The organism is Rickettsia endosymbiont of Ixodes pacificus (genome assembly GCF_000965155.1).
Classification (GTDB): Bacteria; Pseudomonadota; Alphaproteobacteria; order Rickettsiales; family Rickettsiaceae; genus Rickettsia; species Rickettsia tamurae.
The window spans coordinates 57672-172717 of record NZ_LAOP01000001.1 but is presented as its reverse complement, the minus strand read 5'-3'; the positions used below and the strand labels follow the sequence as shown (position 1 = coordinate 172717).

The window sequence follows — 115046 nt, the reverse complement described above, 5'->3', positions numbered from 1 at the left end:
AGGTATAGCTATTATTGTGAGTATTACATCTTTTATATATAGTAACAATCTAGTAATTCCTCACGGTGTTTCTGTATCAATGGCAGAAATAGCTCGTGACTCAATCGGTGAAGGAATAATTATTGCTCAACAACTACCACCTTCATTTGCTCACGAGTTAATTAAGGAGGTTAATATTGCTTTTATAAATGCATTTAATATAGTAGGTATAGCTAGACCATAGTAAATAGGTACATACTATGCTAATATATATGTTATAAATGATAATAAATAAATTATGGCAAGCAGTTACAGTTACGATTTAAGAATGAAACTATTCAAAGCTCTAGATGATGGGCTCTCAATTGTTAAAGCATGTAAAATATTCAATATAGGTCGTAACACTATATATAGATGGAAAACTCTTAAATGGGAAACAGGAGATATAAAAGCAAAACCTTATGGTCCAGCAAAGGGTTATAATGCAAAAATAAATCTCAAAGAATTTGAAGAATTAATTATCAATAATCATGATAAAACAGCTAAAGAATTAAGTATTATACTAGGTAATAGATTACAAAGAACTAGAATAAATTACTATAGAAAACTACTAGGGTACACTTATAAAAAAAAGTCATCTTCATCCCAGAAGGGATATTGGTTTAAGGAATGAATTTATAGAAAAGATACAGCAAATTTCTAAAGAAACTCTAGTATTCATTGATGAGTCAGGAATAGAAGATAATGCTTGTAGAGAATATGGATGGAGTATAAAAGGTACTAGATGTTATGGAAACAAAGTGTATCAACATAAATCCAGGATCAGTATGATAGCGGGGCTTCGTAATAATCAAATTATAGCGCCAGTAATATTTGAAGGAAATTGTAATAAAGAAATATTTACAACCTATGTAGAGACTATATTAACTAAAGAATTACATCCTGGACAAACAGTAATTATGGATAATATCAACTTCCATAAGAATAATATAATAAGAGAATTAATCGAGTCGGTTGGGTGCAGAATTTTATTCTTACCTACATATAGCCCAGACTTAAATCCTATAGAACATTATTGGTTTAAGATTAAGAACGAAATAAGAAAAGTTACGGGGCAATTCAAGATATCAGTATGGCTGTAGAACACGTACTAAAGTTTATTTAACTGTACCTATTTACTATGGTCTAGCTATATTATTCTAGGAATAATCATGCTAATATTGGCGGGTGTGATTATGTATGTTCTTCCTCCCTTTAAAGCATCTACCTCTCTACATTAATAGCTTTATTACATGATGAAATTGGTATAGAAACCTTACCGTCTTTTGCTCCCGATTGATTAAACTTAAATTGCTCAAGTTTCAACCACCGAAGAGAAATAAACTCTTGGTGGTCGGGGAAGTAAGAAAACCATCAACGATAGCCATAATAGCCTTTAGGTTCTAAGTTTAAGCTTTAAACCTTGGACATAACTATTATAACCCCGACCGGAATAAAGCCGAGGATTGTATCATTTTTATGGTCGATACAAATACCACGTTGATTAAGAGGTTCTTACGCCCCGAAATAGCATTTTGCTATTTCGAGTATCATTTTATATATAACTTTCAAAAAGTCAATCGATAACTTATTTTTAAACTAATAATTTATTTATCTAGATGATCTTTTACCTTTAATGTACTAAATTTTTATATCATTTTTTTACTGGATTCTCGCGGAAGCGGGAATGACATACGAGTTTTGCTGAAGTATAGCTAGACCATAGTAAATAGGTACAGTTAAATAAACTTTAGTACGTGTTCTACAGCCATACTGATATCTTTGAATTGCCCCGTAACTTTTCTTATTTCGTTCTTAATCTTAAACCAATAATGTTCTATAGGATTTAAGTCTGGGCTATATGTAGGTAAGAATAAAATTCTGCACCCAACCGACTCGATTAATTCTCTTATTATATTATTCTTATGGAAGTTGATATTATCCATAATTACTGTTTGTCCAGGATGTAATTCTTTAGTTAATATAGTCTCTACATAGGTTGTAAATATTTCTTTATTACAATTTCCTTCAAATATTACTGGCGCTATAATTTGATTATTACGAAGCCCCGCTATCATACTGATCCTGGATTTATGTTGATACACTTTGTTTCCATAACATCTAGTACCTTTTATACTCCATCCATATTCTCTACAAGCATTATCTTCTATTCCTGACTCATCAATGAATACTAGAGTTTCTTTAGAAATTTGCTGTATCTTTTCTATAAATTCATTCCTTAAACCAATATCCCTTCTGGGATGAAGATGACTTTTTTTTATAAGTGTACCCTAGTAGTTTTCTATAGTAATTTATTCTAGTTCTTTGTAATCTATTACCTAGTATAATACTTAATTCTTTAGCTGTTTTATCATGATTATTGATAATTAATTCTTCAAATTCTTTGAGATTTATTTTTGCATTATAACCCTTTGCTGGACCATAAGGTTTTGCTTTTATATCTCCTGTTTCCCATTTAAGAGTTTTCCATCTATATATAGTGTTACGACCTATATTGAATATTTTACATGCTTTAACAATTGAGAGCCCATCATCTAGAGCTTTGAATAGTTTCATTCTTAAATCGTAACTGTAACTGCTTGCCATAATTTATTTATTATCATTTATAACATATATATTAGCATAGTATGTACCTATTTACTATGGTCTAGCTATATCTACTCGTCAAGTAGCAGAAACTAATAATGCAACAGGAATGGAAGAAAATAAGATTGCAAGTAAAATAGGAGGAAGTATAGCTAAAAACGCTAAAACGGCCTTGGAAAATAAAACCGGTAAAAAAGTAATCTCAACAGAGAATTATTTACCGCCTAAACTTGCAAAGTAACTAGGCTATGTGAAAGAAAATTAATTTTTAAGCGAAAATTAATAAGATTTTTGCAGTAATAGTTGTCCCTATTTCAAAAAAATCTTATAATTTGTAGCCAAAAAAAGCAAAAATAGATTAAATTGATTTTCCTTTACACAGCCTAGGCTTAATTTGAAATACTTTAAGTTTTTTAACCACCAATGAGCATAATTTTTGGTGGTTGGGGAGGTCGAAAACTGCCAAAAGTCAGCCACACTAGGTTTTAAGCTTACAGTAACCCTTAAGCTCTGGACATACCTAATATCTCCCCGACCGTGAAGTCGAGGATTACATCAGTTTTGTGAGAAATGCTCTCACTTTTGGCAGAGGTTTCGACACCCCGAAATAGCACTTTGCTACTCCAAGTATCATTTTATATATAACTTTCAAAAAGTCAATGATGGTTTGTTATGGTACTAACAACGTTCTATGCTTCTATACCGTAAGAGTCAGATGGTGATGATACATCGGCTAATAACGGCATTTTGCAATTTTGATAGTCAATATCTGTGTAACGAGGGTTAAATATCTCAAATATTTCTGTAATGCTTTCTTTATATTCTTCAGACTTGGGATTTGCTGTTCGTATAATTGTTATTAAGCTTGCAAAGTTGCTGATAGTCTTAAAACTATCATCACCGCCAAGACTCTTACATATTTCATGCAATATTCCGCTTGAAGAATCTAAGTTTATTGCTATAGCGGATGGGGAATTTAATTTTACAATTTCATTATTTAAATTAGTTAGTGGTAGTATTGAGAATTCATATTCCTTAATAGATTTTGCTAGTTTTATAATATCATCTAAATTATTAATTTTTATAATTTCATCTAATATAACTGCATTATTCTTAAAATTTTCATGTAGTAGTTCTACAAATGCTAATTCTTTATTCTTCATTACTAAATCTAAATTTTCATTTTTTATATTTCTTCCCTTATACCAATCCCATCCATATTTAGCTGCAAAACCTAGACTTATTACTCCAAATACCGTAGCGGTGATATAAGCACCGGTATATCCACCATAGTCGTTAGGTTTTTCTGTAGTGGAAGTGGTTGCCTCAGTGAAAGGTTTACTTAGTAGATCTAAAATATTTTTACCTACTTCTGTAGGGAATATATCGTCCAAAGTTACGTTGAAAGCATCTAGAATAACCTTAAGATTATCAGTAGTGAATTTGACTGGTATATTCAATAAATTAAAAATTTCTACCCCTGCTTCTTGAGCATTTTTCAAAGTTATTTCCGAATGATTTAAAATATTTCTCAAATTATTAACAAGCATTTTGGCATTATGCTCTTGTAAAACAGCTTCGCCTTCAGTGGTAGTGCATTCCTTTAATTCTACTAGGGTATTGTTTTGAAGTAAGTGCTTACCTTCTTCTAAAATAACGCTAGTACTGTTTCCATAAGTAACAATAGATTTTATAGGGATTTTAATGCCTGTACACTCCCTAATTACTGCTGATAAATCGTTAGGTACATCTGTTAAATGATTATAGATTCCTGCCCAATTACATTTTATATTCTCAACTAAATAACCGTTAGTGAAACTTCCTTTAACAGTATTATATACTGATGAAAGTATAGTATTGCCTAACTTATAAATAATATGCTTTGTATTTCCAGGTAAGCTACTCACCATTTTATTTGCAAATATAGGCATGAAACAGTTTAAGTTTATATTTAATATAGGTGCCATAATATTACTCCTTTAATTAATAAAACCATAAAACGTGGTTTCTAGAGTATGTTAATGTTTTTGTCAAGATAAAGTTAAAATAAATTAATATATGAAAAGATTTGAGAAAAATGATTGTTATGCTGTAATGTTTCGTTTTTTCGTCATTGCGAGGAGAGGCAAAGCCTCGACGTGGCAATCTCATGAAACAGTAGACTTCTTGCATAACCTATCTTATAAAGAGGAATTTGAAGGAAACACGGAACGCAGCACCGGCAGCGTACACTTAGTACGTGAGGATGCGAGTACCGGATTGACGTACAAATTACCTTTAGAAGGAGGTTATGCAAGAAGTCTACTGTTTCATGAGATTGCCACGTCGAGGCTTTGCCTCTCCTCGCAATGACGATTTGGTGTCCATGCAATAATACCTTGCGGGAATGACATAGAACGAGCTATACAACATTACTTACCTATACAGAAATTTTTAAAGATCTCGCATAGTATTTCTTCTACGTTGATGACACCCGTAATTGCACCGATGCAGCGTGCCGTCATTCTAATATCTTCAGTTGCTAGGACTAAATCATTATCTAAGCTAAAAGCCGTTAAATGTGAGAGAGCTTGTTTTAAATAATGACGATGACGCTGATTTGTTATATAAGGAGTTTCGGTAAATCCTGCCATATTTTCGGCAATATTTTCAATATTTTTTAATATACTTGAAAGAGCAATATTATTTTTTACTGAAACTCTTAAGCATTTATATTTATTTTCAATAGAAAAGATTTTACTAGCTTCGATTAAATCGATTTTATTAATTATTGTGATAGTATTTTCATCAATTAAATTAATAATATCTTCATTTATAGAGGAGTCTAATTTTTCGGCATCAAACATTATAATTTTAATATCCGCTGTTTTAGCCGAATTAATAGCTCGTTTTATACCTTCTTGCTCTATAATGTCACTACTTTCTTCTCTTATACCTGCTGTATCCTGTAAAATAATAGGATAGCCGCCAATGTCTAAATGCCTCTCAATTATATCTCTAGTAGTTCCTGCGATATTTGAGACAATCGCTATATCTCGCTGCATTAAAAAATTTAGTAAGCTAGACTTACCAACATTTGGTGGACCGATAATTGCAAGCTTAAGACCGCTATTTAGTAATTCTCCCCGTCTATTATCGTTAAGATAATTAGATATTTCATTTACAAGGTTTTTATGAGTGTTATTAACGTCATTAAGGACACTATCCGGTATATCTTCATCAGGGAAATCTATATAAGCTTCAAGCAGAGAGATAATTTTTAAAAGCTGACTACGCCAGTTATTATATAATTCTTCAAGCCCGCCGCTTGCTTGTCTAATTGCTTGCCTATGCTGCATAATGGTTTCGGCATTAATTAGATCAGCTATCCCCTCTGCTGCCGTTAAATCGAATTTGTTATTTAAAAAAGCTCTTTTGGTAAATTCTCCTGCTTCTGCCAAACGAATATCAGATATATTTAACAATGCATTAATAAGCATTATAGAAATAGCTTTACTACCGTGCGTATGAATCTCAACTACGTCTTCACCGGTAAAGCTACCTGGTGATTTAAAATAAACAACCATAGCATTATCAATTAGTTCCTTAGTTTCAGGGACTGTAATTTGTTGATAATACATTAATCTCGATTTAAAGTCCTTTCTACCGGTAAGTAGTTGTAAAACTTCTAAGCTTTTAGGACCGGAAATCCTAAAAACCGCTACGCCTGCTTTACCGAATGCAGAGCTTTGTGCAAATATCGTTTCCACTTATTTTCTATGCCTCTTGCTTAAGTTATTTTATATAATATAATAACAAAAGAAATAATCATATTATTATTACTTGAGAAAATCATGACCCCAAAAACAACCTCTTTAAATTTAAATTGTCAAATTCCGAATTATAAAACTAAAATTCTAGAACTTAGCAAGGAACGTGAGTCAAGTTCCATATATATAGATTTTGTTCAAAAGTTTTTAAATTATATTCCGATAGATTATGATTTTGAGAATAGAGAAAAATTATTCCAAAATTTTGCAGATGAAGCCTTTAAGTTTTTTAAGCAAAGGGTAGAAAGAGCAAGAAAAATAGCAATAACAAAGGCAGTTATCGAAAATGATCCGGCAATAAATGTCTTGATATTACTTGATAATAAGCCGCATATTGTTGATTTTATCATATGTCTGCTTAAAAACATGAATTTGCAAACTAAGTTTTTACTCCATCCGGTAATAAACTGTGTCCGAAATAGTAAAGGAGAATTAGAAAAAATATTAGAAAATTCTGTGTCGGATGAAAAATCAGAATCGATACTACATTTAACCATTTTAGGAAACTTTGATGATAAAACTGCTACATTTTTAACTGAGGCTATAAATGAAAGATTAGAAGAGTTAGAGCAAAGCTATAGCCATTTACCGCAATTACTCACAAAATTACAAGATTTATCTAAAAATATAATTGATAATGATAAATTAAATTTTGAAGAGGCTAAAGAATTCTTAAATTGGTTACAAAACGATAATTTGGTTTTATTAGGGACTCTTGATTTTGAGGTAAAATCTTTAAAATTAAGCAATGAAATAGGAGCAGCAAAAATATGGCAAGAAGTAAAAGAAGAGATTGATGATATTATAAAATGTTCTGCTAATCCTTTATATCAAAATCAATTAATAATACTCGGTAAAATAAATAGTGCGTCGCTTATCCATTCAGATAATTTAATCGACTATATCTTAGTGAAAAAATTTAACTCTTCGGGTGAATATATTTCGGGAAGTATAATTTTCGGCATATATAATTCAAATATGTATTACCATTCAATAAGTAATATTCCAATCCTACGACAAAAATTTAATTTTGTAATTGAGAAAGCCGGTTTTGCATTATCCGGTTATAATGCCGATAAGTTAAGAATTTTAATGGAGTCGTTACCGAAAGAAGCTTTAATACAAATTGATCAAGGCGATTTATATTGTATGTGTTTACATATGCTCTCAAGTATGATGAGTAAGAAGCTTAAATTATTTATTCAATATGATTGGTCGAGTTCTTTTCTTAATATCATAATTTTTCTGCCACGAGAACGTTTAACGGCTGAAATACATAATATGATAGATTGTTATTTAGCGGAAAAATTCGGCAGTAAAATTTTATCCAACTATATCACCGAAGTAGCCGGTAATTTTTCTTATCTTTTTGTAACGCTTGAAGCACAAGGGGAACATAAAATAAATTTTGAAGCAGAAATAATACAGCAAGATTTAGATCGTATCTCTACACGTTGGAGTGAAGATTTTTATTTTAAGCTTTCTAAAAAATTCTGCGAATATCAAGCAGGTATTAATTTAAAGCTTTTTGATAATGTTTTTCCGGCAGACTATAGGCAAAAATTTTCTCCAGAGATAGCTTTAGTAGATATTGAATATTTAACGGAAGCAAGCAAGTCACAAGAATGTATGTTTAATCTAGTTTCTGTAAATGAAACGGAATTTTACTTAAAAATATATAGTCCAAAAGTAAAACTTGCCCTTTCTAACATATTGCCGTCAATCGAAAATTTAGGTTTTAAAGCAATTGATGAACAAACTTTTGCAATTAAGGAGGCTTTGGGAATCAAAGAAAGCTGGATATATAATTTTATCTTAACTTCTATTGTACCTGTAAAGGATAATATTACCGAATTAAAAATAAATGTTGAAGAAGCTTTAGATAAAATGGCACTTGGGATGCTTGCTAATGATTCTTTAAGTAAATTAATAGTACTTGCCGGTTTTAATTGGAAGCAAGTTAAACTCGTCAAAGCTTTAACAAGATATTTACATCAAACAGGATTTAGTTATGGTAAAGGTTATGTACAGTTAACGTTACTTAAACATCCCGAATATACAAAAATGTTGGTAAATCTATTTGATATAAAATTCAATCCTAAATACTCCAATGATAGAAATCTTTCTAAACCAGCTTATAGAGAGGAATTTAAAGGAGACACGGAAGCACTTGCCGCCGCAGCGTACAAAGAAGTACGTGAGGATGCGAGTACCGGTTCGACGTCTAAATTACCTCTAGAAGCGAAGCTTGGGAAGATGTCTAATAATTGTGACGTAATTAAAGACAAACTAAATAACTACTTAGTAACCGTTGAGATGAGTAGTGAAGATAAAGTACTACGTAATATGCTTGGTATAGTTAATGCTATTACTAGAACAAATTACTATCAACCACATAAACATATTTTTTCATTTAAGTTTGATTCTTCAAAAGTACCGGATTTGCCTAAACCTGTTCCGTTTGCCGAAGCATTTGTTTATTCTAGAAATTTTGAAGCTGTTCATTTAAGAGGCGGTCCCGTATCGCGCGGGGGGCTTAGATGGTCGGATAGAGCAGAAGATTATAGGCTTGAAGTCCTTGGGCTTATGAAAGCACAAATGACGAAGAATTCCGTTATTGTCCCTGTCGGTTCTAAAGGCGGCTTTTATGTTCATTTTACTGAGGAAGGGCTTACTCGTGATGAATATATGGAAAAAGTGGTAGAATGCTATAAGAATTTCCTGAGAGGTTTATTAGACATAACCGATAATATCATTGACGGTAAAGTAGTACATCCGAAAGAGGTTATTATTTATGATAAAGAAGATCCTTATTTAGTGGTTGCTGCCGATAAAGGTACAGCTTCATTTTCGGATTATGCTAATAGTGTGGCAAGAGAATATAATTACTGGCTTGATGATGCTTTTGCTTCCGGTGGTTCTGCAGGTTACGATCATAAAAAAATGGCTATTACTTCCAAAGGAGCTTGGATTTCCGTAACTAATCACTTTAAAACTTTAGGGTTAGATGTCCAAAAAGACCCTATTACCGTCGTAGGTATAGGAGATATGTCGGGAGACGTGTTCGGTAACGGTATGCTAAGATCAGAGACTATTAAGTTAGTCGCCGCCTTTAATCATAAACATATATTTATTGATCCTACTCCTGATCCTTTATCAAGTTTTAATGAGCGTTTGCGTTTATTTAATTTAAAGGGTTCTAATTGGTCCGATTATGATTCTAAGCTGATTTCTAAAGGAGGCAAAGTATTTGAACGCAGTAGTAAATTAATAAAATTATCACCGGAAATTAAAAAATTACTTGATATAAATGATAATGAGATGTCACCGGAAGAATTAATTAAAGCTATTTTAAAAGCAGATGTTGATTTATTGTGGAATGGCGGAATAGGCACTTATATCAAAGCTAAAACGGAAAATAATTTAGAAATCGGTGATAAAGCAAATGATAACCTTAGATGTAACGGTGAAGAAATTAGAGCAAAGGTTATAGCAGAAGGCGGTAATGTCGGTGTATCACAGAGAGGTAGAGTTGAATATGCTAAAAAAGGCGGACGCATAAATGCCGACTTTATTGATAATTCAGCAGGTGTTGATTGCTCTGATCATGAAGTAAATATCAAGATTGCTTTAAGTAGTGCGGTAACCTCAGGAAAAATTACTTTAGAAGAACGTAATAAACTTCTAAACGATATGACAAAGCAAGTTGAAGAGTTAGTATTGCTTGATAATTATAAGCAAACCGAAGCAATAACAATTATGCAACTATCTCCTACTTTAACCGTTAATATACTTAGTCAATTTATAGATATTTTAGAAGAAGAAAAAGTATTAGAGCGGGAAAATGAATTTTTGCCTAGTGCAGAAGAATTGAATAGAAGAGCTATTAGCGGTGAAGTATTAACTCGTCCTGAGCTTTGCTTACTGCTATCATATAGTAAAAGGTCGGCTTATCACGAGTTACTTAATTCTACTTTTTCCCATGATAAATATTTTGATGCATATCTTATAGATTATTTTCCTGAAATGATGCAAAAAAAGTTTTATAATGAAATTTTATCTCATCCTCTTAAACATGAGATTATTAAAACCGTTACTATAAATAAAATAATTAATCAGCTTGGAGGACCGCTTATTAGTATTGTAAAGCGTGAGATTGGGGCTCCTCTTTGTGATATAATAAGGTCATATACCATTATTTGTGAAATTTTTGATCTTGATGATATATGGGAAACGATAAGTAAGCTACCTACTAATATTGATTACAATGTAAAAATCGACATGTTTACCGAAATAACGAAATTAATGCGTCGAGGTATTTCGTGGTTTATTAAAAATTTAAAACATCCTATTAATATTAGTGAAACTATAGAAGAGTTTAGAGTTCCTGCACAAAACTTAAGAAAAACGGTAGGTACTTTATTAGTCGGAGAAACTAAAATAAGATTTGAAGAAAAATTAAATTATTATACAACTAGCGGGGTAGAGGAATCATTTGCTGCTACTATCGCTACATTTGACAATTTAATTTCAGTATTTGACATTATATATGTAACAAAACAGACTTTAGGAAATAATAAAGAGATAGCAAAAGCTTATTTTGCTATAAGTGATATGTTTAGTCTTGATTGGTTACGTAAAGCTTGTGATAGGCAATTGAACGATTCATTTTGGCGTCGCTTAGGTATTCAATCGCTAAAAGATGATTTATATGACAAACAACGTAGATTATTAATAAAAATAATTAATAAATCTAAAACAACTATTGATTTAGATTTATGGATTGATAATAATAATAACTTAGTTAGAAATTTTCTTGATTTTATTAAAGAAATTAAATCTCAAGAAACTATAGACTTAAATATAATTATTTTAGCAAATAAGAAATTTGAAATATTCTTACAAAAACTTGAGTAAATTATGTCGTCAATGCTTAAGCAAATTAGGTTAGATTCGGGTAAAACTTTAAATCAGGTATCTAGTGATTTAAAAATTAGAAAAAAATATTTAGTAGCTTTAGAAGAGGGTGATTTTGATGTTTTACCGGAAGAAGTATACGTAAGAGGTTACTTAAGATTATACTTGGATTATCTTAATGTAAAAGATCGAAATGCAGAGCAGATAGAAGCTACTAAACAGAACGAAACCGAAAAATTATTAAGTAATAAAAGAGCTACGGCATTGATAAATTATAAACGTAAAAAACAATTAGTACTTATATCTATTATAATGTTATCGATTATTATTGTAAGTCATCCATTCATAATTAACGCTTAAACGAAAATGGATAATGAAATATTAGACTGCTTACAGAACGAAGCTAATAAAGAGGAATTTGAAGGAGACACGGAACGCAGAACCGCAGCGTACAAAGAAGTACGTGAGGATGCGAGTACCGTATCGACGTACAAATTACCTTTAGAAGCAAGTTATGTAAGCAGTCTAAAGAAATTAATGGAAGAAGTAGAGCATAAACTTGATGAGTTATTGAAGATTCATGAGTATGATCTAAATGAAATTAAAAAATTACAAAACGAAAATAAAGAATTAAAAGATAATTATATAAAAATGCTAGATCAAATTAACATTTATATTAATGAACTTGAAGAAATAAAAAAACAGCAAAAATAATTATGTCAATTGTTACGGTAACATTAAATAACAAGAGTTTTCAATTATATTGTAATAATGGAGATGAGGAAGAATTACTATCTTTAGCGAATAAATTGAATGATAAAATAGCGGAAATTAAACTTGGTAGTCCCACAGCCTCTTTTGAGCTATTATTAGTTATGGCATCACTTAATGCTCAAGCTGAAATAGCTAGTCTAACAGAAAAACTTAATAAAAACGGCCTTCAAAAAAATCATCCCGACGAAGAAAAATTCGCAGAAACCTTAACTACTATAGCAGGTTACCTAGAAAACCTTGCATGTAAAATGAGAAAGTGATATATTAGCTCTTGGCTGCTTGGTTCGTGAGCTTAATATTAACCTAGGACTACCAATAACTTTTAGGACATCGTCCCTGTCTAATACTAATTCAGTTTAGATATATGAAGTCCACCTTTATATAAAGGTCTTTGAAGGATTTTAAGTAACGGCCAAAGCGGTCATGTATACCTATGTCATTAAAAATAATAAAAAAATTCTGTAAATCAGAATTTTTTACTGGATTGCTTCGTCGAATTACTACGTAATTCTTATCGCAATGACGGGAAAACCTATCCATGCAACAACGCTGGACAAGCCACGGTATGACACCGAAAATGACATATACCTTTAAAATGAAACAAACAAAATCAAGCAATAAAGTTCTCGGTGCTTTTTTAGGCACTATCATTGAGTATTACGACTATAGTTTATATGGTTTTTCAGCGGCAATTATCGCCGATAAATTCTTTTCAGCCGGTACTGATCCATTAACAAAGCTTGTAAATGTTTTTGCCGTTTATGCAGTAGCATATTTATCAAAACCTATAGGTGCTTATATTTTTGGACGTATAGGGGATATATACGGTCGAAAAAAAGCCTTAAGTTTTACGATTATCGGTATTGTAATCCCTACCTTAATAATCGGTTTATTGCCCGATTATTCCTCGATAGGAGTTTGGAGTACAATAATTTTAGTTTTATGTCGCTTCATGCAAGGTATTTTTATTGGAGGGGAATATGACGGTGCAGCGATTTATGTTATTGAACATTTAGGAGCAAAATACCGATTTACTGCCTCGGCAATAACTAGATGTACAGGAGTAATGGGTTTATTATGCGGGATTGGTGCAACTAATTTCTTCAATTCTCATATTTTTCCGGAGTGGGGTTGGCGTATTCCATTTTTACTAAGTTTACCGCTTGCATTAATAACTCTTTATTATCGTCGGGAATTTGATGAAACACCGGAGTTTAAAAAAGCACACCATAGCCAAGATTCTATTGAAAAACTTAGCTCTATAATTAAAAAGCAATGGAAAAATATTGCACGGTTAATATTCTTAGCCGGAGGTTTTGGAGCAACATATCAAATTGCAATCATCTTTATGAAGCAATATTTACCGATTGTATTACCTTCAGTCGGTATTATTATGAGTTCTTTTTCAGTCTTAATAATAATATGCTTTGCTGTTTGTATGCCGATTGCCGGTTTTATTGCCGACCGTTTAGGAATTAATTCGGTATTAAAAATCGCATTTATATGTACTATTACAGCAAGTGTATTTTTTATAATAGCAGTAAAATATCAAATGACTAATTTAGGGCTTGCAGCTAGTTTAATGTTAGCTGCATCGGTTGCTCCTTTTAATGCTCTTGCTCATAGTATAGTTATTAAGTCTTTTGTAGTTAAAGAACGCTATCGTGTTATAAGTTTAGGACATAATATCGGTTCAATGTTAATGTCCGGTACTGCTAATTATATTTGTGCAAAGGTAATAAAATCATTTGATTTTAACCTATTTCCGATTTTATATCTTTGCATGTTTGCCGTACTTGCTTATTCTATGACCATATTATTTAACCGTAATAGGTAAAAAATAAATCTTGACGGAAATAATGAATGTAAGTGTCTTTATTTGTAATTTTTTTAACTTTAACTTTAAATTTAAATGTTATGCATAAAATTTTTCATAAATCTATAATTTTTATTATCTTAGCTACCTTTATTAGCGGTTGTGCTCGTGACCTATCTTCAAATGTATATACTAGCGATTCAACATTAAGTTTAACGTTAGAAGGAGAAGTAGTATCCGTACGTCCTGTAAAAATAAAAGAATCAGATCGTTTATCGGATAATGCAGGTGGTATGGCAGCAGGAGGTATAGCAGGAGGTGTACTTGGTAGTACAGTAGGTCAAGGAAACGGTACTACTGCTGCGATTGTCGGAGGTGCACTTGCAGGAGCAGCTGTTGGAACTATATTACAAGATAAACTCGGACAGAGTAAAGGGTATGAATATTTAATTAAAGTTGATACAAAATAAAAAGTGACTATTATGAAGGTAGTACTGCTATGCGTAATGTTATCTCTGCTGCATTTACAAGCGGTTTAATTACCGTAGTACAAGGTACAGACGTAAATATAAGAAACGGTCAAAAAGTATATGTTATTTTTTCCGAAAAGCGTACTCGTATAATACAGGCTAATTAATAGGTAATAATTATGCAATTAAAAAACCTAGTATTGTATGTTTTATTAGTTTTTATTACTTCAGGCTGTACAAAAGTAACTTCTGTGCGTCATGTTAGCGGATATAATAAAAATATGATCGCTCACAAGGAAATATTAGTTTTACCGATGCAAATGGAAGTATATACGTTAGATATTGGTAATTGCAAAGAACGTAAATATGATTATGAAGATCATTTGGAAGAATTGTTGAAGCAAGAAATTTCTTTAGCAATGCAGAAGAATGGTTTAAGAGTTAAGCTATTGCACAAAAAAGATATTAGAACACAAAAGCTTGATGATTTAGTATCTCGTTTCCGTAGCTCCTATAATAATGCTTATACTGCTTTATATACGCCTTTATTATGGCCTGAAGAAAAAGCTTTCTCAATTACTCAAAATATAGGTGAACCTGTTATAATTTTAGGAGAAAAAACAGGAGCTGATATATTTGTATTACTTAATTATGTGCAAATGATAAAGACTAACGGAGCTCGTACACATGACTTTTTAATGAGTGTTTTGGGTTGTTCAGTAAGTAATGCAGATAATATATTTATGTCTATAGGAATAGTAGAAGCAAAAAGCGGTAGAATATTATGGACTAATGCAACGCCCCAAGCACAACCATTTAGTAGCTCTATTTTCTCTTCTCGTGATAAATCAGAAATTGGCAATTTTCATTCAAGTAATAAATATGCTTTTATCTCCATTATAAACTGAATTTTGTGTCGTTCAGGGGTGGTTGGTGTGGCCTTATTATTTCTCTCTGTCATCCCGTGATTTATTCACGGGATCCAGTAAAACATATAGTATGGGTGACAAAACACATCTAATTCAAGTTAATATAGCTAGACCATAGTAAATAGGTACAGTTAAATAAACTTTAGTACGTGTTCTACAGCCATACTGATATCTTGAATTGCCCCGTAACTTTTCTTATTTCGTTCTTAATCTTAAACCAATAATGTTCTATAGGATTTAAGTCTGGGCTATATGTAGGTAAGAATAAAATTCTGCACCCAACCGACTCGATTAATTCTCTTATTATATTATTCTTATGGAAGTTGATATTATCCATAATTACTGTTTGTCCAGGATGTAATTCTTTAGTTAATATAGTCTCTACATAGGTTGTAAATATTTCTTTATTACAATTTCCTTCAAATATTACTGGCGCTATAATTTGATTATTACGAAGCCCCGCTATCATACTGATCCTGGATTTATGTTGATACACTTTGTTTCCATAACATCTAGTACCTTTTATACTCCATCCATATTCTCTACAAGCATTATCTTCTATTCCTGACTCATCAATGAATACTAGAGTTTCTTTAGAAATTTGCTGTATCTTTTCTATAAATTCATTCCTTAAACCAATATCCCTTCTGGGATGAAGATGACTTTTTTTTATAAGTGTACCCTAGTAGTTTTCTATAGTAATTTATTCTAGTTCTTTGTAATCTATTACCTAGTATAATACTTAATTCTTTAGCTGTTTTATCATGATTATTGATAATTAATTCTTCAAATTCTTTGAGATTTATTTTTGCATTATAACCCTTTGCTGGACCATAAGGTTTTGCTTTTATATCTCCTGTTTCCCATTTAAGAGTTTTCCATCTATATATAGTGTTACGACCTATATTGAATATTTTACATGCTTTAACAATTGAGAGCCCATCATCTAGAGCTTTGAATAGTTTCATTCTTAAATCGTAACTGTAACTGCTTGCCATAATTTATTTATTATCATTTATAACATATATATTAGCATAGTATGTACCTATTTACTATGGTCTAGTTATACACTATAAATCGTTTTTATCAAATAGAAAAAACTCACCTATTTCAGGAATAATAAATTTATTTTCATCAATATTATGTTTTTTTCCGATCTCTTTAAAAAGAGTATCGTTATAACCCGAATCACCTATAAAACAAATATCTCCTATCTTAGTTTTAATGATAAAAGTTCCCCATAATGCTTTATTTTTATCAAATATTCCTCTAGCCGACCAATGCTGTGCCGGTTCTAAATAAAATTCTACATCGCCTTTAAATTCATCTTCTCTGAAACTTTTTGAATTTAGCTGTATTTCTTGTTCTTTATATGACTCTCCCCATCCTAAGGTAACAATTTCTGCATCGCTAATATGTTTTTTGATTATTACGTCATTCATTAGCGGTGTAATAATCTTAGGCTTATCTCGTACCCATAAATCTTTAATTGTTCTGATGTCTAAATGGTCATAGTGATTATGGCTTATTAATATAACATCTATTTTAGGTAAATCGGTAAAATTAATACTGGGTTTTACCACTCTCTTTGGTCCTGCAAAAGTAAAAGGGCTAACCCGCTCCGACCATACCGGATCGGTTAAGATATTTAAACCTTCTATTTGAATTAAAAAGGTTACATGCCCTACATAACTTACTCGTATATAGTCAATTGATTAGGACTTGCCTTACATCGTTGCTCGTCGCTCTCCTATTAGTTATAGGCTTTGCTTCTCGCTCCTTGTATGCAAATCCAACTGAATTGACTATACTCTTTCTGCCTGAAAAATTGGCAGCGTCGTCTTTGTAAGTCCTCGGATGCTCACGTACTTCTGTATGTTCCGCTCCTCGTCTTACAGACCGATTACTCTTTTCCAAGTTGATCTTCGTATCCCAACTCTTCATTTCACAGGAATATATATTTTCGTTGCTAGTTATTTTTTGGGGTGGAATATCAGTAGAAGTAAGTGGCAGTGTTGTCGGCCATTTTGGTCGTTTTGAAGTTATTTTCCATTTTAGAATATCAAGTAAGGTTTTAGGGATCAATATTGAAAAACATATTTTTATTTAGATAGACCTTCCTTTCGGTTTATTAGAGCTTTTAACTTGTTCAGCAAAGGATTTTGTCTCTTTATTTGTTGGTTTATGAATAAATCCTCTAGTTTTTTCTCCTATCAACATGGCTTCTTGAAGTATGTCTTTTGGTAGTTTAGCTATAGATGCTGATATTTCCGGAGTTTGTTTTATTTCTACCGTTATCTTTTTTTCTTTATTTATATCTCTGCCTATTACTTCATCTAGTGGAACATTTTTATAATCTGCAAGAGCAACAATTGCTCCCATGTCAGGCATTTTTGTACGACCGTCTAGAAAATTTTTCCACGCTGTTTCATGGGTGCCTGTTTTTTCACTTAACTTATACGGGGTTATATTGTCTGTTTCTAATATATTCAGTACAAATTTTTTAAAATTATTTCTAATTTCTTCTGGACCATCTTTATTTGTTTCTGATATATCGTTAATCCGATTAAATCTTTCTTTTGATCTTATATCTTCGCTCATTATTTTTTCCTGTAAAATTTACTCCTAAAAATTGAGAGTTAAAATAATTTTTTTTAATGATAAGAATTTATGATTTTTAAGAGGCTATCTATGAAATTATTTTAATTGATAATTAAAGAGATTTTATAGCGAAAATTAATAAGATTTTTGAAGGAATAGGTACTCCTATTTCAAAAAAATCTTATAATTTATAGCAAAAAATAATTTCATAGATAGCCTATTAGACTTATTTATTAATATATAACTAATAAATAGTAAATAGAAGATAATTATAATGAAAATAATAAATTTAAGCTATTTAATTAAGTATTTAGGTTTTATATATGAAATTTAAATTAATCTATTTTAACTTTTTTTGTCACAAATTATAAAATTTTTCTGTAATAGGAGCCATGTCTTTTTAAAATCTTATAATTTTAATATAAAATAACCTAAGATATATAGTAAAAGAAGTTGAATTATGTTCAATTTATAGGAAATATTTTATTTTTTTAAAAACATATCTCATACCGTAAATGGGTTAGCATTAGCGGTATTCGCTATATTCTTAAAAAAATAAAATATTTCCTATAAATTGAACATAATTCAACTTCTTTTACTATAAATTAAATTTCAGATGCAGAATCTAAGATATTTTAAAAAGATTATATAAATTAAAAATTGTTTTTTCTGCATCTTGATCATTTATTAATAAGGTAATTTTAACTTCTGATAATTGTATCATGTTAACATTTATATTATCTTTCGTTAACTTTGATAATATCGTTTCAAGTAATTTACAATCATTTTTAATCCCATAACCAATAAGAGAGATTGTAGCAATTTCGGTATCAAAAGTAAAATCTTGTATCTGCTTATCATCCTTTAAATTAGTAAGTAAAGCTTGTAAATTATTTTTATCGGTTAAATTTGTAATAAAACTATATTCTTCATTATTTTTTATCTCTTGCATAAACTCAATATGATTATTATTTTGTGTAATCATATTTGCAACTTGCAAAAAACTTAAAGAAATGCTCTTTACAGATATTTTTAATAAATTTTTATTAGAAGTAATGCTGTTAATAATTCCATTCTCCATATTTTTATCCTTTGAAGTAATTAACGTACCTTCTGTATTCGGTGAAAATGTTGAAAGAACACGCATATCTATTTTATACCGCATTACTAACTCTACGGCTCTAGGGTGTAGTACTTTTGCTCCACTTGATGCTAGTTCTAACATTTCTAAAAAATCTATTTCTTTTATCTTCTTGGCATTTGGGATAATTCTTGGATCAGCAGTAAATATTCCCTCTACATCGGTATAAATATCACATCTATCGGCTTTCATAGCTGCAGCGATTAAGGCGGCAGTAGTATCGGATCCTCCTCTGCCCAAAGTGGTTAACCTATTGGATTTGTTAGTTCCTTGAAAACCGGCTATTATAGGGACGGTATTTAACTGTAAATATTTTTCTAGTAAATCTGTAGTAATTGATTCTACTAAAGCTTTACTATGATTATTATCGGTGAGAATCGGTAATTGCCAAGCTAGAAATGATCGTGCCTTTATGTCTTCTTCTTGAAGAGCTAATGCAAGTAATGAAGCAGTGACTATTTCGCCGCTAGAAAGTGCTACATCATATTCTGCAAATTGAAAAATGTTGTTAAGGCTTGATACTTCATTACACAATGTGACAAGTTGATTAGTAACACCTGCCATAGCCGAAACTACTACAATTACTTGGTTATTTTTAGCTATTTCGGCTTTTATGATAGGAACGATTTTTTTTATTCTATCAATATTTGCAACGGAAGTGCCACCGAACTTTTGAATTATTAAGGCCATAAGTAAAGGAAGCCTGAATATTATGTTATATAATTAATTTCCGCCTGTCGTCTCGCTTGGCATTGTTGCGTGGATTGAAAAACACACTCAGTGTCATACCGTGGCTTGACCACGGTATTCAATTTAAAATACTAATATTATTAGTATTTTAAATTGTTTTTATGGACCCCGTGGTCAAGCCACGGAGTGACACAGTGGATTTTACCAATCCACGCAACAATGCCATAAAAAGCATTTTTCGTTCCACGTAACACTAGTAGATCAAACCGCAATACTTAAGCACTTGCAATTTCTTTAACATTCACGATTTTATGATTTCGCTTAGTTAAAAATTCTACTTTACCTTCTATCAAAGCAAATATTGTATGATCTTTGCCAAGCCCTACATTCGTTCCAGGATGAATTTTTGTACCGCGTTGTCTAACTATAATATTACCGGGTATTACATATTGTCCATCGGCTTTTTTAACTCCCAGCCTTCGACCGGCCGAGTCTCTTCCGTTCCTAGAACTACCACCGGCTTTTTTGGTTGCCATTTTATAATTCCTTTTAAGTTATTATTATTGTTTGGTAATATCTAATATTTTTAATTCCGTCAATTCTTGACGATGACCGGCTTTACGACGATAATTTTTTCTACGCTTTTTCTTAAAGACTATAATTTTATTATCTTTAAGTTGGTTAGTAATTTCAGCCGTAACGACAGCCCCTTTAACTATTGGAGTACCAATAAAAGAAGGCTTTGAGTATTCGCCAATCATTAAAATTTGATCAAACTGAATTTTAGAGCCAAGTTCTCCATCAATTTTTTCGACTTTAATAATACTATTTCTGTCTACTTTATATTGTTTTCCACCTGCTTTTATAACTGCGAACATGAAAACTATCTCTTTAAAAAATTTATAAATATTTGTCGTATCATATTATTATATTAGAAATTAGTCAATGATCTTTTTTAATAGCAAATCTATTGTCGAATATCTATTAACACAAATATAATTGCGTATTGAGTTACCGCAGCAAATATTGCGGCTAACAAATCATCAAGCATAATGCCGATACTGCCCTTAATATTTTTGTCAAACCAATTAATAGGCCAGGGCTTTACTATATCAAAAAATCGGAATAGACAAAAAGGTAATATGAAAAGTAATATAATATTTATTGTTAGCGGACTAAAATATTTAATTAAATGCGATTCATTAGCAAATAAAGCGGAAAAAAATACTAAAACGATAGTTAGCATTTGCCCTACTACTTCATCAATTACCACTTCTTTAGGGTCTTCTGAATTTGTATAATTTAAATATATTTTAGTAAAATAAGTGCCGAGTATTAAGAGTATCAAACATATGCTAAAGCTTATAATAAATATACTGATAAGTTGAGCTTCACCGAGAGTAAGACTTGAGAAAGGAATGATTATTTTGTTATTAACAATAAAATATATTAAGAAGTAACTTAAAGGAAAAGCAGCAATCGACCCAAAAGTGCCTGGGCAGTATTTTATTTTTCCGATATAAAAAAAAGTAGCAAAAAATTCTGAAAATTGTTTTTTAGTAAACATTTCTTTAATTATTTTATCCTAGATTAGAGCTATAATATCTTATATAATAAAATTTTAACTTATACAGCAAAAATATCATGGGAATGAGCTTTAGCCATTTATTAATAGTTTTATTAATTATTTTTGTATTATTCGGTGCCGGCAAATTACCGCAAGTCATGTCCGATCTTGCCAAAGGTCTTAGAGCTTTTAAAGACGGCATGAAAGGCGACGGTAGTGATAATGATAAAAACAAATAATTAACTCGATGTCATCGCCTGCGTGGATACCAAATCCGTCATTGCGAGGAAATTGCATAGCAATTGACGAAGCAATCTCAGGAGTGTGTTATTATTTTATGAGATTGCCACGCAGCCTACGGCTGCTCGCAATGACGACTCAGGTATCTACGCAGGCAACGCCCTAATTCCCTGAAACAGTAGAATATACACCATTCTCTTTCCTAATAATATCATATCGTCTCTGAGCTACTCCATCGATGAAATGAATATTACCGGATAAACCTATATAAGGTTGTCTACTGTTTATTCTATTTAGAAACCTTTCGGATGCAAATTCATTGCCTATATAGTTTGCAGTCATACGTCCTAAATCATAAGAAAGGAGATGCATGAAACCCATATGGTTAATACCTAAGTCTTTTGCCCTATCTGGAACGTTGCTATTGAGTAAATTTAAAGAGCCGGTAAAGCTAATATCGATATTTTCAGGGTAATCGATATCAATACGATTATCACCGATTAAAATAGCTTTTTTATCTAAATTATATTTACGAATACTATCAGCGAGTAGGTTTAAATTTTTTGGATCGTCTGATAGATAAATAACCGGTTTTGTCGTGTCGCTACGTTCATTTATAATATCGGTATTGTCTGAAATATTTCTTGCGGCTTTTGCTATAGATTCAGGATTATCCTCATAAAATTCAGTGCGTGATAATGATGCATTTTTCTGAATCAATATATTTTGCATTACTTGACTAATAGTTTGCGAATGCTTCCCTTTAGGTAATAATGCCATAAAATCTTTATGGTCGTTACTTGTGTAATAATTGATGATGCGTATCAGTTGTTTTAAAGGTGCATGACCGAATACAAATAATTTATCTTCTGCAAGAGCCGGATTATTTGACATAGTTATTATAATAATATCATTTGCCTTTGCTTTTTCGGCTATTAGAGAGGTAAAGTTAGAATATAGAGGACCTAAAATAATCTTAGTTTTACGTGCTACTATTTTATCCATAGCGGCTAAAACGTTTTTTTCGTCTGAACCGTCGTAAGAAGTAACATGTATGTAAGATTTGATTCCGTCGTTAAGTCCCATTTTAATTAAATCTTTATATTGTTTCCCGACAATACTATCAGGACCCTGATTTGGCATTAAAATTGCAATCTCAATTTCTTTTTGTTCTTTTTTAGGAAAAATTATAGGTTCTTCTTTAGGAGTTTGACAGGATGTTAAATATATCAAACAAAAAAATGATAGAACGATTCGTAGTTTATGTTTTATACTAGCCATAATATTACTTAAAATTTAAAAATTATGATTAGACATCTTTCTAGACCAGCTTATAGAGAGGAATTTAAAGGAGACACGGAACGCAGCACCGCAGCGTATATAGACATACGTGAGGATGCGAGTACCGGATCGACGTTTAAATTACCTCTAAAAGTGAAGTTTGGAAAGATGTCTTTAAAACCGGGATTATATATTGTTTCAACACCAATCGGTAATTTTGAAGATATAACGCTTCGTGCTATATCGACTCTAAAAAACTCAGATATTATTTTATGTGAAGATACTAGAATATCACAAAAATTGCTAGCAAAACATGACATTCATACAAAATTACAAATTTATAATGATCATAGTGACGAGAAAGATAGAGAAAATATTATAAGTTTAATAAAATCGGGTAATATAGTAAGTTTAATTTCTGATGCAGGGACTCCTTTAATTTCCGATCCTGGCTATAAGTTAGTTAGAGATATACGCAATCTTAATTGTCATATAGATGTAGTACCAGGGGTATCTGCACCGGTTACTGCTCTAACTTTATCAGCTCTTCCTACTGATCGATTTTTATTTCACGGGTTTTTACCTAAAACTATAGAAAGTAAAAAAAAGATTTTTTCTGAACTAGTAAATCTTAAGGCTACTTTGATTTTTTTTGAAATAGCCCCTCGCTTGATAAATACCTTATCGGTAGCTAAAGAAATACTGGGGAATCGAGAAATATGTGTAGTTCGTGAGTTAACTAAGCTATATCAAGAAACAAAAACAGGAAATATAGATGAAATAATAGAGTTCTATCAAAATAATATTTTAAAAGGTGAAATAGTATTATTGATTTCAGGAAATATACAAGAACAAAACCAACAAAAAAATTTAGAAAAATTTATAGAACTTTGCTTAAGTAAAAACTTAAGTAGCAAAACCACTACCGAACTTGCTTATGACAAATTCAAAGATGTTTATAGTAAAAAAGAAATATATAGATTGGTGAATGAGAGTAAGTAGAGTAATTTGCTTACGTTATTGTGTGAATCAATTCCACCACTGTCACCTCGTGGCTTAACCACGGTATCCAGAAAGACAATATTAAAATACTAATAATTATTAGTATTTTAAACTAGACCCCGTGGTCAAGCCACGGGGTGACAATTAACAACACGCAGCAAGCGTACTAATGACAGCCGCAACCTTTTTTAGGCTTATTTTTTTCTACCGAATCTTCAAGTTTTTTACCGGCTGCCTGCATATCTTGACCTGCACCTTGCATTGTATTACAAGCACTTGTTAAGAAAGCTACAGCTACTAATATAGAAGTTATAAGTATAAGTGCTGAACGCATAAATTTTACCTTTATCAAATTGAGCTTAGATATTATGAAGTAAGCAAGAAATTGTCAACTTGAAAATGCATTAATATAATACTCACAATACTCTTTAATAGGGCAGATATCGCAATCGGGTTTTCGGGCTTTACAAATATATCTGCCGTGCAGAATTAACCAGTGATGGGCATGCGTTAGCCATTTCTCATCGATAATCTGCAGTAGCTCTTTTTCTACTATTTCAGGACTATTACCTTTAGCAAGCCCAATCCTTTTGGCTACTCTAAACACATGCGTATCAACTGCCATTGTCGGCATACCGAATAAGCAGTTTAGTACAACATTAGCAGTTTTTCTGCCAACGCCCGGTAGTTTAACTAATTCCTTAAAATCATTTGGTACTGAAGCTTGATAATTGCTTATCAATATTTTACATAATGCGATAATATTTTTTGCTTTGCTGTTAAATAGTCCGATAGATTTTATATATTTTTTAAGCCCTTCTTCACCGAGTTCTAGAATTTTTTCCGGTGTATCGTAAGTTTCAAATAAAGATTTAGTCGCTAAATTTACCGATATATCGGTGGCTTGAGCAGATAATATTACCGCTACTAATAAGGTAAAATCATTCTTATATATTAATTCGGTTTTCGGATTTGGATTATTCTTGCTAAAAATCTCAAAAATTTTATTAACTATTTGTGCTTGCATATATTGCTATAGAAAGTGTATTCTAGGTTCTGTAAGCATTTCTAAAAAGATTTAATTTTAGTTATTTTTTGCTGCAAATTATAAGATTTTTTGGAAATAGGTATACTATTCCTACAAAAATCTTATTAATTTTCGCTAAAAAATATCTTAAAATAGTAAATTAATTAGAAATGCTTACAGAACCTAGAAGATAAATTATTGAGTCTTAAAATGCTAGAAAATAAAAATTTTGAATTTATAAAAAATGAAATAAAAAACAATAAAGTAGTATTGTTCATGAAAGGTACTAAAGAGTCGCCTGCATGCGGATTTTCAGAAACCGTAGTAGCTATTTTGAATAAATTAGGTGTAGAATTTCGTGATATTAATGTACTTTTTGATGCTGAATTACGTGAAGATTTAAAAAAATTTAGCGACTGGCCGACATTCCCCCAATTATACATTAACGGAGAATTAGTCGGTGGGTGTGATATTGCTAGAGAGTTATATCAAAGCGGCGAACTTGAGAAGATGTTGAAAGGTTGAGATGTCATCCCGTGGCTTGTCCACGGGATGACAAGCTTTATAAAAAACCATGAACAAATATTTAGAATATCCAGAAGTAGAAAGTAAAGAGCAGCCGGCAAAGAAGCTAGTAGTATTACTGCACGGTGTCGGTTCGGATGGACACGATCTTATAGGACTTGTGCCTTATATTAAAAACGATTTACCTGACTGTCATTTTATTTCCCCGCACGGCATCGAGGCTTATGATATGATGCCTTACGGTAGACAATGGTTTAGTTTACAAGATCGTAGCCCGCATATTATAGCAAAGCTAATTGCAAATAATGTTTCTAAACTTGAGGATATAATAAAACAAAAACAAGAAGAGCTAAATCTAACTAACAAAGATACTATCATTATCGGTTTTTCTCAAGGTACTATGATTGGTCTATATTTAACTCTGATTCAGCGAGAACCGTTTTTTTGTACTATAGGTTTTTCGGGAGCATTAATTCCGCCTATGGAAGTTAATAATAAGCTTACTCCTATATGCTTGATTCATGGGGAATTAGATGAAGTGGTCGGTGTTAGTGAGATGTATAATGCTTCAAACTATTTATCTAAGCTTCATATAGAGCATAGCGGACATAAATTAACGTCTCTTGCTCATTCAATAGATGGACGGGGGCTTGAGATTGCGATTAATTTTATAAACACATGTCATACCGTGGCTTGACCACGGTATGACAATGAGAGCGTTGAGGCATGCAACAAAACCAAACCATATGAGGATGAATGAATATTTTTAATAATAATTTACACGAAACGGATAAAGAGATTGATGAAATAATAAGGCATGAAAAGCTACGTCAAAGTAGCGTAATCGAGCTTATTGCATCAGAAAATTTTGTAAGTCCTGCTGTGCTTGAAGCTCAGGGGTCTATTCTGACTAATAAATATGCGGAAGGGTATTCAGGTAAGCGTTTCTATAACGGTTGTGAGGAAGTAGATAAAGCTGAAAATTTAGCTATAGAGCGAGTAAAAAAACTCTTTAACTGTAAATATGCAAATGTGCAACCTCATTCAGGCTCACAAGCAAATCAGGCTGTATATCTTGCTTTATTACAGCCGGGCGATACAATTCTTGGTATGTCCTTAGATAGCGGCGGACATCTAACACACGGTGCAGCCCCTAATATGTCCAGTAAATGGTTTAACGCCGTTTCTTATAGCGTAAATAAAGAGACTTATTTAATCGATTATGATGAGATTGAACGTTTAGTGGATTTACATAAACCAAAATTACTTATAGCTGGTTTCTCTGCCTATCCTCGTAATATTGATTTTGCAAGATTTAGAGAAATAGCGGATAAAGTTGGAGCATATTTTATGGCAGATATTGCTCATATTGCAGGACTTGTTGCCACAGGCGAGCATCAAAGCCCTATTCCTTACGCTCATATTGTTACCTCTACCACTCACAAAACACTTAGAGGACCGCGAGGTGGTTTAATTTTATCTAACGATGAAGAAATAGGCAAAAAGATAAATTCTGCATTATTTCCAGGACTACAAGGTGGTCCGTTAATGCATATAATCGCTGCAAAAGCCGTAGCTTTTTTAGAAAATTTGCAGCCTGAATATAAAAATTATATTCAGCAGGTAATAAGTAACGCTAAAGCTTTAGCAAGTAGCTTGCAAGAAAGGGGATATGATATATTAACAGGTGGTACCGATAATCATATTGTTTTAGTGGATTTACGTAAAGACGGAATCACGGGTAAGCTTGCCGCAAATTCTTTGGATAGAGCAGGGATTACGTGTAATAAGAATGCTATTCCGTTTGATGAAGCTTCGCCTTTTATCACTTCAGGTATTCGCCTTGGTACTCCCGCATGTACTACTAGAGGCTTTAAAGAAAAGGATTTTGTATTAGTCGGTCATATGGTAGCAGATATTTTAGACGGCTTAAAAAATAATGAAGATAATAGCGAGCTTGAGCAGAAAGTATTAAATGAAGTGACAAAATTAATTAAATTATTTCCGTTTTATGGCTAATTTAAATAAACGACCTGATTGGATAAAAGTAAAAGCTCCTAATTCTACAGAGTACTATAATACAAAAGATTTAATAAAAAATCTGAGATTAAATACTGTGTGCGAGGAAGCTACTTGTCCTAATATCGGTGAATGCTGGTCAAAAAGACATGCAACCGTGATGATTTTAGGTTCGGTTTGTACTAGAGCTTGTAGGTTTTGTAATGTCAAAACGGGTAGACCGGATTTACTTGACCCGCACGAATCGCAAAGGTTAGCGGAGGCGGTACAAAAGTTAAATCTTAAGCATGTAGTAATTACTTCCGTCGATCGTGATGATCTTGAGGACGGCGGAGCTTCACATTTTGCGGAGTGTATTAGCGAAATCCGAAAATCATCGCCAAATACTACTATCGAGATTCTAACACCCGATTTTTTAAGAAAAGAAGGAGCAGCTAAAATAATAGCAAACGCAAAACCTGACGTCTTTAACCATAATGTCGAAACAGTCCCGTCTTTATATAAAACGATTAGACCGGGGGCTAGATATTATAATTCTTTAAGCTTACTTCATAATATCAAAAAATTATCTCCTGAAATTTTTACAAAATCCGGTATGATGGTAGGGCTTGGGGAAGAAATAAATGAAGTAGTACAGGTTATGGATGATTTAAGGGAAGCAAAGGTTGATTTCCTAACTATCGGGCAGTATCTGCAGCCTACCAAAAATCATGCTGAGGTCGCAAAATATGTTACTCCGGAAGAGTTTAAATATCTAGAGCGAGTAGCAAAAACAAAAGGATTCTTGATGGTTTCGGCAAGCCCGCTAACTCGTTCTTCATACCATGCCGATGAGGATTTTCAAAAATTAAAAGAGAATTATCAGCAGCGTCATTGCGAGGAGGCTTTGTTGCGTGGATCAATTTCACCTCTGTCATCCCGTGGCTTGACACAGCGGATTTTATCGGTCCACGCAATAATGCCTTTAGTCGCTCGCAATGACGAAAAAACAAGTCATGAAACAAAGCTTAAAAAATAAAAAATGATAAACGTAGAAATTGTAAGAAACTACAATAAATGGTGTGAGCATAAGCAGATAAATAAGAGTTTAATCAAAAAAATAACTCAAAATGTTTTATTGCGATTTGATAATTTTAGTAAAATAAAACAATTTGAATTATCAATTTTACTAACAAATACTGCAGAAATATTGACCTTAAACAAACAATTTCGTAATATAGAAAAAGCTACTAACGTTCTTTCTTTTCCAAGCAACGAATTAAATTGGCAGGATTTATATTCTAAACTTGAATTTTTAGGTGACTCTGATTATATGCATTTAGGTGATATAGCATTTTGTTATGAGGTAATATATAATGAATCGTGTGAGCAACAAAAAACTTTTGAGAATCATTTTATTCATCTTTTAATACATAGTATTTTACACTTAATTGGGTTTGATCATCAAAATGACACAGAAGCAAATATTATGGAAAATCTAGAAATTGAAATATTATCATATTTCGGTATTTCTTCCCCTTATTAACTAAATAAAAAAATTTATGTTAAAATCTTCAAAAAAAGAAGATTCTAGTAAAAAAAATCAAAATAATAAGTTAATTTTTACTGTACGAAAATTATTCTCTCCGATAAAAAATTTTTTTAGAAAAACAAAAACGCCTGATAATTTTTTTGGTGTCATAAAACGCCTTAAAATTAATAGCCAAAAAATGACTTTAGACGAGCGTAATATTTTAGCTAATTTATTGAAGCTAGAAGATAAAACTATTGAAGATATAATGGTACCGCGTTCCGATATTGCGGCAATAAAATTAACTACGAATCTAGAAGAATTAAGTGAGTCTATTAAGTTAGAAGTCCCACATACACGAACTCTTATATATGACGGTACTTTGGACAATGTAGTAGGGTTCATTCATATCAAGGATTTATTTAAAGCATTGGCTACAAAGCAAAACGGTCGTTTAAAAAAGCTTATACGTAAGCATATAATTGCAGCCCCTTCTATGAAATTATTAGATTTGCTAGCAAAAATGCGTCGTGAGAGAACACATATTGCAATAGTTGTTGATGAGTATGGCGGTACTGACGGTTTAGTTACTATTGAAGATCTTATAGAAGAAATAGTAGGACGAATTGATGACGAGCATGATCAGCAATTAGATAGCGATAATTTCAAGGTTATTAATAACTCAACAATTATTTCAAATGCACGTGTTGAAGTAGAAGTGCTTGAAGAAATAATAGGAGAAAAGCTAAAAAGTGATGATGATGAGTTTGATACGATAGGTGGATTAGTATTGACTAGAGTCGGTAGTGTCCCGGCTATCGGTACTAGAATAGATATTTCAGAAAATATTGAAATTGAAGTTACGGACGCAACTCCTCGTTCTTTAAAACAAGTCAAAATTAGACTAAAAAACGGTTTGAATGGTAAATGAATACGAATTTAGAGTCTGTTTGTCCTCTAAATTCGTTAAAAATGTTTAGTCTTGATGGAGGTGTATGCCATCTCCTACTAATTCAAGTCCTTCTTGGGTATTTGTTTCCATACAATAATTATAACAGGCTTCTCCTACTTTAATTGCAGCCAATGTTCCCATTATGCCGGCAGCACATGCCATAGCAATTTTTAAAGGTGGATCAATTACTACTACATAAATTCCAACAGCACATGCTCCTACTACCGCAAGCTTACCATACCAAGGGTTTGTATCATCACTTCTAAATAAATCGACTATTTTGTTAAGAATAAAAATAAACCTAATTGTCAATAATAATTACCATAAAACATGGTAAAATATAATTTTATGACATTATTTTCATTTGACTTAGCAGAGAAATTTGAGTTAAATATCGAAGCTCGATACATAAAAAATTATCATTATGAATGAATTACATATTAAACTACAAAATTACAGTAGCACATATCCTGAAGAAATTGTTACAAAAACAAAAATGCTTGAATTTTTAAATGAGTATGAAAACCCTTTTAGCCGAGATTTACAAATAGGACATTTCACAGCTTCGGCTTTTTTACTTAATAATGATAAAACTAAATTTTTATTGATGCACCATAAAAAGCTTGATAAGTGGCTTCAACCAGGCGGTCATTGTGATGGAGATAGTAATATATTAAATGTAGCAGTTAAAGAAGCTATGGAAGAATCTGGAATTAATGAGATCAAAACGATAAATAAGGAGATTTTTGATATAGACACCCATTATATTCCGCAAACTCATAAGGAGCCTGCTCATTATCACTATGATGTACGATTTTTACTAAAAACAGTAAATAATGATAATTTTATAAAAAATAACGAATCGAATGAACTTAAATGGTTTAACTTTTCTGATTATTCAAAATTAGATATTGAGCTAGAATGTTCCGTTACTAGAATGATAGAAAAGTTTATAAAAATTAACCATCCTGCTTGTTAAATATAAATTATTTCCCTATAATGGCGTTTTTTAAATAAAATGTAAATCAAATGCCATTATCTAGAATTTTTTCATTCCGTAGTAAGAACAAGGAAGATAATACTCCAAAAAACCTAGAAATTACGCATCCAAACCCAATTAATGAGAACAGACATACGAACTCTCTAGCAGGCGAAGTTGTTACTATTAAACTTAAGGATCAGCCTCATAATTTTATAAAGAGTGAAAAAGTTACCCTAACTTCATTTAACTCGCCTTCTTCTCAAAGTAAAGACGAATTTGATCCTATCTTAAAAGATGTTGAAAATATCTTAAAGGATTTTGAGATTTTCTTAGATAATATAGAGACTAAAGCTTTAGGAGAGTTGATTCATAGTAGATCAATAGGTTGATGCTACAATATTCCTAGCTAAAAAGGGCATTGCCCGCGTGGATCAAAAAATGCATTCGGTGTCATACCGTGGCTTGACCACGGTATCCATAAATACAACTTAAAGCACTAATAAGTTTAGTATTTTAAACTGGATCCCGCGATCAAGTCGCGGGATGACAATAGAAAATCGATCCATCCAACAATGCCTACAGTCGCTCGCAATGACAAGAAAACTGAACTACGTGGGCAATGTCGATATCATTATGCTATTTTTTGATATTCAAAATATATTTTTCTTACTGCATAAATCCACGCTAAGCATACAAAAGTAAATACCACCATTAGAATCGGTGAGATTGAGGTAAAAGTAGCAGTTGGAACTAAAGTAAAAATAATAGATTGCACAAGACCGCTAGAGGATTTGCCAACTTTCGTACTTATCACGTCAACTGCAGCTTTGCCTTTGGTTTTAAGCTCCTCATCAAGAGGGATATATAACATTTCTCTTGAAGTATCCCATATAGAATATTTAGTACCTTTAGCTAAAATATTTTGAATACCGCCGATCGAAACGGCAAGAGCAAGAGGTGACATTAAAATCGCTCCATCAAATAATGATAAAATTTGTTGATCAAATACGATAAGTACAAAAAACAAAATGCCGGTCACCATTATTATAACCGGTGAAATTACCGCAGCAACAAACCAATTATGCATACGCATAACGTTATTACCGATGATGGTCATAACCATTATTGCAACGCCTGTCCAAAGTATATACAGACTGTTAAATTCAGCATAGGTATTTACAGTCGGATATAATTCCTTAATTTTTGCTTTCCATACGGCTTCGACTAAGTTAATAGCAAATCCGAAAGCTGCCGAACAAATTAAAAGTAACCATAAATATTTTGATTTTGCAATATATTTAAAGCTTTTAATCAGTCCCATCCGTTCTGAAGTTGATCTGCCGCTTTTTGCTTTAGCGTAAAATAACGGGTTAGTGAAAACGTTCTTACTAATAAACCTAACTAACAAACAACAAACAATAGCAATAATCGCCACAATTGTCGTGGATACTTGAACTAAAGTGATTTTACTATCCGAAATACTCATAAACTTCTTAATAATAGTATCTTCCGATGATAGATTCATCATTAAAAAGCCGACTAATATTAAAGAAGAGTTGCCGAATAGCGAAAAGAGAGTATAAAATCTTTTTGCTTCTTCGGTAGTAGTAAGTTCATTAGCAAACTGCCAAAATAATAATACGTAAAAAATATTAGGCCAAAGCTCGGCAAGACTATAATATACTATATAACCCCAATTACCTACTAATGAGATATACCACTTAAAATGAGGATAGCGTTCCATCCAGTCAGCTAGATTATCAGGATGTACATGAAAAATATGAATATTAGGATAGATTACAAAGGCAAATAAAACAAAAAAGCTGATGAAAAATGCACTTAAATAATAAAAGATCTTTTCAAAGGTAAGATGATTAATCATTTTAGCATAAATAATCACGAATAAAGCAGCGGTAGGCGTAACACAATAAACTTTAGCAAAACCTGCTATTTCTGCACTAATCTCGGAGATTAAAATACTATCTTTTAAGATTCGTAAAACATTTTGATTAAATAAAATACAAAACATTAAGGCACTCGTCGGAATAAACTTTCCGAGTTCGTAATTATGCACAGGCCAAAATGCCGCTCTGAATTTGTTTTTAAACGATCGTGATGAGGTACTTAGCATTATAAATCCCTAAGGACAAAAAAAAAACTTAAGCACTTCAAGATTTTATGAAAAGATATTTCCCCTAAAACTTTAGAGCCTATATACTGTTATTACATTCTGAAGGTGCTGAACTTATACAATATATTTAGCCTTTTGTCAAGAATTACTAATATAAGATTAGATACTCTCAATGCTAGATAGTAATAAACTGCAGGAATATTTTGACCTTTATAATAATTATACAAAGACACATAATTTAGGTAATAAATATTTAAAATCCGGTAAAATAGTAATGCAAACAGAGTATTATAGGGTGTTGTATTACTCGGCGTCATCCCGTGGACAAGCCACGGGATGACACGCATATTTTCCTAATCATCCCTTCTATCTTCAACTCACCGGAAATATTTTTTTTAGCTCGTGACAAAAGTTTTATTGAAAATTTGAGAAGTTACGGTGAAGTTTATTTAATAGATTGGCTAGAGATTGAGGAACCTAAATATTTACTAGACGACTATGTGTATAAAATAATCGAAGTAATAGATAGTTTGAAAATTAAAGACATTAATTTAATAGGTCATTGTATCGGCGGTAACCTTGCGATAGCTACAAACGTACTTATGCCTAAATTTATAAAAACTCTAACTTTACTTACCTGCCCGTGGGATTTTTCTCATTTTTTCTATATAAGAATGTTGCATCGATATTTAAAACTAGATAGTGGCATAGAAAATTTACCGATAATTCCTAAAGTTCATATTCAAATTTTATTTTTTCTTTTATTCCCTGATTATTTTAATGCTAAATTAAAAAAATTTTTCTCTATAACTTCCGATAAGGAGCAAGAATTAGCATTTAGATATAGAGAATTGGCTTATGTCAGGGAATAATATATCTAAAGGTGTTTATAATCAAATCATACAAAATATATTAGATGAAAATATGTTTATAAATCTTAAATGGAAAATCGATAATTTTATTATTGATCCGAGTTTAATTCATTGTCCTGTATATATAGTAGCAGCAGAAGATGATCAAATAGTACCTAAATCTTCCATTTTACCTTTGCAAAAATTATTAAAAAACTCTAAGCTTATAAATGTAACAGGCGGACATATTAGTTATTTAATAAATGATAAACTAGATAAATTATTTAAGGAGTACACATTATGACAAAACCGGTTTATATAACTTATGCGAAAAGGACTGCTTTCGGCTCGTTTATGGGTAGCCTTAGTACAACAGCTGCACCTATGCTTGCTGCTCATTTAATAAAGGATATACTGCAAAACAGCAAAATCGATCCAGCTTTAGTAGGTGAGGTAATCCTTGGACAGGTAATAACAGGAGGTAGTGGACAGAATCCGGCAAGGCAAACTCTGATTCATGCGGGAATACCGAAAGAAGTGCCGGGCTATACGATTAATAAAGTATGCGGCTCAGGTCTTAAAAGCGTAGCACTTGCATCAAATTCAATTATGACGGGTGATAATGAAATAGTTATAGCAGGTGGGCAGGAGAATATGTCGCTCGGTATGCACGGTAGCTATATCAGAGCAGGAGCTAAATTCGGCGATATTAAAATGATTGATCTAATGCAGTATGACGGATTAACCGATGTATTTTCAGGAGTATTTATGGGTATTACTGCCGAAAATATCTCGAAACAGTTTAATATTAGCAGACAAGAGCAGGACGAGTTTGCCTTAAGCTCTCACAAGAAAGCGGCTAAAGCACAGCTAGTAGGAATTTTTAAAGATGAAATCTTACCTATCGAAGTAACGATTAAAAAAACTACTAGTTTGTTTGATCATGATGAAACAGTAAGACCTGATACCAGCCTTGAAATTCTGAGTAAATTACGTCCTGCTTTTGATAAAAACGGTGTAGTTACGGCGGGTAATGCTTCCTCTATTAATGACGGTGCGGCATGTCTTATGGTAGTTTCCGAAGAAGCTTTGAAAAAGCATAATTTAACGCCGCTAGCTCGTATTGTTTCTTATGCTTCAGCCGGTGTTGACCCAAGCATTATGGGTACTGCCCCTGTTCCTGCATCCAAAAAAGCTTTAAGTAAAGCAGGTTGGAGCGTTAATGATTTGGAAGTTATCGAGGTTAATGAGGCGTTTGCTGCCCAAAGTATTTATGTAAACCGTGAAATGAAATGGGATATGGATAAGGTTAATGTTAACGGCGGAGCAATAGCAATCGGTCATCTGATCGGGGCAAGCGGTGGGCGTGTACTTATTACTTTAATACACAGCTTACGAAGAGCTAAAGCTAAAAAAGGCTTAGTTACTTTATGTATCGGTGGCGGTATGGGTATGGCTATGTGTGTTGAAGCGGTTTTAATGTGCATTTGATTATATAGGCATTAATTGCTTTATTTGCTAAAGAAGAAGGTTGTATTTATCTGAATTAACTACAGTTCATTGTAATATATATCTGATCTAATATCTCTACAACCTAATAATGCATCATTACAATGTGTTATTGTATTTATAAACTCATGAAAGGTAGAAAAATTAGAGAATGCCTCCGGTTCATAACTCTCCCAATAATTTTCTGCTTCTTATATTATTACAAACACGCTTTAGCTTTTGACCAAAATATTTAGGAATATTCCCTAAATTTTTTGCCCAACTCCATACCATAACCGATTGTTTTATAGCCTGCAGGGCAGTAATAGGAAGTTAGGCGTAAACCCTCAAATTGTTTAACTAAATCAGTCATAATTTAATCCTTTAAATAATATCTCAACTTACAATAATTATTATATAATAATTATTGTAAGTTGAGTGTTTAAGTGTTATAATATCTATATGTGGGTTCGTCCTTTCCCACCAATGAGCTGAAGAGGTCGTTTGCTGCGTAGCGGCGGGATACGACCTTTTTTATGTTGTAATTGCGTCGTTAACGCCTTAGATTTATTTCTTAATTTCTGCTATTTTGCATCTCGATTATATACCAGCTACCGGCTTCATCTTTAACCTTTAAATCAAAAAAAAACTCCTGAAGTTTAAGAACTGCATTGATAAATTCCTTTAATCTCTCTAAATCTCGAAAGATTTTTTTTAAACAAACTATCATTCGTTGGGTCTAAATATCTTTGCATATTAATTACTACTTTTAGTATTGCTTATATTATTTTCTATATTTAGTAATTATGGTTTTTGATATCTTACTTATGTACTTTCCGAATAAGCCGTAATTTTTTGGTGTATAATTGCTACTCATATATAAATCATATTAAACTTAAGGTTACAGGAGATAAACCTTATATTTATATAGTTTATTATAGCTTTTTTATTATCTGTTTGCAGCTATATTAATATAGCTTTTTCTACTTATAATTTAACAGATTTTTATAATTTTATGTTGTAATCAAAAGCTGAAATAGCTAGGCTATTTTAATAAATAGAATTTAACTATTGTAAGAGGTAAAAAATGAAAGAACAAAAATTATTTATAAATGATATGAATTATATAAATCAACACTATACAATAAAAATTTTTGGTTTTATTCCTAACAGTAGTTTTAAAAGAAAACAGAGCCATTTTGTATATTTAATAATGAATCTTTTGGATTATCATACGTACCTATCACCGAAACTCCACAATTCCGATTAACAAGAAATTTCTTCGTAAAACTAGATTTAGAACCCATAAATGTTAATATATTAAATGCCCTTTCATGCGATGCTCAAAATCAATGGTATGCAGCAAAAGATAGTGAAAATGTTAGTATTCATTATGCTACCTTACAAGAAATAAAAGGATTAAGAGATTTAGTAGAAAGTGATAAAGTTAAATTATCATCTCATGATAAAACAGAAACACTTGAGCTTATAGCTCAATATGAGCAAACCTATCCAGACTTAATTAAATTAATGGGCGATGAAGATGATATTATCTAATCTTAAATAGTTAAAGTTTTTAATAAAATTTAAAAAGGTAAGGTATGAAAAGACATTTTACATGTAAATCTAATTGGACTGGAGTAATTATAGCTTATACTCTCAAAAGGGAGTATGGTCTTAATAAGGAGGATATAGATGCATATAACATATTTAATAATGGAGTAGCTTTTGCAAATGCAAGCTATATTACAACTCCTGGAAATACAGAAGGGGTACAAGGTTGGTGTTGGGGTTTGTTTCACAAATATGATAGTAGTTTACCTTATGTTTCTTGGCGTACTAATGAAGATATAAATGATATAAGAAGGACAGTTTCGCAAGGAGTAAATAATATATTTAATGAAGTAATAGATGGTTTTCGCAACATAAGTGATATAAAATTTGCTACCTTAGAAGAAGTAACAAAATTAAAAGATTTAGTAGCAAATGATAAAGTAAAATTAGGATGTATAGCTAGACCATAGTAAATAGGTACATACTATGCTAATATATATGTTATAAATGATAATAAATAAATTATGGCAAGCAGTTACAGTTACGATTTAAGAATGAAACTATTCAAAGCTCTAGATGATGGGCTCTCAATTGTTAAAGCATGTAAAATATTCAATATAGGTCGTAACACTATATATAGATGGAAAACTCTTAAATGGGAAACAGGAGATATAAAAGCAAAACCTTATGGTCCAGCAAAGGGTTATAATGCAAAAATAAATCTCAAAGAATTTGAAGAATTAATTATCAATAATCATGATAAAACAGCTAAAGAATTAAGTATTATACTAGGTAATAGATTACAAAGAACTAGAATAAATTACTATAGAAAACTACTAGGGTACACTTATAAAAAAAAGTCATCTTCATCCCAGAAGGGATATTGGTTTAAGGAATGAATTTATAGAAAAGATACAGCAAATTTCTAAAGAAACTCTAGTATTCATTGATGAGTCAGGAATAGAAGATAATGCTTGTAGAGAATATGGATGGAGTATAAAAGGTACTAGATGTTATGGAAACAAAGTGTATCAACATAAATCCAGGATCAGTATGATAGCGGGGCTTCGTAATAATCAAATTATAGCGCCAGTAATATTTGAAGGAAATTGTAATAAAGAAATATTTACAACCTATGTAGAGACTATATTAACTAAAGAATTACATCCTGGACAAACAGTAATTATGGATAATATCAACTTCCATAAGAATAATATAATAAGAGAATTAATCGAGTCGGTTGGGTGCAGAATTTTATTCTTACCTACATATAGCCCAGACTTAAATCCTATAGAACATTATTGGTTTAAGATTAAGAACGAAATAAGAAAAGTTACGGGGCAATTCAAAGATATCAGTATGGCTGTAGAACACGTACTAAAGTTTATTTAACTGTACCTATTTACTATGGTCTAGCTATACCATGTGTAATAATGGCAGCACAGACTGTAGTAATAAAGAAGAAACGTTGGAATTTTTAAACCTTTATTCCGACCCAACCCTTGAGCTTTATTTAAATCCTCACTCAATTCCGGTAATAGGTAAAATTTTTATACACAAAAACTGAAAAATTTTGGTATAAACAATTAATTCTCTTAAAAAAAATTTTTGCAAAAAGCCGCCCAAATCCCTTATTTTACGAGGAATAGCCCCTCGTCATATTTTTAGAAAAAAATGGCTAAAATTGGTGAAATTTGCAGAAAATAACGTATAAGTAACAGAAAATATTAGAGAAAAGTCTAGCGTAAACTAACATATGAATAGCATAGAACATAATTAGTAGGTTTGTATTAATAGCTAAAATCCTTGTTAAATAAAGGAAATAAGGCGATAATTTGTATTTGCGAACCTAAATTTGAAAGGCGGAAACCTTGATTACTCCTTGGCTTTCCCGTTCAATAAACTACAAGAATTGGCTCACTGTCCAGATTGGCGGAGAGAGAGGGATTCGAACCCTCGATACGGTATGACCCGTATAACGGTTTAGCAAACCGCCGCCTTCGGCCACTCGGCCATCTCTCCGGTTATGGCTTAACTTTATATCATCTAAATTATAAAATTTCTAGAATTATTTTAGAATTTTTATTATTGATTTAAATATTATTCATAATCATGGCTAGGTAGTTTTGAAGAAACTTCGCCTATAGGAAGCATATCATTATAACACCAAAAAATAGGTAATCCTTTCCAAGGTTCTAAATAATCAATAAAATATTTTATAACTTCAGGCTTTGTCGTATTTTTACAAATATTAAAAAGTTGGGTGGTTACAAATAGAATCTGTGTTATCTTCAAATTTATCTGTCACATATTTTAAAATTTCAATTCGTTTTTCTAAATCGAGAGAGATAGAATTTAAGATTAATAATTTTACTATTTTAAGCTTTGTTGCATTATTGCAAATATTAAAAAGCCGAGTTATATGACAAGAATCAGTATCGCCTTTATATTTATCCATCACATAGGTTATGGTTTTAGTTTGCTTTTCTAAATCAAGAGAGATGGAGTCTGAAAGCTATGATTTTACAAAATCCTCATTATCGCTACAAATGCTAAATAGTATTTCTGAATGTTCTTCGCTAAGATTATCAAATAATTTCTGATATTTAACTAAAAATCTATTCCAAGTTATTGCTTCAATATTGACAAAACTCTTATAGTCTTTTGGTTGGCATTTTGGATTATATTTTTGTAATGGTACTATAAAGTTGATTTTATCTAAATTCTGATGAAAATTTTGTAGATCTTCAAAGTGTGTAGCCATAAAAATAATTGTACACTGAGTAATAAAAGAATCTATAAAATAAAATTGATGAATAAATTTGATAATCTTTGATAGTTCTGCTACTAGCTCACTATCTAGTTTTCTAATATCATTTACTATATCACCTATATATTTTAACTCTTCATTCGTGTGTTCTTCATATTTAATATTTAAATCCTCAAATGTAATAATTTTACCTTTAGCTATTTTATCTGTTATTGTATAGTTTTTAATTATAGGTTCTTCATAATTAGCAATAATATAAATTTCCGGATTATATATATCTTTGAAGTTATTTTGCAGCATATTTTTTACTGCTTTTACCGTATTTTGATTTAGATAATCAAGCTCTAATATATGAATATTGGTAAGTAGTAAACTTGTATGATCTATTTTATTAAAAGGAGCAACATACCATGGATATTCACTTCCTTTAATGCATCTTTCAATAAGAGCATTTTTCTATAACATTCTTCTCTTAAAAATGTATTATTACCGTCTAATAAAGCTAAATTTTCAGCTCTGTTATTCTGTCATTTAAATAGCTTCGCCAATCACTAGTTAATAATTCTAGCAATTGCTTAAAAAAACTAAAACTAATTTTCATATAATAATATTAAGTTAATTTAAAAACTTTATAAGTCAGAAGCTATTAGAGACAGTTATTTGCTAACGTTATCTAAAAAATTCTGTAGTTCTTCTAAATTACTTATATTACTTAACTTATATGGATAATTAATTTTTCGGAGCATATTTGTTAGTACGCTTCCGGCACCTATTTCTACTATATGAGTTATATCTAAGGTATTAAATAGTTCTAAAGTTTCACGCCATCTAACTCGCCCGCATATCTGAAGAATTAAATTTTGTTTGATTTTTGTAGGATCTAGAGTAGGTTTTGCGGTATAATTTTGGATTACCGGTATCAGAGGCTTATTAATTACAGTTTTATCAAGAGCTACTCGCATTTTTTCTTCTGCCGGCTTCATTAAGCTACAATGAAATGGAGCACTGACTTTCAGCTTTATCGCTTTATAACCTAAATCTTTAATTATACTAATAGCATGATCTATAGCTGTAGTCTTGCCGCTAATAACTATTTGTCCTTCGATGTTATCGTTGGCAATTTGGCATAAATTTATTTTGTTGATATCTTCTAATATTTCTTCAAGTTTTTGAAGCGGAATATTGATACAAGCTGCCATGCTTCCCTCACCTTCAGGACATGCTTCCTGCATAGATGTACTACGTATATGAAGTAGTTTTGCTGCTGTCTCAATACTAATACTTTCGGTGCTACATAAAGCACTATATTCGCCTAGAGAATGACCGGCAGCATAATCGCAAAGACTATCCAAACTTTTATCGGTTTCAGTTTTGATAATATTTATTATTGCCATAGATACCGCCATTAATGCCGGTTGTGCGTTAGTGGTTAAGGTAAGTTCTTCAGAAGGTCCATTAAAAATTATATCAGTGAGTTTCCGGTTTAGTACTTCATCAACGATTTGAAAGGTTTCTTTGGCGGGTTTAAAATTATCGTAAAAATCCTTTCCCATGCCGGTCAATTGCGCCCCCTGACCGGGGAAGATAAAAGCTGTTTTCATATTTTGTATTATCGATTGAGTTTATTAATAGATTTTATTAAAATTTTCTAAAATAGTCAAATTATTTTAAGTATTTTAAAACTGTTTTTCAATTGTTACGCTACATATAATTTTTACAAAAGTATTAATTTTTCTTAGCTTTATAACTTGATTACTTTCAACTAGTACTATAAATTAAACTAAGAAAATATAAACAAGGAAATTAGTTATGAAGTTAAAAGAATATTTTAAAAAGTTAGAAAGTACAATTTTTGGTCCATGGCTTGCTGCATTTAAAAAATTATTTACAGAAAAGGAATTAGAAGAGGAAATACTGAATATAAAACTAAAGGAGTCTGAAAAGCAAGAGGTTAATAAAAAAGATTTAGTTATTTTATCTAATAATGTTATTGAAATTGAACAAAAAGATACAATAGAGCATGAAATTTCAAGATTTAACCAATATAAAGAAAATATAGGTTTGGTATTTACTCTAATTACCAATATTCAATTAGAAAAATTTGCAGAATTTATCTCTAATTTACCGAAAAAACATAGTGAATTTAAGGATTACTTTCATAGTGAAGAACAAAAAGACAGGTTTTTTAAAGAAGATGCTTATAAAAAAGTTGTTAATAAAGGTAAATTAGTTGAAAAATTCCAAAACTCATATAAATATAATTATGAAAAAATAGAACAAAATGTTCATGAATTACAAGCTTATTTAGGTTCATATGAATATAATTGTGGTATTCCTAAATCTGATTTATTAGGGCATGATTATTATCATAATCATAATGCATAAATTATTATGCTATCTATTTTAGAAGTAGCGGTTTCAATAAAAATCTTATTAATTTTCTTATGACAATATCTAAATATAAATGATTTTAAATTTAAGATATAGGAGTTAAATTGAAATAAAAAATATTTAAGTTGAAATTTAAATAAATGTTACTACTATTATGTAGTATCAACTAAATTCTGTGAAATTAATAATGTTTGATCAGTTAAATATCTTATATCCTCTGTTAATAAGTATTTTTATTTTTCTTGTTGTAGTCGTTATTTCTAAAATAACAAGGTATAAAAAAACCTTGAACTGAGAATTATGCTAATTCTTTTTTAGAAAATATCAAATCTTATTTTAAATTAGATGATATAAGAGTAATTTCGCAGGAAGAGCTAGAAAGTGATCAAGAGTTAAGTAGTTTATTTAAAGACAAGTTAGAAGAAGTTGCTACATCTTTTTTAGATGAAACAAAAAAAGATATAACAGCTTTGTATGAGATGCTGCATGCTAATAAGGAGTCTCAGGATCCAGAAGAACATAGATTATATATATTTACCGCCTGACCAAATAAAGAAGCAAGACGCCAAAAAACTTATTTATGTAAAATCCCCTTATAAATTTACTAAGGAGGAAATTGAAACACTGGATATTTATATACATTTAGTGCAGTTATTTAATACTAGTTCGGAGTAAGCGGTTTTGTTGCATGGAACAAAAAAACTACTCGATATCATTCCCGCGAGGCATTGTTGCGTGGATTGGAAAACGCATTCGGTGTCATACCGTGGCTTGACCACAGTATCCAAAAAACAATCTAAAGTATTAATAATTTTAGTATTTTAAACTGGATCCCGCGATTAAGTCGCGGGATGACAGCGTTAAAATTGATACATGCAGCCGTCCTCTGACAATAGTTAATTGACTTTTTTAAAAAATTTATTAAAATCTTCCGTAAAGAATAGCGATAACGTTATTCCGGGGTGTAGAAGTCCTTTATCACAGATGGTTAGCATTATCCATTTAAAAATGCTCCTCAACTTTGTCATGGTTGGGGTGATTTTAGCTATGTTCAGGGTTAAGTGCAAACTTTAAACCTAAAAGCTATTATAACTGTTCTGTGACGGTTCTTCTAACGCCCCAACCACCAGAGGTTAAAATCTTCGGTGGTTGAAACTTGAACAATTTAAGTTTAATCAATCGGGAGCAACTACATGTTCAACAAAAATAATAAATTATTATCTAAAATATTACCGATTTCTAAGAAAAATAAAGATTTAGAAAAACTAAGATCTAAGTTTAAACAAAGGCTAGAAGAACAAGTAACGGTAGATGAGATAAAAAGAATAGAGCAGCGTTCATTATATTTAGAAAGTATAAAATAATTCTAGGTTTTGTGAAGGAAAATTAATAAGTTTTTTTGAAATAGGATTAACTATTCTTTCAAAAATCTTATTAATTTTTGCTAAAAATTTATTTTTCTTCTCTTTTTTAACAATTTTAGATAAATTGGTTATTTGTTAAGCTACTCTTATTCTATGACTTCTCCGAGCTTATCTACTTTATTTTCAAATTCAGCGCTATAATCTGCAGGGATATAATTTTTATTATCTTGAATATTCTTATCAATGCCATGAGATTGAAGCAGTATTTGTATTACTTCCTTATTAACTTTTTCATAAGCATGATGCAGAGGGGTTTTACCGTTAATATCTTGCTTGTTTACGTCACATTTTCTATGTAAATATATTCTTACATCAGAAATATTACCTTCTGCAGTAGCTGCATGTAAAGGCGGTAATTGCTTAAATCTTTCTATTTTAATTCTTGCTTTATTTTCAAAAAAATTTTCTAAAATCTTCAACATAAGACGCTATTTTAAATTATAAGTGCGTCTTAATAGCATATTATATTTAATTAAGCAATTATTAATTGAAAGTTTTCTTGGTTATTTCATACCAACAATTTTCAGGAATAGCAGCTTTGTTACTAAAACCGCATATAATTAGCTGGTCTTTAGCTCTAGTCATTGCAACATAGAGTAGTCTTATATATTCTTGCAAATCTTTTAATTTTTCAGCTTCTTTCAGCTCTTGTAAAAACCTAGGAGTGTCAGCAGCATTAGCAGAAAAAAATATTTCACCTTTATCGTCCCAAATAAATTTATTGTTACTTACCGGCAAAGTAGTAGAATCGCATAATATAACGATAGGAGCTTCAAGTCCTTTAGAGCCGTGTACGGTCATTACTCTTATTTTGTCTGAATGCTCCATATCATGTTTGATATAGATATCGTTATTCTCAAACCAAGCAACAAATCCTTGCAAAGAATTATCTATATCATTCACATAGTTTTTGCTTAACGTTAATAGCTCATTTATTATATTATTGCTATCATCACCGTTATAAGCATTAAGATTCTCTCGTAAATTTAAATTATTCACCGCTAAATCAAAGAAATTCTCAACAGTCGATATTTTATAAATTTCAATTAGGGAATTTAACTTAGCATATATTTCTTCATAAGCAGATAGATTATCCCATAAACTATTATCGTTTTTATTTACAAGAAGTTCGTATAATTGTTGCTCGTTCATGCCGATAATCGGCGATTTTAGTAAACCGGCAAGGTTTAAATCATCGTCAGGTAATAAAACAAATTTAGCCACGGACATTAAATCCATTATAGTTAGATTTTCTTTAAGATTAATTCTATCGCTTATTTCAACTTTAAGCTTAGCTTTGCTAAGTTCTTTAATCAGATTATTACTAAACTCATCTCTCTTTCTTACTAATATCATAAAATCTTTTTCAGATATTCTGTTTGTGGTAGACGGTAAAATTTCTTCGCTTTCTATTTGTTCTTTTATAAAATTTACGATTTTTTCTATGAGTAAATCGGCAGCAGATTTAGAATTTTTATAATCTTCGGGTAATACCCAAAAAAGCTCTTCTTGTTTTTCACTTGTTACTAAGGGCCAAACCGTTACGATGCCTTGATGTGTACGGAATGAGGATATTAAAGGATTATCCGAAAGGAATAAGTTAGGGTAATCGGATTTTATATTTTTTAAAACATTATGAGTAAACTGTAAAATTTCTGCACATGATCTATATGAATATTCAAGGGTGATATTTTTGAATTTCTTATTAGCATTTGTGAGATTTGCTTTTAATTTTTCATTTACTAAGCTGAAATTATGAAGATCAGCTCCTTGAAAGCTAAAGATCGATTGCTTATCATCGCCTACTATGAAAATTGTCATACCGCGAGCTTGTAGCGGGATCCAGTCTTTTTTTATTTTTTCCTGGATACCGTGGTCAAGCCACGGTATGACATTTTGTGGTTTATCTGCTGCATTAAATTCTGTTATTAAAGTAGTAATAATATTCCATTGCAGGGGGCTTGTATCTTGTGCTTCATCGACAAGAATATGATTTATCTCGCTTTCAAGCTTATGCAGCAACCACTCATGAGTAGTTTTATTATTTAGTAATTTCTCGGTGTAGTAAATTAAATCGTCGTAATCGAGTAAATTATTTTCTTCCTTATATGAATCGTATTTTTTTAAAATAATATGAGCAAGTTTAGTAAGTAAGTTCGTATGATATTCTAGCTCTTCTATGCGACGCAGCTCATCTAATCGGTAAATTTCAGAGGTAATTTTTTCTAGCTCTAGTAATAATTTAGGATATTTCCTTATTAATTCTTTCGATAAAAGGCTTTTTCGTTTTTTCCCGTCTTTGGTAAAAAAAATTTCTTTCGGTTCTATCTCCAAATCATATTCTGCAAATAAGTTTTTTACCTTGTCGTAAATATTATTTAATTCCCCTAACGCTAATCTTTTATTATAAATCTCTTTTGGAATTTGAGTATTTATAAATAACTTTTTGAATTTAATTTTCTGCTCAATTATTTCAGTAAAAATATCTTGTAGTGTTATTTCATGGAAGCGGTTAAGTAAAATTTTAATTAAGTCATTATGCTCGTCGCTTAAGTAAATTTCATTTCTGATATTTAGGAAGATATCTTGTAATTTAGTTTCTTCAAGAATCTTAAACTCCGGTGTTATGTCTGCTTCTACAGGAAAAGTTTTAAGAATTTTTTGACAAAAAGCATGAATTGTATAGATATTTAAAGGCTCATTACTATTTAGTATTTTATCATATAAAGTTTTTGCGTTTTCTGTTTCTTGCGGCGACGGCTTATTGCCGCTCATTAAGAAAAGTTCTTCTTCTAGTTTCTCGGCGTTGCAAAGAGAAAGATATTTAAGTCTGCTGTTAATCCTTGCTTGCATCTCTATAGCTGCAGCATTAGTAAAAGTAAGGCATAAAATATTTGAAGGTTCTACGCCCGTTATTAACAGACGTAAAAATCGATCGGTTAGGATTTTGGTTTTACCGGTACCGGCAGATGCCGATACCCAAACAGAGTAATTAGGATCAGATGCTTGTTGTTGTAGATCGCTCATTTATGTATCGATTTTCTACTGTCACCCCGCGACTTGATCGCGGGGGCCAGTCTTTTTAATTATTTTTCTGGATCCCGCGATCAAGTCGCGGGATGACATCCACAGCCATATAACGACGCCGATAAATCACATATATTACGATTAAGGAAATAGCAAGTCCAAACCAAGTTAGGGCGTATTCTAAATGGTCATTTCTGATTGTTGCTAAATGATTTATTGAAAGCAGTAATAAAATATCTAGATTGCTAATATCTTTTCCTTCCGCAATAATATAAAAATTCTCAAGATCTAAGCCTAACACTTTGGATGCTTCTTTTAAATCTAGCGTTAGCCACACATTATTTTTTATATCGTTAGCAGGTAAGTAGCTACGAGTTTTTTCTGATGGCATGGTAACACCGATAATCTCGTGCTGCTGGTCGTTTGTAGCTTGCGTGATAATATTTTTATTGCGATTACTGAACCAACCTCGTACTACTAAAATAACTTTATCTTCTATGGTTTTAAAAGGAGTAACTAAATAATATCCATCTTTTTCATTCGACCTTGACCTTCTACCATATAAATGTATGTCTTTATTAGGCAAAAATTGACCGGTAATTTTTACTTTGTGATAAGGTAAACCGTCTTGAATTTCTGCTAAATTAATTGCAGGTGAGGTTAGGTTAGCTTGCATTGAAGCTAAAAATAATTTCTTTTCTTTTAAACGACTAAGCTGCCAAAAGCCTAAAGAGATAAGTATTGTAAAGGTTATAAGTACAAGAAAATTTGTTTTCATAGATAAGTTTTAAGGGGATTGTTAAAAAAGCCTGTGGTGTCATCCCGTGGCTTGACCACGGCATGACACCAGTATCATAATTAAGCCGATATTAAAATCTTATTTATGAACTCTTTATGTTTTTGCAGCTCTTCTTTTGTAGGTTTAATAACAATAGTAGCTTGCTCTGTTTTGTTATTTACTTGATTAGTTGCTAAATTATTTATTCCGGCAGATTTATCAACCATTTTAAAAGCGGATTGTCTACCGCCCATTAGCTCTACATATACTTCTGCAAGTAATGCTGCATCTTTCAAAGCTCCGTGAAGCTGCCTACTTGAATTATCAACTTTAAATCTTTTACATAATGCATCAAGATTATATTTTGAGCCTGGAAACATACTTCTAGCCATTACTAAAGTATCAATAGTATTTGCTAGTTCCAAGAGTTTAATTTCGGCTCTCTTTAATAATGATAATTCGTGATTTAGAAATTTAATATCGAAAGGAGCATTATGAATAATAAGTTTGCTATCTGCAATAAACTCTAAAAAATCATCGGCTATTGTATGAAATAGAGGCTTATCCTTTAAAAACTCACCGGATATGCCATGAATTCTATAAGCTTCAAACGGCATATCTCGCTCAGGATTAATATAAAAATGAAAATTCCTTCCTGTTAATACCTTATTTACCATCTCAATAGCACCGATCTCAACGATTCGATGACCTTGTCGTGGGTCAAGCCCCGTAGTTTCGGTATCTAAAATTATTTCTCTTAAACTCGACATTCCAAATCCTTTATTAGTCTTTAAAATCGTCATTGCGAGCTGGTGTTGTTGCGTAGACCGATTTCACTGCTGTCACCCCGTGTCTTGACCACGGGGTCCAGTTACTAATAATAAAATTATTAGTATTATCAAGTTATTTTTCTGGATACCGTGGTCAAGCCACGGGGTGACATCGGATGCGTTTTTCGTTTCATGCAACAAGGCCACATTTCCTCGCAATGACGAGAATTATCTTACTTCCAAATCCTTTATTAGCTTCGCTATTTGTTTTTCCAAGTCTAACATATCAACGCCGCTATTTATAGCAAAATCTGCTTTTGCTATTTTGCTTTCTTGTGATAGCTGAATTTCTTTGATTTTATTATAAATTTCTATATCAAACGAAGATCTCGTTATTGCTCTTTGCATTCTTATTTCTTCAGAGCAGTATATTGTTACGACAAAATCAAAATATTTATCAAATTTAGCTTCATAAAGCAGCGGTATTCCGGCAAAGCCAAATTTGGAATTAGCGTTTTCTTTTTTAAATAAAATGAGTTTATCTATTAGTAAGGGGTAAATAAAATTTTGTATTTTTTCTCTAGCTAGGTCGTTATTATAAATTAAATTACTGATTTTCCCAATATTGAAATACTCAAGTTCAGGTAATAACTTTAGAATCCGAGTTTGCACGTTCAAATCTTGATATAATTCTTTTATGCATCTATCGGCACAAAAAGTTTTATATCATTTTTCTGCTAAATAATCCAAAATAAAAGTTTTGCCCGATGCATAGCTACCGGTAATACCTATTGCTAACATTTTGTTATAAAAATTTTATGTTCATTAGCGAGTTTTATAGTTAATTCTTCTTCGACTATAATTACGTTATTTTTCTGAATCGCTACTCCTTTGTAATTATATTTAGCAAGATTCTTTATAGTATTAGGACCGATCGTCGGCATATCTAGTCTATTATCTTGACCTAATTTCGGTATTTTTACTAATACTCCTCCATAAGGATTTTTACGTAAATCTGCACATCTCGCTATTAAATTATCCGTACCTTCGGCAGCCTCTATACCAAGTATGTAGCTACTTTCAACTATAACCGATTGTGCGATGTCGAATGAACTTAGATGATTCAATAATTTTATTCCAAGCTCAATATTATTTTTATCTGAACTTGTAGGGTTAGTATCGGTTATAATATTGGAGTTACCTTGTTGATTTTTATATATTTCATTACTTGAGATTACCTTGAAACCGTAACTTTCAAAAAAATCCGCTACTGTTTTTAGCAAACTATCATCTCCTCGAATTTTTTGCCCAACTATTTTGAAAAGCAATAAACCGCCTATTTTATCTACGGCTAAATTTTTAAAATTCGGTCTATTAATTCCGCCGATAAAAATAATATTTTTTACCTCATGCTCCTTAAAATATTTTATAGCTTCCCCGACCATACCGATTTTTAAAATCTTATATTCAAAATCTTTAATTTGATCTATATCAGCTTCGTCTTTAATTGCCGCTATATAGCAATTACCGCCTTGCTTTATATAATTACCTGCTATTAAGTAAGGTAATGAACCTCTGCCGGCGATAATTCCAAGATTTGGTAGCATAATTAAGTTTTTAATTTAGAATTCTAAACATTTATTATAAGTCCATTTTTAATATAAATCTAGAATTCTTATTTGACCTTTACATTTTAATCAAATTAAGGCATAATATTTGGTGCTAATATAGCTATAGTAATAAACGTAATTTAGAATAGAGGTTGCGGACTCGGGGGCAGTACCCGACGCCTCCACCAATACATAAGAATGTTATTCCCGCATAGGGCGGATTATTGTTGCATGGCTTGCTTATGTCATTCCCGCGTAGGCGGGGATCCAGAAAAATAACTTAAATATGGATACAGAAGTTACATATTTGATAAAATAAACATATAAAAAAACAAGTTTTTTATATGTTTTACTGGATCCCCGCCTACACGCGGGAATGACATAAGCAAGCCATGCAACAACGCTCCCATATAAGAATAACATCAAAATCTTGGGGGCGAAATAGGATCGACGTGCCTAATAAAAAGATTGCTTTTACTCGGGATGATTCCGCCGATGGCTTTTGCCATATGGGTCAAAACAAAGAAACGCAAACGATAATAATCGTTCTGGAGGTCGTTTAGCTTTAGCAGCTTAACCCTTACGCGGCTGGAGGGTTTGCCGGGCAACAGAAAAACCCTCACGTATATACTCAAATGATTTCAAGAATTGAATTTTATTTTGAGAGGTGAGCACCCGCAGCCTATAACTTAATAGGTGAGGATGCGAATCCTTGATAAAATGAAAGAGCAATTCTTGAAATCATTTGAGTATATACGTTTAATTTGAAAAATTGGTATTGCCTAAAAACGGTTGATATTGTCATTGCGAGCGAACGTAGAGAGCGTGGCAATCTCATAAAGTAGGACTCCTGAGATTGCTTCGTCAAAACTTACAGTTTTTCCTCGCAATGACGTAAACTGTTCAAATTAAACTTCGTCGACCTATTTTTATTTATTTTTCTCGTATGAATATTGAATATAAAAAATTTGTGAATGAATATATGCTAGAATTTGTGAAAAAAATTCTAACAAAAATTCAGCATGAAAATTTATATTGGGATCAGTTAATATACATATCGTACAGAACCGATAACCCTGCGGTAATTTTACCTTCAAAAGTTAAACAGGCATATCCAAAACAGATAACAATAGTACTGCAATATCAGTTTGAAAATTTAATAGTAAATGATACGGGCTTTTCTTTAACGGTAAGTTTTGACGGTGTTAAAGAAATAATTTACGTACCTTTTGATGCACTTATTAGCTTTGTTGATTCCAATAATAATTACAGTCTAACTTTTAATCAGTCGTTAAATATACAAGAAAATCCTCAACATGAAGAGGAAATAAGTAATAATAAAAGTTATCAGACTTCATCATCTTCAAATCCAAATGTTATAATGTTAGATAAGTTTCGTAATTCTTCTAAACCTAAACCTAGTTAATGCATATTATGGATTCAAAAGTAGTGATATATACTGATGGTGCATGTGCGGGTAATCCAGGCCCCGGAGGATGGGGAGCTTTGCTTCAATTTAATGATACTAGCAAAGAAATATTTGGGCATGAGTTAGATACGACTAATAATCGTATGGAAATTACGGCAGCACTTGAAGCATTAAGGATTTTGAAAAAATCTTGTAATGTTGAGATTTATACTGATAGTAAATATTTGCAACAAGGAATTACCGCTTGGATTCATAATTGGATAAAAAATAATTGGTGTAAAAGCAACAATGAACCCGTTAAAAATGCCGATTTATGGCAAAAATTATATGCAGAATTGAGTAAACATACTATTATTTGGAAATGGGTAAAAGGTCATGCAAATAATAGCGGTAATATTGCTGCCGATAAACTTGCAGTGCAAGGAAGAGAAACTGCTATAGAAATTTTAAAATGTCGTGGATAGATAAGTTTTTTATTACTTTTTTTCACAAAAAAGTAGGAGAAGATGAGTTTTTGAATCAATATTATGAAAGCCGTAATATTGATTATTTAGGGCGTCCAAGGAGGTTTGTTATTTATAAAAATGTAAATGAACCTACAAAAATTCCGCCGAGTTGGCACGCTTGGTTACATCATTTAGTAAATGAGATACCGAAAAATATCCAGCTTTTTCCATGGCAAAAGAATAATATAATAACTAAAAAATCATCTAAGATATCAAATCTTAAATATAATAGATGGCAGCCGTAATTAACTAGTATACTCGATGAACTTCAAAAATTGGCGTCGTCGTTTTATAAGATCTGCGGTACTCACGTATTAGTATACGCTCCGTTCCTTAACTTATAAACTCCTTGCTCTTTTTGAAGTTGATCTTCGTATACCAATTCTTCATTTATCAGGAGTATAATATAAAAAACAATGAAACAGAATATTATTGAAACAATTATCGGCTTTGTAGTATTAATTATTGCTTTGCTGTTTTTGATTTTTGCCTACAAAACAGGTAGTTCTATAACTAGCTCAAAAGGTTATCAGGTAACTGCTAATTTTCAGAGTGCAGAGGGTATAGCAGTCGGAAGCGACGTAATGATCTCAGGTATAAAAATCGGTAGTGTAAAGAAAATTACTTTAGATCCAAATAGCTTTTATGCAAGTGTATATCTAAATATTAATGATGATGTTAAAATACCTAAAGATTCTAAAGCCCAAGTAGTCACCAGCGGGTTACTTGGAGGTAAATATATTTCAATTGTACCGGGTAATGACGATGAAAATTTAGCGGCTAATGAAGAGATAAGATATACTCAATCAGCAATTAATATTGAATCATTAATTAATAAAATTGTTTCTTCATTCGGTAGTAAGTAAAAACTCTCTAAAATTCAACCGAATCTATTCTAGATTCGGTTTTCTTTATTTTAAAATCTCTAATATATGAATTATTAAAAAACATCTAGTACCTTTTATACTCCATCCATATTCTCTACAAGCATTATCTTCTATTCCTGACTCATCAATGAATACTAGAGTTTCTTTAGAAATTTGCTGTATCTTTTCTATAAATTCATTCCTTAAACCAATATCCCTTCTGGGATGAAGATGACTTTTTTTTATAAGTGTACCCTAGTAGTTTTCTATAGTAATTTATTCTAGTTCTTTGTAATCTATTACCTAGTATAATACTTAATTCTTTAGCTGTTTTATCATGATTATTGATAATTAATTCTTCAAATTCTTTGAGATTTATTTTTGCATTATAACCCTTTGCTGGACCATAAGGTTTTGCTTTTATATCTCCTGTTTCCCATTTAAGAGTTTTCCATCTATATATAGTGTTACGACCTATATTGAATATTTTACATGCTTTAACAATTGAGAGCCCATCATCTAGAGCTTTGAATAGTTTCATTCTTAAATCGTAACTGTAACTGCTTGCCATAATTTATTTATTATCATTTATAACATATATATTAGCATAGTATGTACCTATTTACTATGGTCTAGCTATATTCTAACGTTTCTGAAATATCATCACTTATCTTGCGAAATTCTACTCCACCACAGGAGGGACATTCTTCGGCAGGATTTAATACCTCATCTTCTCTTGGTAAATAATTCGGTAATTTCCTCCGCTTTGCTAGCTGCTTGCTATCCTTACTATCTGAAATCTCTTGACCTTTATCTGAACCAAAGTTACCTTGCTCAGGTTTAAAACCTAAAATAATCTCATTTTCTTCTATTTTAAGCTCAAGCTCTTCTATTTGCTTACCTAACTTTTCTGATGACTTGCCATAACTCTTTGCTTTTAGTAATGCTAGCTGTTCTCTTAGTGATTGGTTTTCTTGATTCAATAACTCATTCTCATCAAATAGTACCTTAATTGTTTTATGTAATATAGATACATCACAAGATAAGTTGTTAAGGTTAAAAATCATATTTTAATCTTTATCCAGCATATTTAGGCTTATTAAACCATCTTGGATTACGCCAGTCAATAGCTTCTATCAACATTGCTAGCTGGGCCTTAGTAATTCCAATAGATTGCTTCTTATCAACCTTGGGCCATACAAACTTGCCGCTATCAAGACATTTATAATATAAACAAAAACCTTGCCCATCCCACCATAATATTTTTATTCTGTCAGCCTGTTTACCCCTAAAAACAAATAAAACACTCTTGTTAAACTGATCTGACAATATTGATTGTGCCAGTAACGATAAACCATTAATGCCCTTACGCATGTCAGTATAACCAGTACAGAGGTATATTCTGCTATCTGAAGCTACATCTAACATGATCCATCCAATATTTTGACTATCTCCAAGAGCTTTGTGCTACTAATATTACCATTAATTAATAAAGAAAAATTACTAAAGGTTAATTCTGCTTTTTTAATAGTGTATACTCTCTTTCTTGTACTAATAATTCTACAAATTTATTACCTGTATTATTAGATGTTTCTTCTTTTCTTCTGCTAAACTTCCCCCTACTACGCCACCCATATAATGTCTTCTCCGAAATCCCATAAGACCGTGCAACTTGTGATATAATGCACCCTGGAACACATGATTCACTAATTATTTGTGCCTTCTGTTCCGCTGTAATATTCTTCCTTCTAATATTCATCACACTATTATTCCTGTGTTATTAATACTACAGAATAATACTATAAACCTTTTGCTTTTATAGACCGCCTTTACCAGACGCTTACCTTAATAAAGCAAATGCAGATATTTAGATTTGAAGATGATACGATATATACCGCAACAGGGAATAATATAAAAGGTGATATTATAAATTCCCAAGGTAAAGCAGGTGTAATTAATGTTGCTGATAATATAAAAATTGATGGTATCATTACAAGTACTGGTGATATGAGTGGTACATTGAACTTTAAGGAGTAGGGGAAGTTACTAAGCTAATTACTAATATAAAAATGTTAAAAGCAGGTAACGGTAATGTAGCATTAACTGCCGGCGGTGATTACTCTATCGGTGAGATTCAAGGTAACGGTAATAATAATTTAACTTTTGGTCCTAATTCTAGATTAACGACAACTTATATTAATAAGACCGGCGGGTAGGCTGTAAATTTAATCTTTACCGATGGCGGTAGTGTTCGTAATGCCGTTGGTTCAAATGCGGCAGTCGGTGATATTATCGTAAAAGCAGGTACGGTAAATTTTGGCAGTACCGTTAAAAGTGGCAATATTATAATGTCAAACGGTGCAGAAATAGAGGTTAATGATAATATCACCGCTACCGATATTGCAGGTGAAAATGAGAATGACGGTGCTTTAAAATTAAACAACAAAGTCCCTGTTAATATAACCGGTACTATCGGGAATGTTTAGGTATAGTAGAAGTAGCCGGTAAAGACGTTACTATTACAGGTGAGTTAAAAGCCCAAGCTATTAACTTCTCAAATGCAGGACAAGAAGCGATATTAACGCTACAAGCGGCAGGTAGGGTTACTAATATTACTACAGCAGGAAATAATCTTCACACTTTAGCAATAACAGATTTTGATACCGGTAACGGTGCTATTGGGGCTGAAGATCACAGATTAAAAGCAATAGAATTAACAGGAAACGGTTTAGTTACGGTAAATACTAAGAATTTTTATTCAGATGTAACTACTGCGAATAACGGGCAAGGTAACGTAAAACTTAATATTGCCGATGGTACTACTTATAATTTAGGAAGTAAAAATAATAGTTTAGCAAGTGTACAAGTTAGTGAGAATAGTACCATTAAAGGTGATGTATATTCTAAAGAGATTAACATTGATGCAGGTAAGAATATAGATTTTGAACGAGGTAATAATAGAAATGCTAAAAATATAATTATACAGGATGTTTTAGTAGATAGAGATATCCTTCCTCGTTCGCTTCAGTTATTTACTTATTTAACCGATATTAAAGTAGATAAGCTGAATTTTGCAGATGCTGCTGCTTCTGTACATTTTAAAGATGCGGTTTTAGTAAATGCTGAGATTGATGGCGGCGGTGCTATAAAATTTGATGAAAATGTTTGGTTAAAAGAAGAAATCAAAAATGTAGAGCGTTTAGAGTTTGCTCCTGAGAAATTTGCTATCCTTGAGAAAAATATTAAAGCAGCTAATTTAGTAGCAAATAAAGCAAATATAGTGTTATTAGATAATTTAGAGATAAATGCCGATTCGCAATTTACGGATAGTGCTTTAGATTTAGCTACTTACGAATTAAAGCATACAGGAAATGTTACATATAACGGTACTCTTGAGATTATTACGTATTTTGATGTGACTGCGAAATCGGGAGGGCATATATTAGTCGGTAACGGGGCTAATGTTGATATGTCGGCTTTAGATAGTTTAGTAATTAAAGTCAAATCCTGCTCTGATATTACTAAAATTACTCCTGTTGCTCAAAATAAAGTTACTGTTGATACAGGTAGAGAATTAAACAGGTTGATAAGATGGGTAAGCGATGAGAATGGAGTTGTATTACTGAATAATAATGATAACGGTGGTGGTAATCCCGAAAATCCTGATCCAGGAGGCGGTGACCCGGGGGGCAGGTGATGGTGATAACGGTGGAGGAAATCCTGGAGACGGAGGATGTTGGTGTAATAGTGCCTATTTTTGATCCAAAACCGATAAGAGATGAGGTTACGGGTCCTATAGCTCCCGGTCTTATAGACCAATTAATTGGTATCGGCATTGGTAATGAGAGTGATGCAGGTAAAGTATTAAATAATTTAGAATCAACAAAAAATGTTTCAGAAACTTTAAATCGGTTAGGCGGAAGAACGGATATATGAGAAGTGAGTGAGGGACTTGGAAAGTTTAATAGAGGAGAAGTAGAGGATATATTAACTGATATTTCGATAAATATGGACAGTTTTGTTTCTTCGGGGATCAATTCTAGACTAGGTGAGGTAAGTAATAAGGATGAAAGTACGTTTACATTAAGCGGTTTAAATAAACCAAGAGGTAGTGAGAGTCGTGAAAGCTTTACTAACCAAGCGGCAATAGCTGTCGGTGATGAGGATAATATCGGTACGGGTATTTGGGTAGTTCCTTTTTACGGTAAGGCTACGCAAAAATCACGTAATAACGGGGCAAGTGGATATAAGTCTAAATCTCAAGGAGGAATAATAGGTTTTGATTATGCTCTAAGTGACAGTGTAATAGTTGGAGCTGCTTATACTAAAGCCGATAGTAAATTACGACATCAAGATTATAAAATCGGTGATAAGACTAAAGCTATAAGCGATATATACTCTATCTATGGGCTTTATAATTGCGAGACAAGTAATTTCTTTGTTGAGGCTATAGGCTCATACGGTAGAATTAAGAATTATGAAAAACGTAAGGTTTCTATAGGTGATCAAATTGCAATCGGTAAATTTAATAACACTTCTTATATACGTTTAAAAATAATAGTTATACTGAAGTAGGAACTACTTTCCAGAATTTATCCGTTAGAAAAAAATCATATGATAGATTTGAAGGTATAGTAGGGTTAAAAGGCGTAACTAATTTCTTTGTAAAAGACGTAAAAATAAAACCGGGATTACATGGTTTTGTAAATTATGATTTTAGAGGAAAATTACCGAATACCGATGCACGGCTTGATGGAATAGATGAGCCGCTTACAACAGTTAAATTTAAACCTACAAAACTAAATTATAATTTAGGCGGGAGTCTTTCTGTTCAATATAATATGATGGAGTTTGGTATTAGATATAATTTATCCCTTGCGAAGAAATACATAGCTAATCAAGGTTCTTTAAGGCTTAAAGTGAATTTATAAGTTATATATCGTCAATAGCAAATTACTTATCTACAACTCTGCTTTATTTTAAAAACATAAATCTCAACTCTGGATTATTAAATTTTTTCTGCTATTATCCGAATATACTACTTTAAATAATATATGTCAGAAAAAATAAAGCATGATAAGTTTTTTCAAAAAGCTTTAGCAAATCCTTTCGTCGCTAGAGAATTTTTTAATATGCATTTGCCGCCGCATATAAAAGCTTTATTTTCCCCTACTACCTTAACACTGGAAAATGATAGTTTTATAGAGCCAAGCCTTAAAGAATCTATCATGTATGTTTTATTTTCTGTTAAAATTAATAACAGCGAAAGTTATTTATATCTACTACTGGAACATCAAAGTAGCTCCGATCACTTGATGGCTTTTCGCTTGTTTAAGTATATGTTAAATATCGCTGAGTGGTACTCGAATTTGTATCCTAGTTCCAAGAAATTTCCGTTTATATATCCGTTAGTATTTTTTAATGATATACTGCTTCTTTAAATTTATGGGACTTATTTGAAAATAGTGAATTAGTAAAAGCTACTTGGATCAATGATTATCAACTTATAGATTTACAAAATATACCTGATGAGAAATTAAAAGAAAATCCTTGGCTAGCTGTTTTACAGATTCTAATGAAATATGTTCACAAAACTAATTTATAGTCCCTTTGGTGGTTAAAACCTCCATCTTCCAGATGGAAAAGCTTTAGCTTGCCATGTGCGCCATGATGCGTTAGCATCACAAGCACCATGAGTTCAATACGTCAGGAAATTACGTACTGTTTACTATAGTCGCTATTATACAGTGTGGTAGACATTGTGTGTGCAAGGAAGTTACTGTAGGTCTAATAGTGGTAATGTAACGATTATATGATTAATAGGCATATTGGTACACATGAGCCAGACATGATTTTGCACATACGGGTCGCATAAGCTTTAGCTTCATATGCGACTTCTAGTCGCTATAAAACAAACTTTCATCTTTCAGATGAAAGTGGTTGATTTGATAAATGGCAAGAAATATCTAGTTGTTTGACAATAATTGCTAATTCTAATACTGGTGTTGATTATATAAAAAGTGCTTTGAGTTACTCTTTGACTAAAATAGATCAAACTGATAAAATAGAGTTAGAAAATATGCTTAAAACATGTTTAAATCCTAAAGTAGAAGAGGAGATTATGGGAAGTATTGCACATCATTGGCTTCAAGAAGGTATAGAAAAAGGCATACAAATTGGTGAAATGAAATTAGCTGAGATGGCGAAAAAAATGTTAAGGAAAAATAAGCCTTTAGATGAAATTATTGAATTTACAGGTTTAACCGAAAGAGAGATTGAGGAATTGAAATAACCGTCCGTAATTTTTTCTATTCCTTTATGCAAACCTATAACCCTGCTTTGTTTTGGAAAGTAATTTCTATAGGTGATAGGTTACCGACTTTAAAATATATTTTTTAGCTACGGGTATGATATTAAAATTCTTTTTAAGTAAAATAAAATTTTCATGATGAAGATGAGAGTGAATTAAGTTTTGCGTTGCAAATTCGCCTTTAACTATTTCGCTTATTTTATAAGTATCGGTATCTAATTTCCCCCATCTTTTGAATTTTATAATTTCTAGACTGAAAGCTGCCAAATTCCAATCATAATTAACTAGCGTTTCAAAATTTTTACAATTAATAGTAATATTATCAGAAGCAAAACCCACTACGCTTCCTATGAAAGTTCGATTAGTTAAATTTGCTATTTTGGTATAATCTCTGCCGTCTGTAGATACATATAAGGCTTTACTTTGTAAATAAACTGCTAGATAAGGCTGATCATTTCCCTATATAGCTAGACCATAGTAAATAGGTACATACTATGCTAATATATATGTTATAAATGATAATAAATAAATTATGGCAAGCAGTTACAGTTACGATTTAAGAATGAAACTATTCAAAGCTCTAGATGATGGGCTCTCAATTGTTAAAGCATGTAAAATATTCAATATAGGTCGTAACACTATATATAGATGGAAAACTCTTAAATGGGAAACAGGAGATATAAAAGCAAAACCTTATGGTCCAGCAAAGGGTTATAATGCAAAAATAAATCTCAAAGAATTTGAAGAATTAATTATCAATAATCATGATAAAACAGCTAAAGAATTAAGTATTATACTAGGTAATAGATTACAAAGAACTAGAATAAATTACTATAGAAAACTACTAGGGTACACTTATAAAAAAAAGTCATCTTCATCCCAGAAGGGATATTGGTTTAAGGAATGAATTTATAGAAAAGATACAGCAAATTTCTAAAGAAACTCTAGTATTCATTGATGAGTCAGGAATAGAAGATAATGCTTGTAGAGAATATGGATGGAGTATAAAAGGTACTAGATGTTATGGAAACAAAGTGTATCAACATAAATCCAGGATCAGTATGATAGCGGGGCTTCGTAATAATCAAATTATAGCGCCAGTAATATTTGAAGGAAATTGTAATAAAGAAATATTTACAACCTATGTAGAGACTATATTAACTAAAGAATTACATCCTGGACAAACAGTAATTATGGATAATATCAACTTCCATAAGAATAATATAATAAGAGAATTAATCGAGTCGGTTGGGTGCAGAATTTTATTCTTACCTACATATAGCCCAGACTTAAATCCTATAGAACATTATTGGTTTAAGATTAAGAACGAAATAAGAAAAGTTACGGGGCAATTCAAGATATCAGTATGGCTGTTAGAACACGTACTAAAGTTTATTTAACTGTACCTATTTACTATGGTCTAGCTATATTCCGACCAATCGGCAGCATAAGTAACTTGTACATTACTTCCTACTATTTTTTTACTAAATGTGCAAGATTACAAAGCTCGCTTACTGCCGGAAAATTATTGGCTGCATCTTTTATAGAAGTTATGCCGATCAGCTCCGAGCCGATTATAAAAGTGTAAACCTTCAGATTTGATCTGACATATTAAGATTGAAATTAGACGAGTTTGTGGGTATGTAGATAACTAAGGAGTTATCTATCATATCCACGAACTAAATATAAAACTCAATTAATAGGAACAATATGTCAAATTATGATCAAAAAATAATCAAACCTAAATTAGGATTATTAGAACTTGCAAAACAACTAGGTAGTGTTAGTACTGCGTGTAAAGTAATGGGCTATTCAAGAGATAGCTTTTACCGTTTCAAGGAACTATATGAGATGGGCGGAGAAGCGGCTCTTGTGGATATGAGTCGTAAGAAACCTATAGTAAAGAATCGTGTATCAGAACATATAGAACAAGCAGTAATAAATCTTGCTATAGAGAATCCTGCTCTTGGTCAGCTTCGTGCGAGCCAAGCACTAATAAAGCAAGGTATTATAGTGTCATCCAGTGGTGTACGTTCTATCTGGCTACGCAACGATCTTGAAACTCTAAAGAAACGACTCAAAGCTTTAGAAGCTAAATCTGCACAGGACGGTATCTTACTGACAGAAGAGCAGATATCTGCTTTAAAAAAAGCAAAACAAATTAAAGAGGCTCATGGAGAAATTGATACTCAGCATCCCGGTTATCTTGGTGCACAAGACACCTATTATGTCGGTAATATGAAAGGAGTAGGTAGAATATACCAACAAACCTTTATTGACACTTATTCTAGAGTGGCTATTTGCAAACTCTATACTGATAAATCTGCAATAACATCCGCTGATATTTTAAATGATAAGGTAATACCTTTCTTTAATAATCATGATGTACCACTACTGAGAATCCTTACAGATAGAGGAACGGAATATTGTGGTAAGGTAGAACATCATGCTTTTGAGTTATATTTGGCTATAGAAAATATTGATCATACTAAAACTAAGGCACGTTCTCCTCAAACTAATGGAATATGCGAAAGATTACATAGAACTTTAAAAGATGAATTTTATGATATAGCTTTCCGTAAAAAGATTTATAGCTCATTAGAGGATTTACAGATTGACTTAGATCAATATTTAAACAAATATAACAATACTAGACCGCATTCTGGAAAGTTCTGTTATGGAAAAACTCCTATGCAAACTTTCAAGGATAGCATTAAAATTGCTCAAGATAAGTCTATTAATTCTTACTTATCTGACAGCACTTTTGCTGCTTAATCAATCTCTACCTGTCAGATCAAGTGTACGGGCTGTTGAAAAAGTTATAAAAAGAAGTAGAAAAGAGTTAATCTAAGGAATAAGCTGTATTTTTATGCTTAAATGAAGGTGTAAAGATGCAGGGTTATAAGCTTGATCAAAGTGTGAGATGTAATAGCCTTAGCTTAAGGCACATGATACCTAATGATCATTTATTAGTGAGGATTCATGAAGCTAAAGAATTAGAGTTTTCTTTTATCTATGAAATAACTAAGAATCGTTATTGTGCTAATTACGGACGTCCATCAATTGATCCTGTATTATTTTTTAGGATGCAAATAATAAGTTACTTATATGGTATAAAGTCAAATAGACGATTATGTAAAGAAATTCAGTTAAATATAGCATATAGGTGGTTTTGTGGTTTAAGTTTAGAGGATAAAGTACCGGATCATTCATCATTAAGTAGGATAAGAGATAGATTTGGGGTAGAACTATTTCAAGAAATATTTATAAGCTTGATTAAGCAATGGTATGAACTAGATATTATAAAAGGAGAAACAATTATTTCAGATGCCTCTTTAGTTGAATCTAATGCCTCTATGAATAGCCTAATATTAAGAAAAGATCAAGGTGATTCACAAAAGAGAGAATTAAAAAAATATGAACGTCGTTATCATGATTTCCGAGAAGGGAAAAAAGTAAGGAAAATATCTAATCAAACTCATGTCAGTAGGACAGATCCTGATTGTAGTCTTGTATCAAGAACTAATGGTTATAAAAAGCTATGTTATAAGACCCACTACTCAATTGATTCAGATTCACGTATTATAATAGATTGTTATGTAAGTACAGGATCACAACATGAGTGTATTGTACTTCCAAGTAGAGTTTGGAATATATTAAATAATTTTTCTTTTAGAGTAAAAGAATGGATAGCAGACAAAGGTTATGGTAGAGGTCCAACCTATGGATATTTTAAATTACTTGGAATTACAACTTATATACCTTTACATGTAGATAATCTTGGTGAAGGAAAAATAAGTAGGGGGGAATTTCAATATGATAGAGAACAGGATAGATATAAGTGTCCACAGGGACATTATCTTTATCCGTATGATAAATTAGATAAAAAACAAATAAAACGTTATCGTATTACAGGAGGGCATTGTAAAAATTGCTCTCTAAAATCAGGTTGTATTTCTGATAATTATAGTAATAGAGGACGATTTATTTATCGTAATCCTTATCAGGATGAAATAGATGAGGTAAAGGTCAGACAGAATAGAATTGATTTTAAGAAAAAACTAATTGAGAGAAAGTGGAAAATAGAAGGTCTATTTGGTGAAGCTAAGGAGAATCATGGTTTACGAGGAGCAAAATTTAGAAGTGTACAGAAAACACAGATTCAAATACTGATGATTGCGATAGTACAAAATTTTAAACGGATACTTAAAATTATTTTTTGGTTTTTTTATCTACTGCTATTAAAGATAAAAAAATATTAAAGTATTTGCAACCTTGTTGATTTTTTCAACAGCCCGAAGATTTGATCTTACAGACATTATAAATTTTGCACATGATTGTCAGTTAAATTTTGACTGATTCCCCTTATATTCTGACCCGCGATCTGTAAGATGGTATCCCTTGGGTCTCGTACCATAGTAACACTTCGAAACTAGAATTTTAGGAATAGAGGTGCTATAAGTACTTAATTTATAATGAGATTCGATCAGGTTAAAGAGTTAGAAGGATGAAAGATTTAAATAATTGGGAAGAAAAGTTTGAGATATGTATTTATGCTAAGAAATTACTGGATAAAGTAATATATTTAAATAGTGTAGTAAAAGTACCATCAGTGGACGTATTGGAAGTAAAGAAAGCAATATACTACGCCAGGAAATATCATGGTAATCAGATGCGTCAATCGGGAGAGCCATTTTATAGTCATCCAATAGAGGTAGCATATCTAATATCAGATTACTTGTTTAGAACAGATATATTAGTTACTAGTATATTGCATGATACTATAGAAGACACAGAACTAACCAAGGAGAAGATATCACAAGAATTTGGGTGGAAAGTAGCAAATCAGGTAATGGATTTAACCAGGATTAAAGAGGACGGTATAAAGATTAGTGCTGCTGAGGCAGTAGAGATATTATATAAAGAAAAAAAACATGATGTACTGCTAATAAAGCTCTTTGATAGACTACATAATATGCAGACAATAGGGGCTAAATCTCCTGAGAAAGTTAAAAAAATCGTAGAAGAAACTATGTATTATTTTTTAGTGTTATCTAAATACTTAGAGTTATTAGATATAAAAGTTAATCTTATAAAATTATGTTCTGCTACTCTTACAATACCGAATTATTTTTTAGATCATTATCACTTATTTTCTTTGGATAATTACCAACTTCCTTTTCAAGTTTTTCAAAATGATATAGACCAAAAGTATATCCTGCAATTAAAGGAATTATTATAATCAACAATCCATACTGTCCGAAAATATGTACAAAATATGTAATTCCAAAAGATGTTATAATGTACATGAGAGCATGTGCTATCGCATATGTTACATTTGCATAAGTAAAACGTTTAAAAATGGGAAAATGTTTTAGAAAAATTGGCATAGCTGGTGTTTGTGCGAGTCCGCATATTATAGGTACTATTTGTATTAATAATAAATGTAAAGGTGATGTTATATTATCTAATAAGTAAGGACAAGGTATCATTATACATGAGAATATTAATAATTTAATTTTTAATATTATTAATGGATATATCTTATAACTAAGGTAAACCAGTATACAGTAGACCGCTAATCCTATTATTGAAACTATGAAATTTTGATGTATTACTTGTGCTGCAGTATAATGGAAAGAATTTTTTAGAATATTTCCACAATGGATATAAGTGAAATATAAAGTAACTGGTCCTCCACATAATGTTAAAAAATTTGCAATTATCGTTTTCTTACTTACATTTTGTTGTATACCAACACTCATAATCTTTTGACTATCTAATTTTGCTGCATCCAAAATATTTTGTATCCGTCGTTTTGCATTAACAAATTCCGGTGTTTCACGAAGAGATGTTCTTGCTAAAAAACCAATAACTGCTACAATTGCACCAATCCAAAAAGCGACCCGCCAATTAAAACCTTGTGAAGTTACTAAAGAAGCTACAGCTAAAGCAACAGTCCCGCCTAAAGCAGCTAAACAACCTATTAATGTAACAGCTGCATATTGTATAGGAGGTTTTGTGATTTCAGTAATATAAATTCCAGCCCCTATTCTTTCACCAATTGATGAGATACCTTGTATCATGCGGCATACTGTCATAATAACAACAGCTTTCATTCCAATTTGATCATAAGTTGGTAAATTAGCCATAATAATACAAGAAATAGCCATCATAAATGTTGTTATGATAACGGTTAATTTTCTACCTATATTATCACCTATATAGCCAAAAATTAATGCTCCAAAAGGTCTTAAGGCATAAGTGGAACAAAAAGCAGCAGCAGACAAAAATAATGCTACATCGGGATCAAATTTAGGGAAGAATAACTCATTAAGAAGTACTGCCATATGTACATAGAGCATCAAATCAAAATATTCTAAGAAAGTACCTATTGAGAGTAATCCTATTGCCTCTTTTTGTTGTTTTGTCAGAGAAGAAAATGTTCCCTCATCATGTCTAATATACTCTGGCATATGTAATTTTATTTTATGAACTATTTATCTAACTGTAATAGTGGTTACTTAATTTGTCTATTTTTTTTTGCAAGAGCATTTATAGAGGGTGTCTACTTTTGTCGTTCTATGTGATTTTTAACTAATTTATTTAATTCGTCACGTCTCTTTTTATAATTGTAGGAAACTATGTTGTCTAATTTTGAATCTGTATTTTTATCGATGAAGACAGACTTTTAGTTGCATATTTTGTTCCTAATAATTATTTCAATAAAATTATGATGAAGAGGAGCTTTACTCCTTTTCAACAAGAATATCTGTAAAGATCAAATAATTATGTAGATGATGGTTTTTTAGGTTTAAAGAATTTATCAGTTTTTGGGGCACCGTCAAGTTAAGTAAGTGAGCCCCAAAAAGCACTGTATTTTTAGATTTCAGGCAGCAAGAAGTCTTTGAGTAGCTTCATCCCAAATGGATTTAGCGGACGCAAATGCAATTCTTTGCTCAGGTGATGTTTTAGTATATCTTCCAACATTTACAGCAAATATATTTCTAACCTTTCCCATCAGTGATAATGTACATTGTGCAGAATTAGGATGTTTAAACTTAATCAGTATCTTCTCTTTTCGCCGAGTTGGCTGATGAGCATTCTCAACACGATTATTTAGTCTTTTATGGGTGCGATGCTCAGTTTTAGGGCACATAAGCTTAATCGGTTTAATGTAACTCCTGAGCTTATCAGTAACAATTACTCTTGAAGCTGGATAATTGCCCAATAATCTTGATAGAAAGCGAATATTAGACAACATAGTTTCCTACAATTATAAAAAGAGACGTGACGAATTAAATAAATTAGTTAAAAATCACATAGAACGACAAAAGCAGACACCCTCTATAAATGCTCTTGCAAAAAAAGATAGACAAATTATGGGAAAGGTTAGAAATATATTTGCTGTAAATGTTGGAAGATATACTAAAACATCACCTGAGCAAAGAATTGCATTTGCGTCCGCTAAATCCATTTGGGATGAAGCTACTCAAAGACTTCTTGCTGCCTGAAATCTAAAAATACAGTGCTTTTTGGGGCTCACTTACTTAACTTGACGGTGCCTATATAAATAATGCATAACATACAATATTGTTTAAAGCATATCTGCCTGAAATGGTGGCTCTTTATATCAGACAAAAAGAAAATTATCCCTGCTCTTACGGTATCAACATGTATAGTGTTTTATGCCGTCATACTTAAGTTGCAGAATTATAATTGGGATGTAGCATTCGCATATATTCAATGCTGTTTTTTAAATACAGAATCTACAATCAAACTATGGAGCGTTAAAAGTGAAATAATATCAGTACGTTGTGTAGATATCTTAAACAATACTGAATATACACAGGGCGTATATTCAGGCATAATATTGTTAATATTAACATTACTTGCTATATGTATTATGCCAATTATTGTACTAACAACAATATTTCTAATTCATATGATCATCTCAGTACTAGCACGATATAATAAATAAGATTATCGGCATTATTATTAATAAACATGGCTTATTATTGGACTAAAGATCATAAATATTATAGATTAACCACTCAAGATAATTTATTTGGTACTACTGAGCTTATATGTAGCTAGGGATCTTTGTACTCTAATCAAGGAAATTATAAAGTCATTCATTGTATCTCCAAACACGAAATTGATATGAATATCAAACGTATTACTAGGATTAGAAAAGCAAGAGGGTATACCCTCGTACATACAAATAAAGCATAAAACCTCCTAGGGTTTTTAATAAAACTATATGAATAAACAGGATGTTAATGAATATATATCCGGAATCATAGAACGTATTACTTATCATAACCCCGATAATGGATTTTGTGTATTACGTATTAAGGTAAAAGGTCATAGAGATTTAATCACAGTTACAGGTAACGTACTATCTGCACTCGTAGGAGAATATATAAAATGCAGTGGTATTTGGCATAATGATAGAAACCATGGCAGACAGTTTAAAGCTCATTTTCTTAAAGCCTTGCCACCTGATACATTAGAGGGTATAGAGAAATATCTCGGCTCTGGATTGATTAAAGGTATAGGACCCTATTTTGCTAAGAAATTAGTCTTAGCATTTGGTAATAAAGTTCTTGAGATTATTGAGTGCGAACCTAGTCTTTTATCTACTATCGACGGGATAGGTAAGGTAAGAGCTAATCGCATTTGCAACAACTGGCAAGCACAAAAGGTCATTCGTGAAATAATGGTCTTTCTACAATCTCATGGAGTAGGTACTACTAGAGCCACTAGAATCTATAAAACATATGGTGATAAGGCGATTGAGATTGTATCAAATAATCCTTATCAATTAGCTAAAGATATAAGAGGTATTGGATTTATTTCAGCAGATACCATAGCTCGTAATTTAGGTATAGATAAGAATTCTTTAATCAGAGCCAAAGCAGGTGTAACCCACGCATTACTTGAAGCGACGTCAGATGGTCATTGCGGCTTACCTAAAAAGATACTACTGCAAAACATCCAAAAATTACTTGAGATAGAACAAGAAATAATTGAGCAGGCTATAATAGAAGAAGTAGCATCAAATTCATTAATAATTGATACTATTAATGATGTAGAATCCATTTTCTTAACTAGTTATTACATATATGAAAAAAATATTGCTAAAATACTAGTCAATTTAACAAAAACTTCTGTTACTTGGGGCAAAATAGATACCATTACTATTCTGCCCATAATAGAGAAAGAGCTATGTATTACGCTTGCAACAAGTCAAAAAACAGCTATAGAGCATGCACTGCAACATAAGTTAATGGTTATTACGGGTGGACCAGGAACAGGAAAAACCACATTAGTAAATTCATTACTTAAAACATTATCTACGCAGAATTTAAATATTAAATTATGTGCACCCACTGGTAGAGCAGCTAAACGCCTAAGCGAGAGTACAGGATTAGAAGCAACTACTATACATAGATTGCTTGAAATTGATCCTGCTTATGGTGGTTTTAAACGTAATGAGGATTCACCATTACTGTGCGATTATCTAGTAATAGATGAAGCTTCAATGGTTGATATATCACTATTTCATGCATTATTAAAAGCCCTGCCGCCACACTCATCATTACTAATAGTCGGTGATGTAGATCAACTGCCTTCTGTAGGTGCTGGGCAAGTACTCAAGGATATTATTAATTCTAAGGTTATACCGACGGTCAAGTTAACTGAAATATTTAGGCAAGCAGCAACAAGCAATATTATTATTAATGCTCATCGCGTGAATAATGGCATCTTGCCTGATCTTGCACCAAGAAACTCAGATTTTTATTTTATAGAAGCAGAGCATGGTGAAGATATCATTAATAAAATAATTATGATGATAAGGGAACGTATCCCTAAAAAGTTTAATCTTAATCCTGTAAATGATATTCAATTACTATGTCCTATGCAAAGAGGTGGTGTTGGTGCTAGATCATTAAATATTGAATTACAAAAAATACTTAATCCAAACTATAGCAGCGGCATAATTAAATTTGGTCAGATTTTTGCTATTGGAGACAAGGTTATGCAAACAGAAAATAATTATGATAAGGAAGTCTATAATGGTGATATAGGGGTTATTAATAATATTAATGAGCAGGACCAAGAAATCACAATAAACTTTTATAATCGAGATGTAGTTTATGATTACAGTGATCTTGATCAAATTACCCTGGCATACGCTACTACAATACATAAATCTCAAGGTTCAGAATATCCTGCAGTAATCATTCCATTAACTATGCAAAGTTATATGATGCTTAAACGTAATTTAATTTACACTGCCATCACCCGTGGCAAGCATCTAGTTATAATAATTGGACAGAAAAAAGCATTAGCTATAGCTATTAAAGATAATAAAACTTCTTTGCGTTATTCAAAACTACAGAAATGGTTAATGACTTATTAAATGCAGAACAAACTATAAAATTATTGATATATATTAAAATATTGTGCTATTGAATTTTTCCCTTCCACTACTTATATTTTTAGTGTGAAGGCTTACTTAATAAGCTGACATCTTATATATTGTATAAATCCAAAAGAGGTATGTATGTTATATAACAATATCAAGTTATCTTTACTATCTTGTATTACTATCATCTTATTGACTCATCAGGTTATTGCAGCTGATAGTGTGAGTAAACCTGATAATAAGGCACAAACAGTTTACCTACGACGTCCTTTTTCTGCTTTGGATTACTACTGGAATAGTATATTTGATGATAGACTATCTACCTATAGCTCAAGTTCTTTAAAAACTAAATTTATTACTAAAGATAAACAATATATCCTAATATTAGAAGTACCGGGGTATGATAAAAATCAAATCACAGTTAAAGTTAGCAGTAATAAATTATTTGTTACAGGAAATATAGAAAAGGGAAATAAATCTGATGCTTCAGATGGTTATACGAATAGAAATTTCAATTATGTCGTATCTTTATAGGTGTCATTGCTAAAGTAAAAGGGACCAGTAAATTGCGTGAAAAAAGGACCACTATATGTAAAAATTTTTATGCCATATTACAGGTTAAATCCCACACATAAAGGTACGAAATTACCAATAGGACTTGAATTTTTTTATGCTTAAACTATATCTTATTTAGGATAAAAATTTATGACGGCATCAATAATATTTGATATATTTTATTGTTAACTCGTAATAAAGGAAAAAATTATGTTATACAACAATATTAAATTATATTTGATAACTTGCATTACTGTTATTTTCTTAGCAAATCCTACTATTGCAGCTGGGGATAAAAACACATCAAATAATAATCATTATTCTATTTACTTACGTCATCCGTTAGATTTTATTAACCGTCCTTTCTCGTCTTTTGATTATTACTGGAATAGTATATTTGATGATAGACTCTCGATCTATGACGCCAGTTCTATAAAAAGCAAACTTATTACCCAAGACAAGCAATATATTCTAGTCCTAGAAGTACCGGGATATGATAAGAAGGACATTAAAATTAAAACAAATAATCATAAGCTGTTGATTGAAGGTAAAGTTGAAGATACAAAAACGGATAGTACTACTGAGAATTTAAATAAAAACTTTAATTATGTGATCTCTTTATATGATGATATAGATCAAAAGGCTATCGCATCTCAGTTAAAAAATGGCATTTTGACTATTACTTTGCCTAGAATTGCAATCAAGGACCAAGATGCAAAAGAAATACCAATTCAATGATGAGAATAATAAATAATTATTTTTACTCATTGCAGTACTGTTAATATTTGAACTTGTTTAACTTTATTTAATAGGAGGTTTTATGGCTTTTAATTTACCACGTGTTAGAAATAAATCAGAACTACAAAATAACTCAAGTAGAAGAAGTTATGTTGATGATATTTTTACTAACTTTTTTAATGAAATATCTTCATGGCCTTCTGCTTACAATGATAGAGTATTATCACCTAGAACTGATATTATTGAAAATGACTCTGATTATAGTCTAGAAATGGAGCTTCCAGGTGTAATACAAGATAATATTGATTTAAAAATAGATAATAACATCCTAACTATTGAAGGCAAAAAAGAACAATCTTCTGAGAAGAAAGATCATAATTATCATATGCAAGAACGATATTACGGCTCTTTCTACCGTTCCATCAGTTTACCTTCTAATATTGATGAGGAGCATATAGAGGCACAAGTCACAGATGGTGTATTATCTATTAAAATACCTAAAAAAGAACAAAGTAAAGCAAAAAAGATAAAGGTAGTAAGCTCCGCATAACAAAATAAGCACTAGATATTCCGTCCACCAAAACTCTACAAACCTTATAGTCACAGGGTTTTGCGGCAAAAAGTAGTATCAAAATCCATAAGAAAAGTCAAAGAGATATCTCTTTGACTTGTAGATTAGGATTTGAGAAGCTGGTTAAGCTCAGAGATAGAAAGTCCTGTAATACGAGAAACCTCAGGAATAGAGTAATTATTAGAAAGCATATTTTTAGCTACTTCCATAGTTTTTTTAGCTTCTCCAATCTGCATGCCTTCGTTTCTACCAATCTGCATGCCTTCGTTTCTACCAATCTGCATGCCTTCGTTTCTACCAATCTGCATGCCTTGGACCATACCCTTTTGTACGCCTTCATCAATATATTTATCAGCAATAGTTCTCATAAGTCCCTCTTGATCTTCCTTTTTTAAGTGCTTAGCTATGATCTTAGCTAGCTCTACTTGTTTATCTTCAGATATAGCTAGACCATAGTAAATAGGTACAGTTAAATAAACTTTAGTACGTGTTCTACAGCCATACTGATATCTTGAATTGCCCCGTAACTTTTCTTATTTCGTTCTTAATCTTAAACCAATAATGTTCTATAGGATTTAAGTCTGGGCTATATGTAGGTAAGAATAAAATTCTGCACCCAACCGACTCGATTAATTCTCTTATTATATTATTCTTATGGAAGTTGATATTATCCATAATTACTGTTTGTCCAGGATGTAATTCTTTAGTTAATATAGTCTCTACATAGGTTGTAAATATTTCTTTATTACAATTTCCTTCAAATATTACTGGCGCTATAATTTGATTATTACGAAGCCCCGCTATCATACTGATCCTGGATTTATGTTGATACACTTTGTTTCCATAACATCTAGTACCTTTTATACTCCATCCATATTCTCTACAAGCATTATCTTCTATTCCTGACTCATCAATGAATACTAGAGTTTCTTTAGAAATTTGCTGTATCTTTTCTATAAATTCATTCCTTAAACCAATATCCCTTCTGGGATGAAGATGACTTTTTTTTATAAGTGTACCCTAGTAGTTTTCTATAGTAATTTATTCTAGTTCTTTGTAATCTATTACCTAGTATAATACTTAATTCTTTAGCTGTTTTATCATGATTATTGATAATTAATTCTTCAAATTCTTTGAGATTTATTTTTGCATTATAACCCTTTGCTGGACCATAAGGTTTTGCTTTTATATCTCCTGTTTCCCATTTAAGAGTTTTCCATCTATATATAGTGTTACGACCTATATTGAATATTTTACATGCTTTAACAATTGAGAGCCCATCATCTAGAGCTTTGAATAGTTTCATTCTTAAATCGTAACTGTAACTGCTTGCCATAATTTATTTATTATCATTTATAATATATATTAGCATAGTATGTACCTATTTACTATGGTCTAGCTATACCTTAGCATCACTATACCATAATAACCACTTAATGTAAATAAAGCCATTTTCCTTATCTATTTCAATACTACTTTCAAACTTCTCAAGTAGGCTTTGCCAAAGATTTAAGATATCACGAGCTTTGATATGTTTGAGCATATACTCCATCATACCAAGATGCTTCTTTTCCTCTATCGCATCATCACTTTGTTTTTGCAGGTCAACAAGTAAATACTCCTCACCCATCATCTCTTTAGCAGTACTACTATCTTCAAATAACTCCCAAAAGCTCCTTGGGGCATTATAAGGCTTATCATTTGCATATACTACTATAGGACATATTAGCGGGAGTTTATTATCTTTTTCTTGTTTAATATTATTCTTTTTATTTGCGTCTTTATGTCTTTCACATAATAAAAGCATATACTGCCAAAGTCTGAAAGCAATCCAGTAATCGCTACTAGACTGATGCTCGATCAAAACATAGACATACGCTTTGTCATTATCTACATTATCAGTAGAACTATCTTTAATTGTAAACCTTCAGATTTGATCTGACATATTAAGATTGAAATTAGACGAGTTTGTGGGTATGTAGATAACTAAGGAGTTATCTATCATATCCACGAACTAAATATAAAACTCAATTAATAGGAACAATATGTCAAATTATGATCAAAAAATAATCAAACCTAAATTAGGATTATTAGAACTTGCAAAACAACTAGGTAGTGTTAGTACTGCGTGTAAAGTAATGGGCTATTCAAGAGATAGCTTTTACCGTTTCAAGGAACTATATGAGATGGGCGGAGAAGCGGCTCTTGTGGATATGAGTCGTAAGAAACCTATAGTAAAGAATCGTGTATCAGAACATATAGAACAAGCAGTAATAAATCTTGCTATAGAGAATCCTGCTCTTGGTCAGCTTCGTGCGAGCCAAGCACTAATAAAGCAAGGTATTATAGTGTCATCCAGTGGTGTATAGCTAGACCATAGTAAATAGGTACATACTATGCTAATATATATGTTATAAATGATAATAAATAAATTATGGCAAGCAGTTACAGTTACGATTTAAGAATGAAACTATTCAAAGCTCTAGATGATGGGCTCTCAATTGTTAAAGCATGTAAAATATTCAATATAGGTCGTAACACTATATATAGATGGAAAACTCTTAAATGGGAAACAGGAGATATAAAAGCAAAACCTTATGGTCCAGCAAAGGGTTATAATGCAAAAATAAATCTCAAAGAATTTGAAGAATTAATTATCAATAATCATGATAAAACAGCTAAAGAATTAAGTATTATACTAGGTAATAGATTACAAAGAACTAGAATAAATTACTATAGAAAACTACTAGGGTACACTTATAAAAAAAAGTCATCTTCATCCCAGAAGGGATATTGGTTTAAGGAATGAATTTATAGAAAAGATACAGCAAATTTCTAAAGAAACTCTAGTATTCATTGATGAGTCAGGAATAGAAGATAATGCTTGTAGAGAATATGGATGGAGTATAAAAGGTACTAGATGTTATGGAAACAAAGTGTATCAACATAAATCCAGGATCAGTATGATAGCGGGGCTTCGTAATAATCAAATTATAGCGCCAGTAATATTTGAAGGAAATTGTAATAAAGAAATATTTACAACCTATGTAGAGACTATATTAACTAAAGAATTACATCCTGGACAAACAGTAATTATGGATAATATCAACTTCCATAAGAATAATATAATAAGAGAATTAATCGAGTCGGTTGGGTGCAGAATTTTATTCTTACCTACATATAGCCCAGACTTAAATCCTATAGAACATTATTGGTTTAAGATTAAGAACGAAATAAGAAAAGTTACGGGGCAATTCAAGATATCAGTATGGCTGTAGAACACGTACTAAAGTTTATTTAACTGTACCTATTTACTATGGTCTAGCTATACGTTCTATCTGGCTACGCAACGATCTTGAAACTCTAAAGAAACGACTCAAAGCTTTAGAAGCTAAATCTGCACAGGACGGTATCTTACTGACAGAAGAGCAGATATCTGCTTTAAAAAAAGCAAAACAAATTAAAGAGGCTCATGGAGAAATTGATACTCAGCATCCCGGTTATCTTGGTGCACAAGACACCTATTATGTCGGTAATATGAAAGGAGTAGGTAGAATATACCAACAAACCTTTATTGACACTTATTCTAGAGTGGCTATTTGCAAACTCTATACTGATAAATCTGCAATAACATCCGCTGATATTTTAAATGATAAGGTAATACCTTTCTTTAATAATCATGATGTACCACTACTGAGAATCCTTACAGATAGAGGAACGGAATATTGTGGTAAGGTAGAACATCATGCTTTTGAGTTATATTTGGCTATAGAAAATATTGATCATACTAAAACTAAGGCACGTTCTCCTCAAACTAATGGAATATGCGAAAGATTACATAGAACTTTAAAAGATGAATTTTATGATATAGCTTTCCGTAAAAAGATTTATAGCTCATTAGAGGATTTACAGATTGACTTAGATCAATATTTAAACAAATATAACAATACTAGACCGCATTCTGGAAAGTTCTGTTATGGAAAAACTCCTATGCAAACTTTCAAGGATAGCATTAAAATTGCTCAAGATAAGTCTATTAATTCTTACTTATCTGACAGCACTTTTGCTGCTTAATCAATCTCTACCTGTCAGATCAAGTGTACGGGCTGTTGAAAAAATCAACAAGGTTGCAAATACTTTAATATTTTTTTATCTTTAATAGCAGTAGATAAAAAAACCAAAAAATAATTTTAAGTATCCGTTTAAAATTTTGTACTATCGCAATCATCAGTATTTGAATCTGTGTTTTCTGTACACTTCTAAATTTTGCTCCTCGTAAACCATGATTCTCCTTAGCTTCACCAAATAGACCTTCTATTTTCCACTTTCTCTCAATTAGTTTTTTCTTAAAATCAATTCTATTCTGTCTGACCTTTACCTCATCTATTTCATCCTGATAAGGATTACGATAAATAAATCGTCCTCTATTACTATAATTATCAGAAATACAACCTGATTTTAGAGAGCAATTTTTACAATGCCCTCCTGTAATACGATAACGTTTTATTTGTTTTTTATCTAATTTATCATACGGATAAAGATAATGTCCCTGTGGACACTTATATCTATCCTGTTCTCTATCATATTGAAATTCCCCCCTACTTATTTTTCCTTCACCAAGATTATCTACATGTAAAGGTATATAAGTTGTAATTCCAAGTAATTTAAAATATCCATAGGTTGGACCTCTACCATAACCTTTGTCTGCTATCCATTCTTTTACTCTAAAAGAAAAATTATTTAATATATTCCAAACTCTACTTGGAAGTACAATACACTCATGTTGTGATCCTGTACTTACATAACAATCTATTATAATACGTGAATCTGAATCAATTGAGTAGTGGGTCTTATAACATAGCTTTTTATAACCATTAGTTCTTGATACAAGACTACAATCAGGATCTGTCCTACTGACATGAGTTTGATTAGATATTTTCCTTACTTTTTTCCCTTCTCGGAAATCATGATAACGACGTTCATATTTTTTTAATTCTCTCTTTTGTGAATCACCTTGATCTTTTCTTAATATTAGGCTATTCATAGAGGCATTAGATTCAACTAAAGAGGCATCTGAAATAATTGTTTCTCCTTTTATAATATCTAGTTCATACCATTGCTTAATCAAGCTTATAAATATTTCTTGAAATAGTTCTACCCCAAATCTATCTCTTATCCTACTTAATGATGAATGATCCGGTACTTTATCCTCTAAACTTAAACCACAAAACCACCTATATGCTATATTTAACTGAATTTCTTTACATAATCGTCTATTTGACTTTATACCATATAAGTAACTTATTATTTGCATCCTAAAAAATAATACAGGATCAATTGATGGGACGTCCGTAATTAGCACAATAACGATTCTTAGTTATTTCATAGATAAAAGAAAACTCTAATTCTTTAGCTTCATGAATCCTCACTAATAAATGATCATTAGGTATCATGTGCCTTAAGCTAAGGCTATTACATCTCACACTTTGATCAAGCTTATAACCCTGCATCTTTACACCTTCATTTAAGCATAAAAATACAGCTTATTCCTTAGATTAACTCTTTTCTACTTCTTTTTATAACTTTTTCAACAGCCCGTGTAGAGTTTTACAATTTATGCTTAGTAGCTGTGGCATTTTTTTCTTCCATTTATGATATGTTACTTTAATCATCACAGATGTTACTGATTACAAATAAAAATTGGGGCATAAGTGAAGACAGGCTTTAGAATAGGTATACTTATAGCAGGTTTAGGAGCGTTATATTTATCTACTATCATATCTTGGCAAGATAGTTTATCGTGTTATGGCAATTTTATGTATACCGTCATTACTATTAATTATATTCTATCCGCTTAAATTTAAAGATAAGATAATTATTAATGATTTTGATAGATTTTGGCATGCTTTTTATGACTTTATCAAGAAACCTAAATGGCTAATAATTGTTAGTTTTATGCTTCTATATCGTCTTCAAGATAATTTTCTTTCAATTATGCCGAATATGTTTTATCTCGATATCGGTTATACGAAAAAGGGCTTAGCGCTTGGCTATAAAGCTTTCGGTATGTGTGCTGCAATCCTTGGAGGTTTTATAGGCGGGTTTTTGTGCCGAAAATATGAATATTCTTATTTGCTTAAAAGAGCATTAATATATCATGCTTTATCTAGCCTATCTTTTTTATTTCTCTATTTTTATAATCGAGATATTACAAGTCTGTATATAGCGGTCTTTTTTTAAGAATTTACCAATGGCTTAACTATGTCGCCGTTTTTTTCTTACCAATTAAGATGCTGTAGTTCTAAATATTGTATAACCCAAATTGCTTTAATTACTTCTATTGCTTATATTAGTACCATATTGTTTGGTAGTATTTCAGGTTATGCAGCTACTTATTTAGGTTGGACTTATTGTAGCAGGATTTTGTTTTATACCTGCTTATATATTAATTAGATATTTACCGCCTTATGTTATTCCTAGCTAAAAGCGGGAATCTAAAAAAATATTTATACTTGTCATTGCGAGGAGCGTAGCGACGTGGCAATCTCTCTTAAATTTCATGAGATTGCTTCGTCGGCATAAATGCTTTCTCGCAATAACGGGGATAGGCAGTACTGGATTCCTGCTTCCGCAGGAATGACATATACGGCTTTTGAGAGCCATGCAACAATGCCCAAGTAAATACAAATATATTGTAAAAGTAGTACTATCAATTTATAATAATCAACAAATTTATTAGTGTGCTTTAATTATGTTTATTCAAACTGAAGATACTCCCAACCCTGATGCAATAAAATTTTTCCCGGGGCAGGAAATAAGTAGTGATCAGCCGGTATTTTTTAGTGAGCTTGCTGAAGTAAAAGGAAGAAGCAAACTTGCAGAATCACTATTTCATATTAATAATGTAAAATCAGTATTTTTTGGTAGTGATTTTATAACAGTAACTAAACAAGCTGAAGGTAATTGGCAAGTTATAAAGCCTGAAATTTTAATGGTCATTATGGATCATTTTGTTGCAGGATTTCCGGTATTTGAAGAAAGCACCAAAGCAGGTAATGTAAATCATAGCCTTGATGGGCTTTCAGAAATAGAGAAGCAAATCGTAGAGATTATTGAAACTAGGGTGCGTCCATCTGTTGCACAAGACGGCGGTGATATAATATATAAAGGCTTTGAAAACGGTATAGTTAAATTAGCACTTCGTGGTGCATGCCTTGGATGTCCTAGTTCCACTATTACCTTAAAAAACGGTATTGAGTCCATGCTTAAACATTTTGTACCGGAAGTGCAAGAGGTTGAAGCTGTAGAAGAAGATTTTGAGTAATTTAGGCATTGACTAAAAAGAGTTAATCTAAAGTTTCTATGTCATTCCCGCAAAAGCGGGAATGACATAGAAAGGCTAAACTACACTATAAAACAACTTTTTCTAAGCAATGCCAATGTAAATCCTTTTACTATACAAGTTTAAAAGAAAACTACTTCGATGTTCAAAAAGATTTTTTGGATTTAATGGGGTAATGTTTACATTGGTGTTAAAGAGTGACCGTTCACGGGTGTTGAGTGGCTTATTATTCCTCTCTGTCATCCCGTGATTTATTCATGGGATCCAGTAAAACATAGAAAAATTTATTTTTATATGTTTATTTTGTTAAACATGTAGTGTAGATAACAATGTTGAAGTTATTTTTTCTAGACCCCGTGGTCAAGCCACGGGGTGACAGTGAAAAACCCGTGAACGCTCACGTTAAAGAAGTTATTCTTCCTTTGCAGAATTGATTATATCATTTTGATGCCAAATAACGTAATGTAGTTCAACATCTTTTGGAGCATATACTACGATAGGTAGTTTGCTATTATATCTTAAAAATGTTTCATCGCCTAAAAATACACTAACCGGTTGTATGGTTGCTTTTACGTTTGGGCATGCCATCATTGTACTAGCAGGGTGATCGCTAACTTGATCGATTACATAATAATTATATCCCCAACCTTCTAAAGTTTTTGTTTCCAGCTTACCGCAACCAAACACGATTACAATCTTTCATTGCATCTTTTGTAGCTTGTAATTCTACTTTCAACCTTTCCTCATTAGGTTCTGTAGGTAAATGAATTACATAACGCTTTTGATTTTCAAGTGGCGTAGGGTATAGAGTGCAATATCTTTTAACCGCTTATCGCTATTAGCTAGTAAATGAGTATTTAAAAAACATAATGTAAGAAGTAGTATAATTTTGTTTATCATATTATTATTTTTTTAATTCAAATCCATTATCTCGCCTAAAGGAGTTATATAAGAAGAATTTATTTTGCCATCGGCTATATCAGCACTAAAGCCTTCATTATAGTCAACATCACCATTTTCGTTTATTTTTTTACTTAAAAATAATATAGCATTTTCAAATTTATTTTCTTTTAATATAGGCTGATTATTTAAACTAAAAACTTTCATGGCAAGCCTTTCATTATTAGGTAATCTAAAATATATTTCTGATCTGTTATTGGATTCAAAAAAATTACATTTATTATAAGCACCTAATAATAATAAATTATTTAATACATCTATGGTAACTTGTTCTTCAAGGTTTATAATTTTAGGAAATAATTTGTGATTATTTTGTATATTTGAAATAAGAATACTTTGAGAGTTATATTGCTGTTTTTCCAAATATATATTTGCAAAATTATTTTGTTTTAATTCTGTAAAAACTAGTTCAGCTTTATATTTTTGTTTATCACTAGAAAAGTTAGGTAGTGTTTCTATTAAATTAAAATCAAGAGAGGTTTCGCTAAATCTTGTATTCAGCATATTATTTTGATTTAATTCGGTAAAATCTAATTCGGCATGTATGTTGCTCCGTCAATGTCTAAACTATATACAGGCTTATCTCCCAATATTTCTTCAAATAAATCTTCCCATAGCTCTTGTAAAAAATTTTGAGCATGTTCTTTAGTTTTACAAACATCAGTTTGATTTGCAAAGCTTTTTGCTATAAAAAACTTTAAATCTTTTTGATCCGATAAAGCTAAATCATGAATGTGACATTTAAATGTTTTATTTATATAATTTATTAGTGATGCAATATCTGCAGGAAAATTTTCAGTTATTTCTAATAATTCTTTTTTATTCTGTTCTGAAATTATATTCTAATCTAATCCCGTTTCTTTCTTAAAAAAGCCGGTATTTCATGAATATCAGATTCTTTATTATCTTGATCTAGAGTACTAACAACAACGTTTTTGCGTTCTAAAGTTTGATTATTTGAAGCACGCAGAGAACCCCATATTTTCCCTAAAAATGATGGTTTTGGTGAGTCATCTTCAGATTTGTTGAAAGTATTTGCATGTAACCCTAGCTCTTTTTCATTTCCGATAAAATTTTGATTCATTGGAGAGTCGGTAATTTCAATATTTTCGGTACTGTAGCTGTTAAAATCAGGAATTTCTTCTATTTGTGTAGGTTGTGCTATAGCTTCATTATAAGTTTCTTCAGGAACTGTATTGGTAGTTTCAGCTATTGCGGGTTTATATGTCGGTACTTTATCGGTATCAATACCGGTAGCAACAACCGATACTCTGATAATTCCTTTTAGTTCCGGATTAAATGTTGAACCGAAAATAATATTAGCATCAAGGTTATCTACTTCTTCTCTAATTCTATTAGCAGCGTTGTCAACTTCAAATAAGGTCATGTCGGAACCACCGGTAATATTGATTAATACACCTCTTGCACCGCACATTGAGCTATGATCTAGCAGCGGATTTGAAATTGCAGATTCTGCCGCTTTAATAGCTCTATCTTCGCCACTAGCTTCACCCGTACCCATCATTGCTTTACCCATTTCGCTCATTACTGCTTTAATATCGGCAAAATCAAGATTAATAAGTCCCGGCATAATCATTAAATCCGTTACTCCTCTAACGCCGGCATGCAATACGTCATCTGCCATTTTGAAAGCATCGGCAAACGTCGTTTGTTCATTAGCAATACGGAATAGATTTTGGTTCGGTATTACAATTAAAGTATCAACGAATTGCTGTAATTCGATAAGTCCTTTATCGGCAGTTTTCATACGATGACCGCCTTCAAAATGGAAAGGTTTAGTTACTACCCCAACCGTAAGGATGCCTAGTTCTTTAGCAATGCGTGCAATAACCGGTGCAGAACCGGTACCTGTACCACCGCCCATACCTGCCGTAATAAATACCATATTGCTATTTTCTAGGTAACTACGAATTTCGCTTTCTGATTCTTGAGCAGCAAGTGCTCCAACCTCAGGAGAAGCTCCTGCCCCAAGACCTCTAGTCGTAGAAACACCGAGTTGTATTTTGTTGGTGCATAAAGAATGTTCAAGCGATTGTGCATCAGTATTAGCTACTACAAAATTAGCACCTTGCAGATTAGCACTAATCATATTATTTACTGCATTACTACCTGCACCCCCAACGCCGAAAACCGTAATGGTCGGCTTTAATACTATATTTTCAGGGGCTTTTATATTTAAAACCATGATAATCTAACATTTATTTTATATAATTAATGTTTAAGTATAATAAAAGATTTAGAAATTTCCATAAACTTTTTATGAAAAATGTGGATTATTTTCTTTTATAGTGAATTAACTTGAATTAGGGATGATTTATAAGAAATATTTTATTTTTTTAAGGGCATAGTGAATACCGCTAATGCTAATCCATTTACGGTATACTTATAATAAATTAAACGAGTATATATGTTTTTAAAAAATTAAAAGATGATATAGAAATTGTCCGTAATTCAAGTTAATTCACTATATAATAGCGGGATGCCGTTATTATGACATGCTTTGATTAATGCTTTATCGTTAGTGGCCATAGGAAGCCCTTCATGCATGGCAGTTAATAAATAAGTTGTATCATATGCAGTAAGATTGTTGGCTCTTGCAGTTTGTATAATTTCATGTATAGAAAAATTAAAATTTGATATATTAAGGGGGATAGAATTATATAAATCTATAAATTTAACTGTATCTGCTATATGTAATCTATTACGTTTTTCTGATACTAATAGTGTATTAGTTATTTCAAGTTTCCAAAGATATGGTACTGTAGCTCCATGCTTCATACAATAATTAGCAGTCTAATATAAAAGAGCGGTTATTCATCTTCTACCTTCATCTCTAAGCTCTTTAATAGTATAAGGAGCTAATGTTTTACCCTTACTAAATTCAGCGAATTTTTCTACTATATTATCCATTTTAGGCTTTTGAGTTATAGGTATAATTTTTGCAACCGGCGTATTATGCTTACAAATGGTAATTTGCTCTCCGTCTTGCACACGTTGTATGAGGTTTGAGAAATGAGTTTTTGCTTCGAGTAGGTTAATTTGATTAGATAAATTTTGTTTCACATAGATAATATAATAAATAGACTAATTTAATATTATCCTATTTATAAGGTTTTGTACAGTAATATTAATAGTTTAAACTAATATCTTTATCTAAAATCTAGGATTGACCAACCATTTTTTCAGGTACTACTATTTTATCAAACTCTTCTTTGGATAAAAGATTGAGTTTTTTAGCTGCTTCTTTTAAAGTGATCCCGTGCTTATGTGCTTCTTTAGCAATTTTTGCGGCATTATCATAGCCGATATGCGGATTAAGAGCTGTAACAAGCATTAGCGATTTATCACGTAAATCATTAATGCGTGCTATATTGGGTTCTAATCCTTTAACACAGTGAGTAACAAAGCTATTTACGCTATCGGATAACAGCTCTATAGATTGTAGGATATTGTATATTATTACGGGTTTAAATACGTTAAGTTCAAGATGCCCGTTTGAGCCGGCAATAGTAACCGTAACATGATTTCCCATCACCTGACTGCACACCATTGTTAAAGCTTCGACTTGTGTAGGGTTTACTTTACCGGGCATAATCGAAGAACCAGGTTCATTCTCAGGTAAATGCAGCTCACCAAGACCGCACCTTGGACCGGAGCCGAGCAGTCTTATATCATTTGCTATTTTCATTAAGCTAACTGCTATAGTATTAAGAGTTCCTGAAAATTCTACTAGTGCGTCGTGGGCAGCTAGACTTTCAAATTTATTAGGAGCCGTCTTAAAGGGTTGTTTAGTAAACTCTGCCACTTTCTCGGCAAATTTTATATCAAAGCCTATTTTTGAGTTAATACCTGTGCCGACTGCTGTTCCACCTTGAGCAAGTAGATAAACTTTTTTTAGTGCATCTTCTATGCGTTCTAAAGCATACTCTATTTGTGTAATATATCCGGAGAATTCCTGTTTAAGAGTTAAAGGAGTTGCATCCTGCAAGTGGGTACGTCCTATTTTTATGATTTTATCCCAATCTTTTGACTTGTCTTGCAAAGAGGTAAATAAATTATTCAAAGCCGGTATAAGTTGCTGTTTAGTTGCAAGTACGGTTGCTATATGCATAGCGGTTGGAAAAGAGTCATTGGATGATTGTCCTTTATTAACATGATCGTTAGGATGTACTGGAGATTTGCCGCCTTTCTTGCTTGTTAATTCTTCATTAGCAATAGAGGCAATAACCTCGTTCATATTCATGTTTGTTTGTGTACCTGAACCTGTTTGCCAAACTACTAAAGGAAAATTATCCTCAAATTCGCCTTCTAAGATTCTATCCGTGGCTTTATCGATACTTGTAGCTATTTTAGCTTCTAAATAACCAAGCTCATAATTAACCTGTGCTGTACATTTTTTTAAAATAGCAAGAGCACGAATTAAAATTTCAGGCATTTTTTGCTTGCCTATTTTAAAATTTTCTAAAGATCTTTGAGTTTGAGCTCCCCAATAAAATTTTTCTTCTATTTGAATTTCTCCAAAAGAATCGCTTTCGGTTCTGTAATTTTTCATAAATTGTTAAATGTTATATAATTATCTATTTTTTTCATAAAATGATCACTTACTGCATTCAAGTCTAATTGCTCGGCTAATTAGCAAAGCTATAATATAATTTGTCTGTTAAAAAAGCTTTTTTTAGATTCTTAGCAATAAATACTAATGTGCTTTCTATCATAAGATTACGATTAAAACTATAAAATTTTTGCCAATGTTCGTTATATTTAGGTTCGGAAGATTCTATATAATCGGAATATATAGGTTTAGTAATTACTGCTTTACTTTGATATATATCAAATATAGTATTATTAATTAATCTTTCATTCTTGAGGTTATTTGTCACTTTATCAAAAAAATTGTTTAATATAGCCGTTGTTATCTCTTCTTCTGTAAGTTCATTTATAAATATGTCTAATTGCTTTTCAAAACTCTCGATAATTTGTTCATTTGGTCCCCTTTTCATGACTTTTCTCTCAAATTAATTGATATAATAAAAGTTTATGACTTTAATTTTAGTAGACTAAATATTTATATCGAAGTAAATAAAAAACAATATTTGATTTATTAAAAATATTATTTATGTAATGAATGAAAAATTATAGAAGCGGCATTTGATACATTAAGACTTTCTACTCTCTTAGAAATAGGGATTTTGGCTAAATAATCACATGTTTCTTCGACTAATCTTCGCATGCCTTTATCTTCTGAGCCAAATACTAATGCTATTTTGTCGGAAATTAATTTATCGGTAAAGTAGTCATTTGCAGAACCTGTTAGGCCTATAATCCAAAAGCCGTGTTTTTTAAGATAATTCATACATGAGCGTAAGTTAGTAACTTTAATTATAGGTATTAATTCTAAAGTACCGCAAGCCGCTTTAGCAATGCCGCCGCTTTCATTCGGAGAATTATCTTGAGGTAATATTATAGCATTTATATCAAAAGCAGCGGCACTACGAATAATTGCTCCAATATTTTGTGTATCTGTTATTTGATCAAGAATCGCAATTTTACATTTTGGGTTTTTTATATCTATGTCCTCTAGATTGTAAGAAAAAATTGGTCTAACTTTTGCAGTTATTCCTTGATGTGTTTGGTTTTCCAGTAATTTAGATAAAATATCGTTATTAACAATTTCATAAGATCTAGTACCTATTAATTTTTTGTTTGTATCAAAAATTTCCCTAGTGCATAAAATATTTTCAATTTGACGTTTTGGATTATTTAGAGCAGAAAATACAGGATGTTTCCCATACATATAATAACAATTTTTAGAATCAAGTTTTTTATTTTGCATCTTATTGAAAACCGTCAGTAATTTGTTCTTGACAGAAACTACTATTTATTATAGAAAGTCACAACTAAATAAATGTGCAAGCTGCTATTTGTTTATTTGATGATTCGGCAAGAAGTTTTATTAAGTCCTAATACTAATTATATATTGTATTTTACAGTGAATTAGTCTATATTAATACAGTAAAGTTCTTTAGGAGGGGTGGCCGAGTGGTCAATGGCAGCAGACTGTAAATCTGCCCGCGTAAGCGTTCGAAGGTTCAAATCCTTCTCCCTCCACCACTTAAATGGTTCAGGGAAGCATATCATTTTATTTTAAAAGATTTCATTGTGTATATATTTATAAATCTGAATAAAATTGATATAGCATTGTTAACAAAATAGCTTTGAAATTATTTTATTAACAGTGCCACAATGCGGGTGTAGCTCAATGGTAGAGTCCCAGCCTTCCAAGCTGGCTGTGTGGGTTCGATTCCCATCACCCGCTCCAGAGATAGTGGTAACAAATAAATTTAGCAAAAAAATGCACTTATAAAAAATTAACTTGTATTAAACCTAAAAAATTGTAGAGAGTAATAATATGGCAAAAGCAAAATTTGAACGAACTAAACCGCACGTTAATATAGGTACGATCGGTCACGTAGATCACGGTAAAACTTCCTTAACGGCAGCAATAACTATAGTACTTGCTAAGACAGGTGGAGCAAAAGCTACAGCGTATGATCAAATTGATGCTGCTCCTGAAGAAAAAGAAAGAGGTATAACTATTTCTACTGCACACGTAGAATATGAGACTAAAAATAGACACTATGCACACGTAGATTGTCCGGGACACGCTGACTATGTAAAGAACATGATAACCGGTGCCGCTCAGATGGACGGTGCAATATTAGTAGTTTCTGCTGCTGATGGTCCTATGCCGCAAACTAGAGAGCATATATTACTAGCAAAACAGGTAGGTGTACCTGCTATGGTAGTATTCTTAAATAAAGTAGATATGGTGGATGATCCTGATCTATTAGAACTAGTAGAGATGGAAGTAAGGGAATTATTATCAAAATATGGTTTCCCAGGTGATGAAATACCTATTATTAAAGGTTCTGCACTTCAAGCTTTAGAAGGAAAGCCTGAAGGTGAAAAAGCTATTAATGAGTTAATGGATGCAGTAGATAGCTATATACCGCAGCCTGTAAGAGCTACGGATAAACCTTTCTTAATGCCGATAGAAGATGTGTTCTCTATTTCAGGAAGAGGTACTGTTGTAACCGGTAGAGTAGAGTCAGGAATAATTAAGGTAGGTGAGGAAATTGAAATAGTCGGTCTAAAAGATACGCAAAAAACTACCTGTACCGGTGTAGAAATGTTCAGAAAATTACTTGATGAAGGACAAGCCGGAGATAATGTCGGTATATTACTACGCGGTACAAAAAGAGAAGAAGTTGAAAGAGGACAAGTTCTCGCAAAACCTGGTAGCATAAAACCGCATGATAAGTTTGAAGCTGAAGTATATGTGCTTAGTAAAGAAGAAGGTGGGCGTCATACCCCATTTACTAATGACTATCGTCCGCAGTTCTATTTTAGAACAACAGACGTTACTGGTACAATAAAATTGCCTGCTGATAAGCAGATGGTTATGCCTGGAGATAATGCTACTTTTACAGTGGAATTAATTAAACCGATTGCTATGCAGGAAGGGTTAAAATTCTCTATACGTGAAGGTGGTAGAACAGTGGGGGCCGGCGTAGTAACTAAAATAAATAATTAATTGATTTTATAGATACCTATTATTTTTTAATAATAGGTATCTATATTTTAAGATGTAATAGACATCTTTCTGAACCGGCTTATAGAGAGGAATTTGAAAGACACGGAACCAGAACCGCAGTGTACATAAAAGTACGTGAGGATTCGAATACCGAATCGACGTACAAATTACCTCTAAAAGTGAAGTTTGGGAAGATGTCTAAAAACATCTTGCTGTTTAAATATTAGGTTTACTGAATGAAAAATAAAATCAAAATTCGTTTAAAATCATTTGATCATCGTAGTCTTGATCGAGCTACAAAAGAGATAGTTAGTGCTGTTAAAAGAACATTTGCTAACATTAATGGTCCTATTCCTTTACCTAGAAAAATTGAAAGATTTACCGTAAATAGGTCTCCTCATGTACATAAGAAGTCAAGAGAGCAATTTGAAATTAGAAAGCATAAAAGATTATTAGTTATAGATGATCCGAATCCGGCGGTTGTTGATGCTTTAAGTAAAGTTGATTTAGCAGCAGGTGTTGATGTAGTGATTGAATTAGAGAGTGGGGAATAAATGAGAACCGGTATAATTGCTCAAAAAATTGGGATGACTAGTGTTTTTAATGATAAAGGAGAAAGAATTTCTTTAACATTAGTAAAAGTTGATGATTGTCAAGTAGTAGGGCATAAAACTCTAGAAAAACATGGATATAATGCTTTGGTTATAGGTGTAAAAGATAAAAAAATATCTAGAGTAACCAAACCTATGAAACAAGTTTTTGCTAATGCTAAAATATCTCCTAAAACTAAATTAAAAGAATTTAGAATTTCTGAAGAGAATTTTATTGATATAGCAGCAAGTCTAGAAGTAGATCATTTTACGGCAGGACAATTTGTGGATATAACGGCAATTACTATAGGTAAAGGGTTTGCCGGTAGTATGAAAAGACATAATTTTAGAGGTCTTGAAGCTTCTCACGGTGTTTCTATATCCCATCGTTCGCACGGTTCTACAGGACAAAGACAAGATCCAGGAAAGGTTTTTAAAGGCAAAAAAATGGCCGGTCATATGGGATGTAACCAAGTTACTATTCAAAATTTGAAAATATTTGCCGTTGATAAAGAGCGTAAGCTTATTATGATTCAGGGTAGTATACCCGGTCACAAAAATTCGTATCTTTCAGTAAAAGATGCAATAAAAAAGGTTTCAATAACTGTATAATAGATATTTAGACATTGTTTGTTGAGGTTAAAGATTATTAAATTAACAAAATGCCATGCAATATTATTTATATAAAAGTTTTATATAAGACTATATAAGGTTAAATAAAGATGAAAACTAAAATATTAAGTCTTGCTAATGAAGAAGTTGGTGAGATTAGCTTAAATGAAGATATATTTGCTGTTGAATTTATCAGAGATGATATAATAAAGCAGGTTATTGATTGGCAGAGAGCTAAAGCAATGTCTGGTAACCACAAAACTAAAACAGTATCAGAAGTATCAGGAACCACAAAAAAACCTTTTAAGCAAAAAGGTACAGGTAATGCAAGACAAGGCTCCCTTAGATCGGTACAGATGCGTGGTGGTGGTGTAGCTCACGGACCTAGAGTACGTAGTCATGCAACAAAATTACCTAAAAAAGTACGAAAACTTGGTTTAATTCATGCTTTATCCGAGAAATTCGCTGAAGGAAAATTATTAGTAATAGATTCTTTAAAGCTAGATAAGCCTAAAACTTCTGCTCTTGTAAATATATTAAACAAGTTTCAAGGAAAAAGTTTCTTTGTAATAGACGGAAATGAAGTAGATATTAATTTTTCTTTAGCTGCAAAAAATATTTATAATACTGTGATTGTTCCGCAAATAGGAGCAAATGTTTATGATATAATACGACATGAATATGTCTTATTATCACAAGAAGCAGTGAGCGTTTTAGAAGAGAGGTTAAGATGAGTTCTTATAAATACTACGATTTAATTAGAAAACCTATTATTACAGAAAAAACTACAACCCTTTCGGAACAAAATAAATACGCTTTTTATGTAGATAAATTTGCTGAAAAACTTACCGTTAAAAAGGCTGTGGAAGAAATATTTAAAGTAAAAGTAAAAAAAGTGAATATTTTAAACGTTAAAGGTAAGAAGAAAAGATTTAAAGGAATTATAGGGACTCAAATCAATAGAAAGAAAGCTATTGTTACATTAGAAAAAGACCATAATATCGATTTTGCCGGAGGAATTAAATAAATGGCTTTAAAAAACTTTAATCCAATTACTCCTTCTCTTAGAGAGTTAGTTCAAGTTAATAAAACTAGTTTATGGAAAGGCAGACCTTTAAAATCTTTGACCAAAGGTATATCTAAAACCGGTGGACGAAATAATCAAGGTAGAATTACTTCTTGGCACAGAGGTGGAGGACATAAAAAATTATATCGTGTTATTGATTTTAAAAGAAATAAAATAGATATTTCTGCTATTGTCGAAAGAATAGAGTATGACCCTAATAGAACTGCTTTTATTGCTTTAATAAAATATGAAGACGGGGAATATTCTTATATTCTAGCACCGCAAAAATTATCTGTAGGTGATAAAGTAATATCAAGTCAAGATGCTGATATAAAAATAGGAAATTGTTTACCTTTAAAATTTATTCCTATCGGTACTACTTTACATAATGTTGAAATGAAAGTCGGTAAGGGTGGCCAAATTGCAAGATCTGCAGGTACTTCAGTAGATCTAGTAGGTAAAGATTCAGGATATGCTCAGATTAAATTAAGATCAGGTGAATTTAGGTTAGTACCTTTAGATTGTAAAGCTACTATAGGTAGTATATCTAACCCGGATCAAAAAAATATTAATTTAGGCAAAGCAGGTAGAAATAGATGGCTCGGTTGGAGACCGCATGTTAGAGGTGTAGCAATGAATCCTGTAGATCACCCTCATGGCGGTGGTGAAGGTAAAACTTCAGGAGGACGCCATCCTGTTACTCCTTGGGGATTCCCAACAAAGGGTAAGAAGACACGTAAAAATAAACGTACTTCAAAATTTATCATAAAGAAAAGAAAATAGATTTTAAATTAATTAGGTATTAGTATGGCACGTTCAATATGGAAAGGGCCTTTTGTAGACGGTTATTTAATAAAGAAAGTTCAAAAATTAATGGAATCAGGTAAATCTGAAATGATTAAAACTTGGTCTAGAAGATCAACGATTTTGCCTATTTTTGTAGGGTTTACCTTTTCTGTTCATAATGGAAATAAATTTATTCCGGTTTCTGTAAATGAAGAAATGGTTGGAAGAAAATTAGGTGAATTTGCTCCTACTAGAACATTTCACGGTCATGGAGCAGATAAAAAAGTCAAAAGAAAGTAAAGATTTATGGTACAGGAAAATAAAAATTTTGCTACGGCAAAAGCTAAATCTATTAGAGTAAGTCCAAGGAAGCTAAATTTAGTTGCAGCCTTTATTAGAAATATGAAAGTATCTGAAGCATTGGTACAATTAACTTTTTCTCCTAAAAGAATTGCAAAAGTTGTAAAAGATTGTTTACAATCTGCTGTTGCAAATGCTGAAAATAATTTAGGTCTAGATATAGATAGATTGGTTATTACTAAAGCGACTGTAGGTAAGGCTTTAGTAATGAAAAGAGTTATGCCAAGAGCAAAAGGAAGAGCAACTAGAATAAATAAGTTTTTTAGTAATCTTTATATAACTGTTACAGAAAAAGAGGATAATTAAATGGGGCAGAAAGTTTGTGCACATGGTTTTAGAGTTGGACCGACTTTAATTAAAGGTTGGGATTCCGTATTATATGCAGAAAAACATTATAAAACTCTTTTTATACAAGATTTAAAAATTAGGGATTTAATAAATAAGGGTTTTAATCAAGCTCAAATTAGCAGAGTTTTAATCGAACGTCCTTCTAATAAAAGTATTATAATTAATATTAATGCCAAAAAACCAAATATCATTATTGGTAGAAACGGTAGTGAAATTGATAAGCTAAAAAAAGCTATCGAGAAAATGACTTCTTTAAAAGAAGTTTATATAAATATTCACGAAGTTAGAAAGTTTAATATAGATGCTGCTATAGTAGCTCAAACTATAGCACTACAGATTGAAAAAAGAGTTTCTTTTAGAAAAGCCATGAAAACAGCAATTCAGGCTTCATTTAAACAAGGTGGACAAGGTATAAGAGTTAATTGTTCAGGACGACTTGGAGGTGCTGAAATTGCTAGAACCGAGTGGTATATAGAAGGAAGAATGCCGTTACATACTTTAAGAGCTGATATTGATTATTCAACAGCTGAGGCTATAACTACTTATGGAGTTATAGGGGTTAAAGTGTGGATTTATAAAGGTGAATATACAGAAAATAAAAGATATAATTAATTTTAAGTATTAAAATGTTAGCTCCGAAAAAACAAAAATTTAGAAAAGCTCATAAGGGTAGAGTTGCTTCAAAAGCAAAAGCAGGTACGACGCTTGCTTTTGGATCATTTGGTCTAAAATCTATAGACGGTTGGCGTGTTACTGCAAGACAAATAGAAGCAGGAAGAAAAGCTGCTACTAGATGTATGAAAAGGCAAGGAAGATTATGGATTCGCATTTTTCCGGATGTTCCCGTTTCTAAAAAGCCTGCCGAAGTAAGAATGGGTAAAGGTAAAGGTTCTCCTGAATTTTTTGCAGTTAGAGTTTCGCCTGGAAGAATTATATTTGAAATTGAAGGGGTAGAAGAAAATGTTGCACTTAGAGCTTTGGAGCTTGCAAGTGCAAAATTACCTGTTAGAACAAGGATAGTGAGACGTTATGAATGATTTGAAATTATTAAGAAGTAAGTTATCTACTGAAACAATAGAAGAGCTTTATAAAAACCTTAATCTTTTAAGGAAAGAATTGTTTAATTTAAGATTTCAACAAGCTTTAGGTGAGTTAAAAAATACTGGTAGGTTTTCGTTAGTCAAAAAGTCTATAGCACGTATTAAAACTGAATTAACAAAAAGATCTAATAGTGAGGAATATTAAAATGCCGAAAAGAGTGTTACAAGGTGTGGTTATAAGTTCAAAAGCTGATAAGACGGTTACAGTAAAAGTAGAAAGAAAGTTTAAGCATCCTATTTATAAAAAATTCGTGAAAGTATCTAAAAAATATGCTGCTCATGATTCAGAAAATAAATATCAAGAAGGAGATAAAGTTAGTATAATTGAAAGTCGTCCTATCTCAAAAACCAAAACATGGATAGTGGTAAATGGGGAATAAAGTTTTTTAATCTTTGACTTTATAAGGTAGATTGTTTATTTTATCTCTCGTGCTATAAAAAATTGGAAATAGTTTATGATTCAAATGCAGAGCATCTTGGAAGTTGCAGATAATTCCGGTGCTAAAAAAGTTATGTGTATTAAAGTTTTAGGTGGCTCCTACCATATGGTGGCAAAGCTGGGTGATGTTATAGTTGTATCTGTTAAAGAAGCTATACCCGGCGGTAAGGTTAAAAAGGGTGATGTTTATAAAGGCGTGATTGTTCGTACAAAAACCGGAGTAGTAAGACCTGATGGTAGTACAATAAAATTTGATAAAAACGCATTAGTGCTTTTGAATAAACAAGATGAACCTATCGGTACTAGAGTTTTCGGTCCTGTTACAAGAGAACTTAGAGCGAAAAAATATGTTAGAATAATGTCGCTTGCAGAGGAAGTGTTATAAATGATTAAATTAAAAGTAAAAAAAGGTGATGAAGTTGTTGTTATTACCGGAAAGCACAAAGGAAAAAAAGGTAAAGTATTAAAAGTTTTTCCTGAGAACAGTAAAGTAATTGTTTCTGGAGTAAATTTAGTAAAAAAGCATACTAAACCTAATCAAATGAGTGAAGGCGGGATAATAACTAAAGAATTACCTATACATATCTCAAATATTGCACACATCGATCCAAAAACTGGTAACCCTACCAAAGTAGCTTTTAAATTCTTAGAAGACGGTTCTAAGGTTAGAGTAGCAAAGAAATCAGGGGAAATTATCGGTAAGGAAGGTAAATAATGTTAAGATTTAAAGAATTATATCAGCAAAAAATTATTGAATACTTACAAAAAGAATTTTCTTATAAAAATAAACACGAAATACCGCAAATTAAGAAAATTGTTATAAATATGGGAGTAGGGGAAGCAATAGCCGATTCCAAAGTAATTAATAATGCAGTAAATGATCTTACTTTGATTTCCGGTCAGAAGCCGGTTGTAACGTTAGCAAGAAAATCTATTGCAACCTTTAAGTTACGCGAAAATATGAAAATAGGCTGCAAGGTTACATTACGTAAAGATAGAATGTATGATTTTTTAGAAAGGCTAGTAATTGTTGCGTTACCTCGTGTTAAAGAATTTTGTGGTTTTTCTTATAAAAGTTTTGATGGTAAAGGAAATTTTACTTTTGGATTAAAAGAGCAGATAGTTTTTCCTGAAATTAATTACGATAAAATCGATACAATAAGGGGTATGGATATTACAATCGTTACATCTGCTAAAACAGATAAAGAAAGTAAGTTTTTGTTATCAGGGTTTAATTTACCTTTTTATAATTAATTTTTTAGGATATATATAATGGCAAAAGTAAGTTCTATAAAAAAGAACGAAAGTAGGAAAAAAAAATCACAAAGTTTACATAATAAACGTTTAGCGTTAAAAAGTAAAATTTATGATAAAAATATTTCATTAGAAGAGCGTTTTTCTTTGGTAATGTCGCTTGCACAATTACCTAGAAATTCATCATCTACTAGAATAAGAAATAGATGTGAGCTTACAGGTAGACCAAGAGGTGTTACAAGAAAATTCGGTATATCGAGGAATAAGCTTAGGGAATTAATAGGTAGAGGCTTAGTTCCTGGTGTAGTTAAGTCAAGTTGGTAAAAGTCGATAGGTAAATAATATGTCAATGACGGATAATGTAGCAGATATGTTAACTAGAATTAGAAATGCTTATAAAAGTAAATTAATAAATGTTTCTTTTCCTAGTTCTAAAATTAAAACTTCAATTTTAGATGTTTTGCAAAAAGAAGGTTATATAAAAGATTATGTAACTACTCAAAAAAATAATATTAGTTATACTGAAGTAGCTTTAAAATACTCTGTTAACGGTGATGCTTCTATATGCGAAATTCATAGAGTATCAAAGCCCGGAAAAAGAGTATATTCTGCTATTAAAGATTTGAAAGGATATTATAATAATATGGGTATATATATTCTTTCTACTCCTTACGGTGTTATGTCTGATAGAGAAGCTCATATTAAAAATGTCGGCGGCGAAGTAATTTGTAAAGTATTTTAAGGTAAAAAAATGTCACGTGTTGGAAAATTGCCGATTACTATACCTGAAGGTGTAAAAGTTGGTTTAAATGATTTAGAAGTAAAAATATCCGGACCTAAAGGCGAATTATCAAAAACTTTTAAAGGTAATATAGCAATTTCATTGGCAGAAAATAAGCTTTTAGTAAAACCTTTAGCCGCAAATAAAAATGCACGTGCTATGTGGGGTACTGCAAGAAGCATAATATCAAATATGGTTACCGGCGTTAAAGAAGGGTTTAAGCTTAAACTCGAAATTAACGGAGTCGGTTACAGGGCAATGATAAAAGGTAAATATTTAAATTTAATGCTTGCTAAAAGCCATAATACAAAAATTGAAATACCTTCAGATATTAAAATAGAGGTGCCTAAGCAAAATATTATTATTCTTGAGGGAACAGATAAAGAAAAGTTAGGACAATTTGCTTCAATTATTATAAAACAGAGACCACCTGAGTCTTATAAAGGAAAAGGGATTAAATTTGAAAATCAATTTATACCGCGTAAAGAAGGTAAGAAAAATTAAATTTAAGAGTTAAATATGCGTAGTGCTAAGCTAAAATTTGAAAAAAGAAGAAGTAGAATAAGACATAAAATATCTAAAACATCTAATAGAGTTAGATTATCGATATTTAAGTCAGGTAGACATATATATGCGCAAATTATTGATGATTCTAAGTCTATAACGATTGCTTCTGCTTCAACTTTAGATGAGAAATTAAAAAAATCTCATTGTAATATTGAAAATGCTATCAAAGTAGGTGAAGAAATAGCAAAAAAAGCTGATTCTGCAGGGATAAAAGAAGTAGTATTTGATAGGGGCGGATATAAGTATCACGGTGTTGTAAAAGCTCTAGCTGATGCAGCTAGAGAGAAAATAAAATTTTAGGTTATAAGGTTGTAGTAATGTCTAAAGTTAAAAAAAATGAAGAGACTTTAAGTGAAGTTTTAGTTGATGTAAATAGAGTTACAAAAGTAGTAAAAGGCGGTAGAAGATTTGCTTTTTCTGCTTATGTAGTTGTCGGTGATAAAGCCGGCAGAGTCGGAGCGGGACACGGAAAAGCTAAAGAAGTAAACGAAGCTCGAGGAAAGGCAAAACAAGCCGCTAAAAAGAGAATGATAAAAGTGCCTTTATATCAAAATAGGACTATTCACCATGATGTTGTGGGTAAAAGTGGAGCTGCTAAAGTGATTTTAAGAAGAGCTAAAGCAGGTACGGGCGTTATAGCCGGAGGGTCTATGAGAGCAATTTTTGATTCTTTAGGCGTTCATGATATTGTTGCTAAATCAATAGGTTCAACGAATGTTTACGCAATGATTTCTGCAACATTTGATGCATTAAATAAACTTGCATCACCAAAATCTATTGCTATGAGAAGAGATAAAAAAGTAAATGAAATATCTGTAAAATCTTCTGATATTCAAGTTAATGAATAATGTTGCGTAAGTAAGGTGAAGTTATGAATAATAAGATCAATAATATAAAAATTACTCAAGTTAAAAGTGCTATAGGTCGTAAGTATGATCAAAGATTGACATTAGTTGGGCTTGGTTTAAACGAAATTAATAAGACTGTTATTCTTGAAAATACTAATTCAATCAAAGGGATGGTTGAAAAAGTAAAGCATTTGTTAAAAATAGAAAATATGTAATTAGAGTTTTTAAATGAAATTAAATGAATTATATAATAATATAGGTGCTAAAAAAAATAAGAAAAGAATAGCACGCGGTATTGGTAGCGGTAAAGGAAAAACCGGCGGTAGAGGAATTAAAGGTCAAAAATCTAGATCCGGCGTTGCAATAAAAGGTTTTGAAGGTGGTCAAACACCTATGATCAAAAGACTACCTAAAAGAGGGTTTAATTGTATTTCAACTAAAAAATACAATATAATAAATATTTATAATATTGAAGAAGCATTAACCGATGGGCGTTTAAGTGCTGATGATACTATTACAAAAGAAAAATTGGTAGAAGTCGGAGTAGTTAATAATAAAAATAATAAGAAATTATTGAAATTATTATCTATTTGTAGTGATGATTTCGCTTCTCCTCTATCATTAAAATTAGATGCTTATTCTTCTAAAGCTAAGGATTTAATCGAGAAAGCAGGTGGAAAATTATTATAGTATATGGGGCAGAATTTTTCTAAAAAATCCGGTAATGATTTAGTTAGTCGCATTGTTTTTACTATTCTCATTCTTATAGTATGTAGATTTGGGTCTTTTATACCTATACCCGGTATAGATTCAATTGCTTTAAGTAGTGTGGCTGAAAAGAATCAATCCGGAATACTCGGAATGTTCAATATGCTATCCGGAGGATCGCTAGGTAGAATGTCCATTTTTGCTTTAGCAATTATGCCGTATATTACCGCCTCAATTATTATCCAATTAATGTCAGTTGCATATAAACCTTTGGAAAATTTAAAAAAAGAAGGGGAAGTCGGCAAAAGAAAAGTAAATCAGCTATCGAGATATTTAACGGTTCTGCTTGCTTCTTTTCAGGCTTATGGAGTTGCTATAAGTTTAGAGTCAATTGTAACAAATACCGGTCCTGTAGTAATTTTAGCGGGTTTTTTCTTTAGAGTTACAACCGTAATTACTTTGGTTGTAGGTACTATGCTATTAATGTGGTTAGGAGAACAAATTACACAACGTGGAATAGGTAACGGTACGTCTTTAATTATATTTATAGGTATAATTTCGGGAGTACCTAGTGCTATTATTAGTATGTTTGAATTATCAAGAAAAGGAGCATTATCGCCTTTAATAGCGATAGCTGTTTGTATTGGAGTAGTTGTATTAATAGCTATAATTATATTTTTTGAAAAAGCCCAAAGAAAATTATTGGTGCAGTATCCTAAAAGACAAGTAGGAAATAAAATTTATGGAGGAGAAGCAACGCATATGCCTCTTAAGTTAAATACTTCTGGTGTAATACCTCCAATATTTGCTAGTTCAATTTTACTATTTCCTGCTACGCTTGCTAATTTTTCTAATAGTAATTCAGAAACTATGGGCATGCTTACTTATTACTTAGGGCATGGAAAACCCGTATATATTTTATTGTATGTAGCATTAATTATGTTTTTTAGTTTTTTTTATACTGCAATAGTATTTAATTCTGAAGAAACTGCTAATAATTTAAGAAAATACGGTGCTTATATTCCGGGTAAAAGACCAGGGAAAAATACGTCTGATTATTTTGATTATATACTTACAAGGCTTACGGTTATAGGTGGGATATATTTAAGTGTAATATGTGTAATTCCGGAGCTATTAATGAATAAGTATGTAATCTCTCTTTCTTTAGGAGGTACGAGTTTTTTAATTGTAGTGAACGTGGTACTTGATACTATGACTCAGATTCAAACTTACTTATTTAGTAGTAAGTATGAAGGTTTAATGAAGAAAGTAAAATTAAAAAATTAAAAATGAGCTTAAATAGTGATAGTAATTTTTTTAGGTCCTCCAGGAGCTGGAAAGGGAACACAAGGAAAAAAGATAGCTAAAAAAATTGATTTACCACATATAGCAATCGGTGATATATTTAGAACAATTATTAAAACATCAACTAGTGAAGCTGAGTTAATTAATAATTATGTTAAGCAAGGGGAGCTTATCCCTAATGAAATAGTTAATCAAGTAATCAAAAATTTTTTATTATCCTCTGAATATAAAAACGGCTATATATTAGATGGATATCCGCGTAATTTAGAGCAAGCGAAATTCTTTGAATCATTTATTAAAGAAAAAATTAAAATAATATATTTTGATGTTTCAGATGAATTATTAATTAAAAGAGTTTTAGGAAGATATAGTTGTAAAAATTGCGGTAAAATATATAATAGTTACTTCTTGCAGCCTAAAACTGATAATGTATGTGATGTTTGCGGTTCAAGTACATTTGATTATAGAAAAGATGACAATGAAGAAGTAATAAAAAAAAGAATTGAAGTATATAAAACAGAAACATATCCGTTAATAGATTATTATAAAAATAGTGGTAATTTTTATATAGTTAATGGAAGTAAAAATGAACAAGAAATAGAAATTGATATACAGAAAATACTAAAAATAAATTGACTTTATAAAGATTTTTATATTATTTTCTAGTTACCAGTAAAATTTTGGAGATTATTTGTGGCAAGAATTGCAAGTGTTAATATTCCCGATAATAAACGTTTAGTTGTGAGTTTAACTTACATTTACGGTCTTGGACCTACTATGGCAGCAGAGATCTGTAATAAAGCAAAAATATCGAAAGATAAAAAAGTTAAAGAACTTACGGATCAAGAGTTAATAAGCTTACGTAATATTATTGAAAGCGAGTATAAAGTTGAGGGTGATTTAAAACGAGAAGTTACGCTTAATATTAAGAAAAAGAAAGATATAAGATGTTATCAAGGGCTTAGACATATACGTAAGTTGCCGGTGAGAGGACAGAACACGCATTCTAATGCTCGAACTAGAAAAGGTAAAGCTATTGCGATAGCCGGAAAGAAAAAAGCTGTAAAATAATAGTTTAAGTATAGAGTATAAATAATGAATCAGACGGTTAAAGTTAAGAAAAAGAAAAAAACTATCACTCTTGGTGTTGTACATATCCGAGCATCATTTAATAATACTATAGTAACATTTACTGATATCCAAGGTAATACTATTTCTTCTGCATCGGCAGGAGGTAATGGGTTTAAAGGGGCAAGAAAAGCAACACCTTATGCAGCTCAAGTAACAATTGATAGAGCGTCGGAAAAAGCAAAAGAATATGGTCTAAAAACTATTTCTATTAGGATTGGAGGACCGGGAGCTCAGCGTGAATCAGCAATGAGAGCTTTATTCGGACAAAATTTTGTGGTTACATCAATTTTAGATGTATCGTCAATTGCTCATAATGGAGTAAGACCGCCAAAAAGAAGAAGAGTATAAGAGAATCATAGGTATTAAATGTTATCGTTAAGTAAAAATTGGAATACTTTAATAAAGCCGAATAAAGTCGCTTATGAAAATTTTCCGGAAACCAATAATAAAGCTAAAATTGTAGTTGAACCTTTAGAAAGAGGTTTTGGTTTAACACTCGGTAATGCTATGAGAAGAGTATTACTTTCTTCTTTACAAGGAGCAGCTATCACTTCTATAAAGATCCCTGCTATAGAACATGAATTTTCTTTTATACCCGGTGTAAAAGAAGATGTATCGGAAGTGATTTTAAACATTAAAGGTATTGAAGTAAAAATGCATGTTGCGGAAAAACGTATCATGAAATTAAAAGCAACAGGACCTTGTGTTGTAACGGCCGGTATGATTGAAACAGGTCATGATGTAGAAATACTGAATCCGGATCATGTAATTTGTAATATAGCTAAGAACAAGCAGCTTGAAATGGAATTAACTTGTAAGGTTGGTAAAGGATATGTACTTAGCACAAATAGTTATGAGGATAATTTACCTATTGGTGAAATAGCTATAGATGCTTTATTTAACCCAGTAAAGAGTGTTACTTATAAGGTAGAAAATACTAGGGTAGGTCAGGTTACTGACTATGATAAGTTAATTATGTTTGTAGAAACTAACGGTGATTTATTACCTGAAATGGCTGTAGGTTTGGCTGCACGTATTTTACAAGAGCAATTACGATTATTTATTTCTTTTGAAGAACAGGAAGAAGATAAGCAAGTTAAAACTGATGCTTTACCGTTTTCACCTTATTTACTTAAGAAAGTTGATGAATTGGAATTATCGGTTAGATCGGCAAATTGTTTAAAAAATGATAATATAATATATATAGGGGATCTAGTAAAAAGAACGGAATCCGATATGCTGAGAACTCCAAATTTCGGTAGAAAATCTTTAAATGAGATTAAAGAAATATTGGCAAAATTTAATTTAAGATTCGGTATGGATGTACCGGATTGGCCACCGGAAAATATTCAGGAATTATCTAAACGTTATGAAGATTCTTATAATTAAGGACTAATAAAAATGCGACATAAAATTAAAGGTAGAAAGTTAAATGTAACAAGTAGTCATAGGCAAGCAATGCTCGCTAATATGGCTGTAGCACTTGTAACCCATGAACAAATTAAAACTACTTTACCAAAAGCTAAGGAATTAAGACCTTACATTGAAACTCTAATTACTAAAGCTAAAAAAGCTGATTTAACGGTAAGAAGAAGCGTTTTATCAAAAATAAAAGATAAAAAAGTAGTAGAAAAGCTTATAAATATTTTAGGTACTAGATATAAAGATAGACCTGGCGGTTATACTAGAATAATAAAAGCCGGATTCCGTTATGGTGATTTAGCACCGATAGCATATATTGAATTTGTAGATAGAGATATTAATGCTAAAGGAAATATACAGCAAGATGCTAATGAAGAAATTAAAAATTAAAATATAAGGGACTCGGTAATGGCTAATCATTCTTCAGCAAAAAAAGCTGCTAGACAAACAGTAAAAAGAACTCTAATCAATAAAAAAAGATCTAGTGCAATAAAAACTTTTATAAAGAAAGTTGTACATGAAATCAGTCTTGGTAATAAAGAAAATGCTAACTTAGCTTTATCTGTTGCTCAGTCTAAGATAATGCAAGGTGTGAAAAAAAATATAATTAAATTAAATACCGCCTCAAGGAAAATCAGCAGATTATCAAGACAAATAAAAAGTTTGAATGAAAGTAAATAACACTTTATAGGTAATTTAAAAGCAAAAACTAATAAAATTTTGCTAAATTATTTATATATACTTCTTATTAATTATAAATAATGTTATTTTACTAATTAATAAAAAATATGGGCGATTAGCTCAGCTGGTAGAGTATCTCGTTTACACCGAGAGTGTCGGCGGTTCGAGTCCGTCATCGCCCACCAATCAAAAGTTTTTAGTATTTCAACGAAAACATCAAATGTTGGAATATATTTAAACAACAAACTAACTTAAGCGAATTAAATTTGAAGGAACAGATTTTTAACTCTAATAATTATACCGAACTTTTTCAAATGATTCAAAATGTGTCACTCCCCAGTAGAACGCTATACCTACCGGTATCGAAGAATTCCGTAAGTTCCTAATATATTTACTAAGTAAGCTATGCCAAACGAAGTAACTACGTATATAAAAATTGATGAAAATGCATAAATAAGAGTAGTAAACGTAAATCTTTTAAATATTGGAAAGTTTTTATAAAGTATTGATGCAGCAGTACTGGTAGTTATACTTGTCATAACTAATAGTAATTGAATTTTAGATAAACTTGAAGAAGTAGTTATTATTTAGTAAATAAATACTAGAGGGCATACAAATTAAAAATATAATTGCTCTAACTTTTAATAATTTAAGAGGATGAAATTTTTTTGTTAACAAAACTAATGTAATCATTAAGATTAATTGAGCAATAGCAAGACAAAAATTATTTTTTATAATTTCGAGTGCAGTATAATTAAAATTTGTTTTTAATAATGATGCACAATAAATATAAGTAAGATAAGAACAAGCAGAACCAGAATTTACAAGAAAGAAATAAGCTAAAATAGTTTTTATATTAATTTTCTCTTCTACATATTCTTTAAATGATAATTCTTTATCATTTATTCCAAAATTTTCTAAAGTATTTTTTATTCGACGTTTTGCATCTATAAACTCCGTTGATTCACGTAAATTAGTTCTTGCTATAAAACCTACTAAAGCTATTATAGTTCCTCCCCAAAAGGCATAATGCCAATTAAAAAGATAAGTAATACTAATAATACCAAATGCTAATGCCATAATGCCACCCCACTGAGCAGCTATATTTATTATACCAACATAGGTATAGCTAGACCATAGTAAATAGGTACATACTATGCTAATATATATGTTATAAATAATAATAAATAAATTATGGCAAGCAGTTACAGTTACGATTTAAGAATGAAACTATTCAAAGCTCTAGATGATGGGCTCTCAATTGTTAAAGCATGTAAAATATTCAATATAGGTCGTAACACTATATATAGATGGAAAACTCTTAAATGGGAAACAGGAGATATAAAAGCAAAACCTTATGGTCCAGCAAAGGGTTATAATGCAAAAATAAATCTCAAAGAATTTGAAGAATTAATTATCAATAATCATGATAAAACAGCTAAAGAATTAAGTATTATACTAGGTAATAGATTACAAAGAACTAGAATAAATTACTATAGAAAACTACTAGGGTACACTTATAAAAAAAAGTCATCTTCATCCCAGAAGGGATATTGGTTTAAGGAATGAATTTATAGAAAAGATACAGCAAATTTCTAAAGAAACTCTAGTATTCATTGATGAGTCAGGAATAGAAGATAATGCTTGTAGAGAATATGGATGGAGTATAAAAGGTACTAGATGTTATGGAAACAAAGTGTATCAACATAAATCCAGGATCAGTATGATAGCGGGGCTTCGTAATAATCAAATTATAGCGCCAGTAATATTTGAAGGAAATTGTAATAAAGAAATATTTACAACCTATGTAGAGACTATATTAACTAAAGAATTACATCCTGGACAAACAGTAATTATGGATAATATCAACTTCCATAAGAATAATATAATAAGAGAATTAATCGAGTCGGTTGGGTGCAGAATTTTATTCTTACCTACATATAGCCCAGACTTAAATCCTATAGAACATTATTGGTTTAAGATTAAGAACGAAATAAGAAAAGTTACGGGGCAATTCAAAGATATCAGTATGGCTGTAGAACACGTACTAAAGTTTATTTAACTGTACCTATTTACTATGGTCTAGCTATACTAAATGAGCTTTTTTTCCCAAAGTCTGATCCACATACAGCAGCAATTTTTCAACTCTTACTTTTTCTCAACTTTTGCTTTTAGACCTATTGGAGCTGTAATATTTGGTTGGATTGGTGACAATATAGGGCGGAAGTCTACAATTATTATTACTACTATGTTGATGGCACTTTCATGTTTTATTATTGCTAACCTTGCACCATTTCCCCAAATAGGAGTAACAGCAGCATATTTATTAACTATATGTTGTGCAATACAAGGGATTTCATCAGTAGGTGAAGTGGTAGGAGCCTCTCTTTATCTAACAGAAATAACTGAACCGCCAATAAGATATCCAGTAGTATGTACAATAGCAATGGGGTCTACACTAGGGGGCAGTGTAGCCTTAGCAATATCTTGGCTGTTTACTTCTTACGGGTTTAATTGGCGGTTAGCTTTTTGGTTTGGTCTTATAATAGGGTTTAATAGGAGCAGTTGCAAGAACAGCACTTCGTGAAACTCCAGATTTTGCGGATGCAAAACGTCGTTTGAAAAAAAATTCTTGAAGAAAAAAATAGTTATTCAAAAGAGTTATTTAAGGAAAACCAGCTTATTAACGAAAAACTTAATATAAAAACAGTATTAGCTTTATTCCTTATTTATTGTGCATGGCCTGCGTGTTGTTATTTCGTGTTTGTTCACTGTAGTAATATACTTAAGGATTCTTTTGGATATACTAGTCATGAGGTCATTCAACATAATTTTTATGTATCCTTAGTAAAACTATTTGCTCTTTTCATATTTGCGTATGCTTCTTATAAAACTCATCCATTAAAAGTTATTAAAGTAAGAACGCTAATTTTTTCTCTTTTCCTTTTTTATCTATTATATAATACTATTTACAGTAATCCGGCTAGTACACCATTTCAATTATTTATTATACAATCTTTTGTGATTGTTTTTGGGTTTGGTGATACTCCAGCACTTCCAATATTTCTTATTCATTTTCCAATTTTTAAACATTTTACTTGTGCTAGTTTGGTATTTGCTATATCACATGCTTTAATGTATGTAGTTACTTCTTTTGGTTTAGTGTATTTAATTAATTATTTTGAATCATGGGCATGGGGGGTTAATAGCGATTATTATTCCTACAGGGATTGGATATATTGGGGGTATAAATCACTTTCAAAGATTGGAGAAAGAAGTGAATCAGTATCCTTAAACCTAAAAGAAATTTTTTTTGAATATCTATTTGTATATCTAAAAATATTGTAGGGATCTTTATCTTTAAATAAATAGATAAAGGTACAAAATTTCTTAAAGTCTCTTCAATAATTTTTTTAGCCTTTTCAGGTGATTTAGCTGCTAATGTTTGTACATTATGAATACGATCAAATAATTTTATAAATGCGGTATCATATCTTTTTTGCTTAATTAATAGGTTTAAGCTTTCCTCGACACTGATTTTTCCGTGAGGTTTAATTCTAGTTAAACCTTCTACATGTTTTGCTATTTCTTTACCAAAAATTTCGATGATCATCTTTTCAGTAAGCTCTGTATCCTCAATAGTATCGTGAAGTAGAGCAGCATTTATCATATTAGAAGTAAAAAGCTTAGGAGCTTCGTCTGCCACAAACTCCGCAAGCATAATCGCTACCTCAATTGGGTGAGAGTAGTAAGGATCACCCGATTGACGCATTTGCGAGCCGTGATATTTACGGGCGTAGTAGATACTTTTTTGACTTCCTCTATATCAACAGGATTTTTTACTTTAGTGTTTAAATATTCGAGTTTATCAATCAGCTTTTTAGCGTAAATGCAAATTTCAAACTTTTCTTTCCAAGAGCTTATATCTTCCATAAAAGTTATTTTATTTATATTAATAATAGTTGATTACAATTAAAGCAAAAGTTAAAAAATTGCAATAACAAATAATTTTTTAACTTTAAATAGATTAATAACTTTTGGTTATATTGTATTTAAACAACTTCATTCTGTTTTGTTATTTACTTTTGCTTCTTGTTCTTGCTGTAATTTATACTCTGCTGCTTTTTCTTCTATATAGTTAAAAAAGAAATAACAAAAAGTTAAAAAACTAGTAAGAATAATAGCAAATGTTATTAATATTAACTTAAGCTCTTTCCTTGCATTTTGAGCTTTTAAACGCTTTTCCTCCTCTTCATCTATTATTAACTCAGAGGTTAAAGTTTCTTCTTCTTTATTTTCCATATTTTAACTCTTAAAAATTAGATTATATCATGAATGACAGAGTTTAATTATCATTTAAGAGAAGTAATTAAAATAAGTCAATGACTATAATTATAGTTTTATAAATTTAGTTCACCTATAAATATAATTATTTAGAGTTGAAAAAATCATCATTGCTTCCGTGGGAATGACATAAGATCCGTGCAACAAAGTCGCTTTTAGCTAGGAATGACATCAAAGCGTTAAGCTCCAATACAAAGCAATTCTTTTTAGGCAATGCCGTCAAAACAATAATGTTCTCAATTGACTTTTGGAAAGGCACAGGTTTTTCGAGCCATGCAACAAGGCGTACGGCTGCTCGCAATGACGATATCAGCTGCTTTTAGGTGATACCTGTTTTAGCCTTAATTTTTATATTCCAGGATAAATTATAGTATGCTAAGATATTGCTTTTAAAAATAAGTGGTTATCAGTGTCAAAATTTTCTTTTAATATTCATCATCAGAATAAAAAAGCTAGAAGCGGTATTATCACAACCGCACACGGTGAGATTCGCACTCCTGCCTTTATGCCGGTCGGGACTAGAGGAACCGTTAAGGCAATGCTACCTGAATCAGTAGCTGAAACGGGGGCGGATATACTGCTTGGTAATACGTATCACTTAATGCTGCAGCCGACTGCCGAACGTATAGCACGTCTTGGCGGTCTGCATAAATTCATGAATTGGGATAAGCCTATATTAACCGATTCCGGCGGTTTTCAGGTAATGTCGTTATCGAAGTTACGCAAGATAACCGAAGAGGGAGTAAGTTTCAGCTCTCATATTAACGGCAATAAATATATGTTAACTCCTGAGCGTTCTACCGAAATACAATATCTGCTCGGTAGTACGATTACTATGGCTTTTGATGAATGTACGCCTTACCCTTCAACCTTTGAAGAAGCTAAAACTTCTATGCAGTTAACGACTAGATGGGCGAAGAGATCGCGTAATGCTTTTGTTAAGCAGGAAGGCTACGCACAATTCGGTATTATTCAAGGTAGTATTTACGAAGAATTACGTGAGCAATCGGCTAAGGATTTAGTAGAACTCGATTTTGAGGGCTATGCTATAGGCGGGCTTGCGGTAGGCGAGGGGCAGGAGCTTATGTTTAAAGTACTTGACTATGCTCCCGATTTTCTGCCGCAAAATAAGCCGCGTTACTTAATGGGAGTCGGTAAGCCTGCTGATATTATCGGTACGGTTAGCAGGGGTATAGATATGTTTGACTGCGTAATCCCGACACGCTCAGGTCGCAACGGTCAGGCTTTTACCAAATACGGTACGGTAAATATCCGCAATAGCAAATATGTCGATGATAACGAGCCGCTTGAGTATGATTGCCTATGTCCTGCTTGTAAAAACTATAGTAAAGCTTATCTGCATCACTTAGTTAGAATCGGTGAAATACTTGGCTCTATGCTAATGACGTGGCATAATTTAACATATTTTCAAAACCTCATGAGCCGTATTAGAGAATATATTAAACTAGGTAAAGATTTTGATTTTAATTCTTAAATTGACTAATTATAAAATATGTCTTATTATATGTACATGTACTTAAATATATCATATTATGGAAGCAATATCTTACACTAAAGCAAGAAATAATTTTGCAGATATTATGGAAAGAGTTTGTGTAGATCACACTTCAGTGGTTGTAACTAGACAAAAACAAAAACCGGTGGTTATTATGTCCCTTGAAGACTATAATGCTATGGAGGAAACTTTATACTTATTAAAAAGCCCTAAAAATGCTGCAAGACTAAAACGAGCAATTAATGATTTTGAAGCAAATAAAAACTTTAAAACAATGTCTTTATAATGGAAATATCATTTCACATTGATGCATGGGCAGATTATTTGTACTTTCAAAAAAATGATACAAAAATTCTAGAAAAAATAAATGAGCTAATTAAAGATATTACAAGTTCTCCCTTTACGGGAATCGGTAAACCTGAAGGCTTAAAGTACGATTTATCAGGCTATTGGTCTCGCCGGATTAATCACGAACATAGGTTAATATATACTATTAAAGGTAAAACCGTTTATATATTACAATGTAGATATCATTATTAAATCCGAATTTTAAATAAAAGTATGAATTACTAATGCAAAATATTGATTTAATATCTGAAGAAGAAGCAAAAAAATTACTAGAAGAATTAGCAGATAAAATAGCAGCATATAATCATGCTTATTATATAGAAGATAATCCTTTAGTTTCAGATGCCGAGTATGATCAGCTATTTAATACCAATCTAAAGCTAGATCAGAAATTCCCCCATCTAATTCTAGAAAATAGTCCTAGCAAAAAAGTAGGGGCTAAAATAGCAAATAAATTTGCTAAAGTTACGCATCAAGCACCAATACTATCTCTTAGTAATGCTTTTGACGAGCAAGATGTAAGAGATTTTGTAGATCGTATAAAAAATTTCTTACGCCTTGATGAGTTTGTTCCTATCTTTTGTGAGCCTAAAATAGACGGTTTGTCTTTTTCTGCTATTTATAAAGATGGGCTGCTTACAACGGGAGCTACAAGAGGTGATGGATATGTCGGTGAAGATATAACGGCAAATATTAAAACAATCAAAAATTTTCCTCATAAAATAGATAATGCTCTGGAGTTTTTAGAAGTGCGAGGGGAAATTTATATTGAGAAACAAGATTTTTTAAACCTAAATAAAGAACAGGAAGAGCAGGGCAGAGATAAATTTGCCAATCCTCGTAATGCTGCTGCCGGCTCGCTTCGTCAACTTGATGCTTCTATTACGGCTCAAAGGCCGCTCAAATATTTTGTTTATTCAGGAGGGGTAACTGAACAGAATCTCGCTTCTTCACAAGATCAACTACTTACAAAATTAAAAGAATTCGGCTTTAGCGTTAATGAGATATCAAAACTTGCGTATTCCGAAGAAGAAATTTTTGCTTTTTATGAATATCTCAAAACAAATAGAGAAAATTTACCTTATGAAATTGATGGAGTAGTATATAAGCTAAATGATTTTGCACTGCAAAATAGAATGGGGTTTATTGCTAGATCTCCAAGATTTGCTACCGCTCATAAATTTCCTGCTATAATAGGACAAACAAAACTGCTTTCTATTACGGTGCAAGTAGGCAGAACCGGTACGTTAACACCGGTAGCCGAGCTTGAACCTATAGAAATAGGCGGGGTAACCGTTAGCAGAGCAACGCTGCATAATTTTCAAGAAATTATGCGAAAAGACGTACGTATCGGCGATTATGTATTTCTGCAACGTGCCGGTGACGTTATTCCTCAAATTACGGGAGTTGATTTTGATAAACGTCCTAATGATACAGCAACGTTTGATACTCCTTTATTTTGTCCGTCATGCAATTCTAAATTACATTATGTACCTGAAGATATTATTATACGCTGTGATAACGGTCTTAACTGCCCTGCTCAGAATTATGAGCGTATCCGTCATTTTGTATCGAAAAATGCTATGGATATTGAAGGATTAGGGCGTAAGCAAGTTGAGTTTTTAATAGATAAGGGATTAATTAGCAATCCATTCGATATTTTCTTTTTAAAAGAAAAAAATGATTCTAGCTTAACAAAACTTGAGAACATGGATGGGTGGGGTAAAAAATCAGTAGAGAATCTTTTTAAAAATATAGAAAAATCAAAGAACGTTAGCTTACCAAGGTTCATATATGCATTAGGTATAAGGCATATCGGTGAACAAAACGCTAAATTACTTGCTAGAGAATTTGGTAGCTATGCTAATTTTATAGCTCAAATGGGATTACTTAGTAAAAACGATTCGGATATCTATCAAAAACTAAATGATTTAGAGGGTATCGGCTATAAGATTTTAGTAGATATTATTGATTTTTTTGACATTAAAGAAAATATTGAACTTATCAAAAAACTTGGTGAAATATTAAATATTGAAGATTATAAAGAGACTAGAGAACAAAGCAGTTTAACAGGCAAGATAGTAGTATTTACCGGTAGCTTACCGACGATATCTAGAGCGGAAGCTAAAGCAACGGCTGAAAAGTTTGGAGCTAAAGTTGCAGCTAGCGTATCATCTAAAACGGATTTAGTCGTAGCAGGCGTTGATGCAGGCAGTAAACTTAAAAAAGCTAAAGAGCTGGGAATTAAAATTATTGATGAAGAAGAATGGCTTACGCTCATAAAAAATGTTTAAAACAATGAATAAAGAAATGGAAAACCAGGTAGTAATTTATCAAGATGAAAATGGGGAAGTTAATGTTGAGGTTAAGATAATAGACGAAACAGTTTGGCTATCTTTAAATCAAATAGCAGAATTATTCGCCCGAGATAAATCAGTAATTTCAAGACATCTAAAGAATATATTTAAAGAGCAAGAATTAGAAGAGAAAGCAGTTGTTGCATTTTTTGCAACAACTGCCGCTGACGGTAAAACATACCAAGTAGAATATTATAATTTAGATGCAATAATATCAGTCGGGTATAGGGTAAATTCTAAGAGAGGGATCGCCTTTAGAAAGTGGGCTACTAACTTACTTAAAGAATATCTCATTAAAGGCTATAGTATTAATCAAGATAAAATTACTCAAAAGAAATTAAATAATCTACAACAAACGGTAGAACTTTTAACAAATACTTTGATAAATCAAAATTTAGTAAATAGTACAGGACAAGAATTAATTAATCTTATAAGGAATTACTCTAAAACATGGGAGATATTAGTTAAATATGATGAAGACAAATTAAATCCACCGACAAAATTACAAGCAGAAACTAATGGATTATTAAGCTATAGCTAGACCATAGTAAATAGGTACAGTTAAATAAACTTTAGTACGTGTTCTACAGCCATACTGATATCTTTGAATTGCCCCGTAACTTTTCTTATTTCGTTCTTAATCTTAAACCAATAATGTTCTATAGGATTTAAGTCTGGGCTATATGTAGGTAAGAATAAAATTCTGCACCCAACCGACTCGATTAATTCTCTTATTATATTATTCTTTTTTTTTATAAGTGTAGCCTAGTAGTTTTCTATAGTAATTTATTCTAGTTCTTTGTAATCTATTACCTAGTATAATACTTAATTCTTTAGCTGTTTTATCATGATTATTGATAATTAATTCTTCAAATTCTTTGAGATTTATTTTTGCATTATAACCCTTTGCTGGACCATAAGGTTTTGCTTTTATATCTCCTGTTTCCCATTTAAGAGTTTTCCATCTATATATAGTGTTACGACCTATATTGAATATTTTACATGCTTTAACAATTGAGAGCCCATCATCTAGAGCTTTGAATAGTTTCATTCTTAAATCGTAACTGTAACTGCTTGCCATAATTTATTTATTATCATTTATAACATATATATTAGCATAGTATGTACCTATTTACTATGGTCTAGCTATATAAAATATGGACGGAAAAGAGTAAGAGATTCTCTCCAAGTAAAGAAGCATTATGGTTAAATTTTATTGTAAAAAAAAGTAAAACAATATGATCAGATTAGTTTATTTATTTCTCACTTTAATAATCAGTTTTAAAATATACGCTAAGGAATATAAAGGCTTAACCTATAATCGTTATGAAAAAGATAAGCATGTTATTTATGTGTTAACTATTGATCCTAAGAATTTTGGGCTAAAACTAGTTAAAGCACATAATCAGGTTATAGGCAGAGAAACAGTAGATGCTATAGCACGCCGCACTAATGCAGTTGCTGCTATTAATGGCGGATTTTTTGAAATCGCCGGTAGCGATGACGGCAGACCAAGCCTTACTTTAATGATTGACGGCAAGCTATTTAGTCTTAGAACAACTACAAAGCTTGTTAATCATAGATCAAAATAATATCCAAATTACCAAAGCATCAGTAAAAATTTCAGTAGAAATAGGTGATAAATCGATTATTCCAAATCAAGTGAATTATTTTTCAAATCCAAAAGATATTACTTTCTATAATGATGTTTGGGCGTCCTCCACATTAACGCCGTATACTAACAAAGAAATTTTGATTGACCGGAATTTTATTGTTACGGAAATAAGCAAGCATGGTGATAATCAAATCCCGCAAAAAGGCTTTATATTGTCCTTTCCACAAGAAATAAGTTTACCGGTAGTAAATATAAATGATTCCGTAAAGCTAAATTTAGAATTTATCGATAAAGACGGTAAGCCTATAAATTTAAGCAAAACCGCTTCAGTAGTAACCGGTATTCCGTTGTTGGTTCAAAACGGTAAAAATGTTATAGATAATCCAAAGCAAAATGATTCGGCTCATGCTCGTATCGCTCTAGGGGTGCGTAATGACGGTACTAGTGATAGTTGTAGTAGAACAGATATATAAGCAGCATATAAAAGACATTAAGCTTGAACAAGTTAGATCAATTCTACGAAAAGAAAAAGGTATAACTTTTGAAAAATTAACAATTCCCGAAGCGTTAAAAATTTGATACTGTGATAGGGCTAACTAAAACAGAACTTGCAGATTATATGTTAAGCCTTGGATGTGAATCAGCAATCAATTTAGATGGCGGCGGCTCTTCCACGCTATTTATGGACGAAAAAATTATAAATAATGTTACAGGTGATGAAGATGAAGCTTTAGGCGAACATACAATACGCCCTGTATCTGATGCAATAGTTATTATACCAAATAATATAGAATAAATTTACGCTGCCTTAGCATGGAACGATGTCATTCCTGCGAAGGCAGGAATCCAGTAACTAAAAGATACAAATATATTTAATTTTTCATATTAAAAACTCAAATAATTTCGCTTTTTTCTGGATTCCCGCTTTTAGTTAGGAATGACATACTAAAATTTTAGCTAGAATGATATTTGAGATTTAGAGAACTCTAAGATTTTATATTTTCCTGCTCCATAGCTTTTTTACGCATTTCTAAATATTCTTCTTTAGTCATTATTTTTTTGGGAGCTACATAATCTAAAAATACTTTTCCATTTAGATGATCGGTTTCATGTTGGATAACTCTTGCTAAAAATCCTTCTGCGATACCTTGAATTTGATTTCCATTTATATCATATGCGTGATAATGAATTTTCTTGAATCTTGCTACCGGTCCTGTAGCATTTTCAACAGAAAAGCACCCCTCGTAATCTTCATGTTTATCAATACCTATCGGTTTATATGAGGGGTTAATCCAAATAGTTTTAGGCATTGTATCCTTAAGGTCAGGACGCTATTTTTTTAACTCTTCATTTTCATGTACTGCAAATATTATTATACATTTTGATATACCTATTTGCGGTGCAGCAAGCCCTGCACAATTTTCTTCTTGATCATATTTCTTTTCTAAAATAGATATATCACGTAAATCTTCTGAAGATAACGGAAAGTTTAAAGTTTTTACCTTTATTCTAATAGTTTTATCCTCTGAACTATTTAAGGTTTGAATGTTCAAAGTTACATATTGCGGTAATGAAATATTGTTTTCATTTTTCATATTACTTTTACAACCTGTTATAAAAATTATAGCAGTTAATAATAGAGCTGTTTTTAATTTGGACATATATTTTTTATAATAATTTATAAATAGAAAATATAGATAGAAATTAAAATCAAGTAAATAAATTGTCATATTTCTTTTACGCATCCTATAGTTAATAATTTTATTTAATTTCTTTTGAGAAAAAATCAATAGGTTTGACTTTTCTAACATATTCTAGTATAATATTTATCTTCAAAATAAATAGAAAAATTTAATTTATGAGTACTCCCAAAAGTGACAATTATCTCTCGGAACTAAGAAAGGTAATTTGGCCTATAGAAAGATATGAAAATAAGAAGTTTCTTCCTATGGCGTTTATGATGTTCTGTATTTTATTAAACTACTCAACGCTTCGTTCAATTAAAGACGGGTTTGTAGTAACGGATATAGGGGCAGAAGCAATAAGTTTCTTAAAAACATATATAGTACTACCTTCTGCCGTAATCGCTATGGTAATTTATGTTAAGCTCTGCGATATTTTAAAGCAAGAAAACGTGTTTTATGTTATTACTTCATTTTTCTTAGGGTATTTTGCATTATTTGCATTTGTTCTTTACCCCTACCCTGATTTAGTTCATCCTGATCCTGAAACCATAGAATCTTTAAGTTTAGCTTACCCTAATTTCAAATGGTTTATAAGAATAGTTGGGAAATGGAGTTTTGCATCTTTTTATACTATGGCAGAGCTTTGGGGAACAATGATGCTTAGTTTATTGTTTTGGCAATTTGCTAACCAAATTACTAAAACCGATGAAGCTAAACGTTTTTACTCAATGTTTGGTTTACTTGCTAATTTAGCATTGCCTGTAACATCCGTAATTATTGGATATTTCTTGCATGAAAAAACTCAAATAGTTGCAGAACATCTAAAATTTGTGCCTTTATTTGTTATAATGATAACAAGTAGCTTTTTGGTAATATTAACATATAGATGGATGAATAAAAACGTTCTAACCGATCCTAGACTTTATGATCCGGCATTAGTAAAAGAAAAGAAAGCTAAAGCTAAAATGTCATTAATAGACAGTTTTAAAATGATCTTTACTTCTAAGTATGTAGGTTATATTGCATTGTTACTTATTGCTTACGGTGTTTCAGTAAATTTAGTTGAAGGGGTTTGGAAATCCAAAGTAAAAGAATTATATCCGACGAAAGAGGCTTATACTATATATATGGGTAAGTTCCAATTTTATCAGGGTTGGGTTGCAATTGCTTTCATGCTTATAGGTAGTAATATTTTAAGAAAAGTATCATGGCTAACTGCAGCTATTATAACTCCATTAATGATGTTAATTACCGGTGCAGCATTTTTTGCATTTATCTTTTTTGATAGCGTTATTGCTATGCATTTAACAGGCATTCTTGCTTCGGGTCCTTTAGCACTTGCTGTTATGATCGGTATGATTCAAAATGTTTTAAGTAAAGGTGTAAAATATTCTTTATTTGATGCCACTAAAAACATGGCATATATTCCGCTTGATAAGGATTTACGAGTAAAAGGACAAGCTGCTGTTGAAGTTATCGGAGGAAGATTCGGTAAATCAGGCGGTGCTATTATTCAATCTACATTCTTTATTTTATTTCCTGCATTTGGTTTTGTAGAGGCAACTCCTTATTTTGCTTCTATATTCTTTGTAATAGTAATATTATGGATATATGCTGTTAAAGGTTTAAATAAAGAGTATCAAGTTTTGGTAAATAAAACTGAAAAATAGAATTTGTTAAAATTTAATATTATAAAAAAGCAAGCTTCTAAGAAACTTGCTTTTTTATAGTTGGAGAGTTTATAATATGACAAATACAAAACCCAAAATTAAAACTCCAAGATCGCCATATGTAAAAAAATATAATAGTTGGCGAATAAGGATTTTGTATTCTATTATTATAGGTTATGCGACTTTCTATTTTTGTCGTCAGAATTTTAATATAGCAACTCCTGCTATAAGAGAATATTTTGGGGTTACTAAAACACAAATTGGTTGGATATTAACTGCTTCATCTATTATGTATGGAGTCAGTAAAGCTTGTAACGGGTTTATTAGCGATAAAGTTAATGCTCGAATATTTATGGTTTTGGGTCTTTTATTTGTCGGGATCATTACTATTCTAATAGGTTTTTCAGATTCTTTATGGCTTATAGGAATTTTATGGATAGCCAGTAACTGGTTTCAATCTATGGGTTGGCCTCCTGCAACAAAAATGCTTACTCACTGGTTTGCTTCAAAAGAAC

At 31.5% G+C, this 115046-nt stretch carries 126 protein-coding genes, 4 tRNA genes, 2 other RNA genes and 27 pseudogenes (2 of these 159 cut by a window edge); 104 read left to right on the top strand and 55 right to left on the bottom strand.

The window, feature by feature from the left end:
* Together REIP_RS12040 and REIP_RS08845 are read left to right on the top strand one after the other, a co-directional pair.
* Positions 1-223, top strand: the 3' portion of a protein-coding gene (locus REIP_RS12040; protein ID WP_231569150.1) for an MFS transporter. 590 nt of this gene lie to the left of the window's left edge; only the last 223 of its 813 coding nucleotides appear in the window; its start codon lies off the left edge, out of view; its stop codon occupies positions 221-223.
* Positions 224-277: 54 nt separating this feature from the next.
* Positions 278-1144 (top strand): annotated as a pseudogene (locus REIP_RS08845) (IS630 family transposase).
* 613 nt (positions 1145-1757) lie between these two features.
* Here the strand turns inward: REIP_RS08845 and REIP_RS08840 are convergent.
* Positions 1758-2625 (bottom strand): IS630 family transposase gene (locus REIP_RS08840; protein ID WP_156147374.1). Its coding sequence is split into 2 segments (ribosomal slippage): positions 1758-2297 and positions 2299-2625, totalling 867 coding nucleotides; the frame shifts between segments, so codons are not numbered across the junction.
* A 109-nt stretch (positions 2626-2734) separates the two neighbouring features.
* On the opposite strand from REIP_RS08840, the gene REIP_RS08835 reads away from it, so the two are divergent.
* A complete protein-coding gene (locus REIP_RS08835; protein ID WP_082068191.1) occupies positions 2735-2866 on the top strand; it encodes a phage antirepressor protein in 132 nt (43 codons plus the stop codon).
* 448 nt (positions 2867-3314) lie between these two features.
* Here REIP_RS08835 and REIP_RS01045 read toward each other — a convergent pair whose 3' ends face one another.
* Positions 3315-4592, bottom strand: coding sequence for a DUF5460 family protein (locus tag REIP_RS01045; RefSeq protein WP_045803600.1), 1278 nt, complete (start codon positions 4590-4592; stop codon positions 3315-3317).
* A gap of 145 nt (positions 4593-4737) precedes the next feature.
* On the opposite strand from REIP_RS01045, the pseudogene REIP_RS01040 reads away from it, so the two are divergent.
* Positions 4738-4935 (top strand): annotated as a pseudogene (locus tag REIP_RS01040) (palindromic element RPE1 domain-containing protein); the annotation flags it as partial.
* A 101-nt stretch (positions 4936-5036) separates the two neighbouring features.
* On the opposite strand, the gene mnmE reads toward REIP_RS01040, so the two are convergent.
* Entirely contained in the window at positions 5037-6374 is a 1338-nt protein-coding gene (mnmE, locus tag REIP_RS01035) for a tRNA uridine-5-carboxymethylaminomethyl(34) synthesis GTPase MnmE (protein ID WP_045803599.1), read from the bottom strand.
* A gap of 84 nt (positions 6375-6458) precedes the next feature.
* On the opposite strand from mnmE, the pseudogene REIP_RS13290 reads away from it, so the two are divergent.
* From REIP_RS13290 to REIP_RS01000, 11 genes and pseudogenes are all read left to right on the top strand, one after another.
* Positions 6459-8546, top strand: a pseudogene (locus REIP_RS13290) (glutamate dehydrogenase); the annotation flags it as partial.
* Between the two features lie 150 nt (positions 8547-8696).
* A pseudogene (locus tag REIP_RS13285) lies at positions 8697-11351 on the top strand (NAD-glutamate dehydrogenase domain-containing protein); the annotation flags it as partial.
* Positions 11352-11354: 3 nt separating this feature from the next.
* The gene (locus REIP_RS01025; protein WP_045803597.1) at positions 11355-11711 is read left to right on the top strand and encodes a helix-turn-helix domain-containing protein; all 357 of its coding nucleotides are present in this window, start codon (positions 11355-11357) and stop codon (positions 11709-11711) included.
* Positions 11712-11717: 6 nt separating this feature from the next.
* Complete coding sequence (locus tag REIP_RS01020; RefSeq protein WP_023507177.1) at positions 11718-12065, top strand: palindromic element RPE1 domain-containing protein; 348 nt, start codon at positions 11718-11720, stop codon at positions 12063-12065.
* 2 nt (positions 12066-12067) lie between these two features.
* Positions 12068-12385 carry a cell division protein ZapA gene (locus REIP_RS01015; protein WP_008579304.1) on the top strand — a complete coding sequence of 106 codons (318 nt, stop codon included), beginning with the start codon at positions 12068-12070 and terminating at the stop codon, positions 12383-12385.
* Between the two features lie 9 nt (positions 12386-12394).
* A non-coding RNA gene (gene ssrS / locus REIP_RS08825) (6S RNA) lies at positions 12395-12553 on the top strand.
* A 5-nt stretch (positions 12554-12558) separates the two neighbouring features.
* Positions 12559-12658 (top strand): annotated as a pseudogene (locus REIP_RS13540) (lytic transglycosylase domain-containing protein); the annotation flags it as partial.
* 62 nt (positions 12659-12720) lie between these two features.
* Positions 12721-13962, top strand: a complete 1242-nt coding sequence (locus REIP_RS01010; protein ID WP_045803596.1) for an MFS transporter — start codon at positions 12721-12723, stop codon at positions 13960-13962.
* Positions 13963-13994: 32 nt separating this feature from the next.
* Positions 13995-14411, top strand: a complete 417-nt coding sequence (locus REIP_RS01005; RefSeq protein WP_052691069.1) for a glycine zipper 2TM domain-containing protein — start codon at positions 13995-13997, stop codon at positions 14409-14411.
* A gap of 29 nt (positions 14412-14440) precedes the next feature.
* A complete protein-coding gene (locus tag REIP_RS10540; RefSeq protein WP_156147385.1) occupies positions 14441-14578 on the top strand; it encodes a hypothetical protein in 138 nt (45 codons plus the stop codon).
* Positions 14579-14590: 12 nt separating this feature from the next.
* Positions 14591-15319: a hypothetical protein gene (locus REIP_RS01000; protein WP_231569148.1), complete on the top strand. Its 729-nt coding sequence runs from the start codon at positions 14591-14593 to the stop codon at positions 15317-15319.
* A 152-nt stretch (positions 15320-15471) separates the two neighbouring features.
* Here the strand turns inward: REIP_RS01000 and REIP_RS08820 are convergent.
* From REIP_RS08820 to REIP_RS00950, 8 genes and pseudogenes are all read right to left on the bottom strand, one after another.
* Positions 15472-16338, bottom strand: a pseudogene (locus REIP_RS08820) (IS630 family transposase).
* 72 nt (positions 16339-16410) lie between these two features.
* A complete protein-coding gene (locus tag REIP_RS08815) occupies positions 16411-16986 on the bottom strand; it encodes an MBL fold metallo-hydrolase (RefSeq protein ID WP_231569314.1) in 576 nt (191 codons plus the stop codon).
* 82 nt (positions 16987-17068) lie between these two features.
* Positions 17069-17146, bottom strand: a pseudogene (locus tag REIP_RS12035) (palindromic element RPE2 domain-containing protein); the annotation flags it as partial.
* Between the two features lie 300 nt (positions 17147-17446).
* Complete coding sequence (locus tag REIP_RS00970; RefSeq protein WP_032138993.1) at positions 17447-17941, bottom strand: hypothetical protein; 495 nt, start codon at positions 17939-17941, stop codon at positions 17447-17449.
* Positions 17942-18566: 625 nt separating this feature from the next.
* A complete protein-coding gene (locus tag REIP_RS00965; RefSeq protein ID WP_045803595.1) occupies positions 18567-19772 on the bottom strand; it encodes an aspartate kinase in 1206 nt (401 codons plus the stop codon).
* 275 nt (positions 19773-20047) lie between these two features.
* The gene (gene rpmA / locus REIP_RS00960) at positions 20048-20308 is read right to left on the bottom strand and encodes a 50S ribosomal protein L27 (protein ID WP_008579587.1); all 261 of its coding nucleotides are present in this window, start codon (positions 20306-20308) and stop codon (positions 20048-20050) included.
* Positions 20309-20332: 24 nt separating this feature from the next.
* Positions 20333-20650: a 50S ribosomal protein L21 gene (gene rplU / locus REIP_RS00955; RefSeq protein WP_004997480.1), complete on the bottom strand. Its 318-nt coding sequence runs from the start codon at positions 20648-20650 to the stop codon at positions 20333-20335.
* 89 nt (positions 20651-20739) lie between these two features.
* Complete coding sequence (locus REIP_RS00950) at positions 20740-21339, bottom strand: phosphatidylglycerophosphatase A (protein WP_045803594.1); 600 nt, start codon at positions 21337-21339, stop codon at positions 20740-20742.
* A gap of 77 nt (positions 21340-21416) precedes the next feature.
* On the opposite strand from REIP_RS00950, the gene REIP_RS00945 reads away from it, so the two are divergent.
* Entirely contained in the window at positions 21417-21578 is a 162-nt protein-coding gene (locus REIP_RS00945) for a Sec-independent protein translocase subunit TatA (RefSeq protein WP_045803593.1), read from the top strand.
* 163 nt (positions 21579-21741) lie between these two features.
* Here REIP_RS00945 and REIP_RS00940 read toward each other — a convergent pair whose 3' ends face one another.
* Positions 21742-22860 (bottom strand): penicillin-binding protein activator, encoded by a 1119-nt coding sequence (locus REIP_RS00940; protein ID WP_045803592.1) that lies wholly within the window; start codon positions 22858-22860, stop codon positions 21742-21744.
* An 18-nt stretch (positions 22861-22878) separates the two neighbouring features.
* Here REIP_RS00940 and REIP_RS13535 point away from each other — a divergent pair.
* Positions 22879-23037 (top strand): annotated as a pseudogene (locus REIP_RS13535) (palindromic element RPE1 domain-containing protein); the annotation flags it as partial.
* Positions 23029-23862 carry a 16S rRNA (cytidine(1402)-2'-O)-methyltransferase gene (gene rsmI, locus REIP_RS00935; protein ID WP_045804246.1) on the top strand — a complete coding sequence of 278 codons (834 nt, stop codon included), beginning with the start codon at positions 23029-23031 and terminating at the stop codon, positions 23860-23862. The pseudogene REIP_RS13535 and the gene rsmI, both read left to right, overlap by 9 nt.
* 166 nt (positions 23863-24028) lie before the next feature.
* Here rsmI and REIP_RS00930 read toward each other — a convergent pair whose 3' ends face one another.
* The gene (locus REIP_RS00930) at positions 24029-24196 is read right to left on the bottom strand and encodes an entericidin A/B family lipoprotein (RefSeq protein ID WP_045803591.1); all 168 of its coding nucleotides are present in this window, start codon (positions 24194-24196) and stop codon (positions 24029-24031) included.
* 54 nt (positions 24197-24250) lie between these two features.
* Positions 24251-24889, bottom strand: a complete 639-nt coding sequence (nth, locus tag REIP_RS00925; protein WP_045803590.1) for an endonuclease III — start codon at positions 24887-24889, stop codon at positions 24251-24253.
* 210 nt (positions 24890-25099) lie between these two features.
* Here nth and grxD point away from each other — a divergent pair, with 210 nt between their 5' ends.
* The 6 genes and pseudogenes from grxD to tlyC all read left to right on the top strand — a co-directional run bounded on the left by grxD (position 25100) and on the right by tlyC (position 29874).
* A complete protein-coding gene (gene grxD, locus REIP_RS00920; protein WP_023507528.1) occupies positions 25100-25414 on the top strand; it encodes a Grx4 family monothiol glutaredoxin in 315 nt (104 codons plus the stop codon).
* A gap of 49 nt (positions 25415-25463) precedes the next feature.
* A complete protein-coding gene (locus REIP_RS00915) occupies positions 25464-26111 on the top strand; it encodes a hydrolase (RefSeq protein ID WP_045803589.1) in 648 nt (215 codons plus the stop codon).
* 59 nt (positions 26112-26170) lie between these two features.
* A complete protein-coding gene (gene glyA / locus REIP_RS00910) occupies positions 26171-27433 on the top strand; it encodes a serine hydroxymethyltransferase (RefSeq protein ID WP_045803588.1) in 1263 nt (420 codons plus the stop codon).
* Positions 27426-28307 (top strand): annotated as a pseudogene (lipA, locus tag REIP_RS00905) (lipoyl synthase); the annotation flags it as partial. The gene glyA and the pseudogene lipA, both read left to right, overlap by 8 nt.
* Positions 28308-28454: 147 nt before the next feature.
* Positions 28455-28958 (top strand): rRNA maturation RNase YbeY, encoded by a 504-nt coding sequence (gene ybeY / locus REIP_RS00900; RefSeq protein ID WP_045803587.1) that lies wholly within the window; start codon positions 28455-28457, stop codon positions 28956-28958.
* Positions 28959-28974: 16 nt separating this feature from the next.
* Positions 28975-29874 (top strand): hemolysin C, encoded by a 900-nt coding sequence (gene tlyC / locus REIP_RS00895; protein ID WP_008579606.1) that lies wholly within the window; start codon positions 28975-28977, stop codon positions 29872-29874.
* Positions 29875-29919: 45 nt separating this feature from the next.
* Here tlyC and REIP_RS00890 read toward each other — a convergent pair whose 3' ends face one another.
* Entirely contained in the window at positions 29920-30207 is a 288-nt protein-coding gene (locus REIP_RS00890) for a hypothetical protein (protein ID WP_045803586.1), read from the bottom strand.
* A 235-nt stretch (positions 30208-30442) separates the two neighbouring features.
* On the opposite strand from REIP_RS00890, the gene REIP_RS00885 reads away from it, so the two are divergent.
* The gene (locus REIP_RS00885; RefSeq protein WP_267881730.1) at positions 30443-30874 is read left to right on the top strand and encodes an NUDIX hydrolase; all 432 of its coding nucleotides are present in this window, start codon (positions 30443-30445) and stop codon (positions 30872-30874) included.
* A gap of 50 nt (positions 30875-30924) precedes the next feature.
* The gene (locus REIP_RS00880; RefSeq protein ID WP_045803585.1) at positions 30925-31266 is read left to right on the top strand and encodes a hypothetical protein; all 342 of its coding nucleotides are present in this window, start codon (positions 30925-30927) and stop codon (positions 31264-31266) included.
* A gap of 242 nt (positions 31267-31508) precedes the next feature.
* On the opposite strand, the gene tlc5 is transcribed toward REIP_RS00880, so the two are convergent.
* Positions 31509-33008 (bottom strand): GTP/GDP exchange transporter Tlc5, encoded by a 1500-nt coding sequence (tlc5, locus tag REIP_RS00875; protein ID WP_045803584.1) that lies wholly within the window; start codon positions 33006-33008, stop codon positions 31509-31511.
* Between the two features lie 172 nt (positions 33009-33180).
* Here tlc5 and REIP_RS00865 point away from each other — a divergent pair.
* Together REIP_RS00865 and REIP_RS00860 are read left to right on the top strand one after the other, a co-directional pair.
* Positions 33181-34163, top strand: a pseudogene (locus REIP_RS00865) (alpha/beta fold hydrolase).
* Positions 34160-35350 (top strand): acetyl-CoA C-acetyltransferase, encoded by a 1191-nt coding sequence (locus REIP_RS00860; protein WP_045803583.1) that lies wholly within the window; start codon positions 34160-34162, stop codon positions 35348-35350. The pseudogene REIP_RS00865 and the gene REIP_RS00860 overlap by 4 nt, the downstream one beginning before the upstream one ends.
* 250 nt (positions 35351-35600) lie before the next feature.
* On the opposite strand, the gene REIP_RS13530 is transcribed toward REIP_RS00860, so the two are convergent.
* Complete coding sequence (locus tag REIP_RS13530; protein WP_023507519.1) at positions 35601-35720, bottom strand: glycoside hydrolase family protein; 120 nt, start codon at positions 35718-35720, stop codon at positions 35601-35603.
* A 201-nt stretch (positions 35721-35921) separates the two neighbouring features.
* Positions 35922-36077: a hypothetical protein gene (locus REIP_RS10520; protein ID WP_231569147.1), complete on the bottom strand. Its 156-nt coding sequence runs from the start codon at positions 36075-36077 to the stop codon at positions 35922-35924.
* Between the two features lie 871 nt (positions 36078-36948).
* Between REIP_RS10520 and REIP_RS12025 the strand changes: the two genes are divergently transcribed.
* Positions 36949-37371, top strand: coding sequence for a hypothetical protein (locus REIP_RS12025; protein ID WP_231569146.1), 423 nt, complete (start codon positions 36949-36951; stop codon positions 37369-37371).
* Positions 37372-37425: 54 nt separating this feature from the next.
* Positions 37426-38293, top strand: a protein-coding gene (locus REIP_RS08795) for an IS630 family transposase (protein WP_156147374.1) whose coding sequence is annotated in 2 segments (ribosomal slippage) — positions 37426-37752 and positions 37754-38293 — 867 coding nt in all. Because the reading frame shifts where the segments join, the coding sequence is not laid out codon by codon here.
* A gap of 538 nt (positions 38294-38831) precedes the next feature.
* On the opposite strand, the gene REIP_RS00835 is transcribed toward REIP_RS08795, so the two are convergent.
* The 4 genes from REIP_RS00835 to fabD form a co-directional block, all read right to left on the bottom strand.
* Positions 38832-38923: transfer RNA gene (locus REIP_RS00835), tRNA-Ser, on the bottom strand.
* Between the two features lie 78 nt (positions 38924-39001).
* Positions 39002-39196 carry a hypothetical protein gene (locus REIP_RS08790; RefSeq protein WP_231569145.1) on the bottom strand — a complete coding sequence of 65 codons (195 nt, stop codon included), beginning with the start codon at positions 39194-39196 and terminating at the stop codon, positions 39002-39004.
* Between the two features lie 220 nt (positions 39197-39416).
* Positions 39417-39971: a hypothetical protein gene (locus REIP_RS12020; RefSeq protein WP_231569144.1), complete on the bottom strand. Its 555-nt coding sequence runs from the start codon at positions 39969-39971 to the stop codon at positions 39417-39419.
* A gap of 356 nt (positions 39972-40327) precedes the next feature.
* Complete coding sequence (gene fabD, locus REIP_RS00815) at positions 40328-41272, bottom strand: ACP S-malonyltransferase (RefSeq protein ID WP_045803581.1); 945 nt, start codon at positions 41270-41272, stop codon at positions 40328-40330.
* 208 nt (positions 41273-41480) lie between these two features.
* Here fabD and REIP_RS00810 point away from each other — a divergent pair, with 208 nt between their 5' ends.
* Both REIP_RS00810 and REIP_RS11430 read left to right on the top strand, forming a co-directional pair.
* Positions 41481-42056 (top strand): hypothetical protein, encoded by a 576-nt coding sequence (locus tag REIP_RS00810; RefSeq protein WP_045803580.1) that lies wholly within the window; start codon positions 41481-41483, stop codon positions 42054-42056.
* 1199 nt (positions 42057-43255) lie between these two features.
* The gene (locus REIP_RS11430) at positions 43256-43426 is read left to right on the top strand and encodes a hypothetical protein (RefSeq protein WP_173400488.1); all 171 of its coding nucleotides are present in this window, start codon (positions 43256-43258) and stop codon (positions 43424-43426) included.
* 146 nt (positions 43427-43572) lie between these two features.
* On the opposite strand, the gene REIP_RS00805 is transcribed toward REIP_RS11430, so the two are convergent.
* The 7 genes and pseudogenes from REIP_RS00805 to REIP_RS00780 all read right to left on the bottom strand — a co-directional run bounded on the left by REIP_RS00805 (position 43573) and on the right by REIP_RS00780 (position 49668).
* Positions 43573-43908 (bottom strand): ankyrin repeat domain-containing protein, encoded by a 336-nt coding sequence (locus REIP_RS00805; protein ID WP_082068187.1) that lies wholly within the window; start codon positions 43906-43908, stop codon positions 43573-43575.
* Between the two features lie 61 nt (positions 43909-43969).
* A complete protein-coding gene (locus REIP_RS00800) occupies positions 43970-46513 on the bottom strand; it encodes a UvrD-helicase domain-containing protein (RefSeq protein ID WP_045803579.1) in 2544 nt (847 codons plus the stop codon).
* Between the two features lie 55 nt (positions 46514-46568).
* Positions 46569-47291, bottom strand: a complete 723-nt coding sequence (locus tag REIP_RS00795) for an SURF1 family protein (protein WP_045803578.1) — start codon at positions 47289-47291, stop codon at positions 46569-46571.
* An 80-nt stretch (positions 47292-47371) separates the two neighbouring features.
* Complete coding sequence (gene dnaQ / locus REIP_RS00790; RefSeq protein WP_045804242.1) at positions 47372-48061, bottom strand: DNA polymerase III subunit epsilon; 690 nt, start codon at positions 48059-48061, stop codon at positions 47372-47374.
* 72 nt (positions 48062-48133) lie between these two features.
* Positions 48134-48259, bottom strand: coding sequence for a hypothetical protein (locus REIP_RS13070; RefSeq protein WP_269428997.1), 126 nt, complete (start codon positions 48257-48259; stop codon positions 48134-48136).
* A gap of 30 nt (positions 48260-48289) precedes the next feature.
* Positions 48290-48862: pseudogene (gene coaE, locus REIP_RS00785) on the bottom strand (dephospho-CoA kinase).
* Positions 48856-49668 (bottom strand): LpxI family protein, encoded by an 813-nt coding sequence (locus tag REIP_RS00780; protein ID WP_045803577.1) that lies wholly within the window; start codon positions 49666-49668, stop codon positions 48856-48858. Before REIP_RS00780 ends, coaE begins: the two are co-directional and overlap by 7 nt.
* A gap of 74 nt (positions 49669-49742) precedes the next feature.
* Between REIP_RS00780 and ssrA the strand changes: the two genes are divergently transcribed.
* The 5 genes from ssrA (at position 49743) to mlaD (ending at position 52472) form a co-directional block, all read left to right on the top strand.
* Positions 49743-50295: a transfer-messenger RNA gene (ssrA, locus tag REIP_RS08770) on the top strand.
* Between the two features lie 322 nt (positions 50296-50617).
* Positions 50618-51097, top strand: a complete 480-nt coding sequence (locus tag REIP_RS00775) for an SspB family protein (protein WP_045803576.1) — start codon at positions 50618-50620, stop codon at positions 51095-51097.
* Complete coding sequence (rnhA, locus tag REIP_RS00770) at positions 51097-51564, top strand: ribonuclease HI (RefSeq protein WP_045803575.1); 468 nt, start codon at positions 51097-51099, stop codon at positions 51562-51564. Before REIP_RS00775 ends, rnhA begins: the two co-directional genes overlap by 1 nt.
* Positions 51552-51851, top strand: a complete 300-nt coding sequence (locus REIP_RS00765) for an NADH-ubiquinone oxidoreductase subunit NDUFA12 family protein (RefSeq protein WP_008579707.1) — start codon at positions 51552-51554, stop codon at positions 51849-51851. Before rnhA ends, REIP_RS00765 begins: the two co-directional genes overlap by 13 nt.
* Positions 51852-52022: 171 nt before the next feature.
* Positions 52023-52472 carry an outer membrane lipid asymmetry maintenance protein MlaD gene (gene mlaD / locus REIP_RS00760; protein WP_023507540.1) on the top strand — a complete coding sequence of 150 codons (450 nt, stop codon included), beginning with the start codon at positions 52023-52025 and terminating at the stop codon, positions 52470-52472.
* A 78-nt stretch (positions 52473-52550) separates the two neighbouring features.
* Here the strand turns inward: mlaD and REIP_RS00755 are convergent.
* The 4 genes and pseudogenes from REIP_RS00755 to REIP_RS00740 form a co-directional block, all read right to left on the bottom strand.
* Positions 52551-53043: pseudogene (locus REIP_RS00755) on the bottom strand (IS630 transposase-related protein); the annotation flags it as partial.
* A gap of 61 nt (positions 53044-53104) precedes the next feature.
* A complete protein-coding gene (locus REIP_RS00750; RefSeq protein WP_045803574.1) occupies positions 53105-53539 on the bottom strand; it encodes a hypothetical protein in 435 nt (144 codons plus the stop codon).
* A gap of 10 nt (positions 53540-53549) precedes the next feature.
* A complete protein-coding gene (tnpB, locus tag REIP_RS00745; RefSeq protein WP_045803573.1) occupies positions 53550-53900 on the bottom strand; it encodes an IS66 family insertion sequence element accessory protein TnpB in 351 nt (116 codons plus the stop codon).
* 82 nt (positions 53901-53982) lie between these two features.
* A complete protein-coding gene (locus tag REIP_RS00740; RefSeq protein WP_045803572.1) occupies positions 53983-54231 on the bottom strand; it encodes a transposase in 249 nt (82 codons plus the stop codon).
* 98 nt (positions 54232-54329) lie between these two features.
* Here REIP_RS00740 and REIP_RS00735 point away from each other — a divergent pair, with 98 nt between their 5' ends.
* The 10 genes and pseudogenes from REIP_RS00735 to REIP_RS00710 all read left to right on the top strand — a co-directional run bounded on the left by REIP_RS00735 (position 54330) and on the right by REIP_RS00710 (position 58764).
* Positions 54330-54509, top strand: coding sequence for a hypothetical protein (locus tag REIP_RS00735; protein ID WP_045803571.1), 180 nt, complete (start codon positions 54330-54332; stop codon positions 54507-54509).
* A 32-nt stretch (positions 54510-54541) separates the two neighbouring features.
* Complete coding sequence (locus REIP_RS10510) at positions 54542-54688, top strand: hypothetical protein (RefSeq protein ID WP_156147381.1); 147 nt, start codon at positions 54542-54544, stop codon at positions 54686-54688.
* 132 nt (positions 54689-54820) lie between these two features.
* Positions 54821-54958, top strand: coding sequence for a hypothetical protein (locus tag REIP_RS10505; RefSeq protein WP_156147380.1), 138 nt, complete (start codon positions 54821-54823; stop codon positions 54956-54958).
* 794 nt (positions 54959-55752) lie between these two features.
* Positions 55753-56169, top strand: a complete 417-nt coding sequence (locus REIP_RS12015; protein ID WP_231569143.1) for a hypothetical protein — start codon at positions 55753-55755, stop codon at positions 56167-56169.
* Positions 56169-56408 carry a hypothetical protein gene (locus REIP_RS00725; protein WP_045803570.1) on the top strand — a complete coding sequence of 80 codons (240 nt, stop codon included), beginning with the start codon at positions 56169-56171 and terminating at the stop codon, positions 56406-56408. The genes REIP_RS12015 and REIP_RS00725 overlap by 1 nt, the downstream gene beginning before the upstream one ends.
* Before the next feature lie 3 nt (positions 56409-56411).
* Positions 56412-57047 carry an autotransporter domain-containing protein gene (locus REIP_RS13065; RefSeq protein WP_045803569.1) on the top strand — a complete coding sequence of 212 codons (636 nt, stop codon included), beginning with the start codon at positions 56412-56414 and terminating at the stop codon, positions 57045-57047.
* A 32-nt stretch (positions 57048-57079) separates the two neighbouring features.
* Positions 57080-57403 (top strand): annotated as a pseudogene (locus REIP_RS13060) (autotransporter outer membrane beta-barrel domain-containing protein); the annotation flags it as partial.
* Positions 57404-57526: 123 nt separating this feature from the next.
* Positions 57527-57913, top strand: coding sequence for an Rpn family recombination-promoting nuclease/putative transposase (locus REIP_RS00715; RefSeq protein ID WP_269428996.1), 387 nt, complete (start codon positions 57527-57529; stop codon positions 57911-57913).
* Positions 57914-57957: 44 nt separating this feature from the next.
* A pseudogene (locus REIP_RS13055) lies at positions 57958-58077 on the top strand (Rpn family recombination-promoting nuclease/putative transposase); the annotation flags it as partial.
* 369 nt (positions 58078-58446) lie between these two features.
* Positions 58447-58764 carry a transposase gene (locus REIP_RS00710; protein ID WP_231569142.1) on the top strand — a complete coding sequence of 106 codons (318 nt, stop codon included), beginning with the start codon at positions 58447-58449 and terminating at the stop codon, positions 58762-58764.
* Between the two features lie 66 nt (positions 58765-58830).
* On the opposite strand, the gene REIP_RS00705 is transcribed toward REIP_RS00710, so the two are convergent.
* Positions 58831-59121 carry a hypothetical protein gene (locus REIP_RS00705; protein ID WP_231569141.1) on the bottom strand — a complete coding sequence of 97 codons (291 nt, stop codon included), beginning with the start codon at positions 59119-59121 and terminating at the stop codon, positions 58831-58833.
* 193 nt (positions 59122-59314) lie between these two features.
* Here REIP_RS00705 and REIP_RS08765 point away from each other — a divergent pair.
* Positions 59315-60182, top strand: a protein-coding gene (locus tag REIP_RS08765; RefSeq protein WP_156147379.1) for an IS630 family transposase whose coding sequence is annotated in 2 segments (ribosomal slippage) — positions 59315-59641 and positions 59643-60182 — 867 coding nt in all. Because the reading frame shifts where the segments join, the coding sequence is not laid out codon by codon here.
* A 73-nt stretch (positions 60183-60255) separates the two neighbouring features.
* Here the strand turns inward: REIP_RS08765 and REIP_RS12005 are convergent.
* Positions 60256-60327 (bottom strand): hypothetical protein, encoded by a 72-nt coding sequence (locus REIP_RS12005; protein ID WP_231569312.1) that lies wholly within the window; start codon positions 60325-60327, stop codon positions 60256-60258.
* Positions 60328-60492: 165 nt separating this feature from the next.
* Between REIP_RS12005 and REIP_RS00685 the strand changes: the two genes are divergently transcribed.
* The 3 genes from REIP_RS00685 to REIP_RS13050 all read left to right on the top strand — a co-directional run bounded on the left by REIP_RS00685 (position 60493) and on the right by REIP_RS13050 (position 64024).
* On the top strand, positions 60493-61557 hold the full coding sequence (locus tag REIP_RS00685; RefSeq protein ID WP_045803566.1) for an IS481 family transposase: 1065 nt from the start codon (positions 60493-60495) through the stop codon (positions 61555-61557).
* A gap of 173 nt (positions 61558-61730) precedes the next feature.
* Entirely contained in the window at positions 61731-63044 is a 1314-nt protein-coding gene (locus REIP_RS00680; RefSeq protein WP_172686766.1) for a transposase, read from the top strand.
* Positions 63045-63289: 245 nt separating this feature from the next.
* A complete protein-coding gene (locus REIP_RS13050; RefSeq protein ID WP_008579643.1) occupies positions 63290-64024 on the top strand; it encodes an HD domain-containing protein in 735 nt (244 codons plus the stop codon).
* On the opposite strand, the pseudogene REIP_RS00675 reads toward REIP_RS13050, so the two are convergent.
* Both REIP_RS00675 and REIP_RS00670 read right to left on the bottom strand, forming a co-directional pair.
* A pseudogene (locus REIP_RS00675) lies at positions 63942-65258 on the bottom strand (MFS transporter); the annotation flags it as partial. The gene REIP_RS13050 and the pseudogene REIP_RS00675 overlap by 83 nt on opposite strands.
* Before the next feature lie 413 nt (positions 65259-65671).
* The gene (locus REIP_RS00670; protein WP_082068186.1) at positions 65672-66046 is read right to left on the bottom strand and encodes a DDE-type integrase/transposase/recombinase; all 375 of its coding nucleotides are present in this window, start codon (positions 66044-66046) and stop codon (positions 65672-65674) included.
* Positions 66047-67045: 999 nt separating this feature from the next.
* Here REIP_RS00670 and REIP_RS00660 point away from each other — a divergent pair.
* The 4 genes and pseudogenes from REIP_RS00660 to REIP_RS00645 all read left to right on the top strand — a co-directional run bounded on the left by REIP_RS00660 (position 67046) and on the right by REIP_RS00645 (position 71060).
* Complete coding sequence (locus REIP_RS00660) at positions 67046-69211, top strand: ATP-dependent RecD-like DNA helicase (protein WP_045803563.1); 2166 nt, start codon at positions 67046-67048, stop codon at positions 69209-69211.
* Positions 69212-69355: 144 nt separating this feature from the next.
* A pseudogene (locus tag REIP_RS00655) lies at positions 69356-69748 on the top strand (Hsp20/alpha crystallin family protein); the annotation flags it as partial.
* A gap of 249 nt (positions 69749-69997) precedes the next feature.
* Entirely contained in the window at positions 69998-70510 is a 513-nt protein-coding gene (locus REIP_RS00650) for an Hsp20/alpha crystallin family protein (RefSeq protein WP_410525694.1), read from the top strand.
* 82 nt (positions 70511-70592) lie between these two features.
* Positions 70593-71060, top strand: coding sequence for an Hsp20/alpha crystallin family protein (locus tag REIP_RS00645; protein WP_052691066.1), 468 nt, complete (start codon positions 70593-70595; stop codon positions 71058-71060).
* A 125-nt stretch (positions 71061-71185) separates the two neighbouring features.
* On the opposite strand, the pseudogene REIP_RS00640 reads toward REIP_RS00645, so the two are convergent.
* The 3 pseudogenes from REIP_RS00640 to REIP_RS08320 form a co-directional block, all read right to left on the bottom strand.
* Positions 71186-71560: pseudogene (locus tag REIP_RS00640) on the bottom strand (transposase); the annotation flags it as partial.
* Positions 71551-72417 (bottom strand): annotated as a pseudogene (locus REIP_RS08745) (IS630 family transposase). The pseudogenes REIP_RS08745 and REIP_RS00640, both read right to left, overlap by 10 nt.
* A gap of 66 nt (positions 72418-72483) precedes the next feature.
* Positions 72484-72999: pseudogene (locus REIP_RS08320) on the bottom strand (Rpn family recombination-promoting nuclease/putative transposase); the annotation flags it as partial.
* Positions 73000-73126: 127 nt separating this feature from the next.
* On the opposite strand from REIP_RS08320, the pseudogene REIP_RS00620 reads away from it, so the two are divergent.
* The 3 pseudogenes from REIP_RS00620 to REIP_RS00605 form a co-directional block, all read left to right on the top strand.
* A pseudogene (locus REIP_RS00620) lies at positions 73127-73447 on the top strand (helix-turn-helix domain-containing protein); the annotation flags it as partial.
* A gap of 68 nt (positions 73448-73515) precedes the next feature.
* Positions 73516-74382: pseudogene (locus REIP_RS08740) on the top strand (IS630 family transposase).
* 26 nt (positions 74383-74408) lie between these two features.
* A pseudogene (locus tag REIP_RS00605) lies at positions 74409-75155 on the top strand (integrase core domain-containing protein); the annotation flags it as partial.
* Between the two features lie 64 nt (positions 75156-75219).
* On the opposite strand, the gene REIP_RS00600 reads toward REIP_RS00605, so the two are convergent.
* On the bottom strand, positions 75220-76443 hold the full coding sequence (locus REIP_RS00600; protein ID WP_156147378.1) for a transposase: 1224 nt from the start codon (positions 76441-76443) through the stop codon (positions 75220-75222).
* 246 nt (positions 76444-76689) lie between these two features.
* Here REIP_RS00600 and REIP_RS00595 point away from each other — a divergent pair.
* Positions 76690-77565 (top strand): annotated as a pseudogene (locus REIP_RS00595) (MFS transporter); the annotation flags it as partial.
* Positions 77566-77832: 267 nt separating this feature from the next.
* Positions 77833-78405: a NifU family protein gene (locus REIP_RS00590; protein WP_045803559.1), complete on the top strand. Its 573-nt coding sequence runs from the start codon at positions 77833-77835 to the stop codon at positions 78403-78405.
* Between the two features lie 429 nt (positions 78406-78834).
* Here REIP_RS00590 and REIP_RS10485 read toward each other — a convergent pair whose 3' ends face one another.
* The 9 genes and pseudogenes from REIP_RS10485 to rlmB all read right to left on the bottom strand — a co-directional run bounded on the left by REIP_RS10485 (position 78835) and on the right by rlmB (position 85237).
* Positions 78835-79110, bottom strand: a complete 276-nt coding sequence (locus tag REIP_RS10485; protein WP_269428995.1) for an ecotin family protein — start codon at positions 79108-79110, stop codon at positions 78835-78837.
* Complete coding sequence (locus REIP_RS13045) at positions 79094-79192, bottom strand: hypothetical protein (RefSeq protein ID WP_082068285.1); 99 nt, start codon at positions 79190-79192, stop codon at positions 79094-79096. Before REIP_RS13045 ends, REIP_RS10485 begins: the two co-directional genes overlap by 17 nt.
* A gap of 143 nt (positions 79193-79335) precedes the next feature.
* Positions 79336-79887: a hypothetical protein gene (locus REIP_RS00580; protein ID WP_231569140.1), complete on the bottom strand. Its 552-nt coding sequence runs from the start codon at positions 79885-79887 to the stop codon at positions 79336-79338.
* Positions 79888-80230: 343 nt separating this feature from the next.
* On the bottom strand, positions 80231-81589 hold the full coding sequence (ftsZ, locus tag REIP_RS00575; RefSeq protein ID WP_045803558.1) for a cell division protein FtsZ: 1359 nt from the start codon (positions 81587-81589) through the stop codon (positions 80231-80233).
* Positions 81590-81855: 266 nt separating this feature from the next.
* On the bottom strand, positions 81856-82182 hold the full coding sequence (locus REIP_RS11995) for a type II toxin-antitoxin system VapC family toxin (protein ID WP_231569139.1): 327 nt from the start codon (positions 82180-82182) through the stop codon (positions 81856-81858).
* A 36-nt stretch (positions 82183-82218) separates the two neighbouring features.
* A complete protein-coding gene (locus REIP_RS00565; protein ID WP_045803557.1) occupies positions 82219-82467 on the bottom strand; it encodes a type II toxin-antitoxin system Phd/YefM family antitoxin in 249 nt (82 codons plus the stop codon).
* Between the two features lie 97 nt (positions 82468-82564).
* Complete coding sequence (gene fumC / locus REIP_RS00560) at positions 82565-83956, bottom strand: class II fumarate hydratase (protein ID WP_045803556.1); 1392 nt, start codon at positions 83954-83956, stop codon at positions 82565-82567.
* Positions 83953-84404: pseudogene (locus tag REIP_RS00555) on the bottom strand (hypothetical protein). The gene fumC and the pseudogene REIP_RS00555 overlap by 4 nt, the downstream one beginning before the upstream one ends.
* Positions 84405-84514: 110 nt before the next feature.
* Complete coding sequence (gene rlmB / locus REIP_RS00550; protein ID WP_045803555.1) at positions 84515-85237, bottom strand: 23S rRNA (guanosine(2251)-2'-O)-methyltransferase RlmB; 723 nt, start codon at positions 85235-85237, stop codon at positions 84515-84517.
* Positions 85238-85429: 192 nt separating this feature from the next.
* Between rlmB and REIP_RS00545 the strand changes: the two genes are divergently transcribed.
* From REIP_RS00545 to REIP_RS00390, 32 genes are all read left to right on the top strand, one after another.
* Positions 85430-85515: transfer RNA gene (locus REIP_RS00545), tRNA-Tyr, on the top strand.
* 134 nt (positions 85516-85649) lie between these two features.
* Positions 85650-85723, top strand: a tRNA-Gly gene (locus REIP_RS00540).
* A gap of 90 nt (positions 85724-85813) precedes the next feature.
* Positions 85814-86998, top strand: coding sequence for an elongation factor Tu (tuf, locus tag REIP_RS00535; RefSeq protein ID WP_045803554.1), 1185 nt, complete (start codon positions 85814-85816; stop codon positions 86996-86998).
* Positions 86999-87234: 236 nt separating this feature from the next.
* Entirely contained in the window at positions 87235-87552 is a 318-nt protein-coding gene (gene rpsJ, locus REIP_RS00530) for a 30S ribosomal protein S10 (RefSeq protein ID WP_023507967.1), read from the top strand.
* Complete coding sequence (gene rplC, locus REIP_RS00525) at positions 87553-88200, top strand: 50S ribosomal protein L3 (RefSeq protein ID WP_045803553.1); 648 nt, start codon at positions 87553-87555, stop codon at positions 88198-88200.
* 110 nt (positions 88201-88310) lie between these two features.
* Positions 88311-88934, top strand: a complete 624-nt coding sequence (gene rplD / locus REIP_RS00520; protein ID WP_045803552.1) for a 50S ribosomal protein L4 — start codon at positions 88311-88313, stop codon at positions 88932-88934.
* Entirely contained in the window at positions 88931-89227 is a 297-nt protein-coding gene (rplW, locus tag REIP_RS00515) for a 50S ribosomal protein L23 (RefSeq protein WP_008580967.1), read from the top strand. Before rplD ends, rplW begins: the two co-directional genes overlap by 4 nt.
* Positions 89228-90049, top strand: coding sequence for a 50S ribosomal protein L2 (gene rplB / locus REIP_RS00510; RefSeq protein ID WP_008580965.1), 822 nt, complete (start codon positions 89228-89230; stop codon positions 90047-90049). It begins immediately after the preceding gene.
* A gap of 24 nt (positions 90050-90073) precedes the next feature.
* Positions 90074-90352, top strand: coding sequence for a 30S ribosomal protein S19 (rpsS, locus tag REIP_RS00505; RefSeq protein ID WP_008580964.1), 279 nt, complete (start codon positions 90074-90076; stop codon positions 90350-90352).
* Between the two features lie 6 nt (positions 90353-90358).
* Positions 90359-90718: a 50S ribosomal protein L22 gene (rplV, locus tag REIP_RS00500; protein WP_008580961.1), complete on the top strand. Its 360-nt coding sequence runs from the start codon at positions 90359-90361 to the stop codon at positions 90716-90718.
* Positions 90719-91372, top strand: coding sequence for a 30S ribosomal protein S3 (gene rpsC, locus REIP_RS00495; RefSeq protein ID WP_008580959.1), 654 nt, complete (start codon positions 90719-90721; stop codon positions 91370-91372).
* Positions 91373-91386: 14 nt separating this feature from the next.
* Complete coding sequence (gene rplP, locus REIP_RS00490; protein WP_023507973.1) at positions 91387-91797, top strand: 50S ribosomal protein L16; 411 nt, start codon at positions 91387-91389, stop codon at positions 91795-91797.
* Complete coding sequence (gene rpmC / locus REIP_RS00485; RefSeq protein ID WP_023507974.1) at positions 91790-92005, top strand: 50S ribosomal protein L29; 216 nt, start codon at positions 91790-91792, stop codon at positions 92003-92005. The genes rplP and rpmC overlap by 8 nt, the downstream gene beginning before the upstream one ends.
* Position 92006: 1 nt before the next feature.
* Positions 92007-92240, top strand: coding sequence for a 30S ribosomal protein S17 (gene rpsQ, locus REIP_RS00480; RefSeq protein WP_008580954.1), 234 nt, complete (start codon positions 92007-92009; stop codon positions 92238-92240).
* A 75-nt stretch (positions 92241-92315) separates the two neighbouring features.
* Positions 92316-92684 carry a 50S ribosomal protein L14 gene (gene rplN / locus REIP_RS00475; RefSeq protein WP_023507976.1) on the top strand — a complete coding sequence of 123 codons (369 nt, stop codon included), beginning with the start codon at positions 92316-92318 and terminating at the stop codon, positions 92682-92684.
* On the top strand, positions 92685-93014 hold the full coding sequence (gene rplX / locus REIP_RS00470; protein ID WP_045803551.1) for a 50S ribosomal protein L24: 330 nt from the start codon (positions 92685-92687) through the stop codon (positions 93012-93014). It begins immediately after the preceding gene.
* On the top strand, positions 93014-93553 hold the full coding sequence (gene rplE, locus REIP_RS00465; RefSeq protein ID WP_045803550.1) for a 50S ribosomal protein L5: 540 nt from the start codon (positions 93014-93016) through the stop codon (positions 93551-93553). Before rplX ends, rplE begins: the two co-directional genes overlap by 1 nt.
* A gap of 18 nt (positions 93554-93571) precedes the next feature.
* Complete coding sequence (gene rpsN, locus REIP_RS00460; protein ID WP_008580947.1) at positions 93572-93877, top strand: 30S ribosomal protein S14; 306 nt, start codon at positions 93572-93574, stop codon at positions 93875-93877.
* 19 nt (positions 93878-93896) lie between these two features.
* Complete coding sequence (gene rpsH / locus REIP_RS00455) at positions 93897-94295, top strand: 30S ribosomal protein S8 (RefSeq protein ID WP_011270641.1); 399 nt, start codon at positions 93897-93899, stop codon at positions 94293-94295.
* Positions 94296-94304: 9 nt separating this feature from the next.
* Entirely contained in the window at positions 94305-94838 is a 534-nt protein-coding gene (rplF, locus tag REIP_RS00450; protein ID WP_045803549.1) for a 50S ribosomal protein L6, read from the top strand.
* Between the two features lie 15 nt (positions 94839-94853).
* Positions 94854-95201, top strand: coding sequence for a 50S ribosomal protein L18 (gene rplR / locus REIP_RS00445; protein ID WP_023507980.1), 348 nt, complete (start codon positions 94854-94856; stop codon positions 95199-95201).
* 17 nt (positions 95202-95218) lie between these two features.
* Entirely contained in the window at positions 95219-95749 is a 531-nt protein-coding gene (gene rpsE / locus REIP_RS00440; protein WP_045803548.1) for a 30S ribosomal protein S5, read from the top strand.
* Positions 95750-95772: 23 nt separating this feature from the next.
* Positions 95773-95964, top strand: a complete 192-nt coding sequence (gene rpmD, locus REIP_RS00435) for a 50S ribosomal protein L30 (RefSeq protein WP_008580929.1) — start codon at positions 95773-95775, stop codon at positions 95962-95964.
* Between the two features lie 13 nt (positions 95965-95977).
* Entirely contained in the window at positions 95978-96439 is a 462-nt protein-coding gene (gene rplO / locus REIP_RS00430) for a 50S ribosomal protein L15 (protein ID WP_045803547.1), read from the top strand.
* 3 nt (positions 96440-96442) lie between these two features.
* The gene (secY, locus tag REIP_RS00425) at positions 96443-97744 is read left to right on the top strand and encodes a preprotein translocase subunit SecY (protein ID WP_045803546.1); all 1302 of its coding nucleotides are present in this window, start codon (positions 96443-96445) and stop codon (positions 97742-97744) included.
* 15 nt (positions 97745-97759) lie between these two features.
* Positions 97760-98398, top strand: coding sequence for an adenylate kinase (locus REIP_RS00420; RefSeq protein WP_032138891.1), 639 nt, complete (start codon positions 97760-97762; stop codon positions 98396-98398).
* 57 nt (positions 98399-98455) lie between these two features.
* Complete coding sequence (gene rpsM / locus REIP_RS00415; protein ID WP_023507985.1) at positions 98456-98833, top strand: 30S ribosomal protein S13; 378 nt, start codon at positions 98456-98458, stop codon at positions 98831-98833.
* Positions 98834-98857: 24 nt separating this feature from the next.
* A complete protein-coding gene (gene rpsK, locus REIP_RS00410) occupies positions 98858-99241 on the top strand; it encodes a 30S ribosomal protein S11 (protein ID WP_008580920.1) in 384 nt (127 codons plus the stop codon).
* An 18-nt stretch (positions 99242-99259) separates the two neighbouring features.
* Entirely contained in the window at positions 99260-100282 is a 1023-nt protein-coding gene (locus tag REIP_RS00405) for a DNA-directed RNA polymerase subunit alpha (RefSeq protein ID WP_045803545.1), read from the top strand.
* Between the two features lie 12 nt (positions 100283-100294).
* Positions 100295-100705 (top strand): 50S ribosomal protein L17, encoded by a 411-nt coding sequence (gene rplQ / locus REIP_RS00400; RefSeq protein WP_045803544.1) that lies wholly within the window; start codon positions 100295-100297, stop codon positions 100703-100705.
* Positions 100706-100723: 18 nt separating this feature from the next.
* Positions 100724-100996, top strand: a complete 273-nt coding sequence (gene rpsT / locus REIP_RS00395) for a 30S ribosomal protein S20 (RefSeq protein WP_014365557.1) — start codon at positions 100724-100726, stop codon at positions 100994-100996.
* Between the two features lie 109 nt (positions 100997-101105).
* Positions 101106-101181: transfer RNA gene (locus tag REIP_RS00390), tRNA-Val, on the top strand.
* Between the two features lie 373 nt (positions 101182-101554).
* On the opposite strand, the gene REIP_RS08315 is transcribed toward REIP_RS00390, so the two are convergent.
* The gene (locus REIP_RS08315) at positions 101555-102076 is read right to left on the bottom strand and encodes a hypothetical protein (protein WP_052691063.1); all 522 of its coding nucleotides are present in this window, start codon (positions 102074-102076) and stop codon (positions 101555-101557) included.
* Between the two features lie 114 nt (positions 102077-102190).
* Between REIP_RS08315 and REIP_RS08720 the strand changes: the two genes are divergently transcribed.
* Together REIP_RS08720 and REIP_RS08310 are read left to right on the top strand one after the other, a co-directional pair.
* A protein-coding gene (locus tag REIP_RS08720) for an IS630 family transposase (protein WP_156147374.1) occupies positions 102191-103058 on the top strand; the annotation gives its coding sequence in 2 pieces (ribosomal slippage) (positions 102191-102517 and positions 102519-103058; 867 coding nt in all).
* A gap of 33 nt (positions 103059-103091) precedes the next feature.
* Positions 103092-103583, top strand: coding sequence for an MFS transporter (locus REIP_RS08310; protein WP_052691062.1), 492 nt, complete (start codon positions 103092-103094; stop codon positions 103581-103583).
* A 615-nt stretch (positions 103584-104198) separates the two neighbouring features.
* Here the strand turns inward: REIP_RS08310 and REIP_RS00365 are convergent.
* Positions 104199-104929: pseudogene (locus REIP_RS00365) on the bottom strand (HD domain-containing protein).
* 129 nt (positions 104930-105058) lie between these two features.
* Positions 105059-105298, bottom strand: a complete 240-nt coding sequence (locus REIP_RS00360) for a hypothetical protein (RefSeq protein ID WP_039594806.1) — start codon at positions 105296-105298, stop codon at positions 105059-105061.
* A 451-nt stretch (positions 105299-105749) separates the two neighbouring features.
* Between REIP_RS00360 and tgt the strand changes: the two genes are divergently transcribed.
* From tgt to REIP_RS00335, 5 genes are read left to right on the top strand one after another with little or no spacing between them, the layout of a single operon-like run.
* Entirely contained in the window at positions 105750-106835 is a 1086-nt protein-coding gene (gene tgt, locus REIP_RS00355) for a tRNA guanosine(34) transglycosylase Tgt (RefSeq protein ID WP_045803543.1), read from the top strand.
* Between the two features lie 58 nt (positions 106836-106893).
* Positions 106894-107142 carry a type II toxin-antitoxin system Phd/YefM family antitoxin gene (locus tag REIP_RS00350; RefSeq protein ID WP_008579252.1) on the top strand — a complete coding sequence of 83 codons (249 nt, stop codon included), beginning with the start codon at positions 106894-106896 and terminating at the stop codon, positions 107140-107142.
* Positions 107142-107396, top strand: coding sequence for a Txe/YoeB family addiction module toxin (locus REIP_RS00345; RefSeq protein ID WP_045803542.1), 255 nt, complete (start codon positions 107142-107144; stop codon positions 107394-107396). The genes REIP_RS00350 and REIP_RS00345 overlap by 1 nt, the downstream gene beginning before the upstream one ends.
* A 32-nt stretch (positions 107397-107428) precedes the next feature.
* Complete coding sequence (gene ligA / locus REIP_RS00340) at positions 107429-109498, top strand: NAD-dependent DNA ligase LigA (protein ID WP_045803541.1); 2070 nt, start codon at positions 107429-107431, stop codon at positions 109496-109498.
* Between the two features lie 4 nt (positions 109499-109502).
* Entirely contained in the window at positions 109503-110102 is a 600-nt protein-coding gene (locus REIP_RS00335) for a virulence RhuM family protein (RefSeq protein ID WP_231569138.1), read from the top strand.
* 20 nt (positions 110103-110122) lie between these two features.
* On the opposite strand, the pseudogene REIP_RS08715 reads toward REIP_RS00335, so the two are convergent.
* Positions 110123-110642: pseudogene (locus REIP_RS08715) on the bottom strand (transposase).
* A 157-nt stretch (positions 110643-110799) separates the two neighbouring features.
* On the opposite strand from REIP_RS08715, the gene REIP_RS11985 reads away from it, so the two are divergent.
* The 3 genes from REIP_RS11985 to REIP_RS11975 all read left to right on the top strand — a co-directional run bounded on the left by REIP_RS11985 (position 110800) and on the right by REIP_RS11975 (position 111972).
* Entirely contained in the window at positions 110800-111153 is a 354-nt protein-coding gene (locus tag REIP_RS11985; protein ID WP_231569137.1) for a hypothetical protein, read from the top strand.
* A complete protein-coding gene (locus REIP_RS11980) occupies positions 111131-111649 on the top strand; it encodes a hypothetical protein (protein WP_231569136.1) in 519 nt (172 codons plus the stop codon). Before REIP_RS11985 ends, REIP_RS11980 begins: the two co-directional genes overlap by 23 nt.
* A gap of 110 nt (positions 111650-111759) precedes the next feature.
* A complete protein-coding gene (locus tag REIP_RS11975) occupies positions 111760-111972 on the top strand; it encodes a phosphodiester glycosidase family protein (protein WP_045803539.1) in 213 nt (70 codons plus the stop codon).
* Positions 111973-112162: 190 nt separating this feature from the next.
* Here REIP_RS11975 and REIP_RS11970 read toward each other — a convergent pair.
* Positions 112163-112837, bottom strand: a pseudogene (locus REIP_RS11970) (peptide deformylase).
* Positions 112838-113034: 197 nt separating this feature from the next.
* Here REIP_RS11970 and tlc1 point away from each other — a divergent pair.
* Entirely contained in the window at positions 113035-114531 is a 1497-nt protein-coding gene (tlc1, locus tag REIP_RS00300) for an ATP/ADP exchange transporter Tlc1 (RefSeq protein WP_023507442.1), read from the top strand.
* Between the two features lie 76 nt (positions 114532-114607).
* On the top strand, positions 114608-115046 hold the beginning of the coding sequence (locus REIP_RS00295) for an MFS transporter (RefSeq protein WP_023507443.1). Its footprint extends 851 nt past the window's final position; the window shows 439 of its 1290 coding nt (coding positions 1-439); it begins with the start codon at positions 114608-114610; the stop codon falls past the right edge of the window.

Excerpts from the sequence above, each read along its gene's own strand:
- REIP_RS08835 (WP_082068191.1), top strand. The coding sequence starts at position 2,735 with ATGGAAGAAAATAAGATTGCAAGTAAAATAGGAGGAAGTATAGCTAAA.
- REIP_RS01045 (WP_045803600.1), bottom strand. The coding sequence starts at position 4,592 with ATGGCACCTATATTAAATATAAACTTAAACTGTTTCATGCCTATATTT.
- REIP_RS01025 (WP_045803597.1), top strand. The coding sequence starts at position 11,355 with ATGTCGTCAATGCTTAAGCAAATTAGGTTAGATTCGGGTAAAACTTTA.
- REIP_RS01020 (WP_023507177.1), top strand. The coding sequence starts at position 11,718 with ATGGATAATGAAATATTAGACTGCTTACAGAACGAAGCTAATAAAGAG.
- REIP_RS01015 (WP_008579304.1), top strand. The coding sequence starts at position 12,068 with ATGTCAATTGTTACGGTAACATTAAATAACAAGAGTTTTCAATTATAT.
- REIP_RS01010 (WP_045803596.1), top strand. The coding sequence starts at position 12,721 with ATGAAACAAACAAAATCAAGCAATAAAGTTCTCGGTGCTTTTTTAGGC.
- REIP_RS10540 (WP_156147385.1), top strand. The coding sequence starts at position 14,441 with ATGCGTAATGTTATCTCTGCTGCATTTACAAGCGGTTTAATTACCGTA.
- REIP_RS01000 (WP_231569148.1), top strand. The coding sequence starts at position 14,591 with ATGCAATTAAAAAACCTAGTATTGTATGTTTTATTAGTTTTTATTACT.
- REIP_RS00970 (WP_032138993.1), bottom strand. The coding sequence starts at position 17,941 with ATGAGCGAAGATATAAGATCAAAAGAAAGATTTAATCGGATTAACGAT.
- REIP_RS00965 (WP_045803595.1), bottom strand. The coding sequence starts at position 19,772 with ATGGCCTTAATAATTCAAAAGTTCGGTGGCACTTCCGTTGCAAATATT.
- rpmA (WP_008579587.1), bottom strand. The coding sequence starts at position 20,308 with ATGGCAACCAAAAAAGCCGGTGGTAGTTCTAGGAACGGAAGAGACTCG.
- rplU (WP_004997480.1), bottom strand. The coding sequence starts at position 20,650 with ATGTTCGCAGTTATAAAAGCAGGTGGAAAACAATATAAAGTAGACAGA.
- REIP_RS00950 (WP_045803594.1), bottom strand. The coding sequence starts at position 21,339 with ATGTTTACTAAAAAACAATTTTCAGAATTTTTTGCTACTTTTTTTTAT.
- REIP_RS00945 (WP_045803593.1), top strand. The coding sequence starts at position 21,417 with ATGGGAATGAGCTTTAGCCATTTATTAATAGTTTTATTAATTATTTTT.
- REIP_RS00940 (WP_045803592.1), bottom strand. The coding sequence starts at position 22,860 with ATGGCTAGTATAAAACATAAACTACGAATCGTTCTATCATTTTTTTGT.
- rsmI (WP_045804246.1), top strand. The coding sequence starts at position 23,029 with ATGTCTTTAAAACCGGGATTATATATTGTTTCAACACCAATCGGTAAT.
- REIP_RS00930 (WP_045803591.1), bottom strand. The coding sequence starts at position 24,196 with ATGCGTTCAGCACTTATACTTATAACTTCTATATTAGTAGCTGTAGCT.
- nth (WP_045803590.1), bottom strand. The coding sequence starts at position 24,889 with ATGCAAGCACAAATAGTTAATAAAATTTTTGAGATTTTTAGCAAGAAT.
- grxD (WP_023507528.1), top strand. The coding sequence starts at position 25,100 with ATGCTAGAAAATAAAAATTTTGAATTTATAAAAAATGAAATAAAAAAC.
- REIP_RS00915 (WP_045803589.1), top strand. The coding sequence starts at position 25,464 with ATGAACAAATATTTAGAATATCCAGAAGTAGAAAGTAAAGAGCAGCCG.
- glyA (WP_045803588.1), top strand. The coding sequence starts at position 26,171 with ATGAATATTTTTAATAATAATTTACACGAAACGGATAAAGAGATTGAT.
- ybeY (WP_045803587.1), top strand. The coding sequence starts at position 28,455 with ATGATAAACGTAGAAATTGTAAGAAACTACAATAAATGGTGTGAGCAT.
- tlyC (WP_008579606.1), top strand. The coding sequence starts at position 28,975 with ATGTTAAAATCTTCAAAAAAAGAAGATTCTAGTAAAAAAAATCAAAAT.
- REIP_RS00880 (WP_045803585.1), top strand. The coding sequence starts at position 30,925 with ATGCCATTATCTAGAATTTTTTCATTCCGTAGTAAGAACAAGGAAGAT.
- tlc5 (WP_045803584.1), bottom strand. The coding sequence starts at position 33,008 with ATGCTAAGTACCTCATCACGATCGTTTAAAAACAAATTCAGAGCGGCA.
- REIP_RS00860 (WP_045803583.1), top strand. The coding sequence starts at position 34,160 with ATGACAAAACCGGTTTATATAACTTATGCGAAAAGGACTGCTTTCGGC.
- REIP_RS13530 (WP_023507519.1), bottom strand. The coding sequence starts at position 35,720 with ATGACTGATTTAGTTAAACAATTTGAGGGTTTACGCCTAACTTCCTAT.
- REIP_RS10520 (WP_231569147.1), bottom strand. The coding sequence starts at position 36,077 with ATGATAGTTTGTTTAAAAAAAATCTTTCGAGATTTAGAGAGATTAAAG.
- REIP_RS12025 (WP_231569146.1), top strand. The coding sequence starts at position 36,949 with ATGAAAAGACATTTTACATGTAAATCTAATTGGACTGGAGTAATTATA.
- REIP_RS12020 (WP_231569144.1), bottom strand. The coding sequence starts at position 39,971 with ATGCTGCAAAATAACTTCAAAGATATATATAATCCGGAAATTTATATT.
- fabD (WP_045803581.1), bottom strand. The coding sequence starts at position 41,272 with ATGAAAACAGCTTTTATCTTCCCCGGTCAGGGGGCGCAATTGACCGGC.
- REIP_RS00810 (WP_045803580.1), top strand. The coding sequence starts at position 41,481 with ATGAAGTTAAAAGAATATTTTAAAAAGTTAGAAAGTACAATTTTTGGT.
- REIP_RS11430 (WP_173400488.1), top strand. The coding sequence starts at position 43,256 with ATGTTCAACAAAAATAATAAATTATTATCTAAAATATTACCGATTTCT.
- REIP_RS00805 (WP_082068187.1), bottom strand. The coding sequence starts at position 43,908 with ATGTTGAAGATTTTAGAAAATTTTTTTGAAAATAAAGCAAGAATTAAA.
- REIP_RS00800 (WP_045803579.1), bottom strand. The coding sequence starts at position 46,513 with ATGAGCGATCTACAACAACAAGCATCTGATCCTAATTACTCTGTTTGG.
- REIP_RS00795 (WP_045803578.1), bottom strand. The coding sequence starts at position 47,291 with ATGAAAACAAATTTTCTTGTACTTATAACCTTTACAATACTTATCTCT.
- dnaQ (WP_045804242.1), bottom strand. The coding sequence starts at position 48,061 with ATGTCGAGTTTAAGAGAAATAATTTTAGATACCGAAACTACGGGGCTT.
- REIP_RS00780 (WP_045803577.1), bottom strand. The coding sequence starts at position 49,668 with ATGCTACCAAATCTTGGAATTATCGCCGGCAGAGGTTCATTACCTTAC.
- REIP_RS00775 (WP_045803576.1), top strand. The coding sequence starts at position 50,618 with ATGAATATTGAATATAAAAAATTTGTGAATGAATATATGCTAGAATTT.
- rnhA (WP_045803575.1), top strand. The coding sequence starts at position 51,097 with ATGCATATTATGGATTCAAAAGTAGTGATATATACTGATGGTGCATGT.
- REIP_RS00765 (WP_008579707.1), top strand. The coding sequence starts at position 51,552 with ATGTCGTGGATAGATAAGTTTTTTATTACTTTTTTTCACAAAAAAGTA.
- mlaD (WP_023507540.1), top strand. The coding sequence starts at position 52,023 with ATGAAACAGAATATTATTGAAACAATTATCGGCTTTGTAGTATTAATT.
- REIP_RS00750 (WP_045803574.1), bottom strand. The coding sequence starts at position 53,539 with ATGATTTTTAACCTTAACAACTTATCTTGTGATGTATCTATATTACAT.
- tnpB (WP_045803573.1), bottom strand. The coding sequence starts at position 53,900 with ATGTTAGATGTAGCTTCAGATAGCAGAATATACCTCTGTACTGGTTAT.
- REIP_RS00740 (WP_045803572.1), bottom strand. The coding sequence starts at position 54,231 with ATGAATATTAGAAGGAAGAATATTACAGCGGAACAGAAGGCACAAATA.
- REIP_RS00735 (WP_045803571.1), top strand. The coding sequence starts at position 54,330 with ATGCAGATATTTAGATTTGAAGATGATACGATATATACCGCAACAGGG.
- REIP_RS10510 (WP_156147381.1), top strand. The coding sequence starts at position 54,542 with ATGTTAAAAGCAGGTAACGGTAATGTAGCATTAACTGCCGGCGGTGAT.
- REIP_RS10505 (WP_156147380.1), top strand. The coding sequence starts at position 54,821 with ATGTCAAACGGTGCAGAAATAGAGGTTAATGATAATATCACCGCTACC.
- REIP_RS00725 (WP_045803570.1), top strand. The coding sequence starts at position 56,169 with ATGGTGATAACGGTGGAGGAAATCCTGGAGACGGAGGATGTTGGTGTA.
- REIP_RS00715 (WP_269428996.1), top strand. The coding sequence starts at position 57,527 with ATGTCAGAAAAAATAAAGCATGATAAGTTTTTTCAAAAAGCTTTAGCA.
- REIP_RS00685 (WP_045803566.1), top strand. The coding sequence starts at position 60,493 with ATGTCAAATTATGATCAAAAAATAATCAAACCTAAATTAGGATTATTA.
- REIP_RS00680 (WP_172686766.1), top strand. The coding sequence starts at position 61,731 with ATGATACCTAATGATCATTTATTAGTGAGGATTCATGAAGCTAAAGAA.
- REIP_RS13050 (WP_008579643.1), top strand. The coding sequence starts at position 63,290 with ATGAAAGATTTAAATAATTGGGAAGAAAAGTTTGAGATATGTATTTAT.
- REIP_RS00670 (WP_082068186.1), bottom strand. The coding sequence starts at position 66,046 with ATGTTGTCTAATATTCGCTTTCTATCAAGATTATTGGGCAATTATCCA.
- REIP_RS00660 (WP_045803563.1), top strand. The coding sequence starts at position 67,046 with ATGAATAAACAGGATGTTAATGAATATATATCCGGAATCATAGAACGT.
- REIP_RS00645 (WP_052691066.1), top strand. The coding sequence starts at position 70,593 with ATGGCTTTTAATTTACCACGTGTTAGAAATAAATCAGAACTACAAAAT.
- REIP_RS00590 (WP_045803559.1), top strand. The coding sequence starts at position 77,833 with ATGTTTATTCAAACTGAAGATACTCCCAACCCTGATGCAATAAAATTT.
- REIP_RS00580 (WP_231569140.1), bottom strand. The coding sequence starts at position 79,887 with ATGCTGAATACAAGATTTAGCGAAACCTCTCTTGATTTTAATTTAATA.
- ftsZ (WP_045803558.1), bottom strand. The coding sequence starts at position 81,589 with ATGGTTTTAAATATAAAAGCCCCTGAAAATATAGTATTAAAGCCGACC.
- REIP_RS11995 (WP_231569139.1), bottom strand. The coding sequence starts at position 82,182 with ATGAAGCATGGAGCTACAGTACCATATCTTTGGAAACTTGAAATAACT.
- fumC (WP_045803556.1), bottom strand. The coding sequence starts at position 83,956 with ATGAAAAATTACAGAACCGAAAGCGATTCTTTTGGAGAAATTCAAATA.
- rlmB (WP_045803555.1), bottom strand. The coding sequence starts at position 85,237 with ATGCAAAATAAAAAACTTGATTCTAAAAATTGTTATTATATGTATGGG.
- tuf (WP_045803554.1), top strand. The coding sequence starts at position 85,814 with ATGGCAAAAGCAAAATTTGAACGAACTAAACCGCACGTTAATATAGGT.
- rpsJ (WP_023507967.1), top strand. The coding sequence starts at position 87,235 with ATGAAAAATAAAATCAAAATTCGTTTAAAATCATTTGATCATCGTAGT.
- rplC (WP_045803553.1), top strand. The coding sequence starts at position 87,553 with ATGAGAACCGGTATAATTGCTCAAAAAATTGGGATGACTAGTGTTTTT.
- rplD (WP_045803552.1), top strand. The coding sequence starts at position 88,311 with ATGAAAACTAAAATATTAAGTCTTGCTAATGAAGAAGTTGGTGAGATT.
- rplW (WP_008580967.1), top strand. The coding sequence starts at position 88,931 with ATGAGTTCTTATAAATACTACGATTTAATTAGAAAACCTATTATTACA.
- rplB (WP_008580965.1), top strand. The coding sequence starts at position 89,228 with ATGGCTTTAAAAAACTTTAATCCAATTACTCCTTCTCTTAGAGAGTTA.
- rpsS (WP_008580964.1), top strand. The coding sequence starts at position 90,074 with ATGGCACGTTCAATATGGAAAGGGCCTTTTGTAGACGGTTATTTAATA.
- rplV (WP_008580961.1), top strand. The coding sequence starts at position 90,359 with ATGGTACAGGAAAATAAAAATTTTGCTACGGCAAAAGCTAAATCTATT.
- rpsC (WP_008580959.1), top strand. The coding sequence starts at position 90,719 with ATGGGGCAGAAAGTTTGTGCACATGGTTTTAGAGTTGGACCGACTTTA.
- rplP (WP_023507973.1), top strand. The coding sequence starts at position 91,387 with ATGTTAGCTCCGAAAAAACAAAAATTTAGAAAAGCTCATAAGGGTAGA.
- rpmC (WP_023507974.1), top strand. The coding sequence starts at position 91,790 with ATGAATGATTTGAAATTATTAAGAAGTAAGTTATCTACTGAAACAATA.
- rpsQ (WP_008580954.1), top strand. The coding sequence starts at position 92,007 with ATGCCGAAAAGAGTGTTACAAGGTGTGGTTATAAGTTCAAAAGCTGAT.
- rplN (WP_023507976.1), top strand. The coding sequence starts at position 92,316 with ATGATTCAAATGCAGAGCATCTTGGAAGTTGCAGATAATTCCGGTGCT.
- rplX (WP_045803551.1), top strand. The coding sequence starts at position 92,685 with ATGATTAAATTAAAAGTAAAAAAAGGTGATGAAGTTGTTGTTATTACC.
- rplE (WP_045803550.1), top strand. The coding sequence starts at position 93,014 with ATGTTAAGATTTAAAGAATTATATCAGCAAAAAATTATTGAATACTTA.
- rpsN (WP_008580947.1), top strand. The coding sequence starts at position 93,572 with ATGGCAAAAGTAAGTTCTATAAAAAAGAACGAAAGTAGGAAAAAAAAA.
- rpsH (WP_011270641.1), top strand. The coding sequence starts at position 93,897 with ATGTCAATGACGGATAATGTAGCAGATATGTTAACTAGAATTAGAAAT.
- rplF (WP_045803549.1), top strand. The coding sequence starts at position 94,305 with ATGTCACGTGTTGGAAAATTGCCGATTACTATACCTGAAGGTGTAAAA.
- rplR (WP_023507980.1), top strand. The coding sequence starts at position 94,854 with ATGCGTAGTGCTAAGCTAAAATTTGAAAAAAGAAGAAGTAGAATAAGA.
- rpsE (WP_045803548.1), top strand. The coding sequence starts at position 95,219 with ATGTCTAAAGTTAAAAAAAATGAAGAGACTTTAAGTGAAGTTTTAGTT.
- rpmD (WP_008580929.1), top strand. The coding sequence starts at position 95,773 with ATGAATAATAAGATCAATAATATAAAAATTACTCAAGTTAAAAGTGCT.
- rplO (WP_045803547.1), top strand. The coding sequence starts at position 95,978 with ATGAAATTAAATGAATTATATAATAATATAGGTGCTAAAAAAAATAAG.
- secY (WP_045803546.1), top strand. The coding sequence starts at position 96,443 with ATGGGGCAGAATTTTTCTAAAAAATCCGGTAATGATTTAGTTAGTCGC.
- rpsK (WP_008580920.1), top strand. The coding sequence starts at position 98,858 with ATGAATCAGACGGTTAAAGTTAAGAAAAAGAAAAAAACTATCACTCTT.
- REIP_RS00405 (WP_045803545.1), top strand. The coding sequence starts at position 99,260 with ATGTTATCGTTAAGTAAAAATTGGAATACTTTAATAAAGCCGAATAAA.
- rplQ (WP_045803544.1), top strand. The coding sequence starts at position 100,295 with ATGCGACATAAAATTAAAGGTAGAAAGTTAAATGTAACAAGTAGTCAT.
- rpsT (WP_014365557.1), top strand. The coding sequence starts at position 100,724 with ATGGCTAATCATTCTTCAGCAAAAAAAGCTGCTAGACAAACAGTAAAA.
- REIP_RS08315 (WP_052691063.1), bottom strand. The coding sequence starts at position 102,076 with ATGGCATTAGCATTTGGTATTATTAGTATTACTTATCTTTTTAATTGG.
- REIP_RS08310 (WP_052691062.1), top strand. The coding sequence starts at position 103,092 with ATGAGCTTTTTTTCCCAAAGTCTGATCCACATACAGCAGCAATTTTTC.
- REIP_RS00360 (WP_039594806.1), bottom strand. The coding sequence starts at position 105,298 with ATGGAAAATAAAGAAGAAGAAACTTTAACCTCTGAGTTAATAATAGAT.
- REIP_RS00350 (WP_008579252.1), top strand. The coding sequence starts at position 106,894 with ATGGAAGCAATATCTTACACTAAAGCAAGAAATAATTTTGCAGATATT.
- REIP_RS00345 (WP_045803542.1), top strand. The coding sequence starts at position 107,142 with ATGGAAATATCATTTCACATTGATGCATGGGCAGATTATTTGTACTTT.
- ligA (WP_045803541.1), top strand. The coding sequence starts at position 107,429 with ATGCAAAATATTGATTTAATATCTGAAGAAGAAGCAAAAAAATTACTA.
- REIP_RS00335 (WP_231569138.1), top strand. The coding sequence starts at position 109,503 with ATGAATAAAGAAATGGAAAACCAGGTAGTAATTTATCAAGATGAAAAT.
- REIP_RS11985 (WP_231569137.1), top strand. The coding sequence starts at position 110,800 with ATGATCAGATTAGTTTATTTATTTCTCACTTTAATAATCAGTTTTAAA.
- tlc1 (WP_023507442.1), top strand. The coding sequence starts at position 113,035 with ATGAGTACTCCCAAAAGTGACAATTATCTCTCGGAACTAAGAAAGGTA.